Genomic DNA, 115,343 nt, shown 5'->3' with positions numbered 1-115,343 from the left:
CGGTAGTACGCGCCGGCGGCGACGATCGCGAGCGCCGCGGCCGTCAGCAGCCAGCCCTGCGGCTTAGGCGCGAGGGTCTGGTAGACGGGCTGGCAGCGCGCGATCACGCCGAGCACGAACAGGAACTGCCAGGCGAACGGGTTGAAATCCCACGGCGCCCCTTCGACGGTCGGCAAGAAGCGTGCGACGTGCGGCGCCGCGTACCACAGCGATCCGCTGAACGCGAGCATCAGCCACGGCTGCGTGCGCGCGAGCGGCAGCGCGAGCGGGACGAGCAGCGCGAAGAACGCGTACATCGGCAGCACCGACGCGAGGTACGGCTGGCGGCGGAACAGCAGGATGTCGCGCAGCGCGGCGAGCGGCTTGTGCAGCAGCCCGTCGAGATCGTTGGTCGGCATGTTCGGGCCGTCGATCGCGAACGCGTTCAGCGCGGCGGTGATCAGCAGCATCAGGCCGGCCGTCACGAGGAACGCGCGGTAGATCTCGAACGCGCGCCGGATGAAACGCTGGCGCGCGGCGGCCTCGTCGTGCCGCTCGGCGAGCGAGTTGTACGCAATGGCGGTCGCGAAGCCGCCGAGGAACACGAACACCTCGGCCGCGTCGCACAGCGCATACGCGTGCAGCGTGACGCGCGACAGGATGCTGCCGCCGATGTGGTCGACGACGATGACGAGCAGCACGAGGCCGCGGAAGAAATCGAGCTCGGCGTAGCGGCCGGCCCGGGCCGGCGCGGTCATCGGAGCGCCTTCCGGCGCGGGCCGCGGGCACGGCCGGCACGCGCCGCGCATGAATCGGGGTGAAGCATGACTTCGTGAAGAAATGGCGAACGGATGCGCATTGTGCCACCGATGCGAAGCCTTCCGGGTTTACGCGGATGGCGGGCCGGCCGGCCGCTGCCGACAAGCCCGGTCGGGCTGTCCGCGCGACGGGGCAGTTGGACGAGCGCAACGCTTTGCGCGCGACCACCCGCACCCGATGGACGGACGATTTGCGTCGTGACACCATTTTGTCCTCACGCGGCCGCACACCGCGTCGTCCGCCCTGCGGGCCACATACAACAGACCAAACATTCGCCGGGCGTTCGGCCAGCCCGGCCCCCGGCTCCGGAGATTCGTCATGAGGAAGCACGTCATTTTTGCCGCCGCGCTCGCTGCCTTCGCCGCGCCGGCCTTTGCCGAGACCAGCGTGACGCTGTACGGCGTGATCGACGAAGGCTTCAATTACACGAACAACGTCAACGTCAATGGGGTCGGAAAGACCAATTACCAGCTCGCGAGCGGCTATGCGCAGGGCAGCCGGTGGGGCCTGAAGGGCAGCGAGGATCTCGGCGGCGGGCTGAAGGCGGTCTTCACGCTGGAAAACGGTTTCGACGTGAACAACGGCCGGCTCGGCCAGGGCGGCCGCATGTTCGGCCGTCAGGCGTTCGTCGGGTTGTCCGAGTCGCGCTTCGGCACGCTGACGTTCGGCCGTCAGTACGATGCCGTCGTCGACTATCTCGCGCCGCTGACCGCGAACGGCAACTGGGGCGGCACGCTGTTCTCGCACCCGTTCGACAACGACAACACGGACAACTCGTTCCGCGTCAACAACACGGTCAAGTACGCGAGCGCCGACTGGAACGGCCTGACGTTCGGCGGCACGTACAGCTTCAGCAACAGCACGGGCTTCTCGAACAACCGCCAGTACAGTATCGGCGCGCAGTATTCGCTGGCCGGGCTGCAGGTCGCGGCCGCGTACCTGCAGGCGAACAACCCGGGCATCGGCAACGCGGGCGCGATCGCGGCCGACGACGCGAACTTCGTCGCCGACCGGCTGCGCATTTTCGGCGGCGGCGTCAACTACACGTTCGGCGCGGCGACGGTCGGCGTCGTCTATACGAAGACCGACGTGAAGAACCCGGTATCGACGGTCTACCTGCCGGCGTCGACGTTCGCCGGCCTTGGGCTGACCGCGACGAAGTTCCAGAACTTCGAGATCAACGGGAAGTACCAGCTCACGCCCGATTTCTACCTGGGCGCGCAGTACGTGTATACGGACGGCAAGTACGATGCCGCAGCCGGCTCGTTCAAGCCGAAGTACCACACGGTCGGCCTGATGGCCGACTACAGCCTGTCGAAGCGCACCGACGTGTACCTGCAGGGCGCGTGGCAGAAGGTGGGCGGCGACAAGACGGGCACGGCGGCCGACGGCGGCTATGTCGTCGGCACGGACGGCCCGTCGGCATCGTCGAACCAGTTCGCGGTGCGCGCCGCGATCCGCCACAAGTTCTGACCGGGTGCCAGGGCCGGGGCGAACGGCCCTGGCACGGCCGTCGTCAGTCCGCCCGGCGCGGGCTGCCGAGCGTTTCCGCGAGCCAGTCGACAAAGATCCGCACGCGCGGCGCGAGATGCCGGCCGGTCGGAAACACCACCGATACGGGCAGCGGCCCCGCGTTCCATTCCGGCAGCACCTCGACCAGCGAGCCGTCGGCGAGCAGCGGCGCGAGCCCGTCGCGCGGCGCCTGGATCAGCCCGAGGCCCGCGAGGCAGCACGCGAGATACGCCTGCGAGCTGTTGACCGACACGACGCTGTGCATCTTCACCGTGTGCATCTCGCCCGAATCCATGTCCGCATATTCCCAGTCCAGTTCGCGGCCCGTGCGGCTCGAGAAATAGCCGACCGCGACGTGGTCCGGCAGATCGTCCGGCGAGCGCGGCGTGCCGTGTCGCGCGAGATACGCGGGCGACGCGCAGTTGATCTGGGCCATCTCGCCGACGCGCCGCGCGACGAGCGACGTGTCGGACAGCACGCCGACCCGCACCGCGCAGTCGATGCCGTCGGCCACGAGATCGACGAAGCGGTCGGTCGTGCTGATCACGATGCGCAGGTCGGGGTAGCGCGCGTGGAAATCCGGCAGCGCCGGAATCACCTGGTTCAGTGCGAACCGTTCGGGCAGGTCGACGCGGATCACGCCGCGCGGCGACGCGCCGGCATCCTCGAACAGCGTTTCCGCGTCGTCGAGGTCGGCGAGCAACTGCACGCAGCGCTCGTAGTAGGTCGCGCCCTCGGCGGTCAGCGCGACGCGCCGCGTCGTGCGTTGCAGCAGGCGGATCTTCAGGTGCTTTTCCAGATACTGGACGGCGTTGCTGACCGTCGGGCGCGGCAGCTGGAGCTGCTCGGCCGCTTTCGTGAAGCTGCCGAGATGGGCGACGCGCGCGAAGACGCGCATTGCTTGCAGATGGTCCATGCGGGCGAGAACCTTGGCGGGAACGGGAACAGGCTCCATTGTTAATCAGCGTCGAATGGTTTGGTGGCGCGTTTCGCGTTTATCGCGCGGCGTCGTGCGGCCAGAATCCGTTGCATCTACTCACCCTTTGAAGGAAACGGACATGGACATGCGTCAACTGGGCCGCACGGGCCCGCAGGTTTCGGCGATCGGGCTCGGCTGCATGGGGATGTCGGATTTCTACGGACCGGCCGACCGGGACGAAAGCATCGCGACGCTGCATGCGGCGCTCGACAACGGCGTCACGCTGCTCGATACGGGCGACTTCTACGGCATGGGCGACAACGAGATGCTGATCCGCGACGCGCTGCGCGGCCGGGCGCGCGACCAGGTGCGCATCAGCGTGAAATTCGGCGCGCTGCGCGATCCGGCCGGCGGGTTCGCCGGCTACGACGCGCGGCCCGCGGCGATCCGGAACTTCGTCGCGTATTCGCTGAAGCGGCTCGGCACCGACTACCTCGACATCTACCGGCCGGCACGCGTCGATCCGGCGGTGCCGATCGAGGAAACGGTCGGCGCGATCGCCGATCTCGTGAAGGCCGGGTACGTGCGTCATATCGGGCTGTCGGAAGCCGGCGCGGACACGATCCGCCGCGCGGCCGCCGTCGCGCCGATCGCCGATCTGCAGATCGAATATTCGTTGCTGTCACGCGGGATCGAGGCCGAAATCCTCCCCGTCTGCCGCGCGCTCGGCATTGGCGTGACGGCCTACGGCGTGCTGTCGCGCGGGCTGCTGGGCGGGCGCTGGAGCGCGGCGCGGCAGGGCGAGCGCGATTTCCGCGCGGCGAGCCCGCGCTTCCAGGGCGAGAACCTCGCGCACAACCTCGCGCTCGTCGACGCGCTGCGCGCGATCGCCGACGAGAAGGGGAGCAATCCGGCGCAGGTCGCGATCGCGTGGGCGCTGTCGCGCGGCGCCGACATCGTGCCGCTGGTCGGCGCGCGCAAGCGCACCCAACTGCAGGACGGTTTGCTGGCGACAGAATTGCAACTAACGGTCGAAGATCTCACACGCATCGAAGCGGCGGTTCCCGCCGGGGCGGCTGCCGGCGACCGCTATCCGGCCGCGCAAATGGTGCACCTCGACAGCGAGCAGGGCCGGGGGTGATCCATGGGGCCGGATCGAGGCCCCGAAAGCGCCGTCCGGCGGGCCCGAGCCAGCCTCAGGCAAAGCCAGATGGCGGGCGGCATGGCGGGCAGGCACCATCGGCGCCGTACTCAACGGACGGAATGCCGCCATGCAAATTCATACGCTGACGATCATCGTGCTGGTTTTCCTGCTGGCCGGCGCGGTCAAGGGCATGATCGGGCTCGGGCTGCCGACGATCGCGATGGGACTGCTGACGCTCGCGATGCCGCCGTCGGCCGCGGCGAGCCTGCTGCTCGTGCCGTCGTTCATCACCAACGTGTGGCAGTTGTGGCTCGGCCCGTCGTTTGGCGCGCTGCTGCGCCGGCTGTGGCCGCTGCTCGCCGGCCTGACGGTCGGTACGCTGACGGGCGTGCTGCCGGCGCTCGCGGCCGGCAGCACGTGGACGCACACGGCGCTCGGCGTCGTGCTGGTGCTTTACGGGCTGTGGGGGCTGGCGGCGGCGCGGCTGCCCGCGCCGGGCCGCCATGAAACATGGCTGTCGGCCGTGGTCGGCTACCTGACGGGCGTCGTGACGGCCGCGACCGGCGTGTTCGTCGTACCGGCCGTGCCGTACCTGCAGGCGCTGCGGCTGTCGAAGGACGATCTGATCCAGGCGCTCGGACTGTCGTTTACCGCATCGACGATCGTGCTCGCGCTGCAGTTGCGCGTCACGGGCGCACTGCAGGCGGTCGATCTCGGCGTGTCGGCGCTCGCGCTCGTGCCCGCGCTGGCAGGGATGGCCGGCGGGCAATATGCGCGGCGCATGATGAGCGAGAAGACGTTCAAGCGTTGCTTCTTCGTCGGACTGATTGCGCTCGGTGCGTATATGGCGGGATCGGGATGGTGGTGAACGCGTCCCCCGGGCGCTGAATGATCCCGAAGCCGGTTTCGGCAACCGGCTTCGGGAACGGTCGCGGGAGCGCGGTCGTGCCGCTTACGCCGGATCGGCGTACCTCAGCGTCCACCCGACCGTGCGGGTCGCGCCCGCGCCGAGCGCGAACGGTTTCGTCGTGCACGCGAAGTTCGAATGCAGTTGCCCGATCGGCGTCGTCGACAGCGGATTCGTCGCGCCGTTCGCCGTGTCGAAGGCGGACAGCGCGCAGTTGTCGAACCCGGATGCCGCATAGCCGGTCGCGGCGCTGTTCGCGTACGTCACCGACACGCCGTCGCCGTTGGCCTGCGTCGACGCGAAATCCGCGAACGACGTGAAGTCCGTCTCGACCGCGAGGTTGCCCGCGAGCGTGCCCGAACTCAGCGTATCGCTGCGCGAGACCGTGCCGTGCGCGAACGTCAGCACCGTGTGCACCTGCAGGTCGAGATCCGTCGTGTACGCGGCATTCTTCGACGCGAGGCGGAACTTCGTCGTATCGAACGACACGATCACCTCGCCGTTGCTTTGCTGCACGTTCAGGTTCTTGTAGTAAGTGACGGGAATGTAGGTCTTCGCGTTGTACGTCACCTGCGGCAGCAGCAGCGCATAGCCGAGGTCGGTCGTGCCGTAGATCAGCTTGTCGGAGAACGGCACCGGGTAATACGGCGTGTACGCGTTGTAGTCGGGTGCCTGGCTGAGGTTCAGGTTGATCACGCGTCGGCCGTCGCGCACGGTGAGCAGCGCGGCGCTGTACGGATGCGCGGCATCACCCGGCTCGTTGTACCAGGTGAGCGTGTAGCGCGGCAGCGCGTCGAGCCATGCGCGGTAGTCCGCATCGGCCATCGGCGCCTGGCCGCCGAAGCCGAGCTTGTTCCACCATGCGTTCACGTACAGGTACTGGTGCAGCAGGCTGAAGTTCTCGCCCATCACGCGCGGCTTGCCGCGATACGTGTCGGTGCCGCGGCCCTTGACCCACATGTTCACGGACGGCGTCGGCAGCGACGGGTCGTACCAGTACGTGTCGAAACGACGCGCGGCCTGGTAGATGAATGCATACGCAACCTGTTTCTCGCGATCGGTCAGCACGCCTGCATTGGCTGCGGCCGTCAGCACTTCCATGAACGCGGAATCGCCGTACGGGCCGATCGAGCGGCCGTAGTTGAAGCCCTGGCCGTCGGCGTTCAGCTGCGGCAGGATCAGGTCGACCGACTTGCGCAGATAGCCCTTCAGCTCCGGCGTCAGGTTCGCTTCGTTGCCCATCTCGAACGTGCGCTCGACCACCTCGCCGATCAGCAGCGTGCTGTAGCGGTCGAAGCGCGCCTGGTCATAGTAAGTCGTGTGCGTGTTCGACGCTTCGTCGGAGAACCCGCCCGACGAATCGTGGCGGATGTGGTTCGTCAGCGTGTACAGCAGCGCGTCGCGTGCGCTCATCGTCGCGACCGCCGGATCGGTCTTCGATGCGAAGGACGGGCTGCTCCAGCCAAGCTTCTGGCGCAGCCCGGCAATGCCGTAGGAGACCGCATAGTAGTTCTGCGCGGTGTTCAGCGACGCGATGTCGATCGGCGTGCCGGCGGCCGGACACGTCGTGGTCTTGCCGCTCGCATCGGGGCCGAACATGTCGCAGAACGTGAGCCGCTGCTGCAGCGTCGCGAGCATCGCGTCGCTGAAGACTTCGTTGAGCATCCCGTGCGCCTTCAGGTTGTTCAGCGCGACGAGGTAGTAGTACTCGCCCCACGACGTGTTCGCATACGCATAGTTGCCGCCCGACTGCGCCATCATCGCGGTCGTGATCGTCTGGTACGTCGCGAGGTAGCTCGCGTATTGCGGGTCGTTCTTCGACTTCATGTCGATCAGGATGTACGACAGGCCGAGCGCGAGCTTGCCGGGCAGGAATTTGTCGCCGGTGTTCGTGTCGAGCACATGGACGGGCGTGCCGTCGCCGAGATCCATCACGACCTGCGTGAAATCGGGCGATTTCCGGATCAGGTCGAACAGCGCGCGCATCTGGCCCATCATCGTGACGGGGATGTTCGTGCCGGCCGGCACGCTGGTGTCGGGCGCGCCGTAGACGAGCGCCTGCAGCGAGTTCGCTGCGAGCGCGGGCGGGGTGGAGGTCGGGGGCGACGACGGCGTGTCGGTCACGTCGTTGCCGCCGCACGCGCTCACGAGCACGACGGAAAGGGCGCTGAGCGCGGCGCCGAGCGTGAATCTGCTGCGCGGATGCATGGTGTCTCCAATTTTGAATAGTGGTGAAGCACGGGCACGTGTCGCCGATGCCGCGCTCGGTGCCCGTACCCGGCGTCCGCCTCGCCAACCCTGATCCCTGAAGACGGACGCCTGAATCGCAAATCGAGCAGGCAAGCGTTCCCCTGCGCGGGCCATGACGGATCCCTCGCTCGAGCGTTGGAAAACGTTTTCCAAATTAGGCATCGATCCGCGTGATGTCAATGAACTTTCACATCGGATGCGCCGGTAGAAACCCGAATAGGGGAAGCGGGGCGTACGGGAGAAGAATCGGAATTACGCGTCAATCGCCGGGATTTTTATCTCGATGATCGCGTGGTCAGCGCGGGAGCGAAGCTTTGGGGGAACGGGCGGAAGCATGGGGCGGGAAACGGGTTCTCGTTGCACGAAGAGAGAAAACGTTATCCACAAGAATCGAACTGCAGCGAACCGCTCACGGCCACTCGCCACCGCAGGCGACGAGCCGCCGTTTCGACGACGTTCAAAGCTGCTTCTCGATCGCCGCCTTGTCGATCACCGACCATACCTGGCGGATCTTGCCTTCGTGAAACTCGTAGAACACGTTCTCGGCGAACGTGACCTTGCGGCCGTCGACGGCGAGCCCCATGAACGTCCCTTTCGGCGAACACGCGAAGCGAAGGCGGCACGCGACCCGCGGCGGCTCGCACACGAGCAGCCGGATGTCGAAGCGCAGGTCGGGAATGTCGCGGAAGTCCTGTTCCAGCATCGCGCGGTAACCGGCGAGGCCGAGCGGCCGGTCGTTGTGGATCACGTCGTCGGACACGTACTCGCCGAGCGCCGTCCAGTCCTGTCGGTTCAGGCAGTCGATATACGCGCGATAGCGGGTGGCGAGATCGATATCGGTCATGGTCAAGTCTCCGTATGTCGATGGGGCGAGCCGGGCGCGGTGCGCGTTACGGCGGCGGTGCGTCGCCCGACAGGAACGCGACGAACTCGCGCGTGTACTTCGGCAGCGCGTCGAACGACCGCGCGCAGAGCGTCAGTTTCCGATGGCTCCACGGATCGGACAACTCGACGAGCCGCACGTCCATCGTCTGCATCGCGCGCTCGGCCGCATGCCGCGACACGATGCCGATGCCCACGCCGCTCGCGATCACGCGGCAGATCGCGTCGAAGCTCTTCAACTGCACGCGATAGCGGATCCGCTTGCCGAGCGCGCGTGCCTGATCGGCGAGATGCACCTGCAGCGCGCTGCCGTCGGTGAGGCCGATGAAGTCTTCGCCGGCGATGTCGTCGAACGCGACCTTGTCGTGCGACGCGAGCGGATGCGCGGCCGGCACGACGACGATCAGCCAGTCTTCGCGGAACGGTTTCTGTTCGAGCCCGCCGAGCCCGACCGAATCGGCGACGATGCCGACCTCGGCCGTCTTGTTGCGGATCGCATGCACGATCTCCTGGCTCGAGCGTTCCTCGACGCTGATCGACAGCTTCGGATGGCGCGGCAGGTAATCGGCCAGTGCATCGGGCAGGTATTCGCTCAGCGACGCGGTGTTGCACAGCAGCCGGATATGGCCGCGCAGCCCCTGGCCGTATTGCTGCAGTTCGCCGCGCATGTGATCGATCTGCTGCAGCACGGTGCGCGCGTGATGTTCGAGCGCGCGGCCCGCGTCGGTTGCCTGCGCGCCCGACTTGGTCCGGTGCAGCAGCGGCACGCCAAGCTCGTCCTCCATCCCGCGAATACGCTCGCTCGCGGCCTGCAGCGTGATGTGCGTGCGTTCGGCGCCGCCCGTGATCGTGCCGGCTTCGCAGATGTTCAGGAAGAGCCGCAGGTCGGTCAGGTCGAAGCGCATGATGGGCGGAGCGATGGGTGGGGAATGGCCGATAAGTTAGCAGGAACCGCGGCGCCGGTCTCAGGGGTAGCCTGAGACCCGGTTCGCCGCTTCCGCATTTTCGGGGCGCGACCGACGGCCGATCATGGACGCACATCAACCGGGGAGCCCGTCATGCAGATCGATTCGTCATGGGGCGTGTCGTTCAAGATCGCGCTGCATCTGCTGTTCCTGTGCATCGGTGTCGCGTGGGCCGGTGCCCAATTCGTCGCATGGTTGCGGTGAATATCGTCGCACCAAGGCTATCAAGGCGAACCGGCCATAGTTTTTTGCGACGAAAATTCTTCCGTTTTTCGGCGCAAGCGCCATCAAGTTTTTCCGAATCGGACCGTATTACCGGTAGCGAATGCCGGCCGGCATCCGGTCCGTGATCGTTTGTCATCATTGTTTGCATCCGGTTACACGTCGGCCGTTCCGTTTTTGAGATGCTTGAAAGATTGTCAAACCGGAGTCGGATCGTCCATGAAAACGCGCGAGATTCACCGCAAGGCGGCGTGGCTGTCGGGCCTGGCCGCCGTGCTCGTCATGGCCGGTTGTGCAAATACGCAGTCCGTTCCGCCGAGCGACACGCTCGCGGCGCAGCCCTCTGATTCGAGCTCGTCCGCCGCGGCGACGCCGGCCGCCACGATGCCGGCCGCGCCGATTCTCGTCGCGCGGAAGTACGTCGTGAAACGCGGCGACACGCTGACGGGCATCGCCTCCGCGAACGATTGCAGCGTGGCCGACTTGCGTACCTGGAACAAGCTGGCCGGGAACGGCAGGCTGCGCACGGGGCAGGTGCTGCGGATCGTCAAGCAGCAGCCGCTGCCGCCCGCGGGCGCGGCCGGCACGCAGGCCGTCGCGGGCAATGGCGCGGCGGGTAATCAGGCCACCGCGCAGGCGACTGCGCAGATAGCGTCGCAAGCCACTTCGCCGGCCAGCGCGTCGACCGCGAGCGACCGTCAGGTCGTCAAGGAAACGAAGCGCCACGCGGGCGGCGTCGCGCTCAAGTGGCCCGCAAACGGCAAGATCGTCGAAGGGTTCCGGCCCGGGCAGAACCGCGGCATCCAGATCGCCGGCCGGCCGGGCGACCCGGTCCGCGCCGCGGCCGACGGGCGCGTGATGTATGCGGGCACCGGCCTGAACGATTACGGCAGCCTGATCATCGTCCAGCACAACGCGGATTTCCTGACCGCCTATGCGCACAACCGCAAGCTGCTCGTGAAGACGGGCGACATCGTGCATCAGGGCGATGCGATCGCCGAGATGGGCGACCTCGACAATTCGCGCGTCGCGCTGCTGTTCGAGGTGCGACGCGACGGCAAGCCGGTGAATCCGATGCCGTACCTGCCTTCGTCGCAAGGGTGAAGTCGGGCCGTTTCGCTGGAACGCGACGGCGGTCGCTGCTACGCTAGGCGTTCATGCGAATCCCGCCAGCGCGCGGGGCCGACGGACGTCTTTCGGGGATGCGCGGCGAATGTCGTCGCGGGCCGGCCGTCGGCGTGAACGGTCGCGCGTCGTCGACGCGCGGCAGTGTCGCTTCGCGCCACCGTTTCCGACAGAACAGACCTCATTCATGGAACACTCTCCGACACGCCGCTCGCTGTTGCTTGCCGCCGTTGCCGCACCGTTCGTCGCCGCGTGCACGTCCGCGCCGGTCGCCGACCAGGGGCGCGCCCATACCGCACAAGCCGAACTCGCCGCGCTCGAAAAAGCCTCGAACGGGCGGCTCGGCGTCGCCGCGCTCGATACGTCGAACGGCGTGCGCATCGCGCACCATGCGCGCGAGCGCTTCCCGCTGTGCGGCACGTACGCAGTTGTGGCGGCCGCCGCGATGCTCGCGCGCGGCGCGCTCGACGCATCGCTGCTGCCGCGCCGCATCCTGTACCGCCGCTATGAAATCGTATCCGGCTCGCCGGTGACGGAGAGCCACGTCGACACCGGCATGACGATCGCGCAGCTGTGCGCGGCGATGTTGCAGTCCGGCGACAAGGGCGCGGGCAACCTGCTGATGAGCGTGCTCGGCGGCCCACAGGCCGTCACGGCGTTCGCGCGCGAATGCGGCGACACCACCTTCCGCCTCGATCATTGGGAACCCGAACTCAACAAGGCCGCGCCCGGCGACGAGCGCGACACGTCGACGCCGGTCGCGATGGTCGACACGCTGCAGCGGCTGCTGCTCGGCGACATGCTGCGCGAACCGCAGCGCGCGCAACTGACCGAATGGATGGTCGGCGGCGCACGCGGCGCGACCGGCATCGCGGCGGGCGTGCCGCCCGGCTGGCGCGTTGCCGACAAGGCCGGCACCGGCGGCTTCGGCACGACGACCGACGTCGCGGTGCTGTGGCCGCCGTCGCGCGCGCCGATCGTGATGGCCGTGTCGTTCACGCAGCCGGATGCCGCTGCCGCGGCGCGCGCGGACGTCGTCGCATCGGCGGCGCGCATCGCGGCGGGCGCGCTGACCGCGACGGCCTGAACCTTCGGCGTCTCGCGCGAAGCCGGCGTTTGGCTTATCGTGTCGGTCAGTGCGCGCCGGCGTCGGCGCGCGGTCCTTCCGCGTCGTTTTCCGTTCCCGTTTCCCGTTCGCCATGCGCCGACTTCCACCCCTGCACGCGCTGCAGATCTTCTCGACGGTGGCTCGCCACCGCAGCTTCACGCGCGCGGCCGAGCAGCTGTGCATCACGCAGGGCGCGGTGAGCCGGCAGATCCAGACGCTCGAGGCGCACTACGGTTTTCCGCTGTTCAGGCGGCATGCGAAGGGCCTCACGTTGACGGCCGAGGGCGAGCAGTTGTTGCCGGTGGTCGAAGAGAGCTTCGCGCGGATCGAGGACATCTCGATGAAGCTCACGCGGCAGCGCACCGATCTCGCGCTGAAGGTGCCGACCTGCGTGATGCGCTGGATGCTGCCGCGCATCATGCGCTTCCAGGGCGAACATCCCGATCTCCACGTGCAGATCACGACCGCGTGGCAGCACGTCGTCGATTTCTCGAGCGAGCCGTTCGATGCGGCGATCGTCTACGGGACGTCGCCGGGCCCGGGCGTCGTCGCGCTGCCGCTGTTCGACGAGCGGCTCACGCCCGTTTGCGCGCCCGAGCTGCGGCAGGCGTCGCCGCTCGGCGCGGTCGGCGATCTCGCGCGCCATACGCTGCTGCATCCGACGCGCGACCACCGCGACTGGCGCGCATGGCTCGACCATGCGGGCGAGCGCGGCGTCGATCCCGCGCGCGGGCCGACGTTCGACACGCTCGATCTCGCGACGAATGCGGCGATGCAGGGCTTCGGCGTCGCGATCGGCGACGTGACGCTCGTCGATGACGACGTCAGCGCGCGCCGGCTCGAACGGCCGTTCGACATCGTGCTCGAAACGGGCGCACGCTACTTCTTCGTCTATCCCGAGAACCTCGGCAGCCAGCAGAAGATCCGCGCGTTCAGCGACTGGATCGCGCGCCATCGCGACTGACGCGCGACGTTCTCCCGCAGCGAGCGTTACTGGTAGGTGACGACGGCGATCATCGGCGCGTTCGCGTTGCCCGGACGATCAGGTAAAACGATTGCGCGGGAGGCCTGCGTAAAGGTCGTGGTCTTGATCGGGCGCAGGCTGGCCGCGTCGACGAACGCGACTTGCCCGCTCGCCGGGCGCGGGCAGTCGGGGCGCACGTGCGCATGCGCGGCGTCGGTCGTGTCGAGCGCGAACGAGCACGGCGGCTCGACGATCATGCCGGTGAAGTGGATGATGCCGGACGCGCCGGCGGCAAATGACGAGGACGAGACCAGAAGCGAGGCAGCCAGGGCAAACGAGGCGGCAAACAGGCGATGCTTCATGACAGGCTCCAGAGAGGAAGCGCGTCGCAGCGAGGCCGCTCGAATGGCAGTCCGTCAACGCTGCGGTGCTGTATGCGTAAACGGCAATTTCATCGAACCTCTTGAGTGAGAAACCGGAAATAGCGACGACGAGCAAACGACGCCGCGTTCCTTCAATCAATTTATCTCAAATTTGTGCGGCCGCAAGTCAGGGTATTGCCGATGACGTAAGCTCGGGTGACACGCGTCAATGGATGCGGGATTCGCAGGTGAATCGTCGAGGGCTCAACGAATCGGCAATCCTGAGGAGGACGATTCACCAAAAGAAAACGGCCGCTCGCGTGAGACGAGCGGCCGTTTGCGTCGGAGCGCGGCGTGCGGTGTTCAGCCCGCGCGCTTGCGGATCGCACCCACGACGACGAGCAGCACGATCGCGCCGATGATCGACGCGATCCAGCCCGCGCCCTGGCCCGGCGCATACCAGCCGGCCGCGCGGCCGACGTAGCCGGCGACCAGCGAGCCGATGACGCCGAGCACGATGGTCATCAGGATGCCCATCTTGTCGTCGCCCGGCTTGAACGCGCGGGCGAGGAGGCCGACGATGAGCCCGACGACCAGGGTTTCGATGAATTGCAGCATGAACGCCTCCCTATGGCTGTTGCGCTGTTGACGAAAGGAAGTTGACCCTTGCAGTGCGCAAGGGTTCCACACGACGGCCGGCCGCCGCGTGGCGTGCCGAGTATCGCATGCCGGCGCGTCGTGTGGATGTCAGGCTGCCGGCACACCGGCTGCCGGATCGAGCCGGCGATACCCTTCGGTCGCATTCAGCAGCGTGCGCGTGTAGTCGCGTGCAACCTGCCCGGCCCGCACGTCCTCGATCCGCAGCTGTTCGACGATCTCGCCGTGCTGCATCACCGCGACGCGCTGGCACAGGAAGCCGATCACCGCGAGGTTGTGGCTGACGAGGATCATCGTCAGGTTGCGTTCGCGATGCAGGCGGCGCAGCAGGTTCAGGATTTCCGCCTGCACCGATACGTCGAGCGCGGAGGTCGGCTCGTCGAGCAGCAGCACGCGCGGCTCGACGATCAGCGCACGCGCGATCGCCACGCGCTGCCGCTGGCCGCCCGACAATTGGTGCGGATAGCGGAAGCGGAACGACGGGCCGAGGCCGACTTCGGACAGCGCGCGGGCGATCCGCGCGTCGGCGTCGCCGATCGCATGGATCGACAGCGGCTCGCGCAGCGTCTGGTCGACCGTGAAGCGCGGATGCAGCGAAGCGTACGGATCCTGGAACACCATCTGCACGTGCCGGCGGAATGCGCGATCGGGCGTGCCGCCGACAGGCTGGCCATCGATCGACAGGCTGCCGCCCGCGAGCGGCACGAGGCCGGTCAGCGCGCGCAGCAGCGTCGACTTGCCGGAGCCCGATTCGCCGACGAGCCCGAACACTTCGCCGTCGCGCACCGCGAAGCTCGCGTCGCGCACCGCGTCGACGTGACCCGTGCGGGTCGGGAAACGGATCGATACGTGATCGACGTCGATCATCTCGAGGCCTCCTGGGGACCGGCGAGCGCGGCGGTCGGCGGCATTGCTTCGAGCCATGCCGGGTCACGCCGCAGCACCGGCAGTTCGTCGGGCGGGTTCGCGAGCGGCGGATTCGCCGCGAGCAGCCCGCGCGTATAGGGATGCGACGCGTCGCGCAGATCGCGCGCGGCGCAGGTTTCGACCACGCGGCCCGCATACATCACCGCGACGCGGTCGCAGAACGACATCACGAGCGGCAGGTCGTGGCTGATGAACATCAGGCCCGTGTCGTGCCGCGCGATCATCGCGTCGAGCACCGCGAGCACCTGCATCGACACCGCGACGTCGAGCGCGGACGTCGGCTCGTCGGCGATCAGGAGGCGCGGGCCCGTCGACACCATCATCGCGATCATCACGCGCTGGCCCATGCCGCCCGACAGCTCGTGCGGATACGCATCGGCGACGCGCGCCGGATCGCGGATCTGCACGGCCGCGAGCGCGTCGACGATCCGCTCGCGCAGCGCGCGGCCGCGCAAGCCGGGCTCGTGCCGCCGGAACGCTTCGCCCATCTGCTTCGCGACCGTCATCACCGGGTTCAGCGAATATTTCGGGTCCTGCAGGATCATCCCCATCTGGCCGCCGCACAGGCGCCGGCGTTCGCGCGGCGACATCGCGAGCAGGTCGTGGCCCGCGAAGCGCATCGTGCGCGCCGACCAGCGCGCGGCGTCGGGCAGCAGGCCGAGCAGCGCGCGGCCGGTCAGCGATTTGCCGGAGCCCGATTCGCCGACGATGCCGAGCCGCTCGCCGGGCGCGAGCGTCAGCGACAGGTCGCGCACCGCGTCGGTGACGACGCCGTCGTGCCCGCGAAAACCGATCTTCAGCCCGTCGATCTCGCAGAGCGGTGCCGGTGCGGCGGTGGAATTCAATGACATGTCACGCTCCATGACGCGGATCGAAGACGTCGCGCAGCCCGTCGCCGAGCAGGTTGAACGCGAGGCTGACGAGCAGGATCGCGATACCGGGCAGCGTCGCGACCCACCATGCGTCGAGCAGCACGTTGCGGCCCGACGCGACCATGAAGCCCCATTCCGGGCTCGGCGGCTGCGCACCGAGGCCGAGAAAGCCGAGGCCCGCGACGGTCAGGATGATGCCGGCCATGTCGAGCGTCGCGCGCACGATCACCGACGACATGCACAGCGGCATGATGTAGCGCAGCAGGATGCGCGGGCCCGACGCGCCTTGCAGCCGCGCCGCATGAATGTAATCGGCCTGCGCGATGCGGATCGTCTCCGCGCGCGCGAGCCGAGCATACGCGGGCCACGCGGTGATCGAGATCGCGACGACCGCGTTGATCACGCCGGGGCCGAGCGCGGCCGCGAAGGCGAGCGCGAGCACGATCTTCGGGAACGCGAGCGCGATGTCGGTGATGCGCATCAGCACGCTGTCGACGAACCCGCCGCAATAGCCGGCCGTCGTGCCGATCAGCAGGCCGATCGGCACGACGATCACGACGACGAGCAAGGCGATGCCGAGCGTCAGGCGCGACCCGGCGATCAGCCGCGAGAGGATGTCGCGGCCGAGCTGGTCGGTGCCGAACCAGTGCGACGGCGAGCCGGGCGGCAGCAGCCGGTCGGACAGCACCTGGCGCAGCGGATCGTGCGGCATGATCAGCGGGCCGATGATCGCGACGACGATCAGCGCGACCAGGATCGCGAGCCCGAACAGGTTGAGCGGATTCGTGGCGAACCGGCGCCAGCGGCGGTACGCGAGGCCGAACGCGGCCTGCGAGCGCGACGCGGGCGCATCGGACAGCAGCCACGCGCGCAGGGTGAGACGCTCGGCATTCATGATCGAGTGGCCTTCGGCATGGGTGCAACAGGAAGCAGGATGAAAACGGTCATATCGAAGCGGCCCTCAGCGCGCACGCGGATCGAACACGCGGTACAGCGCGTCGGTCAGCAGGTTGACGGTGATGAACATCGCGCCGATCACGAGCGTCGCGCCGAGCACCGCGTTCATGTCGGCGTTCAGCAGCGCGCCGGTCAGGTACGAGCCGAGCCCCGGCCACGCGAACACGATCTCGGTCAGCACCGAGCCTTCGAGCAGGTTGCTGTACGTGAGCGCGATCACGGTGAGCAGCGGCACCGCGATGTTGCCGAACGCATGCCGCCAGATCACGCGGCGCTCGGACAAACCCTTCGCGCGCGCGGTGACGATGTATTCCTGGCTCAGTTGGTCGAGCATGAAAGAGCGCGTCATCCGGCTCAGGTATGCGACCGAGTAGTAGCCGAGGATCGCGGCTGGCAGCGCGATGTGCGATACCGCGTTGCGGAACACGTCCCACTCGCCGGCGAGCGCCGCGTCGATCAGCAGGCTCCCCGTGCGCGGGTCGACCATTCCGTCGTACACGGGATCGAGCCGGCCGGGCCCGCCGACCCAGTGCAGCCGCGCATAGAACAGCAGCAGCCCCATCAGCCCGAGCCAGAACACGGGTACCGAATTGCCGATCAGCCCGACGAAGCGTGCGACGTGATCGATCGGCCGGTTGTGTTTCACCGCAGCCGCGACGCCGAGCGGCACGCCGATCGCGATGCCGATCAGCGTCGCGATCGTCGCGAGTTCGAGCGTGGCCGGAAACACGCGCCTGATGTCGTCGAGCACCGGGTTCGCGGTCAGCAGCGACATGCCGAGATTGCCGTGCAGCACGTCGCGTGCGTAGATCAGGAACTGCGTGGCGAGCGGCTTGTCGAGGCCGAGTGCGATGCGCTCGGCCGCGTACGCGTCGGCCGACGCGCGATCGCCGAGGATCGCGAGCACGGGATCGATCGGTACCTTGCGGCCGATCACGAACGTCAGCGCGAGCAGCCCCGCGAACGTGACGGCGAGCGTGAGCGCCCAGCGCAGCACGCGCAGCGTCCAGCGTACGGCCGGGCGCCGCGCGGGCAGCGTGCGCAGGGCTTCGAGGGAGGAGGCGGGAGTCGACATGCGGTGAATCTTAGCGCTTCTTCGGGAGGCGGCGCCACACAGTATCCATATATTCGAAGCGCGCTGATGCCCTCGACGCAACCCCCGGGCCAAATGGACCGCTCGCCGCCGTTCGAATCAAGAAAACGAAACTGGTGCGGTCGAATCATTCGATATTGATTTTGGGCGGGCCAGAGAATCAAAAGTCACTCTATTTAACAATTTTATTGAAGGCCTCGTATACGTAGTAACGGAAGCTGGATTTTTCGCGTTGCAGCTTCTGCGCCCTTTCGATCAAAGTTGCTGGTGCAACGGTATTACATCGTTTCTTCTTCAATCGGATAGGAATGGCATATGAATGCGGTGACGAAAACCCTTGTGGATGCACTGCGCCATCCGAGCGCACGCCTTAGCCAGCGTCTTGGAATATGGATCGGCACGCTCGACCTCGGGCTCGACGTGCTCGACTTCAAGGTACGCGCCGGGTTTTGCAGGGACTACAAGGTCGATGTCACGGTTACCTCGCCACATCTCGATATCGATGGCAAGCAGTGCGTCGGACGGCGCGCAGGCTTGCAAATTGACGAGCGGGTGGCTGTCCCGTCGGTCAATTACGTCGATCCGGTCGAGCATGCCGCAGCCACCTTCAATGGCATCGTCACGCGCTGGAAGCGTATCCGTACGAGTCGCGACGAGGCGGCTTACCAGTTGCGCATCGAGCCCAGGTTTGCCGCTCTGCTCAAGCGCGTGCATGGCTCGCGGGTATTTCGCGACAAGAGCCTGCAGGAGATCATCACCGAACTGGTTGTCGATCGGCGGAACTTCGACGCGTTCGATATCGAATTCAACCTGGAAGGCGTGAAGGAGAAGCTTGAGCAGGTGGTTATGTACGAGGAGTCCGTCTGGAACTTCATCGCACGTCATTGCCGCCGAAAAGGCATTTTCTGGTTCTACAAACAGGGACGCGGCAAGCAGGGGCAGCTCGACACCGTTGTATTTGCGGACAATCCGCGCGCCTATGTGCGTTCGATCGAAGTGCCGCTGATGCCGGATTCCGGCCTCACGGGTAACTGGCACGAGGCGGTGCTTTCACTGAATGGCGAACGCACGTTGGTGCCGGCCGAGATCGAGGTGTGGGAGCGCAACTATCGCACGCCGGAGGATCCGCTGTGCGCGACGGCGACCGTTTCGGACGAGAGCGGTGACCGCTCGGTGTTCGGCCGGATCAACCGTAGCGCGGAATTTCACCTGACGCAGCAAGGGGGCGAGGCGCTGGTGCAAACGCGACGCGACGAGCAGATCGCCCGTCAGGTCACTCTGTTCGGTACCAGCAACGTGAAGGGCCTCATGCCGGGTGTGGTGGTGAAACTTGGCAACACGAAGATGCGCGGCGCCGAATACGGGTTCGTGATCACATCGATGGAGATGAAGGGCGGGCGCACCAAGCCGGCGCACAATACCTTCAAGGCGATGCCCGGACATCTCGGTTACCGGCCGAAATTCGACTACGAAAAGCATTGGCGTTTTCTGGAAGGGCCAGTCGCCGGCGTTGTAGCGACGTTTGACCGCGCACCCTATGCGTGTATAGACGAGCACGGGCGCTATCCCGTCCTGCCCAAGTTCCTGCAGGGGTCGGACAGCGCCGACAAGCAGTTGCTGAATCTGCGCCTTGTGCGTCCGTCGTCGTCGTATCAGGCCGGCTTCCATTCGCCATTGCTGCCGCAGACGGAGGTGCTGCTGCAGGGGGAACACAACGACGTCGATCGCTTGCTTATATCGGGCGCGCTGCACGACTATTCGAACCCGGACCTGGTGCATGGTGCGCAGGCGATGTTCAGCTACGCAATCTGGCGCTCGCCGCTGCGGGGCGCGGAGATCGTGTTCAACGACCTGCGAGAGAAGGAAAGCGCGCGCATCGCCACGGTCTACGGCCAGTCGGCGGTGAATCTCGGTTATCTGCTCGACAGCAAGAAATTCAAGCGCGGAGAGGGAATCGACGTCACGACTCGTGCGTGGGGCACGATGCGTGCGGAGAAGGGGCTGTATTTTTCCGCGGACTCGACAGGTGGTGCTGACACGCCGCACCTCGACATGCCCGCTGCCATCCAGCAGCTGAAGGCAGCGCTGCAGCACGTAACGGAACTGGCCGATGCTACACGGCAGGCGAAGGTAGAACCGGCCGACCGGGCCACGCAGGCGGCACTGCTGGACGGATTGAACCAGCTTCGTGACGCGGGGCTGCTCGCGAGCGCGCCCGGCGGCATGGCGTTCGTGACGCCTAAATCTGCCCAGCACTCGGCGGGCGAGAACGTGATCGTCACGGCGGGCAAGCACATGGACGTCAGCGTCACCAAGCGGCTGCGGATGATGGCGGGCGAATTGATTTCGCTGTGTGCCCACAAGCTAGGCATCAATCTGACCGCCTCGAAGGGGAAATTGACGGCTATGGCCCTGACGGACGGGATGGATCTGTTCGCGCAGAAACAGTTGCGTGTCGCGAGCGAGAGTGCGGACGTCCAACTGGCGGCAAAGTCGAAAATCACGCTCAACAGCGGCGGGGCGTCGCTGGTCATCGAAAACGGCAACATGACGTTCCACTGTCCCGGTGCGTTCGTTATCAAGGCGGCGTCGTTCACCTTCGAAGGGCCGGACAACGTTGCAGCGCCATTGCCACTCCTGCCAAAAATCGGCCTGAAAATTTCCGACCATTACTCGTCGTCGCATTGAAGCCATGATCATCAGCCCTCCTTTTTTGCCCGCATCGGGTCTGTCGTCCAATGATGCGTCGAGGCCGGACCCCATGATGGACGCCGTCGACCAGTTCGAGATCGGCCATCACGGGGTCTACCCGGTCGCCTTCGACCGGCGTTTTCACGGCGGCATTCATCTGGCGCCGAGCGAGCAGCACGAACCCGTGCGCGCGATTGCCGACGGTGACGTGGTGGCCTATCGGATCTGCAAGAACGCCCTGTCCGATGGCAGGATCGATCCGACGACAGGGCAGCTGGAACGGAACTCGAATGCCGGTTTCGTCCTGCTCAGGCACACGACCGACACGGGAGACGGGCGCACGATCACGTATTACTCGCTCTATATGCACCTGCTGGACATGACCGGGCAGCAAGATGTCGCGCCTCAACCGAACGATCCGCCAGCGACCGGATCGGCGAACGCCCTGCCGAAATGGCTGCTCGATACGGCAGAGGGCAAGGATGGCGTGGTTCAGCCGGGCGGTACGAAAAAGGTGTATCGCAAGGACATACTTGGTTATGTCGGCTGGCATCAGGGTGTTCGGCATCTGCACTTTGAAATCTTCATGGCAGACGATGATTTCACGGCCTGGTTCGAGCAGGACGGCCACAAGGTTCAGCTAGGTGAAAAGAACCCCGTTCAGCCTACGTCGGGCGACTATTGGGGACATACGTATTTTGTCATTCCCGGCCCGATGGATTTCGTGCCTCAGCCGGCGGGTATGAGTGACGCCTGGTTTCCTCCAGTGCAGGGCGGTTCAATTGGTGAAAACGACACGCTCTATGTCGAAGCCTGGTTCAACAAGGGACGGCGCTATACGCAGGCGTGGATCGACCGTGGCAACAGTGGTAGCGTCACCTTGCTCACGCCTGCCCCGGTCGCTGACCCGTACGACAACGACACGAAGCAATACGAGTACGACCTGTATCAGCGTTCGATGGCGCTCTATTCCGATTGCCCGAGCGATGGCTACGAAATGCTTCGGTTTGGGCGCATTCTCTCGGACGATCCGACGCTCTCGGGTGCGGCTTGTGATACTTGGGTCGCGGTGCCAGTCGATGAGAACGGAAGCCAGGGATATATCAACATCGCATCAGACTCGATCGTCAAGCTTTCTGATGCGGATTTCCCGTTCTTCAAGGATTGGCAAAAGGTCGATGACGACAATACGCCATTCAATCACGATGGACTCTGCGGCTACGATGAGCTTTGCCGTCTGACTGGCGTCGCGGATCCGCAAGCCGCGTCCGGCATGATCTCGCCGCTCGAATACGACAGGAACAACGACGATAGCGTCAACCTGCAACTCGCAGGCTACGTGCGGAACGCAGCGGGCGCGCGCGAAAAACTTAGGGGACTGGTGTGCAAGGCGCGCAGCGAGTGGGACCCGTCCGACAACGACGAGCGGTATCAGGGATTGAACGAGCCGGATGGATTCTTCGGTAAGCAGAAAGATACCAATCCGGACGGGTACGAGAAGTTCATTGAATTCTTGAGCAAGTTCCAATTTCTGGATAAGACGCCGCTTGCTGGACAGAAGGTCTGGTTTTTTCATCCCTTGGCGTTTATTCGGCATTTCAGGAAGTGTGCGTGGTTGAGCGCGAGCGAATTCAAACAGTTGTTGCCAATAGAGGTCCTGCGCGAAGCAGGAAACCACCGGTTGTATTACGAAGAAGTGGCCTATTCGAGGCGCCGATCAGATATCTCTAACGCTCATCGGGTTCCGTTGAATTGTGCTTTGCGAAAATACACTGTTTCTTCGCCTGGTCGCATGGCGACGTTCTTTGGAAATTCTTTGCAGGAAACCCAATGGCTTGAAAAATTGCACGAGAACAATCGTAACGAGTGGTACTACCCGTGGGATGGTCGCGGATTTCTGCAGATTACACATTCGTCAAATTACATCGGCTACTGGGATTTTCGTGGACGCAACGCTCTGATCTCGCAAACCACACGCAACGACTTGGCACACGCGCAGGCCCAAGCCGATGGGCATCGAGCACAGGCCCGAACTTATTTAGCGGATCCAGTCAGTGGCGTAACGCCTGTAATGCTAACGTGGCGCGAGCAAGTCGGTGCTGAGGGCCAGCCTGTAACACCCGAAGACACCTTTGCTCCTGCCGATAGTGCCGGGTACTACTGGGCAAAAATGGGTATGGGGCGTTACGCTGATAGGCCAATCATCTTGGAGCGGCGTGCAGTAATTGCTACGCGACCGCCGGACCGTCAACGTCCCCGTCCGAACCCACCAGTCAGCAAGATCTATTATCACAGCATGAATTTTCGGGACGCGTCGGCTGCTGTGAACCTTCCTGCTGCCGTAGGCCGTCTCCATAAACCATTTAATGGCTATATCGCCCGGTGCGTGGCATTCGCGCAAGCGCTAGCGGTGCTGGCGGAAGTCAAATTTCCAGACGAATCAGGCGCTCCCTCACACGAGTTTCCTGAGGGGCGCATTCCCCGGAGAGATTGAGTATGCGTGACAAATTGAGTGCAATTTTGATTGGGATAATTTTCCTATTCGTCCAATTTGGATCGTACGCCAAAGGTGGAACTTTCTTAGGCGATAAACCATCGAGGCTTGTAGTCGATATGGGCGAGCAATGTGTAATTAGTATTGTTGACTATTTCAATGGCCACTTGGTCAGCGGGATGCCATTAAATGCGTCTTACTGGACGGAAAAGCCACCAATTAAAAATGCATTTTCGAAGTTCGGTATTAATTTTGCATGCGTTAATTTTGTCAAAAAATCGAAAAACGAAGTCGCACGCCAATATGGTGCTCTCTATGATGAATATGGAAAAAAGTGGATCCCTTATTTCGAGAGCGCGAGAGATAAAGAGCTTCTGGGTGCATTCACCAATGTGTACAACCTGGAAGCGGTCAACGGGAACGGATTCTATTTGATCCAGGACGATAAGGATGGTGATCCAGGTCAGCGCGAGCGCTACTTGTCATTCTGTATTTTTCACGAAGGTATGGCCGTATGTGGTGGTGAACCTGTCATGTACCTTAGTGATCCGAATGGCAGTCTGCTCTCATATGTTATTGAAGTCCTTCGCAGCGTAGAATTCGTTGATACTTCAGGATTAAAACCCGTGGCAGCAAGTGTCCCTGTCGCGCAATGATCCGATATCACTCCACGATCTTCAGAAAGAAGAACGGCCACTCGCCGTCGACGAAGCTAGTCCGAACGGAACGATGGCGCTGGAAGAAAACCCCAGTTGCGGGCGGCACGATCATGTATTGCCCGGATATTTCCGTCTTCGATCATGGTGCAATTAAGTGTCAACTTTTGACGGTCTCGGATCAATGCAGCGACACCCCTCGTTGAATGAATGTCGCGCAACACGTCAAAAGGGAAAATGGATTGCACGGACGGAGCCTGTCCAAGTGTGGGCAATTCAGGGCAATCGACGCGTCGTGACGACAGATGACACAAGTGCGGTCTTTTAAACACCACAGAAATGGCATTCCAAAAATGAAATCTCCCATCCGAAAGGGCGACAAACTCGAACACGGTGGCGAAGTCACCAGCGGCTCCCCGTGGACCGTATTCATGGGCAAGCCACTCGCCCGCAAGGGCGACGACGCAATCTGTGACCAGCACGGACCGACCACCATTGACGAAGGCTACGAGCGTTTTCCCGATCGCGACGGCAGGTCCATCGCCATGCATCACCATCGATGTGCCTGCGGGTGCCGGCTGATTTCGTCGCTACAGAACGTCAATATTGTCTGATGCCGGTCGACTTTTCTCCCGCCGGACGCCCCAGCGCGTACCCCCATCGAATGCGTTTCTGGCCATGGGCGTGTACGTGGCTCGTCTGCAACGTATTCGGCCCGGCGTTCGTGTTGCTGGCATGGCCCAAAGGCGAGCCAGCAAGCGGCCTCAAGTTCTGGAGCTGGATCGTTGGCGTGCCGAACGGACTGTTCCTGGTGCTGCTCGGTTTCGGCCGCGCCGGCTACGAAGTGCTGTGGTATCGCGCGTACTGGCGCAACCATCATCGTGATCGCTGGCTCGCGGAGAAAATCAGATTCGCACAGCGCCCGCTACACGTACTCGGTGCAGGCTATTGCTTGCCGCTGGCGGGCAAATCCTTGTCCGAAGTTCTGGAAGCGAAAAGGCCGATCCTGAAAATGCAAGCCCCTCGGCACGGTCCAGGCAAGGTTTTATGCAACCGATTTGCGGACGACGATCCGTTACTTGCTACCGCATTCACGACGAGTGGAGAAGACGACCAGACAGATGATCCACCCGAACCGGTGAAGATCGCACCCGCCGTTCAGATGATTCGTTTGGCGCTTGAACCGTTGATCGAGAGTATCCGCGCGCTGACTCGATACGGAGCGACCTATTGGCCCCAAGTAGGCGTACTGGTCGAATCGAAAGTGGCGAACCAGCGTCTCGCCCAGGTTCGCGATGCGATGCGTCTGGCAGGACTTCCCCCGCTGGCGGTTCAGCCAGCGCCAGCTAGCGACGGATTGCTGGTGGCCGATGCGTGGCTCGATGCGCACGAGCGTCGTCCGCTTCTCGTCATTGCGGCAGCGTGGTACGACGATGACATTGACGAAGGCTTCTCCGAGGGATGTGCCGCCGTATTGCTTGATGCTGGCTATTTCAAGTTTCCGTCAGAAGTCAGCCTGAAAGCGAAGCTGTGCAGGCCCATCGCATGTGATGCCGCCGAACCCGAATACGGTTTCGCCGATGCCGCAATCTGCGGCAAGACTGAACCCGGGGCGGTGAAGAGCGCGTGGATCACCCGTCCAATCGAAAGGTGCGACGAGGTTTTGCGTGCCGCCGGATTTCTGGCTGCGGCAAAAGACGCTGCGCAGTGCAGGCTGGATCGGATTGTCGGCGACGCCTGCGCGGGCAATAGCTTGTTGTCGATTGCCGCTGCCATCGAAGCGCCCACCGATGACGGACCTCAACTTGTCGTCGATGGTCTTCAGTCGGCCATTCTCCATGTCATATCCGAAGATCAAATGATTTCCGCGCATGTCGATATCCAAAAATAACCTGCAGCACATCGAGCGCCAAGTTTCCGCCGAGAAGGCGACTCCGAGCCGCGCGGCGATCTGGGGCTTGCCTCTCGCCGCGTTGGTGCTTGCCGTCGTAGCGCTCTGGCTGATCTGGTTTTATGGCGATCATCTCGGCATTGCAGACGGTATGCATCGTATGCAGATAATGACCGGCATTCCGGTGTTACTCGTCGCCGTCGTGACCGCTCATCTGTATTCGATCTCCACGGGTGCCTATGCGAGCGCTGCCCGATTATTTCGTCTTGAAACGGGTGAGACGAGAACAACGTCCACGAGGCTGAAGCCGCCGAAGCGTGACGCCCGGCTGCAATGTCTTTATGAGGAATTACGCGTCGCGCACGGTTGGTTCTGGCGCCGCCGCCTGTGCTGGCTATTGGTGAACGGCACGGATGACCGGATCGATCAGGTCGCGCCCGGCCTCAAGCAGGCCGGCATCATGCACGTGGACGAAACGGTGCTGGTACACGCATCGCCTGACGGGATTGAGTCGACGAAGTGGCTCGGCCAGATCCGGGAGTTGCGTCGCCGCAACCCGGTTGACGGCTTGGTACAGGTGGCCTGCGCGAGCGATGCCGATCCCGAGCTGCCTCGTACGCTCTCGACGATTGCCATCGCTTTGGGCTGGGCCGCTCCGATCACGTTTCTACATCCGGTCGAGGCTAAAGGCGGCAATCTACCCGAACGGTTCGATCCGGTTGGGACATTCATGCCAAGCAGTTCGCGCAAGGAGATGCAAACCGCCGGAGCCTTCCTGCTGGAAAGATTGCGTGACCTCGAATACAAGACTGCAGATGCTGGAGTACGCATGAGCGGCCAGCCGCACTGGTACACGTGGCTGCTGGAGATTTCGGAATACATTGGCGACCAACGCGAGCGGATGATCGAAGGCTGGCAAGCGCTCGCTGCATCGAAGTGGCTGCGCGTACCGCTGACGGGGATCATGTTCGTGCCAGTCCTTCCGGGGGCATCCACTGTCCCGGTGCCGATCCCGGAAGTCGCCGATGACGTGCAAGATCCGTCCGCCCCGGCGATACCGGTGGAAGCGGTCACGCGCGAACAACCGGTTGCGCTGCTCCCCGTCTGGCGGAAGATCGCCGCCGGTGTGTGCCACTACCGGGGCCGCCGCACGAAGCTTTACTGGCCGAACGTGTTGGCGGGGTGCGCGCTGTTCGGGGCGATTGCGTGGTTGGTAATGCTGGTGATGTCCGGCATCGGTAACCGTGTACTGGTTCGCGAAGTGCAAGCAGTGGCCGACGTGGCGCTAACCGCTCCGCCCGGCACGCCGCAGGCGTTGCACGCGCAACTCGCGCTGCAGAAGCAGATCAGCCTGCTGGAATACCGCCAACTGCATGGGGTGCCGTGGTACTTGCGCGCGGGCCTGTCGCGCAACGATGAACTGCTCGACGCGCTGTGGTTGCCATATCGGACGATCGCCGCACGCAATTTGCGGCAACCAGTCGTGCAGGCGCTGGAAGGCCAGCTTACCCAGCTCTCTCAGGTTCGTGACGACGAACAGCAGAGCCGCGACGCGCGGGCGCGCGCGTATAACCGCCTCAAGGCCTATCTGATGCTGGCCGAGCCGTCGCGGACCGATGCGCCCTTCCTCAAGACCCAACTGCTCGACGTATGGCCCGCGCCTGCCGGCATGCGTGCGGGCGAATGGCTTGATATCTCGCAGCAACTGGCCGGGTTTTGGGCGACACACCTCCAGGCGCACCCGGTCTGGCGGATCGACGCATCGATGCCGCTTGTCGCACAGATGCGCTCGACGCTCGTCAATCAGATCGGGCTGGCAGGCAGCGACGACATGCTGTATCAAGGCATCCTCGATGCAGCACGCGGCAAGTATGCGGATGCGTCGCTGGCGACGCTGCTCGCCGGTGCGGATGCACATGGTCTTTTTACGACCGCGCAGACGGTGCCGGGGATCTATACCCGTGCTGCGTGGGACGGCATGGTCGCAGCGGCGATCGACAAGGCGTCGAGCGAACGTCGCGTGAGCGGTGATTGGGTGCTGACCGGTGCACAGTCGGCGCAGACTATCGGCAATGTGCTTTCGGTGGGCACCATCAAGACAGTGGCGGCAATCGATGAGAAGCGCGTGGCCGAGGAGTTGAAACAACGCCTGACGGCGCGCTACTTCGCCGAGTATGCGGCCGCGTGGCAGCACATGCTCAACAGCATCCAGTGGCAACCGGCGGCGAATCTGAATGGTGCGATCGACCAGTTGTCCCGACTCGCGGATACGCAGACCTCGCCGCTGATCGCGCTGATGAAGGCGGTGCAAGATCTGGCGCAGGCGGGCCGCCCGTCGCAGGCGTTGAGCGACACGTTGGTGCGCAAGGCGCAAAGCCTGATCGGCAGCGACGAGCAGTTGGACGCGCGGGCCGTCCATCCTCTCGACAAGCCATTCGGCCCACTGCTTGCGCTGATGGGCGACGTCGGCGCCGCACCAGCCGGCGGCAACGGCGAGGGCAACATGCCCGCCAATATCGCGCTGAACGGCGTGAGTCTATCGCGCTATCTGACGGCCGTGACGACGATGCGCCTGAAGCTACAGCAGATCGCGGGCAGCGCCGATGCGCAAGCGATGGCCCGCTCGCTCGCGCAGGCGGTATTCCAGGGCAAGCTGTCGGATCTCTCGCAGGCCCGCGACGATGCCGCGCTCACCGCCGCAAGCCTAGGCGCTGCATGGTCGGGCTTCGGCAGTGCTGCATTCGCTCAGCCGCTCGAGGGAGCGTGGCAGACCATCTTGCAGCCGGCCGCCGCGAGCCTGAACGGGGCGTGGCGCTCAAGCGTCGCCATGCCGTTCAACGCGGCCATGAACGGCCGGTATCCGTTCTTCGATACAAACACCGATGCGTCGTTTGCCGAACTCGGGCGCTACGTGCGCCCCGACACCGGCCTGATCGCGCGCTTCGTCTCGACGCAACTGGCTGGCGTGCTGACGATGGAGGGCGACCACTGGGTGCCGAACGAATTGGCGCCCCAGGCACTGCAGTTCGATCCGAAGTTCCTCTCCGGCCTGCGCCAGTTGTCGACCGTGGGTGCCCAGTTGTATCTGCAGGGCGATGCGGGCGAGCGCTTCGAGATGATGGCGCTGCCGACGCCAAACGTGACACGTTCGGAACTGTCGGTGGACGGCAAGCAGATCGTCTACTTCAACCAACGGGAAAGCTGGACACCGCTCGCATGGCCCGGCAATGGCCTGAACGGGCACGCGGGACTGACGTGGCAGACGGTCGGTGCGGGATTGCGGCAGGCATTCGATGCGACGGGCGACTGGGCATTCCTGCGTTTGTTGGGCAAGGCCGACGTGAAGCCGCTCGACAGCACCCGTTATCAACTCACGTGGAACGCGCCACACGACGAACCGCTGCGCTATGTGCTACGAGCACAGGTAGGTGCCGGACCGCTGGATCTGCTGAAGCTGCGAGGCTTCCGGATGCCGGAGCGAATTTTTGTCGTCGGCAAGGGCGGCAGCCAGCCGGCATTCCTGCCGCCGCCACCTTTGCCGCCGGAGATGCAACCATGAACGGCCCGTGGAAACGATCCCCCAGAGAACGAGAAGCCGTTCCTCAAGTATTTCGATGCGGAAATGCGCTACCTGCGTGCGGCGGCGGATGAATTTTCCCGCGCCCATCCCGAAGCCGCGTGCCGACGGTGTTCGCCGCGCCGCACATTCTCCCAATGCTTATTGCTTCTTCAGGTTACGGTACGACACGAGATCGTTGATCGGCCCGACTTCAAGCCCGCTCACGCCGGGCCGCGTCGCGACCTGCGCGACCTTCTCGAACATGATCACGAACGGCGAGCGCGCGAGCATCTCCTTCTGCATCGCCTGGTACCGCTGCGCGCGTTGCGCGGCGGTCGGCTCGGCGAGCGCGGCGTCGGTTTCCTTCGTCAGTTGCGGAATGTCCCAGCTGTTGCGCCAGGCCAGCATCTTATAGCTCGATTTGTCGCCGTTGTCCGGATTCCATGCGAAACCCTGCGCGTTGCTGTGCGGGTCGATGTAGTCGGCCGACCATTCGCCGATGTAGATGTCGTGCTGGCGTGCGCGGTATTTCGCGAGCGTCTGCTTGTTGTCGCCGGGGATCAACTGCACCTTGACGCCCGCCTGCGCGAAATTCGCCTGCACGGCCTGTGCGATCTCCGTGTACGGATAATCGTTGCGCACGTCCATCGTCACCGAGAAGCCGTTCGGCACGCCGGCCTTCGCGAGCAGCGCCTTCGCCTTCGCGACGTCGAGCTTGTACGGATTCGAATTCAGCGTGCCGAGGAAACCTTCGGGCAGGAAGGTCTGGTGCACCTTGTAGGTCGTCTTCACGACGTTGGACTGGATGCCCGAATAGTCGACCAGCCACTTCAGCGCCTCCTGCACGTCGGGCTTCGCGAGCGTCGGGTTCTTCGTGTTCAGGCCGAGATACAGCAGCGTCGCCTGCGGCGAGGCCGATACCTTCGCCTTGCCCGATTTCACGACCGACGCGAGATCGTCGGGGCTCAGGTCGCGCGCCGCGTCGACGTCGCCGTTTTCCAGCAGCAGTCGCTGGCTCGCGGCTTCGGGCACGTGGCGCAGCACGATGCGTTTCATCGCGAGCGGCAGCCGGTAGCCGTCGAAGCGTTGCAACACGATGCTGTCGCCGGCCGCCCACTTGACGAGCTTGTAGCCGCCGGAGCCGGCCTCGTTGGTTTTCAGCCACGCGTTGCCGAAGTCGTTGCCCTGCTGGTGCGACAGCAGCAGCTTCTTGTCGAGCACCGACGCGGGCCACGAGCCGAGCACGTTCAGCACGAAGGTCGGCGCGTATTTGCGGTCGGTCGTGATCGACACCGTCTGGTCGTCCAGCTTCTTCACGTTCGCCGCGACGTTGGCCTTCGTGAGCCCGATGCCGGTCAGCACCGCGGCCGGGCCCTTGTCGAGCAGCACCGTGCGCTGGATCGACCACGCGACGTCGTCGGCCGTCAGCGGGTTGCCCGAGTGGAACTTGAGGCCCGCGCGCAGCTTGAACGTATAGGTCAGCCCGTCCGGGCTCACCGTCCACGATTGCGCGACGTCGCCGTTGAATTTCGACGGATCGCGCAGGTCGACGCGCACGAGCCGGTCGTAGGTGTTCGCGACGTATTCCTCGGGCACCAACTCGTAGATCTCGCCCGGGTCGAGCGTCGTGAATTCGTCGAGCAGCGTGGCCATCACGAACATGTCTTTCGGCGTTTCCGCGCGGGCGGCGGAAAACGGAACGGCGGCGAGCAGGGACGCGGCGGCCAGCGCCGCGACGAGCGGGGAGGTCGGGAATTTCATGGGCGCTTCTCCATCTGTCGTTTGAGTCGTTGAACGTGAACGTGCATGAAAAAGGGGGCGTGCGGCGTCGTCACATCAGGCGCCACGGGCCGCTCGCCGCGTTGTCGATCGGCGGCAGCGCGTGCGAACCCGGCAACTCGTAGTGCCACCATTCGCTGTCGATGTGCGCGAAGCCGGCCGCATGCATCACGCCGAGCAGCAGCAGCCGGTTGCGTTGCACGGGCTCGGGCAGCCCCGCGTGAAAGTGCCCCGACGCGGCCACCATCTCGTCGAAGCCGGTGCCCATGTCGAGTGGCGCGCCATTCGCGCCGACGAGCGTCAGGTCGATGGCGGTGCCGCGGCTGTGGTTCGACCCGCGGCCGAGATCGGCGACGAAGTTTGGGTCGGGCAGGAAATCCCACAGCACCTGCTGCGCCTGCGGCGGCCGGTACGCGTCGTAGATGCGCAGCGTGAAGCCGGCTTGCGCGGCGACGTCGACCGCGCGGCGCAGCGCGGCTTCGGCCGGCTCGAGCAGCAGACAGTGCGCGTGGCGGTAGATCGGTTTGCCGGTCAGGTTGCGCTCGGTTGCGTAGACGAGATCGATCTCGACGCGATGCGTGGCGGGCGTGATTTCGACGAGGCGGTGAGGGTTCATCGGCGGTCCGGTTCGCTCAGGATTCGAATTGGTCGAACGTGCGCTGCAGTTCGCGGTTGCGCGCGACGCGCCGGTCGATCGCGGGACCGAGGCGGTCGACCACGGCGGTGATCAGCAGGTTGAACAGGCAGGTGAGCGGCGCGAGCGAATCCCAGAACTGACCGACGTCGGTCTTCACCTGCAGCAGGTCGGCCGGCCACTCGCGCGCCCACGGGCAATACAGATCGGTGACCAGCGCGAACGGCTGGCCGCGCTCGGCGGCGGCCTGGCAATAGCGGCGCGCGCTGCGCGAATAGGCGCGCGTGTCGGTGACGATGCAGTACGGCCGTTCGAACTCGGAATTCAGCGAATCGACATACGAGCCCGACTGGCCGTCGGAATAGAAGACGCGCGGGCGCAGGTATTCGAGGTAGCTGCTGAATGCGTTGCTGATGCCGCGCGTCGACTGGATGCCGAGGATGAAGACGGCATCGGCATGCGCGATCCGGTCCGCGACCTGCGCGAACACCGGTTCTTCGGCGAGCCGGTACACGTGGCGGATCGCGTCGAGTTCGCGGTCGAGCGATGCGGCGAGCGTGCCGCCGCTGCGATCGCCGGCGCGCGCGTGGGCGGTCGTGGGCGTCGTGGTGGCGCGGCGGTATTCGTCGAGCCGGTCGGTGATCATCCACGGGCGGTCGCCGCCGCCGCGCAGTTCGCGTTTCAGGTCGTCGAGATTCCGGTAACCGACGCTGCGCAGGAAACGCCCGACCGAAATGCCGCTGGTGCCGGTCTGCTGCGCGATCTGATCGGCGGTTTCGAGGCCGAGCCGATCGAGGTTCGCGAGCATGTAGCTGGCGATGCGTTTCGCGGTCGGCGTCAGCTCGGCAAAGCGGGATTCGACGGTATGGGCGAACGCGCAGGTCATCGGGCTGTTAGATCGTTGTCATTTGATGATTCGATGTCATCTATCTGACAAAACCAAAATCATTGGCGCCAGCGAATAAAAACTATGGGTTGACAGCGGGCGATAGGGCGTGCGCGTGCGCGCAATGCCGGGGGCAGCAACGCCCTGTAGTGTGAAAATATTCCTGGCAGGAATATTCCGCGTTTATTTGTATCAGGGATAATTTGCGTTTATGCCTGTCAGAGATATACTGCATAGATTGCATACAGGACCCGCGCCGTGAATCTCATCGTCAATACCCCTGCTCAACTGGGCGAAATCCTGTCGTCCGCGCGTCAGGCCAAGGGGCTGACGCAAGCCGAGGCGGCGGCACGCATCGGCGTCGGCCAATCGCGCCTGTCGTCGCTGGAAACGATCCGCACCGAAAGCCTGTCGCTCAAGCAGTTGCTCGAACTGACCGCGCTGTACGGTCTCGAGCTCAGCATCCGCACGAAGGACGGGCGCGACGCTGCCGACGTCGAGTGGTGATCGATGGGACGCAAATCGCACAGCCGCGCGCTATCGATCTGGGCCAACGGCGTGCGGGTCGGCATCTGGCGGATTCCCGCGCGCGGCGACATGGAGCTGCTGTACGACATCGGCTGGAAACAGTCGGATGCCGGCCGCCCGCTGTCGCTGTCGCTGCCGTTCGGCATCGGCACTGCGCCGTTGCGCGGCGAGCGCGTGAACCACTACTTCGATAATCTGCTGCCCGACAGCGACGCGATTCGGCGCCGGCTCGCGTCGCGGTTCGGCACGGCGACGACCGAGCCGTTCGATCTGCTCGCCGCGCTCGGCCGGGACTGCGTCGGCGCGGTGCAGTTGCTCGGCGAGGATGAAGCCCCGACCGGCCATGACCGGATCGACGGTACGCCGTTGTCCGACGATGACGTGGCGCGCGTACTCGATCAGGCGAGCGGGGCGGCGGGCGGTGCGCAGGACGACGACGACTTCCGCCTGTCGCTGGCCGGCGCGCAGGAAAAGACCGCGCTGCTGTTTCACGACGGGCGGTGGATGCGTCCGCATGGCGCGACGCCGACCACGCATATCCTCAAGTTGCCGCTCGGGCTGGTCGGCAACAAGCGTGCGGACCTGACGACATCCGTCGAAAACGAGTGGCTGTGCCTCGCGACCCTGCGCGCGTTCGGCTTGCCGACGGCGGATGCCGACATCCTGCGTTTCGGCGAACACAAGGTGCTGTCGGTCGCGCGCTTCGATCGCGCGCTGCATCGTGATGGCGGATGGCTGTTGCGCTTGCCGCAAGAGGATTTTTGCCAGGCGCTCGGCGTGCCGCCGCATCTGAAATACGAATCGCAGGGTGGCCCCGGCGTGCCCGATCTGGCCGGCATCCTGCGCCGGTCGGAAACGGCGCAGGCCGACCTCGACACGCTGTTCACCGCGTTGGTGGTGTTCTGGATGCTCGCCGCACCGGACGGGCATGCGAAGAACTTCAGCCTGCGCCTGCTGCCGGGCGGTCGCTTCCGCCTGACGCCGCTCTACGACGTGATGTCGATCTGGCCGGTCGAGGGGGATGGCGCGAACCAGTGGTCGTGGCACAAGGCGAAGCTCGCGATGGCCCTGCACGGCAAGCGCAAGCATTACGCGATGCGCGACATCACGCGCCGGCACTTCACTGCGATGGCGGAGTATTGCCTGCTTGGCGATATCGCTACGCCGATCGTCGAACGACTGATTGCGATGACGCCGCACGTGATCGAATCGGTCGGCGCGGCGCTGCCGGCCGGGTTTCCGGTAAGGACCGCCGAACGCATTCTCGGCGGATTGCGCTTCGCCGCGCAACGGCTTGCCGACATGCCGGGGGAGTGACGCGGTCCCGGTCCGGGCAGGTGAAAGCACGCGCATCCGCATTTTCCTGTTCCCGGCGATCGCATTGAGTCGCCATCGCGCGGCGCGCCTATCGATCTCTTCTCTTCGCCATTCATCCCTTGCTGCATCGCAACAATTACAAAATTAAAGTCGATCAGTTTTAGTCATTAATTCAGGTTAATAATTCATTTAATTTTTAGATGAATATGGATTTAACTTGCGTCACGGGATGTTCGATTTTCGGTAATTCGAAAAACGGCAAGTGTTCCGTAATGGAAATTCTCTCGATTGCAAAAATGAAGAGGAAATCATGACGAATCTTTCTCGACGCAGGATGTTGACGAGTACGGCCGGCGCCATTGCCGCGGCGGGCATTGCGGTAACGGCGAAGGCCGCTTCGTTCGGTAACCCGGACAGCCCGCCGGAAGGCGCGGTGAATGCGCGCAACCGTCAGAGCCTGACCGACCCGGGGCCTAAAAATCCGGCCATCGCCAATCAATTCCCGTCTTTTCAGGATCCGCCGGCCACCGATATCAACGGGATGCCGTTATTCTGGGCGTCTTTCAATAATGCGCATAAACGCATTCAGAATGGCGGATGGGCGCGCGAAGTAACGCAGGACGATTTCGCGATTTCCGAAACCATTTCCGGCGTCAACATGCGGCTGACGCGCGGCGGCATTCGCGAGATGCACTGGCACCAGCAGGCCGAGTGGGCAATCATGCTGGACGGCCGCTGCCGGATCACGGTGCTCGACGAACTCGGGCGGCCGTCGGTGCAGGACGTCAAGACCGGCGATCTCTGGTATTTCCCGCCCGGCCTGCCGCATTCGCTGCAGGGCCTCGGCAGCGACGGCGCAGAATTCCTGCTCGCCTTCGATAACGGTCGCGCGTCGGAATTCAATACGCTGTTGCTGACCGACTGGATCGCGCATACGCCGCCCGACGTGCTCGCGCTGAACTTCGGCGTGCCGGCCGACGCGTTCAGGAACGTGCCGCTCGACAACCTGTGGATCTTCCAGGGCGACGAACCGGGCCCGCTCGCGGATGCGCAGCGCGCGTCGGCCGCGTCGGCCGGTGCGCCGCCGCATCCGTTCGTCTTTTCGCTCGGCGACATGAAGCCGGTCAGGAAGACGCGCGGCGGCGAGGTGCGGATCGCGGACAGCACCAACTTCAACGTGTCGACGACCGTCGCGGCGGCGCTCGTCACCGTGCATCCGGGCGGCATGCGCGAGCTCCACTGGCACCCGAACGCCGACGAATGGCAGTACTACCTGCAGGGCGAGGCGCGGATGACCGTGTTCGACACGGGGCCGAAGGCGCAGACGGCCGACTTCCGCGCGGGCGACGTCGGCTATGTGAAGAAGAGCCTCGGGCACTACGTGCAGAACACCGGCCGGACCGACCTCGTGTTCCTCGAGATCTTCAAGACCGACCGCTATGCGGAGGTGTCGTTGTCCGACTGGCTCGCGCACACGCCGCCGAAGCTCGTCGAAGCGCACCTGAACATCGCGCCGGACGTGATCGCGCAGTTTCCGCGCAATCGCCCCGACGTCGTGCCGCTGTAACGCCGCCGGCGTCCTGCCGTGGCCGGCACGCGGCTTGCTGGCCGTGGCGGACGCGATCCGCAATCAGCCGTCTTATTCGAACGGAACACTCACATGATTCCCGTCCCGAGCAAACCTGCCGGCGGCTTCGCGCTGCCGGGCCGGTCCATCGAGCCTACCGACGGCGCGGCGCGCGCCGCGCTGGAAGGGCGCCGCACCGGCGTCGCCGCGCTGCTGCCGTTCGTCGGCCCGGCCGTGATCGCGTCGATCGGCTACATGGATCCCGGCAACTTCGCGACCAACATCCAGGCCGGCGCCGCGTACGGCTACCGGCTGCTGTGGGTCGTGCTGGCCGCGAACGCGATCGCGATGCTGTTCCAGGCGATGTCGGCGAAGCTCGGCATCGTGACCGGCCGCAATCTCGCCGAGCTGTGCCGCGACCGCTTCCCCGCGCCGGTCGTGTGGGGCATGTGGATCGCGTCGGAGATCGCGGCGATGGCGACCGATCTCGCCGAATTCCTCGGCGGCGCGCTTGCGTTCGGGTTGTTGTGCCACCTGTCGCTGTTCGCGGGGATGGTCGCGACCGCGTTCGCGACCTGCGCGATCCTCGCGCTCGAAAAACGCGGCTTCCGGCCGCTGGAAGCGGCGATCGCGGCGCTGGTCGGCGTGATCGGCGCGTGCTATCTCGGCGAACTGCTGATCGCGCCGCAGGACTGGCATGCGGCCGCGTTCCATCTGGTAGTCCCGCAGATTCCGGATCATGCGGCGCTGACGATCGCAGTCGGCATCATCGGCGCGACGATCATGCCGCACACGCTGTATCTGCATTCGGGCCTCACGCAGGATCGCACCGCCCCGCGCGACGACGGAGAGCGGCGAAGGCTCGTGCGTTTCTCCAACCGCGAGGTCGTGATCGCGCTGGGGCTCGCCGGGTTCGTGAATCTCGCGATGGTGATGATGGCGTCGTCGGCGTTTCACGCGGCCGCGCCGGGCATGACCGACATCGGCGACGCCTATCACACGCTGATCCCGGTGCTCGGGCCGGCGGCCGGCGCGCTGTTTCTCGTCGCGCTGCTGACCTCCGGCGTGTCGAGCTCGGTGGTCGGCACGATGGCGGGGCAGGTCGTGATGCAGGGCTTCATCCGCCGCCGCATGTCGATCTGGGTGCGGCGCGCGGTGACGATCGCGCCCGCGTTCGTGGTGGTCGCGCTCGGCTGCGACGTCACGCGGGCGATGGTGGCCAGTCAGGTCGTGCTGAGCTTCGTGCTGCCGATGCCGATGATCGCGCTGCTGATGCTGTCGGCGCGCGCGGACGTGATGGGCGCTTACGCGATGCGGATGCCGCTGCGGATCGTCGCCGGTGCGGCGACGGTCGTGATCGTCGGGCTGAATGCGTACCTGGTATGGGCGGCATTCAATTGAACGGGTGCGGGCCTGCCGCTTGCTGCGGCGCGTCCGGCGCTTCGCGGGAACGGCACGCGCATTTCGCACCACGCGCGGTTGCCGTCGCCGATCGCCACGCACACCGCGTGCCCGCATCGAAATGCGTGTGCTCGTCCCGTGACGTGTGCGCGCCGCGAGGCGATTGCCCGCGCGGCGGCGTGGCCACGCGCGCGGGCGGCCGCGATTACTTCGCGAGCGTGCGGTACGACACGAGGTCGTTGATCGGCCCGATTTCCGGTCCGGTCGCGCCGGGGCGCGTGGCGACCTGCACGACCTTCTCGAACATGATGATGAACGGCGAGTTCGCGAGCACGGCCTTCTGCAGCGCTTCGTAACGCTGCGCGCGCTTCGCGGGCGACGGCTCGACGAGCGCGGCCTCGGTGTCCTTCGTCAGTTGCGGAATGTCCCAACTGTTGCGCCACGCGAGCATCTTGGTCGGCGACTGGTCCGAGTTGTCCGGATTCCACGCGAAACCGCGCGCGTTGCTGTTCGGGTCCATGTAGTCGGGCGACCATTCGCCGACGAAGATGTCGTGCTGGCGCGCGCGATACTTGCCGATCGCCTGCTTTGCGTCGCCGGGGATCAGCTTCACGCGAATGCCGCCCTGCGCGAAGTTCGCCTGCAGCGCCTGCGCGATCTCGAGGTACGGATAGTCGTTCGGCATGTCCATCGTCACGTCGAAACCGTTCGGCAAGCCGGCCTTCGCGAGCAGCGCCTTCGCCTTCGCGACGTCCTGCTTGTACGGCCGTGCGTTCGAGGCGCCGAGGAAGCCTTCGGGCAGGAAGGTCTGATGCACCTTGTAGGTCGTGCTGACGATGTTGCGCTGGATGCCGTCGTAATCGACGAGCCACTTCATCGCCTGCTGCACCTCGGGCTTCGCGAGGTTCGGGTTCTTCGTGTTCAGGCTCAGGTACAGCAGTGCCGACACCGGCCACGACGCGATCTTGATCTTGCCGGCCTCCGACAGCGCGGCGAGGCTGTCGGGGCTCAGGTTGCGCGCGGCGTCGGCGTCGCCGTTCTCCAGCAGCAGCCGTTGCGCGGACGCTTCGGGCACGTGGCGCAGCACCACGCGCTTCATCGGGTACGGCGTGCGGTATTTGTCGAAGCGCTGCAGCACGATGCTCTCGTTGGGCGTCCACTTGACGAGCTGGTACGGGCCGGAGCCCGCGTCGTTGGTCCGCAGCCAGCCGCTGCCGAAATCGTTGCCTTGCTGGTGCGACAGCAGCAGCTTCTTGTCGAAGACCGAGGCCGGGCACGCGCTCAGCACGTTGAGCACGAAGCTCGGCGCGTACTTGCGGTCGGTTTCGAGCACGACGGTTTGCGGATCGACCACGCGCACCTTCTGTGTCACGTTCGCCTTCGTGAGGCCGAGATCGGCGAGCACGCCGGCCGGCCCCTTGTCGAGCAGGATGGTGCGCTGCAGCGACCACGCGACGTCGTCGGCGGTGACCGGGTTGCCGGAGTGGAACGTGAGGCCCGGGCGCAGCTTGAACGTGTAGGTCACGCCGTCGGCGCCGACCGTCCACGATTGCGCGATCTGGCCGTCGAAGCGCGTCGGGTCCTTCAGGTCGACGCGCACCAGCCGTTCGTAGGTGTTCGCGACGTATTCGGACGGCACCAGCTCGTAGATCCCGCTCGGGTCGAGGGTCGTGAATTCGCCGAGTTGCGTGGCGACGACGAAGATGCCGGGCGGCGTGGCTGCCTGCGCCGGCAGCGCCGGAACAAGCGCGACGAGCGCGGCGCTGACGAACAGTCGGGACAGCAGGTGCTTCATGCGGGCTCCATCGAAAGGGAATCGTGGTGCGATTCTCTCATCGACGGGTACCCGGATGAAAATATTCGGCAGACGCGCCGGGTGGCGCAGCGGCGGCCGGGCGAACACCCGGCGCGGCAGGACGTCAGATCGCGCAGCGCGCGACCGCGAAGCGCATCGCTTCCTCGGCCGGTTCGTTGCCCGAGCCGCGCACGACCTTGATCACCGAGCCGTTGCCCGACGGCGTCAGCGTGACGAAGTACGAATTCGAGCCGACGGCGATGTCGGTCACGCCGTTGTGCTGCGATTGCTCGGTGCCCGACAGGCGGCTGTCGAGGCAGTTCGCGACCGCGTAGGCCGGACGTTGCGACGACACGTAGATCATCGGCGCGGCGCCCGAGCCGGCCGAATTGGACGAGGGTGCGGAGCCGCAGGCGGCGAGCAGGGCGGCGGGAAGGAGCAGCAGGAATCGTTTCATGGTCGGTCGTCGGGTGTCTCGTATCGAGGCTGGGGCGCGGGGGAGCGAAACGCGAAGCTTCGCGACGAAACCGCCCGGAATCGGGCCGTTTTTGACGGACGACGACACGGCAGGCGGCTGACGACGGAGTATACCCGCAGCATTTGACGCCGTTGGCGCGTTGAAACGATTCGATACAACCGGCGCCCGCTGTCGGACGGGCGCTTGCTTCGGTTGTCGTCGTAACCGGCGGATTGCCCGGTCGTCGCGCTGCCGGCGCGAGACGCGCCGGCAGCGCATGCGCACCCGCGCGACAGCGCCGCCGCGCATGCAGTGCTGAGCGGCGTGGTCCTGCTGCGGCGGATCGCGGACGCGGTCGCCGAGCATCGCGACTTCCTGCGTGGCCGCCGCGATTGAGCGGGGCGAGTCAGGCGAAGCGGATCAGGTGAGGCGGTACGACGGGCCGGGCGTCACCTCGGCCGGCAGCGGCTCGCGGTTCAGTTCGAGCAGCGTGCGCTCGATCTGTCGCGTCATCGCATCGAGCGCGAGATGGTTCGGCCCGTCGCCGAACGGCTCGGCGATCGCATGCGCGATCGCGTCGAGCGCAATCAGCGTATAGGCAACGAATACCGTGACGAAGGGTGTCGCCGCGCCGATCGAATCGACGAGACCGAACGGCAGCAGCACGCAATACGCGTAGATGGTCCGATGCAGCAGCACGTCATAGGAAAACGGAATCGGCGTCGACGCGATGCGTTCGCAGCCGCTCACCGTCGCGACGAGTTCGTCGAGGCGCGCATCGAGCATCCACAGCCGCGTATCGGCGAGCTGGCCGGCGTCGGCGCGGGCGGCGAACGCTTCGCGCAGCGCGTGCACGATGACGACCGGGCGAAACCGCGACGCGGCGACGCGCGCATGGGCGGCGCCGTCGAGCAGCCCGCGCAGGTCCGCGGCCGGATCGGTGCCGCGCAGTTGATGCTTGAGCGCATAGACGAACGCGACGACCGTGCGCACGAACGCGCGGCGCGAGGCGTCGTCACGGTCGACCGCGCCGTAGCAGAGCGCCTGCGACACCAGCGTGCGCGTGGCGGTCAGCACGCCGCCCCAAAGTTGTCGGCCCTCGCGATAGCGTTCGTAGCTGGCGTTGTTGCGAAACCCGGCGAAGATCGCGAGCGTCAGGCCGATCAGCGTGAACGGCGTCGGGTTCAGCGGCACCTTTTCGCCGAGCACACGGCCGCCGCCCCACACGGCGACGAGGCTGATCGCAAGCGTCAGCACGAGCTGCGGCAGGATGGTCGGCAGCACCGAGCCGTTCCAGACGAGCAGCATCCGCAGCCAGTGCTCGCGCGGACGAACGATCATCGTCGTGCTCCGTCAGGCGGCGATCGGGGCCGGCGCGGCCGCGCGATGCAGCAGCACGGGCACCGACTTCGACGTCGGCGTGTTGCACACGTCGCCGACGCTGTCGAGCGGCACGAGCGGGTTGGTTTCCGGGTAGTACGCGCCGATGCAGCCGCGCGGGATGTCGTACTCGACGAGCAGGAAGCCTGCCGCGCGCCGCTCGATGCCGTCGTGCCATACGGTTTCCATGTCGACCCATTCGCCGGTCGCGAGGCCCAGCATCGCGAGATCGTCGCGGTTGACGAACACCACGCGGCGCTGGCCGAACACGCCGCGATAGCGGTCGTCGAGCCCGTACACGGTCGTGTTGTACTGGTCGTGCGAGCGCGTCGTCATCAGCGTCATCAGCCGGTCGCCGTGCAGCGCGCGGGCGCGCTGGATCGGCGTGTCGGTCGGTAGCGCGTGCGCGATGAAATTCGCCTTGCCCGTCGGCGTCAGCCATTCGCGATCGCGCGACGCGACGCGCAGGTGAAAGCCGCCGGGCCGCGCGATGCGCGTGTTGTAGTCGTAGAAGCCGTCGAGCGTCGCCTCGATCGCATCGCGGATCTTCGCGTAGTCGTCCTTGTACGCGAGCCAGTCGATCTTGCCGCTGCCGAACAGCGCATGGCCCATGTGCGCGACGATCGCCGGTTCCGACATCAGGTTCGCGGACGCCGGCTTGTTCATCCCGTACGACACGTGGACCATGCTCATCGAATCCTCGACCGTCACGCCCTGCGCGACGTTGTCCTGCAGGTCGATCTCGGTGCGGCCGAGCGTCGGCAGGATCAGCGCGTCGCGGCCGTGGATCAGATGGCTGCGGTTCAGTTTCGTCGTGATGTGCACGGAAAGCGCGCAGCGGCGCATCCCTTCCCACGTGCGCGGCGTGTCCGGCGTCGCCATCGCGAAGTTGCCGCCGAGACCGATCAGCACCTTCACGCGGCCGTCGAGCATGCCTTCGATCGTCTCGACGACGTCGTAGCCGTGATCGCGCGGCGGTTCGAAATCGAACACATGGCCGAGCCGGTCGAGGAACGCCTGCGACGGCTTTTCCTCGATGCCGACCGTGCGGTTGCCCTGCACGTTCGAGTGGCCGCGCACCGGGCACAGGCCGGCGCCGGGGCGGCCGATGTTGCCGCGCATCAGCATCAGGTTGGTCAGCATCTGCACCGTGGCAACCGAATGCTTGTGCTGCGTGATGCCCATGCCCCACGTCGCGATCACGCGTTCGCTGCGCGCATAGCGCTCGGCGAGCGCGTCGATCTGCTCGTACGGCACGCCGCTTTCGGCCGTCAGCGCGGACCAGCTTTCGGCGCGCAGATCGTCGGCGAACGCGTCGAAGCCCGCCGTGTGCTCGTCGATGAACGCGGTGTCGAGCACGCGCGGCGCACCGGCGGCGCGCGCGGCGTCGTCGAGTTCGAGCACGCGCTTGGCCATCCCCTTGATCAGCGCGAAATCGCCGCCGATGGTCGGCTGGATGAACGTCGACGCGATCTTCGTGCCCGACATCGTCAGCATGTCGAGCGGGCTTTGCGGATCGGCGAAGCGTTCGAGGCCGCGCTCCTTCAGCGGGTTGATCGACACGATCGTCGCGCCGCGCTTCGCGCACTCGCGCAGCTCGCCCATCATCCGCGGGTGATTGGTCGCGGGGTTCTGGCCGAAGATCAGCAGCATGTCCGCATGCTCGAAATCGTCGAGCGTGACCGTGCCCTTGCCCACGCCGACCGACGCCGGCAGCCCGCGGCTCGTCGCCTCGTGGCACATGTTCGAGCAATCGGGGAAGTTGTTGGTGCCGTACAGGCGCACGAACAATTGATAGAGGAACGCCGCTTCGTTGCTCGCGCGGCCGGACGTGTAGAACGCGGCCTGGTTCGGGTCGGGCAGCGCGCGCAGATGGCGCGCGATCAGCGTGAAGGCATCGTCCCACGCGATCGGCACGTAGCGGTCGGTCCGCGCGTCGTAGACCATCGGGTCGGTGAGCCGGCCGTGCTGTTCGAGCTCGAAATCCGATTGTTCGAGCAGTTCGGTTACCGTGTGCGCGGCGAAGAATTCGGGCGTCACGCGCTTGCTCGTCGCTTCCGCGGCCACCGCCTTCACGCCGTTCTCGCAGAATTCGAACGTCGACGCGTGCTGTCGGTCCGGCCATGCACAGCCCGGGCAGTCGAAGCCGTCCGGCTGGTTCTGGCGCAACAGCGTGCGGTAGTTGCCGCCGGCGACCTTTTCCTTGATCAGGTTGATCGTGACGGCTTTCAGCGCGCCCCAGCCGGCGGCCGGGTGGGTGTACGGTTCGATGCGCGCGGTCGCGGATTTCTTTTTCATGATGCGGATGTCGGGGTCGATGCGTGCAGAGTACGCGCGGCACCCGTGCGGCTGTGTGTACACCTGTTCACTTCAAAAAAGAGTACAGTTTCGGCCATTCATCCCGTGCGGATCGCAACTGTGTTGATGAAGGGAAGTTGAAAGGGAGGCGCGTGAAGCGTTACGAACAACTGGCCGACGATCTCCAGGCGCAGATCGAGCGCGGCGTGTACCGGCCCGGCGAGCGGATTCCGTCGGTGCGGCACGCGAGCCGGCAACAGCAGCTCAGCGTCACGACCGTGCTGCGCGCATACCTCGTGCTGGAAAGCCGCGGCCTGATCGAAAGCCGGCCGCAGTCGGGCTACTTCGTGCGCGCGCGCGCGGCGGCGCCGGCCGAGGCCGAGCTGCATATTTCCGCACCGGCCGCCGAGCCGTCGGCCGTGGACGTGAGCCGGCTCGTGCTGTCGACGCTGCGCTCGATCGCGCGCGACGACGCGGTGCCGCTCGGCTCCCCGTATCCCGACGCATCGCAGTTTCCGGTGCAGCGCCTCGCGCGCTATGCGCAGGCGATCGGGCGGCGGCGCACGCGCTGGGGCGTGATCGACGACCTGCCGCCCGGCAACCAGGAGCTGATCCGCCAGATCGCGCGGCGCTATGCGGAGCGCGGGGTCGCGGTCGAGCCGGGCGAGATCGTGATGACGATCGGCGCGACCGAGGCGATCAACCTGTGCCTGCAGGCTGTCGCGAAACCGGGCGATACGATCGCGGTGGAGTCGCCGACGTTCTACGCGATGCTGCATGCGATCGAACGCATGGGCATGCGTGCACTGGAAGTCGCGACGCACCCGGGCGACGGCATCGATCTCGGCGCGCTCGAGCGGGTTCTCGCGCGCGAGCGCATCGCCGCGTGCATGGTGATGCCGAATTTCCAGAATCCGCTCGGCTTCCAGATGCCCGATGCGCGCAAGCGGGCGCTGGTCGAGCTGCTCGCGAAGCACGGCGTGCCGGCGATCGAGAGCGACGTTTATCACGAGCTGCACTTCGGCGACACGGCGCCGAGTGCGCTGAAGTCGTTCGATCGCGACGGGCTGGTGCTGCATTGCGCGTCGTTCACGAAGAGCCTGTCGCCGCGCTACCGGATCGGCTGGGCGATGCCGGGCCGTTACCGCGACCAGGTCGAGAAGCTGAAATTCCTGAACACGCTCGCGACACCCGCGATCGAGCAACTCGCGATCGCCGAGTACCTGAAACACGACGGCTACGATTTTCATCTGCGGCGCATGCGCAAGCTGTATGCGCAGCAGGCGAGCCTGATGAGTGCGATGGTGCGGCGTTTCTTCCCGGAAGGCACGCGGCTGTCGCAGCCGCAGGGCGGGTATGTGCTGTGGGTCGAGCTGCCGCCGCGGGTCGATGCGATGAAGCTGTATACGCTCGCGCTCGCGCAGCGGATCACGGTTGGCCCCGGGCATATGTTCTCGGCCGGCACCGATTACCGGCATTTCATCCGGCTCAACTACAGCTACCCGTGGTCGCGGCAGATCGAGGATGCGCTGAAGGTGCTGGGGCGGCTCGCGTCGGAGTGCGCGGCGCGGTGAGTGCTGGCGCCCGACGGCAGGGCAGGCGGCGGCCGGCGGCCGGCCGCCCTGGCCGGTATCAAGCCGCGCGCGGCGCGTGGAGCCCGGCTTGCGCGGCGTCGACCATCTGCCGCATGTCGAAGCCCGACGGATGCTGGTACACGCGTAGCCCGAACTCCGGCAGTACCGCGATCAGGTGGTCGAACAGGTCGGCCTGGATGGCCTCATAGTCGACCCACGTCGTCGTATCGGTGAAGCAGTACAGTTCGAGCGGAATGCCTTCGGCCGTGAGCGGCAGTTGTCGCGCCATGTTCGTCATGTCGCGGCGGATGCGCGGATGGCTCTTCAGGTAGTTCGCGACGTACGCGCGGAACGTGCCGAGATTCGTCAACTGGCGGCGGTTCGCCGGGCAGTCGCCGGCCGCGCCGAGCGTGCCGTTCCATTGCTCGATCGCATCGACCTTGTCCTCGAGATAGTCCTTCAGCAGCGTCAGGCGTTCGAGCCGTTCGATCTCGTCGTTCGTGAGAAAGCGCACGCTCGTCGCATCGACGAACAGCGCGCGCTTGATGCGGCGGCCGCCCGCTTCGGTCATCCCGCGCCAGTTCTGGTAGCTCTCGGTGATCAGCTTCCACGTCGGCACCGTGATGATCGTGTGATCGAAGTTCGCGACCTTGACGGTGTTCAGCGTGATGTCGATGACCGTGCCGTCCGCGCCGGCCGACGGCATCGTGATCCAGTCGCCGATCCGCAGCATGTCGTTCGACGACAGTTGCACGCCGGCGACGAGGCCGAGCAGCGTGTCCTTGAAGATCAGCATCAGCACCGCCGACATCGCGCCGATGCCGGACAGCAGCAGGCCGATCTGCTTGCCGGTCGCATCGCCGATCACGACGAGCGCGGCCGTGATGAACATCACCAGCTTGACGAGCTGCATCGCGCCTTTCAGCGACAGGCGCGGCTGGTCGCGTTGGGCGGTGCGGTGCGTGTGCTCGAGTGCGGACAGCGTCGCGCTGATGGTCATCGTCACGAGGAACACGATCAGCGCGAACAGCACCTTGTCGGCGACCTGCGCGACCAGGCCGGGCATGCCCGGTACCGCGCCGAGCCCGAGCTTGATCACGACGAACGGGACGATGCGGTTCAACCATTTGAACGCGCCGAATTCGAACAGCGCGTCGTCGACGCGCGTGGCGGACAGCCGCGCGAGCCGCGCGATCACGCGAAACAGCAGGAAATGGACGACGGCGGTGATCGCGCCGGCGGCGGCGAGCAGGACGAGGATGCCGACGAGCGGCGTCAACCAGGATTCGTTCAGGGTCATAGGGCAGACGGGAGCCTTCTCGTGCGTTGAATCGGCGCCGCGACGCGGCGCGCGCCCGGTGAAGGGCGCATGAAAGGGACCGTGATTGTGCCATCGGGTTCCGGATGCGTGCCGTAAACGCGGGTCGATCGGCTCACGAATCGGCTCACCTTTGTACAGGTATCCTCTGCATCGAGGTGACGGCAGAGGGGGAATCCGCATCACCGCAAGCCGGCGTGCGAGCCGGTTGCCGGATGCGGCGTCTACAGGAACGCAGTCGGCTCGAAGCCATGACGGCAGGCCCTCGCGTTTCGATGCGCGCGGTCGGCGATCCATGCAATCATGCGGGCGTCGCAGGCGTCGCAGGCGTCGCAGGCGTCGCAGGCGTCGCAGGCGTCGCAGGCGTCGCAGGCGTCGCAGGCGTCGCAGGCGTCGCAGGCGTCGCAGGCGTCGCAGGCGTCGCAGGCGTCGCAGGCGTCGCAGGCGTCGCAGGCGTCGCAGGCGTCGCAGGCGTCGTCGGTGTGCCGCGCGCGTTGGCGTGCGGCTCGTCCGGCGACGGTGAGCGACACGCGACCTCGTCGCGCACCCGTTCGTGGCCCGTCACTTCGACTTCACGCATTTCACGCATGCAAGATTCCAACGAAAGCCGTCCGTCGCGCGTATGGCTGCTGAAAGGCCTCCTTCCGATTCGTCGCGCGGGCGCCGTCCGCGACATCTTCGCGGGCATGTCGCTCGCGTCGATGGACATCCCGCAGGTGCTCGGCTACGCGCGCATCGCCGGCATGCCGGCCGTCACGGGGCTCTACACGGTGTTCCTGCCGCTCGTTGCGTTCGCATGCTTCGGCGCGTCGCGCCATCTCGTGGTCGCCGCCGATTCCGCGACCGCAACGATTTTCGCGAGCCGGCTGTCGTCGATGGCGCCGGCCGGCAGCGCCGACTATGCGGCGCTCGCCGGCATGGTCGCGTTGCTGACCGCCGCGATGCTGCTGCTCGCGCGCATCTTCAAGCTCGGTTTCCTCGCCGATTTCCTGTCGCGCACGGTGCTGGTCGGCTTTCTCGCCGGCGTCGGCGTGCAGGTGTCGATCGCGATGCTCGGCGACATGCTCGGCCTGGCCGTGCCGTACCCGGCGTCGCGCAGCCTCGCGCAACTCGACTACGTCGTCACGCACGTGGTTCACGCGCACCGGCCGACGCTCGCGCTCGCGGCGCTCGTCGTCGTCGCGATTCTCGCGTGCAAGCGGTTCCTGCCGCGCGTGCCGATGCCGATGATCGCGGTCGCGGGCAGCATCGCCGCGAGTGCAGCGTTCGGTTTCGCCGCGCACGGCATCGCGGTGCTCGGGCCCGTGGCGGGCGGGTTGCCGACGCTGCGCTGGCCGTCGGTCACGTGGCAGCAGTTCCTCGATCTCGTGCCGGTCGCCGCTTCGTGCTTCGTGATGATCATCGCGCAGAGCGCGGCCGCCGCGCGCGTGTTCGCGCAGCAGTACGGCGAGGACGTCGACACCAATGCCGACATCCTCGGCCTCGCGGCCGCGAACGCGGCGGCGGCGCTCGGCGGCGCGTTCGTCGTCAACGGTAGCCCGACGCAGACGGCGATGGCCGACGGCGCGGGCGTGCGCAGCCAGATCGGGCATCTCGCGTTCGCCGCGGTCGTCGCCGTCGTGCTGCTGTTCTTCAGCCCGTATCTGCAGTATCTGCCGCATGCGGTGCTGGCCGGCATCGTGTTCACGATCGCGCTCGGGCTGATCAACATGCGTGGTCTCGCGGCGATCCGGCGGGAAAGCCCCGGTGAATTCATGCTCGCGCTGGTCACGGCCGCGGCCGTCGTGGCGGTCGGCGTCGAGCAGGGCATCCTGCTGGCCGTCGCGTTGTCGCTGATGCGGCACGTGCGCCACAGCTACCAGCCGCACACGATGGTGCTCGAACCCGTCGCCGGCAACGGACGGTGGCAGCCGGTGCCTGCCCGGCGCGGCGCGATGACGGCGCCCGGGCTGATCGTCTACCGGTTCGGCGCCGACCTGTTCTTCGCGAACGATCACCTGTTCGCGGCCGAAGTAACCGAACTCGTCGATGCGGCACCGCTGCCGCCGCGCTGGTTCGTCGTCGATGCGGGCGCGATCACCGACGTCGACTATTCGGCCGCGCGGACCTTGGTCGATCTCGTCAGGGCGCTGCATGCGCGCGGAATCGGCGTGCTGTTCGGGCGCGTGAACCGCTATCTGCGCGCGGACATGGATCGTCACGGGATCACCGAGGCGGTCGGCGCGTCGTGCATCTTCGCCACGCTGCATCAGGCGCTGGAGGCGGCGGGCGCGACGCCCGCGCCGCAGGAGCCGGGCGCGGTGTAGCGCGAAGCGGCGCTACGCGAGCGCGCACGCGCGCGAAACCGTTGCGCAGGCAGCGGGTCAGTGCCGTCCGCTCGCGGCGTCGATCGTGTGGATGTGACTTGCCGTAGCGGGGGGCCGCGCGTGCGGTGCGGCGCGGCCTGTAGTCAGCGCGAGCCGGCCGGCGCGTTGCCGGCCCGTCCGTCGCCGCCTGCACCGGCTGACCGCAACGGTAGCCGCAGCGTCGTCACGAAGCTCGCCGCATGCAGCGCGCATAGCAGGCCGAACGCCCATGCATACGCAACGGCCTGCGTGCCGCCCGCCGACGTCGCTTCGGCCTGCAGCCGCCACGCAAGAAACAGCGTGCATAGCGTCGTGAACGTCGGGCCGCCGAGCCGCTGCACGATATTGAGCGACGTGGTCGCCATCGGCAGGTCGCGGCGCTCGACCGATGCATACGCGGCGGCGATCGACGGCGCGCCGATCGCACTCTGGCCCATGCCGCGCAGAAACAGCGCCGGCACGAGCACGAGCGGATCGTAGCCGGTCAGCGCGACGAACACGAACGGCAGCGTGGCGGCGAGTGCGAGCAGCGCGCCGGCGGCGGCCAGCCGGCGTACGCCGAACCGGCTCGTCAGTGCGCCCATCGACGGATAGGTGACGAGCATGCCGAGGCCGAGCGGCGCGAGCAGCCAGCCCATTTCGCCCGGCGAGCGCCCGCACGCCTGGATCAGGAACACGGGAATCAGCATCTGGCCCGCATACAGCGCGCCGTTCGACAGGAATTGCGTGCCGGCTGCCGCGCCGAACACGCGCGAGCGAAACAGCGCGAGATCGATCAGCGCACGTTCGCCCTGGCGGCGCTCGAAGCACAGGAACGCGACGAGCAATAGCGCGGAGCCCGCGACCGCCGCGATGCCGGGCAACGAGCCGATCCGCTCGACGCCGTACAGGAACAGCACGAGGCCCGGCGACAGCAACGCGAGGCCGATCCAGTCGAGTTCGCGCCGCGGCGCATCGTCCCGGTCGCCGGGCAGGAACCGCGCGGCTAGTGCGAGCGCGAGCGCGCCGACGGGCAGGTTCACCAGAAACAGCCAGCGCCACGACGTGTGCTGCAGGATCGCGCCGGCCACGACCGGGCCGAGGATTGGCGCGAGCAGCACCGGTACCGCCGCGTAGCCGATCACGCGCGCCATCTGCTGGCCGGCGACACGCGCGATCATCATCTGCGCCATCGGCGCGAGCAAGCCGCCGCTGACGCCTTGCAACACGCGGAACGCAATCAGCGACGGCGCGGACCACGCGAGCCCGCACAGCGCCGATGTAAGCGTGAACGCCGAGAAGCACCACAGGTACAGCGCCTTCGCGCCAATGCGATCGACGAGCCAGCCGCTCAGCGGCAGCACCAGCGTCAGCGCGAGCAGGTAGCCGCTCGTCACCCACTGGATCGTCGACAGGCTCGCATGCAGGTCGGTCGCGAGGCTCGACAGCGACACGTTGACGATCGTCGCATCGAGCTGCGACAGCAGCGAGCCGAGCGTCGCGACCGCGCTGACTTTCCAGATCGACGGATCGAGCCGCTCGGCTGCGTGGCCCGGCGCCGGCTGTCTGCGTTCGTCGCTCACGCGCCGCGCCGGTCGAGCAGCGCGACGATGTCCTGCGTCGTGCCCGTCTCGCCGAGGCGCGGGAACAGCCGCTCGACGCTGTTGACGTGCGCATCCGCGTTGAGGTCGGTCATCGCGTCGATGGCGAGCGTCACGTTGTAGCCGAGTTCGTGCGCCTGTCGCGCGGTCGATTCGACGCCGATGCTCGTCGCGACGCCGGTCAGCACGATCTGCGTGACGCCGGCTGCCTTCAGATGCGCGTCGAGACCGGTGCCGGTGAACGCGCCCCAGGTCTGCTTCGTCACGACGTGGTCGCCTGGCTGGCGGTTCAGTTCGGGCACGAGTTCGGTCCAGTCGGCGGGAAGCTGCGCCGTGCGCGGCGCCTGCTCGGTGCGGCCCGGCGCGCCGCCCGCGACGTTGACCAGCACGACCGGCAGGCCGCAGCCGCGGAATGCGTCGAGCAGTTCGCGAGCGTGGGCGATCACCGGTGCGACCGGGTGCGCGGTGGGCAGGGCGACGATGCCTTTCTGCAGGTCGATGACGACCAGCGCCGTGTTCGTGTCGAGACGGGTTACGCTCATGATGGGCTCCGGGGGAAAGGGCGAGGAAAGCCGGGCGCGCGCATGCTGCGCGGCGCACCGGCCGGGTTCATTGCTCGCCGATGCGGCGGATCAGCGGGATGGCCGCGGCAAGCGTGTCGATGTCTTCCGGATCGAGTTGTTCGATCGCCGCGCCGAGCCACTTGTGTTTTGCGGCATTGCGCTTGCGCCGCGCGTCGACGCCGGCGGCGGTGAGTTTGAACAGGATCTGGCGGCCGTCGGTCGGATGCGGTTCGCGCTCGACGAGCGCGTCTTCCTCGAGGCTTGCGAGGATCGCCTTCATCGACTGCGGCTTCATCGCTTCGGCGCGCGCGAGATCGGCGGTCGTCATCGGCCCGTGCCGATCGAGCCGCGCGAGCGCGCTCGTCTGGGACATGCCGAGTCCACCGGAATCGATTTCGGAGCGCAGCCGGCGGATGAGTTGGCCGACCGCGAGGGTCAGGTCGGCGGCGACGGTTTCGGCGGAAACGCCGGGTTTGCGTGGCGGGTTCATGCGGCGAATCTTAGAACACGACAGTTAGACTTGCAAGTTTAACTGTCGAATTGACCGCCGGCCCGGCCGCACCGTCCGGCGCGCGACTATGCGCGTCGATGCTCGACCGGTACGACTTCGCTGTATCGCGGGGTTGCGTTTTCGTGCAGCAGATCGCCGAGGTACTGGCCGAGTTCGTCGGCGGTGAGCGCCGACGGAATCTGCAGATTGGCCGGGCGCCGCTTGCCTTCGGCGCCGAGATCGAACACGGCCCAGCGGCCGTCGGTGCGCACGACGGCGAGCAGCCGGCCGAAGGCGTTGAAGCGGTATTCGTGCTGCATCGCGTCGCTCCCGTGGCGTGAAAGCGCCGGCTGCCCGTGTGCGTTTACTGGATCGAGCAGGACAGCCAGCGATGGATTCTGATTGCGTCGCTCGATACGCCGGCACGCGTCGGTGCGCCGAGCAGCACGACCGTTTCGCGGCGGCCTTTCACGCGCATGCGCATCACGACGCTGTGCCCCGATTCGTTGATGAAGCCGGTTTTCTGCAGCCGGATCGGCAGGCGGCGGTAGCGCACGAGCGGGTCGGAATTCACGTATACGAGTTCGCCGTCGCCGGGGCGCACGGTGGTCGACAGATCGGTCGAGAAATAGCGGATCAGCGGATCCTGCGCGGCTGCGCCGACGAGCCGCGCGAGATCTTCCGCCGTCGACACGTTGTGCGGCGACAGGCCGGTCGGCTCGCGAAAGTGCGTATGCCGCATGCCGAGCCGGCGCGCTTCGCGGTTCATCGCCTGCACGAACGCCGCGCGCCCGCCCGGATAGTCGCGGCTAAGCGCGGCGGCCGCGCGGTTTTCCGACGACATCAACGCGATATGGAACATGTCGCGGCGCGACAGTTCCGAGCCGACCTGCAGGCGCGAGCCGGTGAACTTGATCGTGTCGCGATCGCGCGCGGTCACGCGCAGCACGCCGTTCAGCGGACGATGGGCGTCGCGCGCGACGACGGCCGTCATCAGTTTCGAGATCGATGCGATCGGCCGTACGGTGCGTGCGTTGCGCGCGAGCAGCGGGGTGCCGGAATCGACGTCGAGCACATAGGCCGCGCGTGAATGCAGCGACCCGACCGCGCGCGGGGTGTAGCCGCAACGGGCGAGCAATTTCGGTTTCGCGGGCGCGCGCGGTCGCACGGCGGTCGTGCGTTTCGCGCGCCGCTGCTGCGATGCGGGTGCCGCGTGGCGTTGGGCCGCTTGATGCGTCACGCGCGAGTGACGACGCTTGACGGCCTTTTTCTTGCGATGGGGTGTCTTCTTGACGGCCTTCGCATGGGCATGCGGTTGCGCATGGGCGGTGCGATGCGGCTGCACGCGTTGCGCGGACGCATTCGCGGCGAATGCGAGCAGCAGGAACGACAGGGCGAGGATCAGGGTGGTCCGGGCGCGAGGCAGGCGCGCGATGAGGCCGGTCAAGCGAAAGTCTCCTTTTCACGCGCGATGCGGCTGCGCGCAATGCGTGGGCGGTCAGCGGGTGCGGGAAATTATACGGTCGATCGCGGGGCGATGACGATTGGATGACGCGCGATACGGGAGGGTTCCGGTCGCTTTTGCGCTGCCGGGCAAGCGGTGGGCGTGGCGTGAAAGGCGGGCAGATACGCGGTTCAGCGCGGCCAGTTCCGCCGCGACACGACCGCGAAACTGATCGCGATCGAACCGGTCATCGCACGCGGCGTCGCGTCTTCCAGCGCATCGCCGAAGCGAAAGCGACGACTGCGCCCGTCGGTACGTTCGGCACGACGCTTCCGTGCGCGGGTATCGACAGCAGCGGCGCATTCGCTTGCATCAGGGACATCGGATGACGGCTCGGCCACGCAGTCGGCCGCTGGATCGAGGGACATGAAAGTGCGTTCCGGGAAGGGCATGTCCGTATTGAACGCCATTGCATTCGATCGGTAAAATGAATCTTTCGATCATTATGATTCCGTTAAAGAATGGAACTGAAGCTGCTTCGCACGTTCCTGACGGTGACCGAGTTGTGCCATTTCAGCCGTGCGGCCGACGCGCTGCACATGAGCCAGCCCGCGCTCAGCAAGCAGATCGGCGCGCTCGAGGCGAGCCTCGGCGGCAAGCTGTTCGAGCGCGGCCGGCATGGCGCGGAACTGACGCCGTTCGGCGAACGCTTCCTGCCCGACGCGCAGGCGCTCGTACGCGATGCCGACGAAATCCTGGCGCGTGCGCGGGAAGCGACGAGCGGCCAGCGCGGGCATTTGCGGCTCGGCATCTGCCTGTCCGTGCTCACGCTCGTGCCGAAACTGATCGCCGAATTCCGTCGTCGCAATCCGGGTATTGCGGTGACGCTGAGCGACCTGTCGTCCTCCGAACAGACGCGCCGGCTGCACGCTGGCAAGCTCGACGCCGGTTTCCTGCGTCTGCCTGCCGACGAAGGCTTGTCGTCGTTCAAGGTGACCGACGAAGCGCTCGCGCTCGCGGTGCCGCCGCATCTCGGCTTCAGGCGCGTGCCGGCCAACCTCGACGTGCTCAACGAGATCGGCTTCATCGCGCTGCAGCGGGCGCGCGGCCCCGGGCTGGCCGCGCAGATCGACCGGTGGTGCGTCGAGCGCCGCTTCGTGCCGCACGTGATGCAGCAGGCGGAGGACGTGCAGTCGGTGCTGACGTCGGTCGCGGCCGGCGTCGGCGTCGCGTTCATCCCGTCGAGCGCGCAGTACCTGCTGCGCGACGCGACGGTGCTGCCGCTCGACGGCCGGGACGCGAAGTGGCGCGTGGGGCTCGCATGGCGGGCCGAGCGCGACGATCCCGTCACCACGCGTTTCGTGTCGTTCATGCGCGCCGCACTCAAGGGCGCGTGACGCGGCGTATAGTGCTCGCGATGGTTGTCTCCATGCATGCCGGCCCGACGCCGGCCGACGAACCCGAACCGATGACTTCAGAATCCGACGAATCCCCGCTCGATCCCGCACTCGTCGCCACGCTCGCGACGCTGAACGAAGCCGCGAGCGATCCGGCCGGAAAGCCGTGGTCGCTGCCGAAGATCGCAAAGCGCACGCAATTGCCCATGAGCACGCTGCGGCGCGTGCTGACGCAGCTGGACGCCGCGGGCCTGAGCGCGACGACGCTGAACGAGGACGGTACCGGCAGCGCCGTGCTGACCGACGAAGGGCGCGTGGTGTGCGCGCAGCTGTTCGGCGCGAACGATGCCCAATGATTGAAAAACGGGCCGCTGATGCGGCCCGAGGCATACGGATGGTTCGACGCGGACGTCGCGCCGGCCCGTTCGTCGCTCGCGAGCACGGGCCGGCGCATCGTCATCCGCGCGCCATCAAAACCACTGCTTGTAGCGACGCACGTAGATCGTCTTGACGATCTGCGCGAGCACGATGTAGCCGACCATCGTCGCGGCGAGCCACAGCCAGTAGGTGCTTGGCAGGTGCATGAAGCCGAGCGCTTGCGCGAACGGCGAGAACGGCAGCCAGCAGCCGATCGCGATCGCGGTGAAGGTCGACAGCAGCACCGGCAGCGACGCCGTGCTCTGCAGGAACGGGATCTTCTGCGTGCGCAGCAGATGCACGACGAGCGTCTGCGACACGAGGCTCTCGATGAACCAGCCCGAATTCATCACGATCTGGCCGCTCGCACCGCCGTTCAGGTGATACAGCGCGCCCGCACCGAACACGGTCCACATCAGGACGTACGTCGTGATGTCGAATACCGACGACGTCGGCCCGACCCACAGCATGAAGCGGCCGATGTTGCCGGCCTCCCACTTGCGCGGCTTCTTCAGGAACTCGCGGTCCATCTTGTCCCACGGCAGCAGCATCTGAGACGTGTCGTAGATGAGGTTCAGCACGAGCAGCTGCGTCGCGAGCATCGGCTCCCACGGCAAGAACGCGCTCGCGACGAGCACCGAGAACACGTTGCCGAAGTTCGAGCTGGCGGTCATGTTCAGGTACTTCAGGATGTTGCCGAACGTCTCGCGGCCCTTGATCACGCCTTCCTCGAGCACCATCAGGCTCTTCTCGAGCAGGATGATGTCGGCGGTTTCCTTCGCGATGTCGGCGCCGCTGTCGACCGAGATGCCGACGTCCGCGTCGCGCAGCGCGGGCGCGTCGTTGATGCCGTCGCCGAGGAAGCCGACCGTGTGGCCGTTCGCCTGCAGCGCCTTGACGATGCGCGCCTTCTGCAGCGGCGTGAGCTTCGCGAACACGGTCGTGCGTTCGACCACCTGCGCGAGCGTCGCGTCGTCGAGCGTCTCGATTTCGGCGCCGAGGATCGGCTTGCCGGGTTCGAGGCCGACCTGGCGGCACACCTTCACCGTGACGGTCGGGTTGTCGCCCGTCAGCACCTTTACCGCGACACCGTTCTCGCGCAGCGCGGCGAGCGCCGGTGCGGCCGATTCCTTCGGCGGATCGAGGAAGGTCAGGAAGCCGCGCACGACGAGGTCGCGCTCGTCGGCGGTGCGGTATTGCGCGCGTTCGTCGCCGCGCGGGATCGTCCGCGTGGCGAGCACGAGCACGCGGAAGCCGTCCTCGTTGTACGCGGTGGCCTGTTCGAGCAGCCGCTTGCGGGCCACGAAGTCGAGCGGGCGCACCCCGTCCTCATCCTGCACGTGAGTGGACACCGCCAGCATTTCCTCGACCGCGCCCTTGCAGATCAGCAGATGCGTGCCGCGCGTATCCTCGACGACGACCGACAGGCGGCGCCGCACGAAGTCGAACGGCAGTTCGTCGATCTTCTTGTAGCCCTGCGGCTTCACGCGTTCGCCGATCTCGTCGGCGCGCGCGACGACCGCGATGTCGATCAGGTTCTTCTGGCCGCTCTGGTGGAAGCTGTTCAGCCAGCCGAGCCGCAGGATGTCCTCGTTCTTGTGGCCGGACAGGTCGAGGTGGTGTTCGAGGATGATCTTGTCCTGCGTGAGCGTGCCGGTCTTGTCGGTGCACAGCACGTCCATCGCGCCGAAGTTCTGCACCGAGTTCAGCCGCTTGACGACGACCTTGCGGCGCGCCATCGCGACCGCGCCGCGCGCGAGGTTCGCGCTGACGATCATCGGCAGCATCTCGGGCGTGAGGCCGACGGCCACCGCGAGCGCGAACGTGAGGGCGCTCAGCCAGTCGCCCTTGGTCAGGCCGTTGATCATGAACACGATCGGCACCATCACGAACATGAACTTGATCAGCAGCCAGCTCACGCTCGCGACACCGCGGTCGAAGCTCGTCTCGATGCGCTTGTGGCTCACGACGTTGCGCGCGAGCGAGCCGAAGTACGTGTCCTCGCCGGTCGCGACGACGACGGCCGTCGCCGTGCCGCTGACGACGTTGGTGCCCATGAAGCAGACGTTTTCGAGATCAAGCAGAGACGCCGGTGCATCGTTCGCCGCGCCGGTCGCATGCGTGCCCGCGGATTTGCCGGCCACCGCGCCGAGCGTGTCGTACTTCTCGACGGGCAGCGCCTCGCCGGTCAGCACGGCCTGGCTGATGAACAGGTCGCGCGATGCGAGCAGGCGCACGTCGGCGGGGATCATGTCGCCGGCGGAAAGATGCACGATGTCGCCGGTCACGACTTCGCGCATCGGCACCTCGCGGCGCGTCGGCTCCGACGTGTCCGTCAGGGCGCGCTGCACGGTGGCCGTCGTGCGGACCATCGCCTTGAGCTTCTCGGCCGCGCGCAGCGAACGGAATTCCTGCACGAAGCGCAGCAGCGCGCTGATCGTGACCATCGTCAGCAGGATCGTCATGCCGACGTAGTCGCGATCGTCGGGCGCCGCGAAATAGACGTCGGTGCAGAAGCTGATGGCGGCCAGCACCAGCAGCACGTAGACGAACGGATTGTGGAACGACAGCAGCAACTGGCGGGTCCAGTGCGGCGGCTTGTCGTGCGCGATTTCGTTCGGGCCGTCGTGCTGCAGGCGGTCGGCGGCCTGGTCGTAGGTAAGGCCGCGCGTGCTGGTGCGCAGCGACTTCAGCGTGTCTTCGAGCGGGCGGGCTGCTTCCTGCGCGGCGCGCATGATGCGCGGTTCGTTCTGCCGGCCGGCGCCGGCCTTGATGAAGCCGCGCTGTTTCTTGTGCGAGGTGTTGTGTCGTGTCGTCATGAGTCGCTCCTTGCGCACGAGGCGGCGGGCGGGGAGCGGCCGTGACGTTATCGACGCACGCGCGCTCCCCGCCGCGTCGCGTCAGGCGCGATCGGCTGTGGGTCGGTAAAGGCGGGAACGCTCGCCGGCGCGCGGAATGCGGACGGCGTGTCGATGCGCAGCGTCGCACCGGCGAGCGGTAATCGACTACTGTCGTCTGAGTTCATCTGCACTCCTGTCGGTTGCGGATTGTCGGCGCGGGCGATCGGCAGCGGCGCGCGCAACGACGCGCGCGGCCGGACGGCACGCGAACGGAGGGCGCACGCGGCTGGCGCCGCGCGCAACGCGAACGCACACGCGCGACGGCGCGTCGCGTGCATTCGACAACATCGAAAATTCGCGGGAGATCTGGCCGGTAGTCAGGCCGGAAGGACGCCGCATCCTGCTTCCCGGGATGCGGCAGAAGACGAGGCTCTGCGCGTTTTCCTCAGGCAGCAGTCAAGTTGGTGACGCACCAACTACAACTCGCATCGGTGTTCACAGAACACTCCATGTAATGAGACCGGGGCGATGGTAATGGCTCGCTGTGCGAAGCGTCAACCCTTTTGTCAGGCGTTATTTCGAGATACTCGATCGTGCCGGTACGCGTTCGCGGGCGTGTGCGGCAGCCCGTCACGAAACAGCCGCGCGCATGCCATGTCGGCATGCGCGCGGCCGTGTCGAACGAGGGTGCCGGTTACTGGTTCGCGGTCGCGACGGCGGCCCCTGCATCGAGGATGCCCGAGCCCGCCGGCAGCGCGGTGCACGACGTGCCGGCCGCGAGTTTCGCCGCGCGCGTGCCGCCTTGCAGCTTCTGCAGGATCTGCGCGGGCGTGAGGTTGCCGTTGACCGACAGCATCAGCGCGGCGACCCCCGTCACCTGCGGCGCCGCGAGGCTGGTGCCGTTCGCGGGGCCATAGGTGTCCGAGCCCGGCGTCGTCGTGCCGGTGTTCGACGTCGACACGATGTTGACGCCGGGCGCGCTCAGCGCGACGTCGGCGCCGAAGTTGCTGAACGAGGCGCGTCGGCCCGTCGCGTCGGTCGCGGCGACGGTGATCACGCCGCGGCAGTTCGCGGGCTGGTCGAGCCCGGTCGACAGGCCGTCGTTGCCGGCCGCGACGACCACGGTCACGCCCTTCGCGGTCACGTCGTCGATCGCCTGCTGGAACGTCGTGCTGCATGCGCCGACCCCGCCGAGGCTCAGGTTGATGATCTTCGCCGGCCGCGGGTTCGTCGGTACGCCGGCCACGGTGATGCCGGCTGCCCAGCGCATGCCGTCCGCGATGTCGCTCGTCACGCCGCCGCACTTGCCGAGTACGCGCACGGGCAGGATCTGGCCGAGCCACGATACGCCGGCGACGCCGGTGCCGTTGTTGGCGGTCGCGCCGATCACGCCCATCACGCGCGTGCCGTGCCAGCTGCTGTTGCTCGGCTGGCTTGCGCAGTGATAGTACGGGCCGTTGACGTTGTCGAGCTCCTGCTGCGTGACCCAGTCGCCCGGATCCGTTGCGTCCGGGCCGCGCGTCAAGCCGTTGTTGCTGGTGTTGACGTTGCTGATGAAGCTGTAGCCGGACAGCAGGTTGCCGACGAGATCGCCGTGCGGCCGATAGCCGGTATCGAGCACGGCGGTGACGACGGTCGGCGAACCCTTGGTCACGTTCCACGCCGGTGGCAGGTCGATGCCGGCGGCCGGGTCGGACAGGTACCACTGCTGGTTGTAGAGCGGATCGCTCGGCGTGTCGCGGATCTGCATCGGGTGATCCGGTTCCGCGTAGTCGACATCGCTGTCGGCCGCGAACGCCTGTGCGAGCGCGGCGGCATCGGCGGCGGCCATGCGCTGGCCGAGCGACAGCACGGTCGCGCCGCTCGAGATCGTTCGTTCGACCTGTACGTTCACCGGCGTTGGCGCAACCGTGCTCGCGTACGCGCGTGCGTTGCCGGTCACGGGCGCCGTCCAGCGCGTCATCGCGCGCTGGATCACCGCATCGAGTCGCGAGCCGTTGTCGACGGTCGCCATCGCGCGGGTGGCCGTCAGCGTTTTGAGCTTGACGATGAGGTGATCGACCGGCGGCTCGACCGGCGCCGTTTGCGCGGCCATCTGTGTGGCGGCCTGCTGCGACGTGCACGTATTGCCGCCGGTCGACGCCGGCGGGGCGGGTGCGGGAGCAGGCGTCGGAGCGGGCGCCGGCGTGGGCGTCGGTGCGGGTGCCGCGTTGGACGAAGACGGGTTGCTGCCGTCGCCGCCGCCTCCGCCGCAACCGGCGAGGGGCAGGAGAGCGGCGGCGGACAGCATACCGGCGAGCATGCGCGCATGGGCCGGACGGACCAGCGCGAAATTGAAGCGTTTGGCTTTCATATTGAAAGTCGATCCTCGAAGATAACCGTCGTGCCGGCGGTGGTGCCTGGTCCGGCGTAAACCGGACCTTGTTTTTGTTCGGCGCACCCAGGGCTGCTGCGACGCGCCATGCATTGGGTAACGGCTGATGAGGCGGCTTCTTGAATATGTTTTGTGTGAAAAAGGTGCGGGACGCAAACGATTGCGATGCTGTCCTGCAGCATGAACACCCGTTTGGAACGGATGATATGTGCATCGGGTGCAAGACTGCGGGCAGACGGCCCAGCCAAACGTGCGGCGCAGGCGCTTTTGCGCGCCGCGGAAACGATTTCTCTCGGTGAGGCCCGAGACAGAGGGCGCTTGACGCTTTCCCCGATGCGGTGCGAATTTTGTTGGGCGTACGATCGCGATTCGATCGAGGTTTCGTCAGGAGAAAAGCATGGATTACCGCTTCCGTTGGCTGGCTGTCGCGTTGTCCTGCGCGCTGGCGGGCACCGCCCACGCGCAGGCCCTCACCGGTACGCTGAAGAAGATCAAGGACACGGGCGTCGTGTCGCTGGGCATCCGCGAGTCGTCGGTGCCGTTCTCGTATTCGGACAACCAGCAGAAGAACATCGGCTATTCGCGGGACATCGCGTCGCGCATCATCGACCAGTTGAAGACGGATCTGAACGTGCCGAACCTCGCGGTGAAGGAGATTCCGATCACGTCGCAGAACCGGATTCCGCTGCTGCAGAACGGGACGATCGACTTCGAATGCGGCTCCACGACGAATACGCTAGAACGGCAAAAGCAGGCCGCATTCTCGAACAGCATCTTTCTGTATGGCATCCGCTTCAGCACGCGCAAGGATTCGGGCGTGAAGGACTTCGCAGACCTGGCCGGCAAGACGGTCGCGACGACGGCCGGCACGTCGGACGAGCGGCTGCTGCGCAAGCTCAACGAAGAGAAGGCGATGAACATGACGATCATCAGCGCGAAGGATCATGCCGAGGCGTTCATGAACGTCACGACCGGGCGCGCGGTCGCGTTCGTGATGGACGAGCCGCTGCTGTACGGCGAAATCGCGAAGGACCGCAATCCGGGTGCGTATACGGTCGCGGGCACGCCGCTCGTTCACGAAAACTACGCGTGCATGATGCGCAGGGACGATCCGGCGTTCAAGCGTGTCGTCGACGGCGTGATCGCGAAGATGCAAACCTCGGGCGCGGCCGAGAAGCTGTACGACCAGTGGTTCATGCAGCCGATTCCGCCGAAGGGCGTGAGCCTCAACTATCCGCTGTCGGCGGAGATGAAGCAGCTGTTCAAGAATCCGACGGATCAGGCGCAGTACTGATTCGGCCGTTGCAATGAAAAACCGCCGGCACGTGCCGGCGGTTCGAGCGCAGAGCGCCGAGCGGCGCGAAGCGCGTCAGGCCTTGATTTCCGGGCCGCGCGCCACGGGGGCGGCGGGTGCGGCCGGCGTTGCCGGCGCCGCCGACGGCATCGGCGGCTGTGCCGGGACGATGACGAGCACCGGTTGGGGAGCGGCCCACGCCGGTATCGCGAACCCGACCGGCTGCGGCACCGGCATCGCGAACGCGTTGGCGAGCGCGATGTGCTGCAGCGCCATCATCTGCTGCTGCATCGCGACCATCTGCGCCTGCGCCGCCTGCATCCGGTACTGCGCGGCCTGTATTTGCCGCAACGCCGCCGCGGGCGGCATGCCGCCCGACGACGACGTCTGCATCTCGAAGCTCGCGCCGCCTTGCGGGCTACGCCAGCTCCACGTGCTGACCTTCATCGGGCCGACGGCCGTCTGGACGACGCGCGTTTCGGCTTTCACGGGCACGGCCTGCCCGTCGACATTGACGAACATCGGTTGGGCGGCCGCCGCCGCGCCGGCCTGTCCGGCCAGCGCGAACACGGGCGCCAGCGCCAGCGTGCCCGCCGCCATATACGAACGGAATCGCATCTTCGTATCTCCATCAAACGAGACTGATCGAATCAACAATGACGTACGGCTCACGGAGTGAGCCATCCAGGACAATGCGGCCGTCGGCTTAAATCAACATTAAAATCGCCGCCCGCCGGCCCGATCCGCGCATTTCAGGACGTGCCGCAGTCGGCATTCAACCTCGCCCGCGCCAGGGGGAATCCTGTCGTCGGGTGCAACAACAGGCACAATACGGAATTCGTCACCACCGCACGCATGTTCGACATTCGAACATTGACGGTGCGGCCTGCTGCCCGACCTCCTTCCCAGTCGTCATGAACGCCACGCCCACTCCCGCGCGCGAGTCGAATTCGCCGCGCTTCCTGCTGTTCCTGATCTGCCTGTTCGCGTCCGCCGGCCAACTCGCGATCGACATCTACGTGCCCGCGCTGCCCGACATGGCCCGTTCGTTCGCGACCACGCCGCAGGCGATCCAGTCGAGCGTGTCCGGCTACATGGCGGCTTATGCGCTCGGCCAGCTGATCTTCGGGCCGATCGCCGACGCCTACGGACGCAAGCGTGTGCTTGCGTTCGGGCTCGTGATCTACACGATCGGCTGTCTGCTGTCGCTCGGCGCGCCGAACCTGGAGACGTTCGTACTCGCGCGCTGCCTGCAGGGCTTCGGGATCGCGACCACCAACCTGCTCGCGAAGGCGATCATCACCGATTCGTTCTCCGGCCAGGCATTGATGCACGCGTTCACGTATATGTCGATCGCGTGGGGGCTGGCGCCGATCATCGCGCCGGTGATCGGCGCGCACCTGCAGGAATGGTTCGGCTGGCGCGCGTGCCTCGTGTTCCTGCTGGTCTACTCGCTGGCGATGTGGGCGCTGCTGTGGCGCTACCGCGAAACCTTGCCGAAGCCCGTGCATCTCGAGCCGCGCACGCTGATGGCGAACACGGGCAAGGTGCTGGCGAGCCCGGTGTTCCAGAGCTGCTTCCTCGCACAGGGGCTGTGCTACAGCATCCTGCTGGTGTTCAACATCGTCGGGCCGTTCATGGTGCAGACCACGCTGCACAAGCCGCCGACCTTCTTCGGGTATCTGGCGCTCGGCATCGGCCTCATGTATTTCCTCGGCGGCCTGTCGAACCGGATTCACGGCCGCGGGCTGCCGAGCGCCGAGCAACGGCTGCGTATCGGCGCGCGCGTGATGGCGGGCGCATCGATCGCGATGCTGGTGCTGGCGCTGACCATCGGCCTGCGCGTGTGGACGCTTGCGACGCCGGTGCTCGTGATGGGCTTCTGCGCGGGCGCGATGTATCCGACGCTGATGGCGAAGGGCAATTCGCTGTTTCCGCATATCGCCGGCCTGACGAGCGCGATTCTCGGCTGTGCGCTGCTGCTCGTGTCGTCCGCGATGATGGGCCTGGCCGGTTTCGTGTCGATTCACGTGCTGACGCCGCTCGCGGTGTTCTTCGTCGCGTTGTCGTTCATCGTCGTGTGGATGGTGACGAAGCTGCTGCGGTATCTGTCGCAGCAGCAGGCGGCGCCGGTGGTGTGCGGGAGCGGAGAGGCGGCGTAAGCGCCGGCTCGCGATCGACTCATGAACCGTATCCTGCTGAACCGCGTCGCCCGGTCCGACGCCGCCGACCTGATCGTCGCCAACCGCGCGAGCCGGAGTCACCATTTGCCGTGGGTCGATTCGTTCATCGACCAGGCCGGGTTCGATCAATGGTTCGCCCGCTGCCTGACAGGGCCGAACCTCGGATTGGTCGCGCGCGAGCGGGCGTCGGGCGCGGTGGTCGGCGTGGTGAATCTCAACGAGATCGTCGGCGGCGTGTTTCAGAGCGCTTATCTTGCGTACTACGGAATGGCGGATTTCAGCCGCAAGGGGCTGATGACGGACGCGTTGCGCGCGGCGATCGACGTCGCGTTCGGCGAACTCGGGCTGCACCGGCTCGAAGCGAACATCCAGCCGGGCAACCATGCGTCGATCGCGCTGGTTCGACGGCTCGGGTTCAGGCAGGAGGGATTTTCGCCGCGCTATCTGCGCATCGGCGGCGAATGGCGCGACCACGAGCGTTGGGCGTTACTGGCCGACGACGTGCGTGAAGCCGGCGCCTGACGGTCGATTCCCGTTCCGTCTCGCGTCGCTTACAGCGGATGCGCGGCCCCGGCCTGCTGCAACAGCGACACGGCCACCGGGTCCGGCAGTCCGTTCGAATCGATCGCCCCGGCCTTGCCCAGCGCAACGAGATCGCTGTCGACACCCGGTTGTCCGACCACGAACGACGTGGTCAGGAACGCCGGCGCCGCGAGCGTGACCGCATAGCGCTGCTGCAGGTTCGTCACCACGGCCGATTGCGCGGCCTGCACGGTGTCCGGGCTGTTCATCGCGCGCTGGTAGCGCAGGGTGCCCTGGAAATTGCCGATCAGCCCGGCCGTGTTCGTCCCCAGTTGCGCCGCGAGATAGACGAGCAGCAGTTCGGTCTCGGGCGTCGTGTTGAAGGTGCCGCCCGCGTAGGCGAGCGAATGCAGGCTTGCGCCGCCCGACGCCACGGTGATCACGCACGGCAGCGCCGCGTTGAGCGTCACATGGTAGTTGCCGCCGCCGTCCGTCAGCGTCGTCGCCGAGCCCGCCGCGCAATTGACCGTGACTTGCGCGCTCGCCAGCGCATCGCCCGTCGCGGCCGTGCCCGACAGCGAGACGGTTTGCGTGTTGTCGTTGAAGCACGCGTCGACGCCGAAGCAGGCCTCGCCGTTGCAGGCCTGGAGGGCGGCGAGCGTTGCAACGCACAAGGCGCCCAGCGCGGGGCGGGTGAACCGCGTAATGCGAATGTTCATGGTCGCGGGCAATCCGAAAGAATGAGGCAACCGGTGCGCGTGGGGGAATGCGGCGCTGTTGTCATTCTATGTCGTGATCCGGGGAAAGCGAATACGGCTGGCCAGCAAGCCGGTTCGCCGGCTCACGGCTTGCGTGCGGCCGGCTTCGCAAATGCGCCGCGCACCTCGAAGCCGATCGCATCGGCGACGTTGCCGCGCGCATCGACGAGTTCGAGCCGGTGCCGGCCCGGCCACGGCAGCCACGCGACGCGATCGGCATGGCCGATCACCTTGTCGTCGAGCCGCCACGCGAACTTCGCCGCGTGCCCGGCCGATCGCTCGAACCAGATCCGCTGGTTCTTCGGCGGAATGTCGGGGTCGATCGCGAAGATCGTGCCGTCGGTCGGCGCGCCGATCGTCAGCGGCGCCCGTGCGCCGCCCTTGCCCGGCGTGACGGGCGCCGCGAGCCGGATCGTGTCGACCGCCGTGCCCGCGATGAACCATTCGTTGCGTGCCGGCTCGATGTCGCGCTCGAACACGATCCGGCGCGTCTCGACGCCGGCCGGCGCGCGCGGCGCACGGCTCGGCAGGTCGCGGTGCAGGTAGCCGACGACGGCCGACCACACGGGCGACGCGCCCGTGACGCCCGACACGTCCCACATCGGCGAGCCGTCCGCATTGCCGACCCACACGCCAACCGTATAGCGCGACGTGAAACCGATCGTCCAGTTGTCGCGCATGTCCTTGCTCGTGCCGGTCTTGACCGCCGAGAAGAAGCGCGTCGCGAGCGGGTTGTCGAAGCCGAACGTGCGCACGCGCGCGTTGTTGTCGGACAGGATGTCGGTGACGACGAAGCTGGCCGCCTCGCTGAACACGCGCGTGCCGGTGTCCGCCCCCGCGGGCGCCGATGCGCCGGATGCCGGCGTCGGCGCCGTGGCCGGCAGGTCGACCACCTTGCGCGCGACGCCGCCGTTCGCGAGCGCGCGGTATGCATTGGTCAGCGACAGCAGCGTGACGTCCGCACTCCCGAGCGCGAGGCTGAAGCCGTAGTAATCGCCTTCCTGCGCGAGCGGCAGGCCGAGCGCGGTCAGCGTGCGCGCGAAGCGGTGCGGCGTGACGAGCACGAGCGTGCGCACGGCCGGCACGTTCAGCGAGCCGCCGAGCGCGCTGCGCACGCTCACCCAGCCCTTGAAATCCTTGTCGTAGTTCTGCGGAATATAGAGGCCGCCGCCGGCCGCGAGGTTGATCGGCGCGTCGTCGAGCAGCGATGCGGCCGTCAGCCGTTTCTCGTCGATCGCCTGCGCATAGAGGAACGGCTTGAGCGTCGAGCCGGCCTGGCGCGGCGCGAGCACGGCATCGACGTCGCGCGCGCTCGACAGCGCCCCCGACGAGCCGACCCATGCGCGGATCTCGCCGGTCGCGTTGTCGATCACGACGACCGCGCCGTCCTGCACGTTGCGCCGGTGCGCGGGCGCATTGAGTTCGGTCAGCGCGCGCATCAGCGTGTCCTGCGCGAAGCGCTGTAGTGGCGCATCGAGCGTCGTGCGGACCTGCGCGCCGGCCACCGGCTTGACCTCGGCCGCGATGCGCCGCGCGAAGTGCGGGGCGAGGGCGGCGCCGTCGTCGCGTACCGCGTTGGCCGGGCGCGCGGTGACGAGCTGCACGTAGCCGTCGAGTGACGCGCATGCCTGCGCGGCCTGCATGTCGCGCAGAATCCGGCACGCGCGTTCGGCGATCTTTGCCGGGGCCGCGTTGGGCGCGCGCACGAGTGCGGCGGCGATCGCGGCCTCGCGTGCGTCGAGGCCCGACGGCGCCTTGCCGAACAGCACCTGCGACAGCGCGCCGAGCCCGATCGTTTCGCCGCGGAACGGCACCAGATTCAGGTACGCCTCGAGGATCTGGTCCTTGCGCCAGCTGCGTTCGAGCCACAGCGCGCTCACAGCCTGCGTGGCCTTCTGCGGCAGCGAGCGCTGGCCCGAACGGCGCGGCGAATCGCTGAGCAGGCCCGCGAGCTGCATCGTGACGGTCGACGCGCCGCGCGTGCGCTCGTTCCACAGGTTGCCCCACGCGGCGCCGGCAATCCCGCGCCAATCGACGCCGCTGTGTTCGTAGAAGCGCTTGTCCTCGGACACGACGATCGCCTCGCGGAACGCGGGCGATACGTCGGCGAGCGACACCCAGTCGCCGCGCCGTTCGGCGAGGTCGATGCGCGTGCGCTGCAGCGGCGTGCCGTCGCGCGCGAGCAGCACCCAGTCGGAGCTGCGCCAGTTGCGTCGCACGTCGTCGTAGCCGGGCAGCGCGTGCGCGACGAGCGGCGCGGCCAGCACGACGGCGACGAATACGCGGCCGGCGAAACGCGCCGGCCGCGGCAAGGCCAGATCGATCATCGCGGTCTCGTCACTTGCCCGCGTCGGCCGGCTTCACAGTCATCGGCGGGTTCGGCCACAGGCCGTACACGGACGGCGCATACAGCGCCTCGACGCGGGTCGGCGGCAGTCCGAACGTGCCGACGTTGTTCAGCCGCACCGTGTACTCGACCGAGAATTTACCCTTCGGCAAATAGTCGAAGTATGCGCGGTAGCCGTCGAAGTCGCGCTCGATGAACGTCGGCCATGCACCGTCGGGCGTTTTCTCGCCCTGCGTCGCGGCTTCGGAATCGCGGCCGAGGCCCGATCCGAGGATCGTCGCGCCGGACGGGATCGGATCGTTGACGGCGACCCACGTCATGTCGCTCTGCGCGTCGATGTCGAGATGCACGCGCACGACGTCGCCTCGCGTCAGCACGCCCTTGACGGCCGGCGACACGGGCGTGACGGTCTTCGTGATCCGGTAGCCGGCCGCGAACGGCGCGCGCAGCGGCACGGCCGCGAGGCTTTCGACCGTGGCCCACGGGCGGCCCGTGCCGTCTTGCGCGACCGACAGCGTGGCCGGTCCCTGCGACGCACGCGGCCACGGCATCAGCACGCTGCGCGCGGCAGCCGCGCGGGTCGCCGGCGTGGCTGAAGCCGGCGCATCGGCGGGCGCGGCCGATGCCGCCTGCGACCACGAGATCGAGCGCTCGTCGCCGCCCAGCGCAACCTTCGTCGCGCCGGTGACCGGCGTGCTCTCGTAGGTCCGCGAGAAGCGCTCGACCGCGAGGAGGCCGAGCGCGTTCGACGTGGTCGTCTGCCACGCGCCCTGACGTTGCAGCGCGAGCAGGCCGGCGGTCACGCGCGGCATTTCGTCCTTCCATGCCGGGTCGCCCGCGAACTCCAGCGCGAGACGCGCGGCGTTGGTCTCGTTGCTCGTCATCAACCACCACAGGTCGTCGTCGCGCGCGGTCGAGAACACGAGCTGCGTGCCCTGGTACGTCAGGCGCGCCCGCAGGATCTGGTCGACCTGCGCGCGTTTCTCGTCGCGTTGCGGGATGTCCTTCACGCGCGTCAGGATCGCGTGATAGTCGATCACCGCCGACGTCGGCCACTGGTTCGGCGCGATCTCGATCGAACCGAGCATGCGGCCCTGCGCGGCGCCGTAGCGCGACAGCGCCTCGATCGCGGCGAGCTTGCGCAGGTCCCGATCCTGGCGCGGCGCCCACGCGTTGCGCTCGAGGCGGCCGTCGACGAAGCGCGCGAGCCCGGCCTCGAGCTGCGTGCGCAGGTCTTCCGGCAGCGCGAAGCGCGGATCGAGGCGGCTGGCTTCGTCGGACACCACGAGCAGGTACGACGACAGCGTCGGGCTGCCGTGGTGCGAATCGTCGGACGACGGCGGGAAGTAGCTCGCCAGCCCGTCGCTGTCGAGATAGACGGGCATGCGCGCGATCAGCGCCTGCCATTGCGCAGGGTCGCGCAGCCCGATCGCACGAGACGTCTGCTGTTCGAGGCAGCGATACGGATAGCGCTCGAACCAGCGCCGCACGCCGGGCAGGCCGTCGGCGAGCTTCGACTGCAGCGATACGGCGATGCCGCCGCGCGGTACGCCTTGTGCGTTGCTCACCGCGCCGGCCGGGGCCGCGACGGGCACCGTCAGCGTGCCGTCGACCTGCGCGAGCGTCGCCTGCTGCACGGTCACCGGCAGCGCGGGCACGACCTTCTGCGCGACGGCCAGCGCGTCGGACGCGCGCTTGCCGCCTTGCTCGGCCGCCTCGATGCGCCAGTTCAGCGCACCGGCCGCATCGAGCGCCTGCTCGGGCACGGTGATCGTCCACGCGACCTCGGTCGCCGCATTCGCGGCCAGCGACACGGTTTGCGGTGCGACGTCGAGGCCCGTCACGCGCGGCGTCACGACGACCTGCATCGCGCGGTCAGTCGTGTTGCGCAGCGTGACCTGCGCACGGAACGCGTCGCCTTCGCGTACGAGTGGCGGCAGGCCGGAGATCAGTTGCAGATCCTGCGTGCTGCGGATCGACGTGCTGCCCGTGCCGAAACGGTCGGGGCCGACCGCCGCGATCGCGACGATCCGGAAGCGCGTGAGCGCGTCGTTCAGCGGCACCTCGACAGTTGCGCTGCCGTTCGCGTCGAGCGTCACGCGCGGGTTCCACAGCAGCAGCGTGTCGAACAGCTCGCGGGTCGGCGCGCCGCCGCCGCCGCCGCCGGCCGGCACGGCCTTGCGGCCGAAGTGACGGCGGCCGACGATTTCCATCTGCGCGGTGGCCGTCTCGACGCCGTACGCGCGCCGGCGCAGCATTGCGTCGAGCAGGTCCCAGCTGTTGTTCGGCATCAGTTCGAGCAGCGCTTCATCGACGGCCGCGACGGCGATCTGCGTGCCCGCCGGTGCCGGCTGGCCGTTCGGCAGCGTGACCTTCACGTGCGCCTGCGCCTTGCTGCGTACGGTGTAGCGGGTCGCGTCGGTCGTCACGGTCACGCCGAGGCGATGAACGCCCGTGCCGACCTTGATCTCGCCGAGGCCATAGCGGAACGCGGGCTTCGACAGGTCGACGAACGCGGTCGGCGCCTCGTAGTGGCGGCCTTCGCGCCAGAACGCGCGCGCCCATTCGACCGGCGCCTTCCAGCCCCACGTGAAGAACGAATACCACGGCACCTCGCGAATCCGCCCGCGCAGCGCGAGTACCGACACGTAGACGTTAGGCCCCCACGATTCGCCGACCTTCAGGTCGACGGTCGGGTTCTTGCCATTCAGTTCGACGATGTGCGTTTCCATCACGCCGCCGCGCTCGACCGCGACGAGCGCGGTCGCGTAGCGGAACGGCATGCGCACCTGGAAGCGGGCCGTTTCGCCCGGTTCATACGATGTTTTCTCGGGGATCACGTCGATCCGGTCGGTATTGTCGCCGCCGAACCAGAGTTCGTCCTCGCGCGTGACCCATACCGACGTCGACGCATTCGACGTGCGGCCGTCGCCGTCCTTCGCGACCGCGATCAGCTGCACGTTGCCGGCCTGCTCGAGCGTCGCGTCGCAGGCCATGCGGCCCTTGTCGTCGGTCTTGCCCGAGCACAGCACGCCGAGGTCGCGTGTATCGCTCTTGTTGTCGTACGCATAGAAGCCGCCGACCATCCGCTTGCGCGACGACGTCGTGATGCGCGCGACGCCCTTGATCTCGATCGGCACCGACGCGCGCGGCTTGCCCTGCAGGTCGACCGCCAGCGCCTGCACCGGCACGCGCTGGCCGACCGACACCCAGCGGCCGGCCTTGATGCCGGCCACCACCGCGGCCGGCCACAGGATCGTGTCGCCGCGGATCGTCTGCACTTCGCCGTTCGGGTCCGCGAACGTCGCCTCCAGCGCGATGCGCTTCGGTGCGTCGACGTCCGGCAGGCCCTTGAGCGTGACCGAGCCCGCGCCGTTGCGGTCGAGCGTCAGCGGCAGCTTGTCGGCGATCAGCTTCGTCGCGTCGGGATCGTTGCTCGACGCCGCCGACGACGCGCTGTCGCCGTCCTGCGCATCGTCGTCGGCATTGCCGTCGCTCGTGTCGGGGCGATACGGCGTGAAGCTGAAATCCTCGAAACGATCCGCGAACGGCGGCGACGCCCATTTCATCAGCGCCGACACCTGCACGGGCAGGTTCGATGCGCCGCCGCCCGACACGTAGTCGATCTGCACCGCGAGCGGCGCTTCCTTGACGGCGACGAGCGGGCTCTTCTGCGCGTCGCGCGCGCCGATCGAGCCTTTCAGCACCGGCAGGCGGAACGCCTCGACGCGGAAGCTGCCGCTGTAGTAGGTGGCGGTCGGCGCATCGTCCGGGCCGCCTGCGAGCTCGACGCTGTATTCGCCGAGCTTCGCGGCGGCCGGCAGCGTGAACTGCGAATCCGCGCTGTGGTCGGCCGCCCACGTGAGGGGCAGCTTGTAGGTCTGGCCCGTGCCGAGGTGGCGGATCGTCACGCGCGTCGGGTATTGCGACGGGAACGCGAGGCTCTGCAGCGTTTCGGTGCGGATGAAATGCTTCATCGACACGGTTTCGCCGGCGCGCAGCAGCGTGCGGTCGAACACCGTATGCGCGCGCACGGTCGGTGCGCTGTCGGTGTCGGTCGGCACGTTGAAGCGCCAGGATTCGATCCCGCGGTTCCAGCCCGAGCTGACGAACGCCATGTCGGGGCCCGTCTTCGGATCGTCGACGCGCGCCGACACGAAGTAGTCGTCAAAGCGCTGTTCCGACGAACTGCATGCGCGCTTCGGCTCGAACGGCCCGTCGATCTTCAGCAGGCCCTGCGCGTCGGTCTTGCCGGCCGCGATTTCGTCGCCGTTGCAGTCCGACACGCGGATCTGCGCATTCGGCACCGGCTTGCCCTTGTCGAGCGTCGTGACCCACACGAGGTTGTTCTCGCGGCCCTGTTTCAGATGCACGCCGAGGTTCGTGACGAGCACGGTGGTGCGCACGTACATGCTCGACGGCTTCGCGAGCAGCGAGCGGCCGAGCGTGGGCGATGCGAGTTCGAGCACGTAGAAGCCGGGCTTGTCGATCGGCACGCCGACCACTTCGAACGGGCGCAGCGCTTTCGGATCGGCCTTCGGCAGCGTCAGCACCTGCGCGCCGGGCTCGCCCTTGAGCAGCGACAGCGAACGCACGTCGATGCGGCGGTTTTTCGGCGCGGGCTGCTTTTCACCCGCCTCGAGCGGCACGTAGACCGGGTGTTGCCCCTTGCGTTCCAGCAGGCCGGGAATCTGGCTGTCGATCGAGCCGGCCGTCATCGACCAGTTGTCGAAGCGATCGACGGTGCGCATCCATTGACGGATCGCGGTGTCGTTCTCGACCTTCAGGTTCGCGAATTGCGCGCCGCCCGCATTGAGGCCGGCGATATGCAGGTCGGCCTCGACGTTGCGCAGCGTGACGGGCACGAGCGCGGGCGTATCGGGTTCGGCGAAGCGCTCGACGATCCCGAAGGTGCCCGACGAGAATTTCGCGAGCGGCGGCATCGGCGCCGTGCGCGTCGCGAGCGGGAACAAATCGGCGTTGGACAGCGGTCGGTCGGTCACGTCGCGCAGGCCCGACGGCAGCTCGACGGTCAGGCCGGCCTGCGCCGGCAGCGGCGGGTTGAACGTGACGGTCGTCACTTCCTCGCTGTGATCGTCGGCCGCGAAGGTCGGCGACAGCGAACCGTCGGGACCGCGCAGCTTGATCGCTTCGGCCTGCTTGCGCGAGATCGGCGCGTTGAACGACAGCGTGAGCGGGCGCAGCGGCGTGCAGGGCGCCTTCGCGTTCTCGCGTTCGCACGAGAAGCTCGCGGCGAACGGTGCGCGCACGGTGAAGTCGAAGCGCCGTTCGGTTTCGTTCGCGATGCCGCTCGGGCTCGCGACGCCCTTGCCGTATACGAGCTGCATCTTCGCGCTCGCCGGTAGCGCCTGCGAGCACGACAGCGTCAGCACCCGCGCGGCCTCCTTCTTCAGCCCGAAATGGTCGAGCAGCGCGTTGCGCGTATCGTCGTCGGCCGCCGTGACGGGAATGCGGTTGCCGATGCCGGCCGCTTCGCACCAGATGTTCGCGAGCGCCGAACGCGGCTCGGCCGGGCCGTTCAGCTTCATCACGAAGACCTGCCGCTCCTCGATCTCGCGGGAGCCGGGGCGCACCGACACCGGGAACGGGCCGCCCGTCTGGAACGTGAAGCGGCGCGGGCCGCTGGCCGCATTGCCGGCGACCGAGCGCAGCGTGTCGTTGAGCGCGACCGAGCAGCGTACGCCGGGCGGCAGGTCGCTTTCGAAATCGTAAACCCAGGTCTTGTCGTCGAGCCAGTGGCCCGAGCCGCGCGCGGCGGTCGAATCGTTGCAGGTCACGCGCGCCGGACTCGGCGCGGAGGCCGAGCCGAAGGCGACCATCGGTTCGTCGAACTTGACGACGCTTTGCCGGACTTCGGTGACCGTGCCTTGCGGCGACACGCTCACCGTGCGCGCCGCGCCCGCATGCAGCGACAGCGCCGCCGCGCCGCCGAGCGCCGCGACGGCGCCGATGCGCCAGAGCAGCCGGGTCGTGTGGTTGGTTTGGTTGGTTTCTTTGTTGTGCTTGTCGCGCTGCTTCATCGCTCGATTGCCCTCGGAGGGAAGCTTTCTGTTTGATTGCACGGGATTCTAACCGACCGCCGTGCGCGCGCAGCGCGGCAGGCAGGTGCAGTGTGTGGTCGGCACGCGACACGGGTATGCGTGCAACGGATCTGTCGCGCCGACGACACAAAATTGCAGCGAAATATCGATTGTCCCGGATTGCGGAACATTTAATGAACTATAAAAAGATTGTTCGATTCGATTTGTGCGCGTACATTTCAGGTCCGCGCCAATGTTTGAGAAATATCAAGCGTGGTTTTCCCGAATCCGGTGTTCGAGAGAAGGAAACATGCACAACGACAACACCCCCCAATCGCGTCGTGACAACGACGCAGCCGCAACCGGCATCACGCGGCGTCAATGGCTGCAGGGCGCACTGGCGCTGACGGCGGCGGGCCTCACCGGCTCGCTGGCGTTGCGGGCCCTGGCCGACGATCCGGCCACCGCGCCGCTCGATACGTTCATGACGCTTTCCGAAGCATTGACCGGCAAGAAAGGGCTGAGCCGCGTCACCGGCGAGCGCTATCTGCAGGCACTGCAGAAGGGCTCGTTCAAGACGGCCGACAGCCTGTCGCAACTCGCCGGTGCGCTCGCATCCGGCTCGCTGACTCCCGACCAGGAATCGCTCGCATTGACGATTCTCGGCGCGTGGTATCTCGGCATCGTCGACAACGTCGTGATTACCTACGAAGAAGCATTAATGTTCAGCGTGGTGTCCGATACGCTCGTGATTCCTTCGTATTGCCCCAACAAACCCGGCTTCTGGGCCGAAAAACCCACCGAGAGGCAAGCCTGATGGCCGATACCGATACGCAAAAAGCCGACATCGTCGTCGTCGGATCGGGCGTCGCCGGCGCGATCGTTGCACACCAGCTCGCGATGGCGGGCAAATCCGTGATCCTGCTGGAAGCCGGCCCGCGCATGCCGCGCTGGGAAATCGTCGAGCGTTTTCGCAACCAGCCCGACAAGACCGATTTCATGGCGCCGTACCCGTCGAGCCCGTGGGCGCCGCATCCGGAATACGGCCCGCCGAACGACTACCTGATCCTGAAGGGCGAGCACAAGTTCAACTCGCAGTACATCCGCGCGGTGGGCGGCACGACGTGGCACTGGGCCGCGTCGGCGTGGCGCTTCATCCCGAACGACTTCAAGATGAAGACCGTGTACGGCGTCGGCCGCGACTGGCCGATCCAGTACGACGACCTCGAGCATTACTATCAGCGCGCCGAGGAAGAGCTCGGCGTGTGGGGCCCGGGCCCCGAGGAAGATCTGTATTCGCCGCGCAAGCAGGCATACCCGATGCCGCCGCTGCCGTTGTCGTTCAACGAGCAGACCATCAAGAGCGCGCTGAACGGCTATGACCCGAAGTTCCACGTGGTGACCGAGCCCGTCGCGCGCAACAGCCGCCCGTACGACGGCCGGCCGACCTGTTGCGGGAACAACAACTGCATGCCGATCTGCCCGATCGGTGCGATGTACAACGGCATCGTCCACGTCGAGAAGGCCGAGCAGGCCGGCGCGAAGCTGATCGACAGCGCGGTCGTCTACAAGCTCGAGACCGGGCCGGACAAGCGCATCGTCGCCGCGATCTACAAGGACAAGACCGGCGCCGACCATCGCGTCGAGGGCAAGTACTTCGTGCTCGCCGCGAACGGCATCGAGACGCCGAAGATCCTGCTGATGTCCGCGAACCGCGATTTCCCGAACGGCGTCGCGAACAGCTCCGACATGGTCGGCCGCAACCTGATGGACCATCCGGGCACCGGCGTGTCGTTCTACGCGAACGAGAAGCTGTGGCCGGGCCGCGGCCCGCAGGAGATGACGTCGCTGATCGGTTTCCGCGACGGCCCGTTCCGGGCGACCGAAGCCGCGAAGAAGATCCACCTGTCGAACATGTCGCGCATCAACCAGGAGACGCAGAAGATCTTCAAGGCCGGCAAGCTGATGAAGCACGAGGAGCTCGACGCGCAGATCCGCGACCGTTCCGCGCGCTACGTGCAGTTCGACTGCTTCCACGAAATCCTGCCGCAGCCCGAGAACCGCATCGTGCCGAGCAAGACGGCCACCGACGCGATCGGCATCCCGCGCCCCGAGATCACGTATGCGATCGACGATTACGTGAAGCGCGGCGCGGTGCACACGCGCGAGGTCTACGCGACGGCCGCGAAGGTGCTCGGTGGCACCGACGTCGTCTTCAACGACGAGTTCGCGCCGAACAACCACATCACCGGTGCGACGATCATGGGCGCGGATGCGCGCGACTCGGTCGTCGACAAGGACTGCCGCACGTTCGACCATCCGAACCTGTTCATCTCGAGCAGCTCGACGATGCCGACCGTCGGTACGGTGAACGTGACGCTGACGATCGCGGCGCTCGCGCTGCGGATGTCGGACACGCTGAAGAAGGAAGTCTGACCGTGCGGAAATCTACTCTCACCTTCCTCCTCGCCGGCTGCCTCGCGCTGCCGGGCCTCGCACGCGCGGCCGATTCGGCCGATTCGGCCGATCCGGCGCAGGTCAAGCGCGGCGAATACCTCGCGGTCGCGGGCGACTGCATGGCGTGCCACACCGCGAAGGGCGGCAAGCCGTTCGCGGGCGGCCTCGGCATGCCGGTGCCGATGCTCGGCAAGATCTATACGAGCAACATCACGCCCGATCCCGAGACCGGCATCGGCAACTGGACGTTCGACGATTTCGAGCGCGCGGTGCGGCACGGCGTGTCGAAGAACGGCGCCAACCTGTACCCGGCGATGCCGTACGTGTCGTACGCGAAGATCACCGACGACGACGTGCAGGCGCTGTACGCGTACTTCATGCACGGCGTCGAACCGGTCAAGCAGGCGCCGCCGAAGAACGAGATCCCTGCGCTGCTGAGCATGCGCTGGCCGCTGAAGATCTGGAACTGGCTGTTCCTGAAGGACGGCGTGTACCAGCCGAAGCCGGCGCAGAGCGCCGAGTGGAACCGCGGCGCGTATCTCGTGCAGGGCCTCGCGCACTGCAGCACGTGCCACACGCCGCGCGGCATCGCGATGCAGGAGAAGTCGCTCGACGAAACGGGCGGCAGCTTCCTGTCGGGCTCGGTGCTCGCGGGCTGGGACGGCTACAACATCACGTCCGACCCGAACGCGGGGATCGGCGGCTGGACGCAGCAGCAGCTCGTCCAGTACCTGCGCACCGGCAGCGTGCCGGGCCTTGCGCAGGCGGCCGGCCCGATGGCCGAGGCGATCGAGCACAGCTTCTCGAAGATGACCGAAGCCGACATCGGCGCGATCTCGACGTACATCCGGACGGTGCCGGCGGTCGCCAACGGCGACGCGAAGCAGTCGCGTTCGTCGTGGGGCAAGCCGGCCGAGGACGGCCTGAAGCTGCGCGGCGTCGCGCTCGCATCGTCGGGCATCGATCCTGCGCGGCTGTATCTCGGCAACTGCGCGACCTGCCACCAGATGCAAGGCAAGGGCACGCCGGACGGTTACTACCCGCCGCTGTTCCACAACTCGACGGTGGGCGCACCGAATCCGACCAATCTCGTGCAGGTGATCCTGAACGGCGTGCAGCGCAAGGCCGGCAGCGAGGACGTCGGGATGCCGGCATTCCGCCACGAGCTGTCGGACGCGCAGATCGCCGCGCTGACGAACTACGTGACCGGGCAGTTCGGCAATCCGGTCGCGAAGGTGACCGAGCAGGACGTCGCGAAGCTGCGCTGACGCGGCACGCGACGAAGCAGGGCGACAACACAAAAGAGGAGGAGCACAGCACATCGGGCGGGCCCGATGCCGGTTGTTGCAGAGCGGGGCGGGGCGGCGCAATTGGCCGCCCCGCCCCGGTTCACAGGCAATCCGGTGCGTGCGGTTGCGCGCGCATCGTTTTCGTTGATCACACCATGACACCGAATCAACCGTTTCTCGCGTCCCAGCGCGATGTGCTGCTGCTGCTGTCCCGAATCCTGCTCGTGATCCTGTTCGTGATGTTCGGCTGGAAGAAGATTGTCGACTTCTCCGGTACGATCGCGTTCATGGGCAGCGAGGGCGCGCCGGCCCCGATCATCTCGGCGGCGATCTCCGTCGTGATGGAGCTGTTCGCCGGGATCGCGATCCTCGTCGGTTTCCAGACGCGGCCGCTCGCGCTGCTGCTTGCGCTATATACGATCGGCACCGGCATCATCGGCCACCACTACTGGACGATGACGGGCGGCGAGCAGATCAACAACATGATTCATTTCTACAAGAACATCGCGATCTCGGGCGGCTTGCTTGCGCTCTGCGCGGCCGGCCCCGGGCGTTTTTCGATCGATCGCGGATAAGCGACCCGAGGCGCGTGCATGGGGCGCGCGACGGACGGTCGGGACTTCGAGGGGGCATCATTTTGCGACTCAAATACTTCGCATGGCTGATTGCGGCCGCCACGCCGGCGGCTGCGTTTGCACAGACGAGCGTCACGCTGTACGGCCGGATCGACGGCGGCATCGAATACCTGAACCACATCGCGAAGCCGAACGGCGGCAGCGGGACGCGCTGGAGCGCGGAAAGCGGCGACTGGGGCACCAGCATGTTCGGGCTGAAAGGCGTCGAGGATCTCGGCGGCGGGATGTCGACGGTGTTCAACCTGGAAACCGCGTTCCAGGTGATGAACGGCCAGACGGGCGGCGGGCGCATGTGGTCGCGGCGCGCGTACGTCGGGTTGAAGAGCGACACGTGGGGCCAATTGCAGGCGGGCCGCAACCTGTTCATCGACAGCGACGGCGTGTGGGAATTCGATCCGTTCGTCCAGCAGGCGTTTTCGTCGGCGTCGCTCGTGCGCGGCCGCAACTGGCAGCAGAGCAGCAACAACATCGAATATCACAGCCCGGTGATTGGCGGCTTCGACGTGCAGGCGCAATACGCGTTCGGCAATCAGTCGCGCGGTTTCAACTACGGCGCGGCCGACGATTTCGGCCGCTCGGACGGGATCATGATCTCGTACCACTCGCCGGTGCTCGACGTGCGCGGCATCTACGACGAACTGCGCGATAACAACGGCAAATTCAGCAATATCTTCACGGCGTCGCGCGAGTACTTCGTCGGTGCGAACGTGAAGGTGTCGAAGTTCAAGATCCAGGGCGCGTATACGCACTACCAGGCGCCGGACAGCCCGGCTGGTGTCGCCGATCGTGCGGATCACTACTGGCTCGGCGCGACCTATTCGGCTACGCCGCAGTGGGCCGTGACGGGTGGTGGGTATTACGTGAAGGTGGGTGATGGTGGCGGCGATGCGTCGCACGATCCGTCGGGGCACGCGATCATGTACGTGCTCGGTACCACGTACAACCTGTCAAAGCGCACGTTCCTGTATGGCACGGTCGCGTATGCACGCAACGGCGGAAATTCGAACTTCTCGCTGCTCGCGACGCCGCGGGATGCGACGTCGGGGACGAGCCCGATAACGGGCGAGTCGCAGACGGGCGCGTATGTGGGGATGATGCATACGTTCTGAGAAGGGCGGTTTGTGTTGGTGAAAAAGGCACGGGCGGTGATGGTCCGTGCCTTTTTGCGTTTACGGCGCGCGTCGTATCGTCGATTCCCATTGCGTGACGCGATATGGTCTCCAGGAGGGCTCTTCTGCTGCGTCGAGGCCAGTCCTGTTTAAATTTGCATTCGCTCAAGTTTTTATCGGACCGCACATTCCAAAGCAAACACCACAATGGCACAAGGCTAATCAGGGCCGCGTCAGCTCCCCTTTCCCGGATTGGGTCCACGCATTTTTGACCAAGACGAAATCGATCCGTAAGCTTCGCCGACTCATTGATCGTTGAGTCGTTTTGATACGGTCGGGAAACGTGATGCGGAACCTTGCCCTATGAAAAATTTGTCTTCGTTGGAGAAACTCATCCGAGCCGACAACCTTCGTCTGGTAGTCGAGCGGAATGACACATTCGTCGCCGAGGCTCATACCTTGCACGGAAAGGTATTCGTCAAGGCCACGACGAACAGAACGGCTTTCGATCGGCACTGTGAAATCCTCGAAGCACTCGAGGCGAGTTCTTTCGCACCCGGAATATTGGAGAAGACCGCTTGGGGGGAATATGCGGTAGTCGTTTTGAGCGCTATTTCAGGCAAGCGACTCGATCACGTTTTGAAAAATGCGGAGCGGGACACGAAGCTGCGGCTCGCCGCGGCTGCAGGTTCTGCTTTAGCGCAACTTCATCGCACAATCACGCCATCGCGCCTGATGGGTATGACGTTCTGGCAGCAGCGTGACGAGAGGCTGGAGCATCCTGCCGGATGGTGTGTTCATCTCGACGGGATGGTTTCGAAGTGGCTGTCGAGCCTGAACCGGATGGCTCCTGGTTACCCGGAATACCGCGTTCAGTTGGATAGACTTCGTCATTTCGGCGCTGATCTGCGTGTGCCGTCCGACCTCCGGTTGCTGCATTGCGACTACGTCGGAAGAAATATCCTGGTCGACTCGGACGATCACGTGTCCGGAATCCTGGATTTCGAGGCCGCGCGCATTGGGGACGCGGCCTACGACCTGGCGAAGATCGTCTGGGTGGATATGGACTTCTCCGACGAAGTGCTGCGCAACACCTTTCTTGCGAGCTGGGAGGCGACGTACGGTGAGCCGGTCCCACGAGCGGAATTTCTCTACTATGTCGGCGTGCAATGCTTGGCGGCCATCGCCTGGACGGATAAGAACGCACCGCTCGACACCTCGAATGCATTTCGATCAACGGCGATCCTGACGCTGTACAAGGTGGTCCGCGAGTTGCAATTGACTGTCAGTTGAAGCGTTGTCGGGATTGGGGCGATTCTTGTCGGAACAGTGACCGTGCAAATCAAAAACAAGGTACTCGTTTATCTTACATGGCGGGATAGACTACTCGTTTTCACGCAACCCAAGTTTCCGGAAGCCGGGGTGCAGGTGATTGCCGGCACGATCGCGCAGGACGAAATGCCGGTGGCCGCCGCGCTACGCGAGCTTCGCGAGGAAAGCGGGATCGACAATGCCCAGGTTGTGCGTATTCTCGGCAACTACTTCTATTCGATGCAGAAATTCGGAAGAAGTGAGATTCAGCACCGGCATGTCGTGCATGTCACGGTGAGCGATGCCATTGCAATGAAGGCGCAATGGACGCATTTCGAAAGCGTTCCAGGTTCCGGTGGGGAACCCATTGAATTCAGCTTCCAGTGGTTTCCTCTTTTCGGAGCAGAATTCGCGCTGATTGGTGGGCACGATTTCTTCTTGCCCGTCCTGAAACACTTCATGCGCGAGCTGTCGGGTGCGTGATTGAGCAGAGACTGAAATATGAAGATTTGTATCGTAGGCCCGTCGGGCGCTGGGAAAACAACGATCGCAGCGGAACTAGCGCGCAAGTTCGATATCGCCACGTACGAATTCGACGACGTGTATTGGGACACGAGCGGTACAGAGTATGTGAAGAACTCGGAGCAGTCGATGGGCGAGGCCGTCGAAAAGATCATCGAACAAGGCCGCTGGCTCGTCGAAGGTGCGTACGACAAGCGGATGTATCCGCTGCTCGCAGACTGTTTGCTGATCTTGAGGGTAGAGGTCCCGTTTGGTGTGAGAGCGATACGCCTGATCAAGCGCTTCGTTAGCTCGACGGTAACGGGCAAGTTGCCCAAGGAAACTTTCCGGAACACCGTCGAGCTGATCAGGTTTTCATTGCGCTTCGACAAGCGGCTCAGCGATTTTCTGTCCGCGGACGCAGTGCTTTCGGCGAAGGTCGTTTCAGTCCGCGACACATCATCGAGCATTGAAGCAATACGTATGGCAGGTCTCTGCTGACGCCATTGCAACGCGCGCTCTGGCACATGGCAGTCCGATCGGCGCCGTCCATCAGAGCACGCACGCTTCGGTCGTCGTCAGCGTCGCGAACGGCCCGGCAAGCGTCGCATTGTGATGCGCGACGATCCGCTCGGCGGGCAGCGCGAGCGTATCCATACAAGTGTGCGCATCCGCAACGAGCACCGCGCGAAAGCTGAGATCGCCGGCCGCACGACACGTCGTATCGACGCAGTACTGCGTCTTCATCCCCGCAATCACGATCTCGCCGATACCAGCCGCATGCAGCCACTCGGCGAGCCGCGTGCCCGCGAAGCAGTTCGGCCGCGTCTTGTCGAACACGATGTCGCGGGCGGTATCGATCGCAAGCTCCGGCAGCAGCGCGGCCAGCGGCGCGTCGGGCGCAATCGGCGAGCCGGCTGGGCCGGTGTGACGCGCGGCGAACACGGGGGCACCCGCTTCATGCGCGCGATCGATCAACCGGTTGATATTGGCCAGCACGCGTTCGCCGTCATGCGGACGATCGTCGCCATGAAACAACCCGATCTGCATGTCGATCACGAGCAGCGCTCGTTTCGGGGAAGAGGCTTCGGACATTGCGTTTCTCCTGAGTGGCCGATGCAGACGGAGAAACGAAAAGACCCCGTCCGGAACCGGCGGGGCCTGTGGGAATCGGTGACGCTACGATCTTGCGCGCACTCGCCGCACGGGCCCGCCGAAGGCGGTCGTGCGCGTGGTCGTCGAAAGGGTGATCGTGGCGTTGTGCATTGATCAATGATGCCCGATGCGCGGGTGCGACGTCAATGGCGCTTCATGTGCCGCGCATCGCGCCACCGCTCAATCTAGCGCCTTCCCGGCCTTCTCGTCCATGCAACGAATCGCGAGCAGCGTGAACACGCCACACCCGATCGCATACCACGCCGGCGCATTCGGATTCCCGGTCGCCGCGATCAGCCACGTGACGAAGAACTGCGCGAAGCCGCCGAAGATCGCGACGCCGACGCTGTACACGAGCGCACCGCCCGTCGCTCGCACCGCCCGCGGAAACAACTCGCCGAGCATCGCGCCGGTCGCACCGATGTTGATCGCATGCACGATCGACAGCGCGGCGATGATCGACAGCAGCGACGCGGCGCCCGGCCAGCGGTTCAGTGCAATGAACGCCGGGTAGATCGCGGCCATCAGCACGATGCGCGTCCACCAGACGATCCGGTTGCGCCCGTACACGTCGGACAGATGGCCGCCGATCGGCGTCACGAGCATCAGGATCGCACCGGCGACGCAACCGGCCGTCATCGACAGCCACGTCGGCAGGTGCAGCACCTGCACGCCGTAGATCGCCATGTAGAACACGATGATGTAGTGGATCGACGTGCCGCCGATCGTTACGCCGAGCCCTGCGAACACGGCCTTGCCGTGATGGCGCAGCACGTCGGCGAGCGGCAGCGACGCAACGGGCTCGTCGTGTGCGGCGGCGGGCGAGGGCGCCGCCGCCGGGACTTCCTCGACGGTACGGCGCAGCCAGTAACCGAGCGGAACGAACAGCGTGCCGATGATGAACGGCACGCGCCAGCCCCAGCTTTCGAGTTGCGCGGCGCTCAGCGTCGACGTCAGCGCAACGCCGGTGAGCGCGCCCGCGAGCGCGGCGAGCCCCTGGCTCGAGAACTGGAACGACGCATAGAAACCGCGGCGATGCTGCGGCGCCTGTTCGAGCAGCAATGTCGTCGATGCGCCGACTTCGCCGCCCGACGCGAACCCCTGCAGCAGCCGTGCGAGCACGAGCAGCAGCGGCGCGGCGATGCCGATCTGCGCGAAGGTCGGTGCGACCGCGATCATCGCGGTGCCGAGCGCCATCAGCAGCAGCGTGAGGATCATCGCCTTCTTGCGGCCGGCGCGATCCGCATACATGCCGATCACGAGCCCGCCGAGCGGACGCGTGACGAAGCCGACACCGAAGCTCGCGACCGCGAGCATTAGTTGTCCGAACGACGAATGGACGGGAAAGAACAGCTTGCCGATCAGGATCGCGAAGAAGCTGTAGACCGTGAAGTCGTAGAACTCGAGCGCATTGCCGACGGCGGCGGCCGCGATCAGACGGCGTTTCTTCGCGGCGGCGCGGGCATCGGCCGGCGTGCCGGCGAACAGAAGGGCGGACGTTTCCATGGGGTTCCCCCGGGTAAGCACGAAACTTCGTGGTGAAGGGCAGTCAGGCCGCGAGCCAGGCTTCGGCGACGCGGACCCAGTAGCTCGCGCCGATCGCGAGGATGTCGTCGTTGAAGTCGTAGCCGGGGTTGTGCACCATGCAGCCGCCCTTGCTCCCGATTCCGTTGCCGATGAATGCGTAGCAGCCGGGGCGCGCCTCGAGCATGAACGCGAAATCCTCGCTGCCCATCAGCGGCGCGGCTTCGGTTTCGACGCGTTCCGCGCCGAGCATCTGGCGCGCGACGTCGGCCGCGAACGCGGTCGGCTCCGCGTGATTGACGAGCACCGGATAGCCGTAGTCGTAGTCGACTTCCGCGGTGACGCCGAAGCTCTCCGCCTGGCCCTTCGCGAGTGCTTCGATGCGGCGCGCGAGCAGCGCGCGCACGTCGGCGTTCAGCGCGCGAACCGACAGTTTCATCACGACGGTTTCGGGAATGATGTTGAAGGTCTCGCCGGCCTGCACGCTGCCGACGGTGATCACCGCCGCATGCTGCGCATCGACCTCGCGTGCGACGATCGTCTGCAGCGCGACCATGATGCTGCCCGCGGCCGACATCGGATCGCGCGCGAAATGCGGCATCGCGCCGTGACCGCCGACGCCGCGCAGCGTGATCGTCACGCGGTCGGCCGACGCCATCGCGGCGCCGGTGCGGAACGCCATGTCGCCGGCCGCGTGGCCCGGCATGTTGTGGATCGCGAAGATCGCGTCGCACGGGAAACGGTCGAACAGGCCGTCGTCCATCATCGCCTTCGCGCCGCCGAAGTTTTCCTCGGCGGGCTGGAAGATCAGGTTCAGCGTGCCGGAGAACCGGCGCGTGGCCGCGAGGTGGCGCGCCGCGCACAGCAGCATCGCGGTGTGGCCGTCATGGCCGCATGCATGCATCTTGTTCGCATGGCGGCTTGCGTACGGCAGGCCCGTGGTTTCCGTGAGCGGCAGCGCGTCCATGTCGGCGCGCAGCCCGACCGTGCGCGCGCCTTGCCCTTCGCGCAGCACGCCGACTACGCCCGTCTTGCCGATGCCGCGATGCACGTCGTAGCCCCAGCCGGTGAGCAGTTCGGCGACGAGATCGCTCGTGCGCGTTTCTTCGAATGCGAGTTCGGGATGGGCGTGGATGCGGCGGCGCACCTCGACGAGCTCGGGGGCGATCGCGGCGATGCCGGGGATGACGGGGTTCACGGCGTGCAGCATGGTCTCTCCAGTGGGGCGGGTGGGTCGTTTGACGCGCATATGACGACCAAGCATATAAATTTCTTTTGCGTACCAGAAGCTGCTAAATTGCTTTGGTGCACACCGTCGGTTGCCGCTCGGGAATACCCTGAACCATTGCGCGGCACGGCGCACGGGGTTTCCACGGATCACGCATTGCCGCCATGAAATACCATCAGCTGAAAGCGTTCGTCACCGCCGCGGAGGAAGGGAGCATTCGCGCGGCCGCGCGGCGGCTGAACGTATCGCCGGCCGCGCTGACGAAGGCGGTCAAGGAACTGGAGATCGCGCTCGGCGTATCGCTCGTCGTGCGCACAGCGCGCGGCGTGCAGCTCACCGCGTTCGGCCAGCAACTGCAGGTGCGTGCGCGGCTGATCGTCGCCGAAATGCAGCGCGCCCGCGACGACATCGAGCAGGCACAGGGCGCGATGACGGGTTCCGTCGCGGCGGCGATCACGCCGGCGGCGGCGGTGACGATCCTGCCCGACGCATTCCGTGCGTTCCGGCGCCGCTTTCCGGTGGCGCGCGTCAATCTGGTCGAAGGGTTTCCGGGCGTTGCGCTGCCGCGCCTGCACGACGGTTCGCTCGATTTCGCGGTGGCCGTCGTCGTGCCGGAACTGCTGGCGGCCGAGTTCGATCACGCGGAACTCTATGCGAGCCGCTCGCTGATCGTCGCGCGCAAAGGGCATCCGCTCGCGTCGGCCACGTCGCTTGCCGATCTCGTCGAGGCCGACTGGTTGATGAATCCGTCGCCGGAAAGCTCCACGCAGGTGTTGTTCAACTCGTTCGTCGCGTACGGGCTGCCGGTGCCGGCGCGTGTCGTCGAGTGCCCGAGCTTCGGTCTCGCGCACAGCCTGATGACCGGTTGCGACCTGATCGCGTCGATGCCCGAGCAATTGCTGCAAGGCGAGTGGGCGCGCGATCAGCTGGCGGTGCTGCCGATCCGCGAGCGCTTGCCGGGCGTATCGGTGCAGGTCGTCACGCGCCGCGACAGCCCGCTGACGCCGGCCGCGGCGATGCTGCTCGATTGCCTGCGCGATTCCGCGCGGCGCAAGGGATTAAGGTGAGCGCGCGCCCCGCAAGGATCACGTAGTGATCCTGACGATCATGGGGCAGGCATGCGCCGGCCGCGCGCCATTCGAGCGCATCTTGCGCGAGCCGGTATCATAGCGGCCGGCCCGCCGCTCCGGCCGGCCTTCAACCACACCGCCATTCGGCATCCAGCAATCAGAGGCATCCCATGACCAGTGCAACCCAATTCGACAACGTATCGGTCGTCAAGCGCGCGAACGTCTATTTCGACGGCAAGTGCGTGTCGCATACCGTGCTCTTCCCGGACGGCACGCGCAAGACGCTCGGCGTGATCCTGCCGTGCGCGCTCAACTTCGGCACGGATGCGCCCGAATTGATGGAAGTGCAGGCCGGCAAGTGCCGCGTGAAGCTCGACGGCAGCAGCGAATGGCAGGCCTATGGCGCCGGCGAATCGTTCTCGGTGCCGGGCAAGAGCCGCTTCGACATCGAAGTGCTCGAGACGCTCGATTACGTCTGCAGCTATCTGTAACGCGCTTCCCGCGCAGCAAAGAAAAAGCCCCGCGGAAGCGGGGCTGGTCGCAAGCGGATGGCGCAAGGCCATCCGAAGCGCCTGTTCTCGTTACTGCGTTACAGGCAGGCGTTGATGTCGCCGGCGGACGCTGCGTCGCCGCGCACGCCGACCCACGTTTTCGCACCCGGCTTCAACGACGGACGAACCATCGCGGCGGCGCCATTCGGCGGCTGCTGGCCCGGTGCGTACACGTCGGTCGCGAGGCCGTTGGCCAGCACGTTCTGCGAGATCACCTGTTGTTGCGACTTGTCGGCCCAGGTCTTGGCGATGCACGCCGACACGTCGGGCGCGTCTTTCTGGCTTTGTCCCACGTTCTGCACGGCAGGTTCGGCGGCATGAGCAGAAATTGCCACGGTCAATGCGATGAGCGGTAAGTATTTCACGTTCACGTTATCTCCCTCGAGTCGTGATTGATTGAGTGGGATGCGCAGCAGTGCTGCGTGCAAGTGAGATTCCATCCTGCAAGCACGGTTCCGACCATTCCGAAACAAGTTGTTAACGCGCTTGCCAAATGGCGGCTCGGATGCTGCGCAGGTTGCTGCGGTGCGGCATGCGTCGTGTACGGCTCGACGTCATGCGTGGCGCGGTCCGCGCGCTGCCCGATCGTGGTGTGGTGAAGTGACGGCCGCGGCTGGCGGGATGTCTGTGCATCCCGCGCCGCGACGCTTTATCTGATGACGAAGTGGAATGGCTGATGGATGGCCCCGTCGCATGAGCACCATGATGACAAACTTTCGTCTGCCGAATTGTTAACCAACTTTAAACGAAGGAAGGCGGCGGGGAAGCGATGCGCGGCCGGGCGAATGCCGCGCATGCGTGTTGTATCAGCCGGCCTTGCGCGAACCGACGTCGCGCAGGTTGACCGGGACGACCGGACGGAAGCGCTCGCGCTTCTGTTCGTCGTCGACGTGCTGGAGCGCCGGCTTGATCAGGTCGCTGCGAGACACGATGCCCGTGATGCGCAGCGATTGCTCGTCGGCGACCACCGGCAGGCGTTCGAGGCCGAGCATCGCGAGGCGCGACGCGACGACGCGGCACGTTTCGTGCGCCAGCGCGACGGCCGGTGCGCGGTTGGTGAACACATCCGAGATCGGCGTGTCGGCACCGGCCTGTGCCCGCTGCGCGTCGAGCGTCGCGCGATCGACGAGGCCGAGCAGGCGGCCGTGCTGGACGACCGGATACGCGCGGTGCGTCTGCTTCGCGCCGAAGTATTGCGCTTCGACGGTATCGAGCGTCGCTGCGCCGTCGATCGCGACGAGCCGATCGGCCGACGTCATCACTTCGCCGACGTCATGCCGTTCGAGCGGATCGACGCCGTATTCGCGATAGATGTGGTAACCGCGGCGGGCGATCTTTTCCGTCATGATCGAGCGCTTCATCACGATGGTCGCGAACCCGTGCGCGACGAGCGTCGCCGCAAGCAGCGGCAGCAGCGCATTGGCGTCGTGCGTGAGGCCGAACGCGAACACGATCGCGGTGAGCGGGGCGCCGAGCGTCGCGCCGAGCGTCGCGGCCATGCACACGAGCGGCCACAGCGCCGGATCGCCGCCCGGCAACACCGGCGACAGCACGGTGCCGAGGCCGGCGCCGAGCATCAGCAGCGGGGCGAGCACACCGCCCGAGGTGCCCGAGCCGAGCGCGATCACCCACATCACGGCCTTCACGATCAGCAGCGCGAGCGCGATCTTCAGCGCGATGTGCTGGTGCAGCAGGTCGCCGATCACATCGTAGCCGACGCCGAGCGCGCGCGGTTCGAGCCAGCCGCCGACGCCGATCACGATCGCGCCGAGCGCCGGCCACCACATCCAGTGCACGGGCAGCTTCGCGAATGCGTCTTCGACGCGGTAGAGCGCCGCCGACAGGCCGCACGCGAGCATGCCCGACAGCAGGCCCGCGACGAGGCACGACAGCAGCGCGGCGGAGGTCGGCGCGGCCGTCGTCAGCGGAAACAGCGGATCGACGCCGAAGAACATCGCGCGTGCGAAGCCCGCCACCGCGCATGCGAGCGCGACCGGCAGGAAACTGCGCGGACGCCATTCGAACAGCAGCAGTTCGACCGCGAGCAGCACGGCGGCCACCGGCGTGCCGAATACGGCCGTCATGCCGGCCGCCGCACCGGCGACGAGCAGCGTCTTGCGCTCGGCGGCGGTCACGTGCACGCATTGCGCGATTAGCGAGCCGAGCGCGCCGCCCGTCATGATGATCGGGCCTTCGGCGCCGAACGGGCCGCCGCTGCCGATCACGACGCCGGACGACAACGGCTTGAGGATCGCGACCTTCGGCGACATCCGGCTCTTGCCGAACAGGATCGCCTCGATCGCTTCCGGAATGCCGTGGCCGCGGATCTTCTCCGAACCGAAACGCGCCATCAACCCGACGATCAGCCCGCCGATCACCGGGACCACGATCACCCATGCGCCGAGCGTGTTGTTCGCGGGCGAATGGTCGGCGAACGACAGTTGCTGGAAGAAGAACAGGTTCGTGAACAGGCGGATCAGGCTCAGCAGCACGCACGCGGCGAGCGTGCCGAGCAGGCCGATCACGGCGGCAAGCAATGCGATCCTGGGCAGGCGTTCGTTGGTCGAGAAATCGCGTTTGTGTGGTGCGTTCATCGGAGTGGCGAGGGTCAGTAATCGATCTGGGGAACCTGGAACGTGCCCTTGAGCGACTTCAGTTCGGCACGATGCATGGCCGCGAGACGGGCAAGCAGCGTTTCGCCGGCCGGCTCGAGGTGGACTTCGACCTGGCGGCGGTCGGCTTCGCTCGGCTTGCGCTTCACGAGCCCGAGCGCTTCGCAGCGCGTCACCAGCGCCACGACGCCGTGGTGCTGCGCCTGCAGGCGCTCCGCGAGTTCGCCGATGGTCGCCCATTCGCGATGCGGATAGCCCTTGATGTGCAGCAGCAGCAGGTATTGCAGCGGCGTCACGCCTTCGCTTTGCGCGGCGCGTTCGGAAAAGCGCTCGAAGCGGCGCATCTGGTAGCGGAACTCGGACAGTTGCTGGAAATCGCTTTTCGTCAGTGCGCGTCGGGTATCGGTCATCGAAGTCATTCGGGCAGTCGGTTACGGTGGCGATTAATATATCACAACATGATATAAATGGCCGGAATATGGCGGAATGACTGCATCCTGCGTTCATCCGGCGGCTACATGGCGTGATGCGCGCTACGCGGCTTCGAGCATTTGGGTCCGCTGATAAAGGCCCGTGACGAGATCCGTCTGCGTAATGATGCCGACGAGCCGGCGTGATGCATCGACGACCGGAATATGGTGGTGGCCCGAATGCGTGAACAGCGGCACGAGCGCCGTGATCGGCATCGTTTCCTGCACCGACGCGACGTCGCGCGTCATCACGGACGCGACGCTCGCGGGCTGGCCGCCGAACGATTGCGGCAGCCGCGCGCACAGGCGCTGCCACAGCGGGGCCGGATGGCGCGACTGGCGCGTGAGGTCGGCGCGCGTGACGATGCCGGCCAGGCGGCCTTCGCCGTCCACCACCGGCAGCGCCTTCACGCGGTGGCGGTCGAGCAGCGTGAGCGCGGCCGTGACCGACGTGGACGGCGCGACCTCGATCGCATGCTTCGTCATCAGGTCGGCGCACTTCAACTGGCCGAACGTGCGCGTATAAGCCTGCATTTCGGTTTCGCGCAGCAGCGTTTCGAGATCGTCCGGATCGACGTCGAGCCATTCGCTGCGGCGCTTCAGTACCGCATCGAGGTCGCCGCGCGTGAAGTCGCCGCGCGCGAGTGCGGCACCCGCCTGCGGTTTCGCTTCGGGACGCACGCCGCCGTGCGGGTAGCGGTGCCCGGTCAGCGCGTGGTAGAGGAGCGCGGCCGACAGCAGGATCGCCGATTGCAGCGCGATCGGCTGCAGCACGAAACCGAAGCCGAGCGAATGAATCGCCGGGCCGCCGACCACGGCGGTGAGCGCGACGGCGCCCGACGGCGGGTGCACGCAGCGCAGTGCGAACATGCCGCCGATCGCACAGGCGATCGCGACCGCGGCGGCCGTGATCGGATCGGCGATCCATTGCGCGCACGCGACGCCGACAGTCGCCGCGACGAGGTTGCCGCCGACGATCGACCAGGGCTGCGCGAGCGGGCTCGCCGGCACCGCGAACAGCAGCACGGCCGACGCACCCATCGGCGCGACGAGCAGCGGCACGAGGCCCGGCACGCCGGGCAGCAGCCGCATCGCGACGCCGACCGTCGCAATCCCCACGAGCGCGCCGGTGCACGCGCGCAGGCGCTCGCGCCAGCCGAGTGTCATCGGATGGGGAATGAAGCTGTGCAGCCATTGCCGCAGCGTGCGGCGCGACGGGGAGGAGCCTGGCGACATGGGTGATGAGCGGTCAAAAGGACGGCGCGTGGGTGCGGCGACAAGCGTTGAATTATATCGTGTTGTGATACAAATTGCCGCGCCGCATCACGCCGGTGTACGCGCACGACGCACGCGACTTGCAAAATCCTTTCATCGAATGAGAGCTTGCGCGCGCATAGCCGCGCAAATTTGTCTGCAGCGGCGTACAATTCGGCGCAGTCAATTCCCCCGTCATGCCAGAACCCCCGACCTCGATGCCCGCTCTCCCGCCTCCTCCCCGGCACGGTGATCGATTCGACGTGGTTCGCGGCCGCGTTCCGTTGCCCCTCTGACGCGAGCACCGCCGACGCCTCCCCACTGACTCTTCCCAAGCCAATTCAATGGACATGCTCGAAAACATGCGCCTGTTCGTGCGCGTTGTCGAAGCCGGCAGTTTTACTGCAGTCGCGAAGGAAATCGACGCGACCACCGCGCAGGTATCGCGCGCGGTCTCGAACCTCGAAGCCCACGTACAGACGCGCCTGCTGCATCGCACGACCCGCCACCTCGGCCTGACCGAAAGCGGCGAGCGCTATTTCGAGCGCGCGAAATCGATCCTCGCGGAACTCGACTACGCGAACGCGGAGGCGCGCAACGCGCTGCTGCGGCCGAGCGGCAAGATGCGCATCCATGCGATGACGGGGCTCGGGCAGAGTCATGTCGTGTCGTCGATCGTGCGCTACCAGGCGGACAACCCCGACGTGTCGGTCGAGCTGACGCTCGCGCAGCGGATGCCGAATCTGGTCGAAGAGGGCTATGACGTGTCGATCGTGACCGCGTCGCAGTTGCCCGATTCCGGCTATGTCGCGCAGACCTGCGGCACGAGTTGCAGCGTGCTGGTCGCGTCGCGCGAATACCTGGCGCGACACGGCACGCCGCAGACGCCCGACGAGCTGCCGAACCACGTGTGTCTGCGCCTCGACACGCCCGCGTCGCCGGCCGGCGAATGGCGGCTCGAACGCAGCGACGGCGAGGAGACCGTCTACGCGCTGCAGCCGGCGCCGTTCCAGGTCAACGTGCCGGATGCGCTGTGCGTCGCGGTGCGTGCCGGACGCGGGATCGCGTGCGTGGCGCTGTATACGGTGCTCGACGATATCCGCGAAGGGCGGCTGATCCGCGTGCTGCCCGAATACCGGCTGCAGACGGTGAGCGTCTATGCCGTCTACGCGACGCGCCGTTATCTCGATGCGAAGATCCGCACCTTCCTCGATCACCTGCGCACGACGCTCACGCCCGCGCTGGAGAACGATCTGCGCGAACTCGACCGGCTGACGACCGAGCACGCGCCAGCCGGCCGCCAGCGCGCGTAACGGTGCGCCGGCGCACGGCCGCGGCGTTCATGCGGCCGGCGCGATGCGGATCCGCTCGAAGCGGCCCGCGAGCCACGTGTACGCGGCAATGCCGATGAGCCCGTGCGCGGCGACGAACCATAACGCGCCGGCGAACGAACCCGTGCTGGCGACGAAGTAGCCGATCACGAGCGGCGTGACGATCCCGGCGATATTGCCGAGACCGTTGAAGACGCCGCCGCTCAGCCCGACCATGCCTTCCGGCGCCGTGTCGGCGAGCACGGCCCAGCCGACCGCCGCGAGTCCCTTGCCGAAGAACGCGATCGTCATCAGCGCGATCACGACCGCGTTCGACGATGCGCCGTTCGCGAGCACGAGCAGCGTCGCCATCGCCATCCCCGCGACGAACGGCGTCTTGCGCGCCCGTGACGGATGCATGCCGCGCCGGATCAGCCAGTCCGACAGCAGGCCGCCGAGCACGCCGCCCGTGAAGCCGCAGATCGCCGGCAGCGCGGCGACCCAGCCGGCTTCCATGATGGTCATCCCGCGCCCCTTGATCAGATAGATCGGGAACCACGTGATGAAGAAGTAGGTGAGGGCCGTGATGCAGTACTGGCCGATGTAGATCGCCCACAGGTTCCGGTGGCGGAACAGTTGCGACATGTCGCGCCACGACGCGCGCGGCCGTTCGCGCATGCGGTTCGCTTCAAGATCGACGAGTGCGCCGTGGGCGCGCAGGTAGTCGCGCTCCGCGTCGGTCATGCGCGGGTGGCCATGCGGCTCGCGATACCACGCGAACCACAGCGCGGCGAGCGCGATGCCGAGCAGCCCCATCCACAGGAATACGTGTTCCCAGCCGAGCGCATGCGTGAGCCACGCCATCACCGGCGTGAACAGCACGACGGCCATGTATTGCGCGGAATTGAACAGCGCGGATGCGGTGCCGCGTTCGGCCGTCGGGAACCAGCAGGCGACGATCCGCGAATTGGCCGGAAACGCCGGCGACTCGACGAGACCGAGCATGAAGCGCATCACGAACAGCGCGAGCGTCGCGGCCGCGCCGTGCACGGCGAACCCGCCGACCGTGCCTTGCAACATCGTGAATATCGACCACAGCAGCAGGCTCAGACCGTACACGCGCCGCGCGCCGAAGCGATCGAGCAGCCAGCCGCCCGGAACCTGGCCGATCGCATAGGCCCACGCGAACGCCGAAAAGACGATGCCGAGTTGGACGGGCGTGAGTCCGAGGTCGTGCGCGACGCCGGTGCCGGCGATCGACATCGTCGCGCGGTCCGCATAATTGATGACGGTGACCGCGAAAATCAGCGCGAGGACCGCATAACGGACGCGGCCGATCGTGCGCGACGCGGCGGGCGATGCGGCGAGCGCAGCGCCGCTGGATCGATTGGACATGCGTGTCTCCTGGCCTCCGTCGTGCGGAGGCATCCGGTGTTGTAACGGAAGACTGGCGCCACGCTCAGCGCGTGACGCTGGTCGGCGGGCGCTGGCCCGCGAAGCACGCGGCGAGGTTCGCGAGCACGATGCGCCCCATTTGCTTCCGCGTCTCATGCGTGGCGCTCGCGCGGTGCGGCTGCACGACGACGCGATCGAGTTCGAGCAGCGCGGCCGGCACATGCGGTTCGTTCGCGAACACGTCGAGCCCGGCGCCGGCGATCGTGCCGTCGTACAGCGCGCGCACGAGCGCGGCTTCGTCGATCAGCTTGCCGCGCGCGACATTGATCAGGAATCCTTTCGGGCCGAGCGCGGCGAGCACGTCGGCCGTCACCAGCACATTGCCGTGATCGGCCGAGGCCGCGATCACGAGCACGTCGCTGTCGCGCGCGAGCGCGGCGAGGTCGGGCACGAAGCGATAGCCGCTGTCGCGATGCTCGCGCGGGCCGAAGTAACTGACGGGCATCCGGAACGCCTGCGCGCGCCGCGCGATCGCGCGCCCGACGCGGCCGAGTCCGACGATGCCGAGCCGCTTGCCCGTGACCTGCGTCGCGAGCGGCTGGGCCGTCTTGCCCCAGCGGCCGGCGCGCACGATCCGCTCGCCGGCGCCGAGGTCGCGCAGCGTCATCAGGATCAGCCCCAGCGCCATGTCGGCGACGTCGTCGGTCAGCACGTCGGGGGTGGTCGTCACGTGGATGCCGCGCGCCCGCGCGCGGTCGAGATCGACCGCGTCGGTGCCGATGCCGCTGATCGCGATGATCTCGAGCGCGGCGAGCCGGTCCATCAGCGCGGCGGACAGGCCGTTCGCGCCGCCGGTCACGACGCCGCGAATGCGCGGCGCCACGCGATCGAGCAGCGCGTCCGGCTCCTCGGCCGCATACAGTCGATGCACGGTGTAACGGGCGGACAGTTCGGCGTCGATGGTGTCGGGGAGCGGCTGCGTCAGCAGGATATCGATGGTCATGAAGGTCTCGGTCGTCGTGCGCGACGTGGGCCGCGCATCCGGTGGAACCGAGTATAGAAATCGCATCGATATCGGTCTAACATCAAAAGACTATCGATTGATTCAAGATTTGAATGATTGAACTGCACCAGCTTCGCTGCTTCGTCGCGGTTGCCGAGGAACTGCATTTCGGCCGAGCGGCCAGGCGGCTCTTCATGACCCAGCCGCCGCTCAGCCGGCAAATCCAGTTGCTCGAGCATGCGCTCGGCATCGCGCTGCTCGAGCGCAGCAGCCGGCAGGTCAGCCTGACCGCGGCCGGCGAACGGTTCCTGCGCGACGCGCGGCACATCCTCGAATTCTCCGCGCGCGCCGAGCAGGCCGCGCAGCGCGTCGCGCACGGCGGGGCCGGGCGCATCACGCTCGGTTTCACGGCCGTCAGTGCGTACCGGATGATCCCGGTGCTGCTCGCGCATGCCGCGCATGCGTTGCCGGACGTCGACGTCGAACTGCGCGAAATGGTGTCGACCGTGCAGATCGACGCGCTCGCGTCGCGGATGCTCGACGCGGGTTTCGTCCGCCAGCGCGCCGCGCGCCAGCCGCTCGAATACCGGCTCGTGCAGCGCGAACCGATGCTCGTCGCGGTCGCGGAAGGCGCGCCGCTCGCGGCCTACGCGCAGATCGGCCCCGACGAGCTCGACCGGCAGCCGTTCATCGCGTATTCGCCGAACGAGGGCAAGTATTTCCACGACATGATCTCCGGGATGTTCGCAGGCGCCGGGCGGCTGCCGAACTACCTGCACTACGTCGGCCAGACGCATACGATCCTCGGCCTCGTGCGCGCGGGGCTCGGCGCGGCGCTGGTGCCCGCGTCGGCGCGCGAGCTTCATGTGGACGGCGTGGTGTTCCGGCCGCTGGCGGGCGCGAACGTGGCGGCCGAGTTGTATCTCGCATGGCGCGCGGACAACGACAATCCGGCGCTGCCGGTGTTCAACGCGATGGTCGAGCGGTTTCTGACCGGCAACCCGGACGACGCGGGCGTTTAGCGGCGCTTGCCTGCATGAGCGAAGCGTCCTTGCGCGCCGAAAAGTCTGTCGTCTGATGATTCGGCCCATCGGTGTCGGTCGTTTCGCCGACGGCTGAAACACGTGAGAAACAGTGATTTTTCATCCGGATTTGGCAAGAAACAAATCCACGTACTCCTCGTCATTTCATCCTGGACAGGGGAAACCCTCATTTTTCTCTCATCGGTCGTCGTATTACTGTATCGATACACTAAATCGATACAGTTGCGTCGCGAGACGCACTCGCAAAGGAGACGGCTCATGAGTACCTATACCCGGCGGCGCTTTCTGCAGACGCTGTCCGCCGCTACGCTCGCGACCGCTGGCGGCTTGCCGGAAGCCGTGCGCGCGCAGCAGCCGGTCGTCACGCTGCGCTGCTCGTCGTCGATGCCGGCCGACCAGAACGCCGCGCACTACGTGTGGTACCAGCGTCTCGTCGCGAACCTGAAGGCGAGCGTGGGCGATGCGATTCGGGTCGACTACTTTCCGAACAGCCAGCTCGGCAAGGAAAGCGATGTCGTGCAGCAGGTCAAGATCGGCGCGATCGACATGATGATCGCGGGTTCGTCGATCTGGGCCACGATCGCACCGGAGCTCGGGATGCTCGATCTCGGCTACCTGTTCGACAGCTACGCGCACGTCGCGAAGGCGCTCGACGGCCCGGTCGGCACGAGCCTGAACGCGCTGCTGCAAAAGCGCGCGGGATGCTCGGTGCTGACCTGGGGCTCGCATTTCGGCGGGCGCTGCGTGTTTACGAAGCAGCCGGTGACGGCGCTGCCCGGGCTGAAGGGGACGAAGCTGCGCGTGCTGCCGACGCCCGCGTTCATGGATACCTTCAAGGCGATGGGCGCGGTGCCGACGCCGATCCCGTTCGGCGAGCTGTACATGGCCGTGCAGACGGGCGTCGTCGACGGTCTCGAACACGATCCCGCCACGGTGCTCGCGAGTCGCTTCGACGAGATCGTGAAGTCGTGCTGGCAATCGCAACACGTGTTCGCGGCGATGACCGTCGTGATGGGGCGGCGTGCGCTCGACCGGATTCCGGCCAATCTGCGGCCGGCCTTCGACCGCGCGGTGGCCGACGCAACCGTGCAGCAGCGCGCGATTGCCGCGCAGAAGGCCGCGCAGGCGGAGCAGGCGCTGAAGCAGCGCGGCATGTCGTTTCACCCGCTGGCCGATGGCGAGCGCGCGGCGCTGCGGCAGACGATGCACGACCGCCTGTATGTGGCGTTCGCGAAGCAGTATCCGGCCACCGCGCCGCTCTTTCCGGCGATCGCCGCCGCGCGGGGTTGAGCGATGGACATGCATTCCGTCTCGGGCGCCGCGCCGGCGCCCGCCGCAGGCCGGCCGGCGCATCGCGCCGCCCGCGTGCTGGATGCGGTGCTGCGCGGGATCGAGATCCTGTCGGCCGCGGTGCTCGCCGTCGACGTGCTCGTCGTGTTCGTGTCGGTCGTGTTCCGCTATTTCCTGCACGACCCGGTCGACTGGGCCGAGGAAGTGGCGAGCGCGCTGATGATCGTGCTGGTGTTCTTCGGCGCGGCGACGGTGCTCGGGCGCAGCCAGCATGTCGGCATCGACGTGTTTCGCGGCCTGCTGCCGGCACGCTGGCAGGGCGCGTTGATCCAGGTCGGCCACTGGATCGTGGCGGCCGTTGCGCTGAACCTGCTGGTGTCGTCGTGCCAGTTGCTCGCGGATTCGTACGACCAGATGACGACGGGCGGCTTGCCGGGCTGGATCAACGGGTATCCGATGATGTTCGGCGCACTGTTCATGACGGTATTCGCGCTCGCCAATGCGCTGAACGCGCCGCGCCGCCGGGTGATCCGCACGTTCGCGTGCTGTGCGGCGCTCGCGGCCGCCATATACGGCTGGAACGCGCTGTGGCCCGCGCATGCGGTCGCGCCCGGCGCGCTGCTCGTCGCGGGCTTCGTCGGCGGGCTGGTGCTCGGCGTGCCGATCGGGTTCGTGCTGGCGTTTTCGGCGTTGCTGTATTTCCTCGCGGATCCGACGCTGCCGCTGCTCGTCTACTCGCAACAGGTGATGGCCGGGGCCGATCACTTCGTCCTGCTCGCGGTGCCGTTCTTCGTGCTGGCGGGGCTGCTGATGGAGTCCAACGGGATGTCGGCGCGGCTCGTCGAACTGCTGCTGCGGATGTTCGGACGCGTGCGGGGCGGGCTCGGCCTGATCGTGATCTTCGCGACGGCCTGCTTTTCCGGCGTGTCGGGCTCGAAACTGGCCGATATCGCGGCGGTGGGCGGCGTCGTGATGCCGGCCGTGCGCCGCGCGCGGCAGGACCCGAACGAAACCGCCGCGCTGCTCGCGTGCAGCGCGGTGATGGCCGAGACGATTCCGCCGTGCGTGAACATGATCATCATGGGCTTCGTCGCGAACATCTCGATCGCCGGGCTGTTCGTCGCGGGGATCGTGCCGGCGGCCGTGCTCGCCGCGTCGCTCGCGGTCGTGACGGTGGTCACCGGGCGCAAGATCGACGTGGCCGAGGTATTCGGCGAGCGTCGCGCGTGGCTGCCGCTCGCGGGCGGCGCGCTCGTCGCGCTGGTCATGGTCGCGATGATCGGCAAGGGCGTGACGTCGGGGGTCGCGACGTCGACCGAAGTGTCCGCGTTCGCGGTGGTCTATGCACTCGTCGTGGGCTGGCTCGCGTTCCGCGAACTGACGTGGCGCTCGGTCGGCCGCGTATTCGTGCGCGCCGCGTCGATGGCGAGCGGCATCCTGTTCATCGTGGCCGCGGCGTCGAGCGTGTCGTTCGCGCTGTCGATCGAGCAGATTCCAGCCCTCGTCTCGGGCACAATGACGGCGTTTGCCCATCAGTACGGCGCGACGATGTTCCTGCTGCTGTCGGCGCTGCTGATGATCGTGTTCGGCGCCGTGCTCGAAGGCGCACCCGCGCTGATCATCTTCGGGCCGCTGCTCGCGCCGATCGCGCTGCAGCTCGGCATCGATCCGCTGCATTTCGGCACGGTCGTGGTGGTGGCGATGGGGTTCGGGCTGTTCGCGCCGCCGGTCGGGCTCGGGCTGTTCACGACGTGCGCGATCACGGGCACCGAGGTCGGGCGCGTGGCCCGGCCGATGGTGAAATATCTGCTGGTGCTGTTCGCTGCCCTCGTGGCGCTGATCTTCGCACCGGCGTTTTCGTTGTGGCTGCCGGCCCATTTCGGCCTGTAGCCCGTTCCATGCAAGACGACATGAGTACGATTCAGGACGTGGCCCGTCATGCGGCCGTTTCGGTCAGCACGGTTTCGAACGTGCTCAACGGACGCACCGACCAGATGAAGCCGGAAACGCTCGAACGCGTGAAGGCGGCGATGGATGCGCTGCAGTACCGGCCGAGCACGCTCGCGCGCCAGCTCAAGACGGGGCAGACGCCGCTCGTCGGGCTGCTGGTGCCGTCGATGGCGAACCCGATGTACGGCTACATCGCACGTGAGGTCGAGGCCTGCGCGCAGGAACGGTATGGTCATCGCGTGCTGATCGGCAACACGTACCGCGATGCGCGAAAGGAGGCGTCGTTCTTCGACGATCTCTACGCGCATGGCGTGCGGCGCGTGATCGTGATCTCGTCGCTCGCCGACGAAAGCCACCTCGAGCGCGCGGCCGAACGCGGGATGACGGTCGTCAGCTACGACCGTCGCGCGACGCCCGGCGAGCAATCGAAGGTCGATCACGTGACGGCCGACAACGAGGCGGCCGCGCGGCTCGCGACGCGCCGCCTCGTCGATGCAGGCCATACGCGGCTCGCGTTCGCGACCGTGGCCGGCATCACCGTGAGCCGCAGCGACAAGATCCGCGGGTTTCTCGCCGTGGCGAGCGAGGCGGGCGGCGCCACGCAGGCCCGCGTGCTCGACGGCGGCCCCGCGAACGAATACGGCGACTCGGTGATCGTCGACGTCGGGCGTGCGCTCGGCGTCGAGCTCGCGGCCGATCCGGCGCGGCCGACCGGCATCGTCGCGGTCAACGACCTGTTCGCGCTCGGCCTGATGGCCGGGCTGCGCGACGGCGGGCTGCGGGTGCCGGACGATGTGTCCGTCATCGGGATGGACGGTCATTTCCTGGCGGCGATCTCGTGCCCGGCGCTGACCACGGTGCAACTGCCGGTCACTGAAATGGCGGGCGAGATGGTGCGGCGCGTGATGCGGCAGGAGGGCGACGTGCCGTCCGCCCCCGGGCAATGCGTGTTCGCTGACGTGACGCTCGTCGAGCGCGCATCGGTGGCGCCGCCGCCGGATGCGGCCGGTACGAGCGGAGGTCGCGCATGACGCGCGTCTACGTCACGCATCCGACCGGGATGATCGACCACTACTTCGGCGCCAGGGCGTTGCGCGCGCTGGGCGCGCTCGCGGACGTCACCTGCAACCCGCACGATCGCGAACTCGGCACGGACGAACTGATTGCCGCCGCGCAGGGATGCGACGCGATCATCGCGTACCGGCAGACCCCCGCGCCTCGCGAACTGTTCGCGGGGCTGCCCGCACTCGCCGCGTTCCTGCGTTGCGCGGTCGACATCCGCACGATCGACGTCGCCGCGGCGAGCGCGTTCGGCGTACTGGTCACGCAGGCGAGCCCCGGCTTCGGGCCGGCCGTCGCCGAGTGGGTCGTCGGCGCGATGATCGACCTCGCGCGCGGGATCGGCGGTTACGCGGATGCATACCATCGTGGCGCGCCGCCGGTGCCCCGGATGGGACGCGAGCTGCGCGGCAGCACGCTCGGCCTGATCGGCTACGGGCAGATCGCGCGTCATCTCGCACCGATCGCGACGGCGCTCGGGATGCGCGTGCTCGTCAGCGATCCTTACGTGCGGGTCGACTCGCCGCCGCTTGAACAGGTCGATTCCGCAACGTTGCTGCGCGATGCGGATTACGTCGTCTGTCTTGCGCCGGCCACGCCGGCCACCGCGAACCTGATCGATGCGGCGGCATTCGCCGCGATGAAGCCGGGCGCGTATTTCATCAATGCGTCGCGCGGCGAACTCGTCGACGAGCAGGCGCTTGCAGACGCGCTCGACGGCGGCCGGCTCGCCGGCTGCGCGCTCGACGTCGGTCGCGCGGCGGACCAGATGCCGTCCCCCATGCTTGCCGCGCATCCGCGCGTCATCGCGACCCCGCACATCGGCGGGTTGACGCTGCCGGCGATCGAACATCAGGCGCTGGAGACGGTCGACCAGCTTGCCGCGCTGCTCGACGGACGTGTGCCGAACGGCGCGATCAACGCCGCGCAGGCGACGCGACTCGCGCGCTGGCGCAGGTCGAGCGCATCCGTCGGCCAGGGCCTGCAATGACGCGCGACGGGGCGGGCAGCAGGCGGTTCCCGGATGCGTGCGATTGCCATATCCATATCTACGACGATGCGTATCCGCTCGCGCCGACGGCGACGTTTCGGCCGCCCCATGCGCCGGTGGATGCATATCGGCGCATGCAGCGGGCGCTCGGCCTCACGCGTGTGGTCGTCGTGCAGCCGACCGGCTATGGCTTCGACAACCGCTGCACGCTCGACGCATTGGCCGCGTTCGGCCCGCAGGCGCGTGGCGTCGCGACGTTGCCGATCGACGTGCCGGACGCCGAGCTGGAACGTCTGCATGCCGCCGGCATGCGCGGCGTGCGGTTCATGATGCTGGCGGGCGGCACCGCGCAATGGGGCGATCTGGAGCGGATGGCCGCGCGGATCGCGCCGCTCGACTGGCATATCGACCTGCAGTTCGACGGTCGCACGCTGTGCGATATCGAACCCGCGCTATCGCGGCTGCCGGCGCGCGTGGTGATCGATCACACGGGCAAATTCCTGACGCCCGTCGCACCGGATGCGCCGTCCTTCCTCGCACTGCGACGCCTGCTCGATCGCGGCCACGCATGGGTGAAGCTGTCCGCGCCGTACGAGACGTCGCGATCCGGCGCGCCGGGCTACGACGACGTCGCGCGTCTTGCCGCCGTGCTCGCGCGCGGCCATTCGGCGCGCTGCGTGTGGGGCAGCAACTGGCCGCACCCGAATGCATCGCCGGTGCCCGACGATGCGCGCCTGCTCGGCTGGCTGCGCGATTGCGCGGCCGACCATGCGACGGCTCGCGCAATCCTGGTCGACAACGCAGCTGCACTCTACGGATTCCACACCGATAAGCGGCGCGATGACGCGACTTGACGCGCTGTCGATCCGGACGCATTTTGCGATTGCGGCCCGGTGACGGCGGCGCGAAGCGAAGGAGGTGGAAGGACTGGAAGACATGCACGCGGCCCGGCGGAGAGCATCCGCCCGGCCGCGTGCATCGGGACGTCAATGCGTGAACGACAGGAACAGATAAGCGGCGAACAGCGCGACGTGCACGACGCCATGCAGCACCGTCGTGCGCCCCTGGCTCAGCGTGAGCGTGCTGACCAGCAGCGTGAGCGCCAGCAGGACCGTTTCCATCGCGCCGATCCCGAGCGTGAGCGGCTGGCCGACCCAGATGAATACGGCGGCGACGGTCGGGATCGTGAGCCCGATGCTCGCGAGCGCCGAACCGAGCGCGAGGTTCATGCTGGTCTGCAGGCGGTTCGCACGCGCGGCGGTGACGGCGGCGAGCCCTTCCGGCAGCAGCACGAGCGCGGCGATCACGATACCGACCGCGGCTTCGGGCGCGCCGAGCTTCAGCACTGCATGCTCGACGGCCGGCGACAGCAGCTTTGCGAGCAGCACGACGGCGACGAGGCTCGCGAACAGCAGCACCATGCTGATGATCGCGGTGCGGTTGCTCGGCGCCGCCGCGTGCACCGCTTCGTCCGCGCTGTCGTGTGCGGCGAGGAAGTAGTCGCGGTGGCGCACGGTCTGCACGAACACGAACGCGCCGTACAGCACGAGCGACGCCACACCGGCGAACGCGAGCTGCGATTTCGAGAAGAACGGGCCCGGTGCGGCGCTCAGGTAGTTCGGCATCACGAGCGACAGCACCGACAGCGACGCAAGCACCGCGAGCGCCTTGCTCGCGCCGCGCCCCTGGAAATCCTGTTCGCCGTGCTTCCATGCGCCGACCAGCAGGCAGATGCCGACGATGCCGTTACAGATGATCATCACGGCGGCGTACACGGTGTCGCGGGCGAGACCCGACTTCTCGGGGCCCGCGCCGAGCATCACCGACACGATCAGCGCGACCTCGATGACGGTCACGGCGACCGCGAGCACCAGCGTGCCGAACGGTTCGCCGACGCGGTGCGCGACGACTTCCGCATGGTGGACGGCGGCGAACACGGCGCCGGCGAGCGCGGCGGCGAACACCGCGATGGCGAGGCCTTCGGCCGGCACGACGCGCGACAGCGCGAGTACCAGCCACGCGGCAAGCGGGGCCCAGAGGGTCCAGCGCGGGAGCTGGTTGGACGAGAGCGGCATGAGGGATTCCTTATGCGAGTGGCGGCGCGCGACGCGCCGTCACGGGTTGACGAAGCCCGGCCGTACTATCCGCCGAACGAGGACGATGAAACCGATGGGTGGCGGCACGCGGCGGTGCCGCCCTGGGTTCGCTGCCGCGAGGCGGCGACGGCGCGGGCGGGCCGAAGCCCGTCGCGGGATGAAACGATTCGATGCGGTTGCCCGCTGACAGCGAGACGAGCAACACGTGGCGACGCGCGGGCCGGGCTCGATTCGCCCCCGAAAAGGGAGCGATGGACGGCGGTGATGGCGCGGCACATGTCTCCCCTGGAATCCGGCAATTTGTCGAATTTTATCAGGCGATCGGGGGTCGCTATCTCATATTCGAATCATTACATTGACCTTTCTGTTTACAAAAAGTGCCCCGACCTGCCGATTTTTTGTCGTTGCAGCTTCCGTAACGGTGTCTTGCACCCCACATTCGGGCTCGCCCTGACATAAACATACCGACCGGTCGGTTTATAATCGCTCGCATTTCCACTTCATGACGGATCGCAAGCGATGGCTGTTTTCTCTGCACATTCGGTGAACTCGGGCGCGCTGGCGCCGTCGGCCGTCGTCGGCGTGATCGGCGCCGGCGCGATGGGGGCGGGCATTGCACAGGTCGCGGCCGCGGCCGGCCATCCGGTGCTGCTGTACGACCTGAACGAAGCGGCCTGCGACAAGGCGCTGGCCGGTATCCGCGCGCAGTTCGCGCGGCTCGCGGAGAAGGGCCGGCTCGAACCGGCGCAGGCCGACGCGGCCGGCAACCGAATTCGCGCGGTGCGCGCGCTGGCCGACTTCGCGGGCGCCGCGCTGATCGTGGAGGCGGCGGCCGAACGGCTCGATGTGAAGCGCGAGATCTTCGCGACCCTCGAACGTCATGTCGACGACGCATGTGTGCTGGCGACCAACACGTCGTCGATCTCGATCACGTCGATCGCGGCCGGGCTGCGCGTGCAGCAACGCGTCGCCGGCCTGCATTTCTTCAACCCGGCGCCGCTGATGGCGCTCGTCGAGGTGGTCAGCGGGCTCGCGACCGCGCCCGAGGTCGCGCAGATGCTGCATGCGACCGCCGCCGCGTGGGGCAAGCAACCGGTGATGGCGAAATCGACACCGGGCTTCATCGTAAACCGCGTCGCGCGGCCGTATTACGCGGAGGCGCTGCGCGTGCTGAACGAGCAGGGCGGCACGCCGGCCACGATCGACGCGGTGATGCGCGAAGCCGGCGGGTTCCGGATGGGGCCGTTCGAGCTGATGGACCTGATCGGTCACGACGTGAATTTCGCGGTGACCGAGTCGGTGTTCCGCGCGTACTTCAACGATCCGCGCTACACGCCGTCGCTGATCCAGCAGGAGCTCGTGAACGCGGGCTTTCTCGGGCGCAAGTCCGGGCGCGGGTTCTACTCGTATGCGGACGGCGCGACGCCGCCCGCTCCCGATCTCGAACCTGCGCGCACCGCGCCGGCCGACGTCGTGCTGTTTGCGCAGGACGGCCCGGCCGCCGCGCTGCATGCGCGCTTCGTCGAACGCACCGCGAACGCGCGGCGCCACGACGCGCATGCCGACGAACTGCTCGCCGTGGCCGGCCGCGCGTCGATCGCGCTGACCGACGGCCGTACGGCGACCGCGCGCGCCGCCCAGACGGGCGTGGCGGATCTCGTGCTCGTCGACCTCGCGCGCGATTACGCGCAGGCCGGGCTCGTCGCGCTGACGCGCGCGCTCCAGTGCAGCGACGCCGCTTACGCGGACGCGGTCGGCCTGTTCCAGCAGGCGGGCTTTCGCGTCGTCGGCGTCGCGGATGTGCCCGGGATGGTCGCGATGCGCACCGTCGCGATGCTCGCGAACGAGGCGGCCGACACGGTGAACCAGGGCGTGTGCTCGCCGGCCGATCTCGATCTCGCGATGGAGAAGGGCGTGAACTACCCGTGCGGCCCGCTCGCGTGGGCCGATGCGATCGGGATCGGCCGCGTGCATCGCGTGCTGTCGAACCTGGCGGCGAGCTACGGCGAGGACCGCTATCGCGTGTCGCCGCGCCTCGCCGCGCTGCATGCGGCCGGCCGCACGTTCCGGTCATGACCGCTTCGTCACTTCGAACACGACAACGACATCACTCCATTGGAGGAGCACCCCGATGACTCACCCGACGCATCCCGCCGCCGCCCTCGAGCCGATCGAGACCGCCAGCCGCGACGAACTGCAGGCGCTGCAGCTCGACCGCCTCAAGTGGTCGCTGCGCCACGCGTACGACAACGTCCCGCACTATCGGCGTACGTTCGAGGCGGCGGGTGTGCATCCGGACGATCTGAAGTCGCTCGCCGATCTCGCGAAATTCCCGTTCTCGACCAAGACCGACCTGCGCGACAACTATCCGTTCGGCCTCTTCGCGGTGCCGCGCGAGCAGGTCGTGCGCGTGCACGCGTCGAGCGGCACGACCGGCAAGCCGACCGTGGTCGGCTACACTGCGCGCGACATCGACACGTGGGCGAACGTGACCGCGCGCTCGATCCGCGCGGCCGGCGGCCGCCCGGGCGATACGCTGCACAACGCGTTCGGCTACGGCCTGTTTACCGGCGGTCTCGGGATTCACTACGGCGCGGAGCGGCTCGGCTGCATGGTCGTGCCGATGTCCGGCGGGCAGACCGAGAAGCAGGTGCAGCTGATTCGCGATTTCGAGCCGAAGATCATCCTCGTCACGCCGTCGTACATGCTGAACCTGATCGACGAGATGGTGCGGCAGGGGATGGACCCGGCCGAATCGTCGCTGAAGATCGGCATCTTCGGCGCCGAGCCGTGGACGCAGGCGCTGCGCAACGAAGTCGAGACGCGCGTGGGCATCGACGCGCTCGACATCTACGGGCTGTCGGAAGTGATGGGCCCGGGCGTCGCGTGCGAATGCGTCGAGACGAAGGACGGCCCGGTGATCTGGGAGGACCATTTCTACCCGGAGATCATCGATCCCGTCACCGGCGAAGTGCTGCCCGACGGCAGTGAGGGCGAGCTCGTGTTCACGTCGCTGACGAAGGAGGCGATGCCGGTGATCCGCTACCGCACGCGCGACCTCACCGCGCTGCTGCCGCCGACCGCGCGCGCGATGCGCCGGCTCGCGAAGATCACCGGCCGCTCCGACGACATGCTGATCGTGCGCGGCGTGAACGTGTTCCCGAGCCAGATCGAGGAGATCGTCGTCGCGCTGCCGCAGTTGTCGGGCCAGTTCCAGATCACGCTGTCGCGCGACGGTCACATGGACCGGCTCGACCTCGCGGTCGAGCTGCGCTCCGAGGCGGCGGCGTCCGTCACCGACGGCGATCGCGCGGCACTCGCGCGCGAGCTGCAGCACCGGATCAAGACGATGGTCGGCGTGTCGTCCGGCGTGACGGTGCTGGCGGCCGGCGGTATTCCCGCGAGCGCGACCGGGAAGGCGCGACGCGTGATCGATCGCCGCCAGGCTGCCTGATTTCGATGTGTGCAGTTCTACCCGAGGAAACCTGTTCGATGGATGAATTGAAGACCCTGGCCGTCACGGTCGATGCGCGCGGCATCGCGACCGTCGCGCTGCAGCGCGGCGACGTGCTGAACGCGTTCGACGAGACGATGATCGCGGAACTCACCGACGCATTCACGACGCTCGGCCGGCGCGAAGACGTACGCGCGATCGTGCTGCGTTCGGATGGCCGCGCATTCTGCGCGGGCGCCGACCTGCAGTGGATGCAGCGCGCGAGCGCGAACGACGCGGCCGCGAACCTGCGTGACGCCGAGCGGTTCGCTGCGATGATGCGCGCGATCCGGCAATGCCCGAAACCGACGGTCGCACGCGTGCAGGGCCACGCGTTCGGCGGCGGCGTGGGCCTGTGCGCGGCGTGCGACATCGTGATCGCGAGCGACCACGCGCGCTTTTCGGTGAGCGAAGCGCGCTTCGGGATCCTGCCGGCCGTGATCGGCCCGTATCTGGTCGAGGCGGTCGGCCAGCGCCAGGCGCGCCGGCTTGCGTTGACCGCGACGCAGTTCGCGGCCGCCGAAGCCGTCGCGATCGGCCTGATCCATCAGGCCGTGCCGCTCGATGCGCTCGACGACGCGCTCGACCGGACGCTCGCGGAACTGGGCCGCAACGGCCCGCACGCGCTGATGGAGATCAAGCGCTTTTTCGATGCGATCGGCGAGTACCCGCCGTCGGACGAACGCGCGGCGTTCACCGCGCAGACGATCTCCCGCGTGCGGGCGACGCCGGAAGCGAAGGAGGGTTTCGCGGCCTTCTTCGCGAAGCGGCCGCCGGCGTGGGAGCCGGGCGCCGAATAAGGCTGCGCGACGAACGTCCACGACGATCGACGGCGGAACCGGGCCGGCCGCATTTTGCGTCTCGGGCGCGAGCGCTTGCACTACAATGCGTGACCCCCGGCGCGCTGCCGGCCCCGTCCCGACCGATGCTTCGCACGATGATCGTCAATCGCCTTGTCTCCGAGATCCTGTTCGGCTTTACCGGCCTGATCGGCATCATCAATCCGATCGGCATCGCGTTCCTGTTTCTCGAACGTACCGAGGCGCTCACCGCGCACGAACGGGATCTGCTCGCGCGGAAGGTCGCGTTCAATGCGTTCGTCGTGCTGATGGTCGCGTTCTTCGCCGGCACGCCGGTGCTGCATTTCTTCGGGATCTCGATGGAAGCGCTGCGGATCGGCGGCGGCTTCGCGGTTGCCGTGGCCGGCTGGCAGATGCTGAACGAACCGGACGGGCCGGGCGGCGGCGATACGCCGGTCAAGCCGATCGACGCGAACGCGATCATGACGCGCGCGTTCTTCCCGTTGACGGTGCCGCTGACCGTCGGCCCCGGCTCGATCGCGACCGCGATCGCGCTGAATGCGAACCGCACGCACAAGCTGTCGGAATTCATGCTGTCGAGCATCGTGTCGATCGCCGTGTCCGTGCTCGTCGCGCTCGTGATCTGGCAGGTCTACAGCCGCTCCGCGTTGCTCGCGCGCTACCTCGGCAGCGAAGGGACCAAGGTCGCGAAGCGCGTGTCGGCGTTCCTGCTGCTGTGCATCGGCGTGCAGATCATGCTGACCGGCTTCTCCGCGTTCCTGCAGCCGATCGCCGACCAGGCCAAGTAAGCGAAGCCTTCCGGTTCGTCCTTCGAGGTTCAACCTTTCACGCAGCCTGCACGCGGCGCGCGGTCATACGCGTTCGCGGCGTGCGGGATACCATGCAACGTCTGGCGGATGCGCGGCGCGCATCCGGCCGCAACCCCCAACTTGAGTGGCGAGGCGTGCAATGGAATACGTGAAATTCGGGTCGACCGGGCTGGACGTGTCGAAGCTGGTGCTGGGCTGCATGACGTTCGGCGAGCCGTTGCGCGGCACGCACCCGTGGACGCTGCCGGAAGCGGAAAGCCGCCCGATCATCCAGCGGGCGGTCGAGGCCGGCATCAACTTCTTCGATACCGCGAACATGTATTCGGACGGCACGTCCGAGGAGATCGTCGGTCGCGCGCTGCGTGATTTCGCGAAGCGCGACGACGTCGTGATCGCGACGAAGGTGTTCTACCGGATGCGGCCGGGGCCGAACGGCGCGGGTCTGTCGCGCAAGGCGATCATGACCGACATCGACCAGAGCCTGAAGCGGCTCGGCACCGACTACGTCGATCTCTACCAGATTCACCGCTGGGACTACGGCACGCCGATCGAGGAGACGCTCGAGGCGCTGCACGACGTCGTGAAGGCCGGCAAGGCCCGCTATATCGGCGCGTCGTCGATGTTCGCGTGGCAGTTCGCGAAGGCGCTGCACACGTCAAAGCAGAACGGCTGGACCCGCTTCGTCAGCATGCAGAACCACCTGAACCTGCTGTATCGCGAAGAGGAGCGCGAAATGCTGCCGCTGTGCGAGGACGAACGCATCGCGGTGATCCCGTGGAGCCCGCTCGCACGCGGGCGCCTGACGCGCAACTGGGACGAATCGTCGGAACGGCAGCAGAAGGACGACGTCGGCCAGCGGCTGTACGACGCGACGGCCGACGCCGACAAGGCGGTCGTCGAGGCCGTCGCGGCGATCGCCGCCGCGCGCAACGTGCCGCGGGCGCAGGTCGCGCTGGCGTGGGTCGCGCAAAAGCGCGGCGTGACCGCGCCGATCGTCGGCATTTCGAAGCCGCAGCAACTGGACGATGCGCTCGGCGCGCTCGCGCTGAAGCTGACCGACGACGAGATCGCCACGCTCGAACGCCCGTACGTGCCGCACGCGGTGGCCGGTTTCAACTGAGCGGCCGCGCGGGCGGCGCCGGTGCCGGCGTCGCGATCAGCGCGCGGCGGCGAGCATCGGGTAGGTGAACAGGCCGAAGTGGACGACGTTCAGCCCCGCATGCGCGAGCGCGGCGGCGAGCAGGCCGCCGCGCCGCCACGCGACCCCGTAGCCGACGCCGGCCACCGTGCCGAGCACGATCCATGGCCAGCCGCCGGCCGCGTGCGCGGCGCCGAACAGCACCGCGCCGATTGCGAGCGCGACCCACGGGCCCCATGAGTAGGCATGGAGCACGCGGGTCAGCCCGCCTTGCACGTAGCCGCGGAACAGCGCTTCCTCGGCGAGCGTTACCAGCAACAGGTTGTTCGCGAGCCACAGCCAGCCGGACGGCGGCCATTTGGGCGCCCAGCCAACCATCCCGAACGCGAGCGCGCCGACCAGGCACGCGGCAGCCGTTGCGACGGCCGCCACGACGCCGGTGCGCAGCGCGCGCGACAGCGCGACGTCGGGGGCGACCCACGGCAGCACCCACAACAGCCACAGGCCGACGAGCGGCTTGTCGAAATTCAGGTACATCGTGAACGGCACGGCGTCCGGCGTGAAGCGGATCGGCCCGATCACGCGCGGATTGTGGAAGCCGGGAATCAGGTGCAGGCTCAGCACGATCGCGAGCGCGGCAAAGACGAGGTGCGCGGCGATGCGCACCGCGAGCGGGCGCCCGGGCAATACGCCCCAGCCGGCCGCGATCAGCAGCGCGAACGGTGCCAGCGTGATCGGCGCAAGCTGGCCGAACGCCAGCGCGCCCGCATAGCCGAGCGCGGCGAGGCCGATGCTCAGGCCGTGCAGCGGGCGATGCCACGCGAATGCGGCGGCCGCGAACAGGGCGAGCCAGATCGTGGCACACGGAAGGAGCGAAAGGGTCATGACGGGAAACGGATCGGCGGACGAGACGCCGCGCATCATACAGCAGGCGCCGTGACAGGCCGCCGGGCAACGGCCCAGCCGCGTGTCAGCGGCCGGCGGTTTCGGTGACGCCGCTGCGGCCCGGGATGTCGACGCTGTTGCGCACGCGCATCCGCCGCCGGTACCAGAACGTCCACAGCAGCAGGCAGCCGAACACCGTGTAGCCCATGACCGGCGACACGACCAGCACGCGTTCGACCGGCCAGTGGAAGACCATCCACCAGCGCAGCAGCATCTCGGTCGTCATGATGGCGCCCCACACGAACGTCATCAGCCGCAGCATCTGCCGCAGGCCCGGCTGCGCGTCCCAGACGGCTTCGAAGTGCGCGGCGCCGCCGTCCATCTCGCGGGCCACGGTGGCGCGGGCCAGATAGTAGATCAGCGGGCGTTCGCGGAACAGCGACAGCAGGAACACGATGCCGATCGTGCCCGACCCGATCGACTCGCGCATCAGCAGCGTGCGCGGGCTGCCGCCGAACGCCATCCCGACGATCGACAGCGTGATGCCGAGCAGCACGATGGCCGCTACCGCGTCGACGCGGCGCGAGCGGATGAATTCGACGATCGACCAGATGATCGGCGGAACCGCCGACGCGTACAGCGCGCCCGTTTCGCCGAAATACGGACGCGCGACCCGATAGGCCACCCAGGGCAGCACGAGGTTGACGAAGAGTTCGAGAATCAGTCCGGCTCGCGGTTTCACGGTGCGCTAGTCCACGCAGGTCGGGGCGGACGCGCGAAAGGCGCCGTTATCCCGGTTGCCCCGAAAAGGGTTCGGTCCAGTATATCGAAGAATCGTGCGGGGTTGCGGTGTCGCCTGCCGCGACAGCGATTCGCCGTACCCGAGTGCAGCGCCGGCGGATCGATCGGCGCACGCGGCGGCAGGGCCGGGGCGCCCTGCGCGATCGCGTCGTCGCGTGGCATCGTGTCGCGGCACGTCGTCGATCGGGATGCGTTGGCGGTACGCGAGCCTGCGCGGCGCGGCGTGAATCGATGCCGCGGCCGCGCGTGCGGTCAGGAGACGGCCGGCTGGACGATGATCTTCACGTTGCGGTCCTTGTGGTTGACCAGTTCCTCGAAGCCGCGCGTGACGATGTCGCCGAGCGCGATGCGGCCGGTGATGAGCGGCTGCACGTCGATGCGGCCGTCCGCGATGAAGCGGATCACGTCCGCGAATTCGCCGTTGTACGCGAGCGAACCGATCACTTCCTTCTCGGTCGACACGATGTCGAAGAAGTTGAACGGCGCCGGTTCCTCGAAGATGCCGACCATCACCGACTTGCCGGCCTTGCGGATCACGTCGATCGCGAGCTTCGCGGTGGTCGTGTGGCCGATGCACTCGAACGACACGTCGGCGCCGTAGCCGCCCGTCAGTGCCCTGACTTCCGCGATCGCGTCGGACGTCTTCGGATCGATCACGACGCTCGCGCCGACCTCCAGCGCCTTCTGCTTGCGCGCGGCCGACATCTCCAGCGCGATCACGCGCCCGGCGCCCGCGGCCTTCGCGCACATGATCGTGCACAGGCCGATCGTGCCAGCGCCGACCACGACGACGGTCTGCCCGACGATGTTGCCGGCCTTCTTCACCGCATGCAGCCCGACCGCGAGCGGTTCGATCAGCGCGCCGGCCTCGGTCGGGAAATCGTCGGGCAGCTTGTACAGCAGTTCGGCCGGCACGTTCACGTATTCGGCGAACGCACCGTTGTTCATCAGCCCGGTGAACGCGAGGTTCTCGCAGATGTTGTACAGCCCGTGCCGGCAGTACCAGCAGGTGCCGCAATGCTGGCACGCGTCGGCCGTCACGCGGTCGCCGACCGCGAAGCCCGACACGCCCGCGCCGAGTTCGGCGATCTCGCCGCTGAACTCGTGGCCGAGGATGCACTGGCCCTTCAGGCCGGTCAGCGGATGCGGTGCGTCGACCGGGATGAACACCGGCCCGGCGACGTATTCGTGCAGGTCGGAGCCGCAGATGCCGCACCAGTGCACGCGAATCGTGACCCAGCCGGCGGGCGGGCGCTCCGGAACGGGAACCTGTTCGACGCGGATGTCGTGGCGGCCATGCCAGACGGCGGCTTTCATGCTGGGCGGGGTGATCGATACCGGTGTGCTCACGTTGCTGTCTCCGTCAGGTTGTCGTCGGGCGCGCGGCAACGCTGCCGGTGCGCCCGTCGCGCGATTGCGCGATCGACCGGTATGCAGGAACGGGGCCAGCGTGAATCAGGGCTGTGCGTGGCGGTCGGACGGTGCGTGGGACGCGCGCTGCACCATGTCGCTTTCCGCCGTCCCGTAAAGATTCGGAAGAAATGGCGTGTCGAATTTGCTGCGATAGCGAAACGGCGAGTGGAGTGAGACGCCGGGACGTTCGTCTCAGCGCAATGAGACGAATCGCGAGACGAACGGGGCGGGGGACGCGGTTCGATCCGCGTTCAGGCGAGCACTTCGTCCACGGCAACCGTCGCGAGCGGCGTGAATCCGGCGGCGCGGTACAGCGGCTGGCCGGCTTCGGTCGAGATGAGCCACACGCGCTGCGCACCGCGGCGCCGCGCGTGCGCGACGATCGCGGCGAGCAGCTGCGTCGCCAGGCCGCGGCGCCGGTAGGCGTCCGCCGTCCCGACGCGGTCGACGACGATATCGCGCGGCGACGCGAAGCCGTAGCGCGCGGTGGCCGCGATCTGCCCGTCGACGCGGTGCGCGAACAGGAACGCGGCCGGATTCGGCTGGAACGGCGGAAACGCGCCGCTGGCGTTGAAGGCGGCGATCGCGTCGGGCGTGTCGCAGGCGAGCGTTTGCGCGAGCGCGTCGTCGCCGGACAGCTCATCGATATCGGCGGCCATGAAGTGCTCGTCGGTCAGCCGGCGCGTCCTGCCGTGCAGCGCGGGCGGCAGCGGGGCCGCGCCGTAGCGCGTGATCCACGCGCCGACGGCAAACGGGCCGGCGCCGGCGACGGGCGCACCCTCGATCATGAAATGCTCGAACGGACGGCCCATCGCGTCGTCGAACTGCACGACATGGCCGTCCGGGCCGTCGTGCAGCGGCGCATCGCGCCGGTCGCGCGCGGCGCAGTATCCGGCGATGAACGCGCGTACGGCCGCCTTGCGGCGCGGGAAGGCGGACCAGGCGTCGTCGAGGGGGAACAGCGTGGCCGGGGCGGGAGAGGCGGTCGGCATGCGTAGGTGCGCAGCGTTGTCGGGGAAGCGACAGCTTAGACCAGGATGTCGTCGCGTGTCGCGCCGGCCATTGCCGCCATCGCCGAAACGGATCGTTGCGCACGCTACCCCTTTACTTGAAGTTAACTTCAATTTGTATCATGTGCGCCAGTCCGATTGCGCGCGCGTGAGACATCCCGTTGCACGCTGCCGCTTCGATGGCGGTGAAGATGACCGAAGCGCCTGCGCGGCCGATGCGGCCATGCTGCCGTCGCGCGGCTACCGGCGCGCCGTCGCTGGCGCGGCGCTCGGTCCGTTCCTGCGGCGCGAACCGATGGGCCGGCGCTGAGGGCGGCGCCTGCGTCGGTCCACCTGCACGGGAGTCCGTCAAGCATGCTCAACACCATGGAAAGCCTGATCTGCGAAGAAGACCGGTCGTGCGACGTGTCCGCATCCGCGCTCGACGAAGAGGACGCGCTGCCGTCGCGCGACGGCATGGTCGCGCATCCGCTCGCGACGATCGGCCGTGCGCCGATTCCGGCGCATGCGACGGCCGCGGCGTCGCCGTTGCGCCCGCAACTGTTCGTCACGGTACTGGAGGCTGGCGACGACGCACTGCTGGTGCGATGGGTCGAGAGCGGACGCTGTCATTACGGCGAGCAGCGCTGGCGCCTGCGCGTCGCGTTGCAGCCTGGTCGCTGCGCGCTCTCGGGGCAGACGATCGAGCCGGGCGAGCCGGTGTTCCGGCCGGTGCGGCGGCCCGTGCCGGCCAACGGTGACGAGATGATCCACCCGGCATCGGTGCCCGGTATGGCCGGTGTGGCGTGCGATCGCGCGCCGGAGGACGACGACGCACGCCATCCGGCCGATGTTCATGGCTGACCATCGGCCGTCCGGCGACGACGTTATTTCTTCAGGTCGTGCCGGTACTGGATGAACCCGGCGTTGTTGGCGAGCTTGTCGTACAACGCGCGCGCGGTCGTGTTGGTCTCGTGCGTGAGCCAGTACACGCGGCTCGCGCCGGCTTCGCGGGCCCGTTCGTACACGGCCTCGATCAGCGCGCCGCCCGCGCCTTGCCCGCGCGCGTCGGGCGCCGTGTACAGGTCCTGCAGGTAGCAGTACGGCCCTTCGGTCCAGCACGAGCGGTGGTAGATCGCATGCACGATCCCGACCAGTGCACCCGACGCGTCGAACGCGCCGAGCACGAACATCGGCTCGTCCGGGTCCATCAGGCGGGCCCAGGTTGTCGCGAACACCGCGTCGCTCAGCGCGGTGTCATAGAACGTCTGGTAACCCTGCCACAGTGGACGCCACGCGGCTTCGTCGGTGGCGACGAGCGGGCGCACCGTCACGCGCGTCGCGTCGTTCGCGCGGCCGGCGGCGTCGCGCGCGGCGGCTTGCGCGTGGCGGATCGCGGTGAGCGACTGGCGCTGGTTGCCTTCGGCGTCGAAGTTCTCCGGCGCGAGCCACGCGTCGAACGCGGCGCGGACGGCCGGCCATTCGCCGTCGATGATCGAGAACCACGCGGTGTCGCGATTGCGGCCGCGGTAGACGATCGCCTGCCGGAACGTGCCTTCGTAGCGGAAGCCGAGGCGCGCAGCCGCCTTGCGCGATGGCGCGTTCAGGTCGTCGCACTTCCATTCGTAGCGCCGGTAGCCGAGCGTGTCGAACGCATACTTCATCAGCAGGAACTGTGCTTCCGTCGACACCGGCGTGCGCTTGAGCAGCGGCGAGAACGTGACGGAGCCGACCTCGATCACACCGTTGGCCGGATCGATGCGCATCAGCGCGAGCGTGCCGACCGCGCGGCCGGTGGCGCGGTCGATCACCGTGTAGTGCAGCGGGTCGGTGCTCGCCTGTGCCCCGCGCGCGTAGTCGCGGTAGCTGGACGCGTCCGCGTACGGGCCGTGCGCGAGATAGGTCCAGTCGCTGCCGTCGGGCGCCTGCGCGTAGGCGGCGTACAGGTCGGCCGCATGGCGTTCGGCGTCGAGCGGTTCGAGCCGGCAGTAGCGGCCTTCGAGCGCGATGCGCTCGGGGCGCGGACGCGCGGACCAGTCGGGAACGGGGTGGCCGATGGGCTGCTGGAAAGCGTTGGTGAGCGTGGGCAAGGTCGATCTCGCTTCGGTTGGCGGCCGGCGACATGCCGGCATGCAGACGATCGTAGTCCCGGCGAGGTACCATGAGAAGCGCCAGAGAATGGAAAATTTATGGTGCCACGCGGGGTGGCCGTCAGCCGTGTGCACGCTTGCCGTGCACCACTGGCCGTCCGTCCCGTTCCCGCCTTTCACGCTGCGATGTTCCAATGACGACTGCCTTTCCTTCCGGCGACGCGCCGTTGCTGCCGCTCGATGCGCCGCTGGCGCGCGCGCCGGGTGCGCCTTCGCTGCAGCGCCAGTTGCTGCGCCGCGTGCGCGACGCGATTCTCGGCGGCGCGATGCCGGCCGGCACGCGGCTGCCCGGCACGCGTGCGCTCGCCGAAATGCTCGGCGTGTCGCGCAATACGACGGCCGCCGTGTACGAGCAGCTCGTCGCCGAAGGCTTCCTGCAGTCGGATCGTCGCGGTACGCGGGTCGTCGGGCTGTCGCGGCCGGCGCCGCCGCGCCGGCGTGCGGCGCCGCCGGCCGTCGCGCAGCGGCTCGGCCGGATTCGCCCGAGCCTCGTCGGCGCCGGCGAATCGGAGGGTTTCCGGCCGGGCGTGCCCGCGCTGGCGCATTTCCCGGTGGACGCGTGGCGGCATGCGATCGACCGCGCGCTGCGCCGTGCCGGCCGCGACCTGCTGGCGTACGGCGATCCGCTCGGCGAGCCTGCGTTGCGCGAATCGATCGCGCGCCATCTGGCCGTCACGCGCGGCGTGCGCTGCGATCCGGAGCAGATCGTGATCACCGAAGGCGCACAGGGCGCGATCGCGCTGTGCGCGCAGTTGCTGACGAATCCGGGCGATACGGTGTGGGTCGAGGAGCCCGGCTATCGCGGCGCGCGCACCGCGATGCAGGCGGCGGACCTCGACGTCGTGCCGATGCCGGTCGACGCGGAAGGACTGCGCGCGGAACCGGACGACTGGCGCGAGCGGCCGCCGCGCCTCGTCTACACGACGCCGTCGAACCAGTTCCCGACCGGCGCCGTGCTGTCGATCTCGCGCCGGCTCGCGCTGATCGATGCGGCGCGCCGCCATCGCGCGTGGATCATCGAGGACGACTACGACAGCGAATTCCGTCACACCGGCGA

At 66.8% G+C, this 115,343-nt stretch carries 94 protein-coding genes (2 of these 94 only partly in view); 47 read left to right on the top strand and 47 right to left on the bottom strand.

Going from position 1 to position 115,343, the window contains the following annotated elements; all coding sequences use genetic code 11:
- Positions 1 to 737 carry the 5' portion of an OpgC domain-containing protein gene (locus CFB81_RS23300; protein WP_069618007.1) on the bottom strand. It extends 361 nt beyond the left edge of the window, so only the first 737 of its 1,098 coding nucleotides appear in the window; its start codon is at positions 735 to 737; its stop codon lies off the left edge, out of view.
- Positions 738 to 1,116: 379 nt separating this feature from the next.
- Between CFB81_RS23300 and CFB81_RS23290 the strand changes: the two genes are divergently transcribed.
- Positions 1,117 to 2,271, top strand: a complete 1,155-nt coding sequence (locus CFB81_RS23290) for a porin (protein WP_069618006.1) — start codon at positions 1,117 to 1,119, stop codon at positions 2,269 to 2,271.
- Positions 2,272 to 2,314: 43 nt separating this feature from the next.
- On the opposite strand, the gene CFB81_RS23285 is transcribed toward CFB81_RS23290, so the two are convergent.
- Positions 2,315 to 3,226, bottom strand: coding sequence for a LysR family transcriptional regulator (locus CFB81_RS23285; RefSeq protein ID WP_089436673.1), 912 nt, complete (start codon positions 3,224 to 3,226; stop codon positions 2,315 to 2,317).
- Between the two features lie 142 nt (positions 3,227 to 3,368).
- Here CFB81_RS23285 and CFB81_RS23280 point away from each other — a divergent pair, with 142 nt between their 5' ends.
- On the top strand, positions 3,369 to 4,370 hold the full coding sequence (locus CFB81_RS23280) for an aldo/keto reductase (RefSeq protein ID WP_089436672.1): 1,002 nt from the start codon (positions 3,369 to 3,371) through the stop codon (positions 4,368 to 4,370).
- A 130-nt stretch (positions 4,371 to 4,500) separates the two neighbouring features.
- The gene (locus tag CFB81_RS23275; protein ID WP_089436671.1) at positions 4,501 to 5,241 is read left to right on the top strand and encodes a sulfite exporter TauE/SafE family protein; all 741 of its coding nucleotides are present in this window, start codon (positions 4,501 to 4,503) and stop codon (positions 5,239 to 5,241) included.
- A gap of 84 nt (positions 5,242 to 5,325) precedes the next feature.
- Here CFB81_RS23275 and CFB81_RS23270 read toward each other — a convergent pair whose 3' ends face one another.
- The 3 genes from CFB81_RS23270 to CFB81_RS23260 form a co-directional block, all read right to left on the bottom strand.
- Positions 5,326 to 7,488 carry a hypothetical protein gene (locus CFB81_RS23270; RefSeq protein WP_089436670.1) on the bottom strand — a complete coding sequence of 721 codons (2,163 nt, stop codon included), beginning with the start codon at positions 7,486 to 7,488 and terminating at the stop codon, positions 5,326 to 5,328.
- Positions 7,489 to 7,987: 499 nt separating this feature from the next.
- Positions 7,988 to 8,374, bottom strand: a complete 387-nt coding sequence (locus CFB81_RS23265; RefSeq protein ID WP_069618001.1) for an ester cyclase — start codon at positions 8,372 to 8,374, stop codon at positions 7,988 to 7,990.
- A 46-nt stretch (positions 8,375 to 8,420) separates the two neighbouring features.
- Complete coding sequence (locus CFB81_RS23260) at positions 8,421 to 9,317, bottom strand: LysR substrate-binding domain-containing protein (protein WP_069618000.1); 897 nt, start codon at positions 9,315 to 9,317, stop codon at positions 8,421 to 8,423.
- A gap of 501 nt (positions 9,318 to 9,818) precedes the next feature.
- Between CFB81_RS23260 and CFB81_RS23255 the strand changes: the two genes are divergently transcribed.
- From CFB81_RS23255 to CFB81_RS23245, 3 genes are all read left to right on the top strand, one after another.
- Positions 9,819 to 10,703, top strand: a complete 885-nt coding sequence (locus tag CFB81_RS23255; protein ID WP_089436669.1) for a peptidoglycan DD-metalloendopeptidase family protein — start codon at positions 9,819 to 9,821, stop codon at positions 10,701 to 10,703.
- Positions 10,704 to 10,911: 208 nt separating this feature from the next.
- Positions 10,912 to 11,811, top strand: coding sequence for a class A beta-lactamase (gene bla / locus CFB81_RS23250; protein WP_089436668.1), 900 nt, complete (start codon positions 10,912 to 10,914; stop codon positions 11,809 to 11,811).
- Between the two features lie 112 nt (positions 11,812 to 11,923).
- The gene (locus tag CFB81_RS23245) at positions 11,924 to 12,796 is read left to right on the top strand and encodes a LysR substrate-binding domain-containing protein (protein ID WP_089437114.1); all 873 of its coding nucleotides are present in this window, start codon (positions 11,924 to 11,926) and stop codon (positions 12,794 to 12,796) included.
- A gap of 26 nt (positions 12,797 to 12,822) precedes the next feature.
- On the opposite strand, the gene CFB81_RS23240 is transcribed toward CFB81_RS23245, so the two are convergent.
- The 6 genes from CFB81_RS23240 to CFB81_RS23215 form a co-directional block, all read right to left on the bottom strand.
- Positions 12,823 to 13,158, bottom strand: coding sequence for a hypothetical protein (locus tag CFB81_RS23240; RefSeq protein WP_069617997.1), 336 nt, complete (start codon positions 13,156 to 13,158; stop codon positions 12,823 to 12,825).
- A 363-nt stretch (positions 13,159 to 13,521) separates the two neighbouring features.
- The gene (locus CFB81_RS23235) at positions 13,522 to 13,776 is read right to left on the bottom strand and encodes a GlsB/YeaQ/YmgE family stress response membrane protein (protein ID WP_069617996.1); all 255 of its coding nucleotides are present in this window, start codon (positions 13,774 to 13,776) and stop codon (positions 13,522 to 13,524) included.
- A 129-nt stretch (positions 13,777 to 13,905) separates the two neighbouring features.
- Positions 13,906 to 14,682, bottom strand: coding sequence for an ABC transporter ATP-binding protein (locus tag CFB81_RS23230; protein ID WP_089436667.1), 777 nt, complete (start codon positions 14,680 to 14,682; stop codon positions 13,906 to 13,908).
- Positions 14,679 to 15,593, bottom strand: coding sequence for an ABC transporter ATP-binding protein (locus tag CFB81_RS23225; protein ID WP_089436666.1), 915 nt, complete (start codon positions 15,591 to 15,593; stop codon positions 14,679 to 14,681). The genes CFB81_RS23230 and CFB81_RS23225 overlap by 4 nt, the downstream gene beginning before the upstream one ends.
- Position 15,594: 1 nt before the next feature.
- On the bottom strand, positions 15,595 to 16,509 hold the full coding sequence (gene nikC / locus CFB81_RS23220) for a nickel transporter permease (RefSeq protein ID WP_069617993.1): 915 nt from the start codon (positions 16,507 to 16,509) through the stop codon (positions 15,595 to 15,597).
- Positions 16,510 to 16,575: 66 nt separating this feature from the next.
- A complete protein-coding gene (locus CFB81_RS23215; protein WP_089436665.1) occupies positions 16,576 to 17,646 on the bottom strand; it encodes an ABC transporter permease in 1,071 nt (356 codons plus the stop codon).
- A gap of 333 nt (positions 17,647 to 17,979) precedes the next feature.
- Between CFB81_RS23215 and CFB81_RS23210 the strand changes: the two genes are divergently transcribed.
- The 6 genes from CFB81_RS23210 to CFB81_RS23190 all read left to right on the top strand — a co-directional run bounded on the left by CFB81_RS23210 (position 17,980) and on the right by CFB81_RS23190 (position 28,955).
- On the top strand, positions 17,980 to 20,352 hold the full coding sequence (locus tag CFB81_RS23210) for a type VI secretion system Vgr family protein (protein WP_089436664.1): 2,373 nt from the start codon (positions 17,980 to 17,982) through the stop codon (positions 20,350 to 20,352).
- A 76-nt stretch (positions 20,353 to 20,428) separates the two neighbouring features.
- The gene (locus CFB81_RS23205; protein WP_256976305.1) at positions 20,429 to 22,849 is read left to right on the top strand and encodes a M23 family metallopeptidase; all 2,421 of its coding nucleotides are present in this window, start codon (positions 20,429 to 20,431) and stop codon (positions 22,847 to 22,849) included.
- A 2-nt stretch (positions 22,850 to 22,851) separates the two neighbouring features.
- Positions 22,852 to 23,505 (top strand): hypothetical protein, encoded by a 654-nt coding sequence (locus tag CFB81_RS35715; protein WP_124504086.1) that lies wholly within the window; start codon positions 22,852 to 22,854, stop codon positions 23,503 to 23,505.
- A gap of 353 nt (positions 23,506 to 23,858) precedes the next feature.
- A complete protein-coding gene (locus CFB81_RS23200; RefSeq protein ID WP_089436662.1) occupies positions 23,859 to 24,119 on the top strand; it encodes a PAAR domain-containing protein in 261 nt (86 codons plus the stop codon).
- 110 nt (positions 24,120 to 24,229) lie between these two features.
- Positions 24,230 to 25,396 (top strand): hypothetical protein, encoded by a 1,167-nt coding sequence (locus CFB81_RS23195; RefSeq protein ID WP_256976304.1) that lies wholly within the window; start codon positions 24,230 to 24,232, stop codon positions 25,394 to 25,396.
- Positions 25,377 to 28,955, top strand: a complete 3,579-nt coding sequence (locus CFB81_RS23190) for an ImcF-related family protein (RefSeq protein WP_089436660.1) — start codon at positions 25,377 to 25,379, stop codon at positions 28,953 to 28,955. Before CFB81_RS23195 ends, CFB81_RS23190 begins: the two co-directional genes overlap by 20 nt.
- A gap of 159 nt (positions 28,956 to 29,114) precedes the next feature.
- Here the strand turns inward: CFB81_RS23190 and CFB81_RS23185 are convergent, their stop codons facing one another.
- The 3 genes from CFB81_RS23185 to sapR all read right to left on the bottom strand — a co-directional run bounded on the left by CFB81_RS23185 (position 29,115) and on the right by sapR (position 32,254).
- Positions 29,115 to 30,716, bottom strand: coding sequence for an ABC transporter substrate-binding protein (locus tag CFB81_RS23185; RefSeq protein ID WP_089436659.1), 1,602 nt, complete (start codon positions 30,714 to 30,716; stop codon positions 29,115 to 29,117).
- Positions 30,717 to 30,786: 70 nt separating this feature from the next.
- On the bottom strand, positions 30,787 to 31,350 hold the full coding sequence (gene ddpX / locus CFB81_RS23180) for a D-alanyl-D-alanine dipeptidase (RefSeq protein WP_089436658.1): 564 nt from the start codon (positions 31,348 to 31,350) through the stop codon (positions 30,787 to 30,789).
- A gap of 16 nt (positions 31,351 to 31,366) precedes the next feature.
- Positions 31,367 to 32,254 carry a sap1 transcriptional regulator SapR gene (sapR, locus tag CFB81_RS23175; protein ID WP_089436657.1) on the bottom strand — a complete coding sequence of 296 codons (888 nt, stop codon included), beginning with the start codon at positions 32,252 to 32,254 and terminating at the stop codon, positions 31,367 to 31,369.
- Between the two features lie 258 nt (positions 32,255 to 32,512).
- Here sapR and CFB81_RS23170 point away from each other — a divergent pair, with 258 nt between their 5' ends.
- The 4 genes from CFB81_RS23170 (at position 32,513) to CFB81_RS23155 (ending at position 37,067) form a co-directional block, all read left to right on the top strand.
- Positions 32,513 to 32,761 carry a helix-turn-helix transcriptional regulator gene (locus CFB81_RS23170; protein ID WP_011882387.1) on the top strand — a complete coding sequence of 83 codons (249 nt, stop codon included), beginning with the start codon at positions 32,513 to 32,515 and terminating at the stop codon, positions 32,759 to 32,761.
- Between the two features lie 3 nt (positions 32,762 to 32,764).
- Positions 32,765 to 34,099 (top strand): type II toxin-antitoxin system HipA family toxin, encoded by a 1,335-nt coding sequence (locus CFB81_RS23165; RefSeq protein WP_089436656.1) that lies wholly within the window; start codon positions 32,765 to 32,767, stop codon positions 34,097 to 34,099.
- 310 nt (positions 34,100 to 34,409) lie between these two features.
- Entirely contained in the window at positions 34,410 to 35,666 is a 1,257-nt protein-coding gene (locus CFB81_RS23160; protein ID WP_069617984.1) for an oxalate decarboxylase family bicupin, read from the top strand.
- A 93-nt stretch (positions 35,667 to 35,759) separates the two neighbouring features.
- A complete protein-coding gene (locus CFB81_RS23155) occupies positions 35,760 to 37,067 on the top strand; it encodes an Nramp family divalent metal transporter (protein ID WP_089436655.1) in 1,308 nt (435 codons plus the stop codon).
- Positions 37,068 to 37,272: 205 nt separating this feature from the next.
- On the opposite strand, the gene CFB81_RS23150 is transcribed toward CFB81_RS23155, so the two are convergent.
- The 4 genes from CFB81_RS23150 to CFB81_RS23135 all read right to left on the bottom strand — a co-directional run bounded on the left by CFB81_RS23150 (position 37,273) and on the right by CFB81_RS23135 (position 42,997).
- Positions 37,273 to 38,862: an ABC transporter substrate-binding protein gene (locus CFB81_RS23150; RefSeq protein WP_089436654.1), complete on the bottom strand. Its 1,590-nt coding sequence runs from the start codon at positions 38,860 to 38,862 to the stop codon at positions 37,273 to 37,275.
- Between the two features lie 124 nt (positions 38,863 to 38,986).
- A complete protein-coding gene (locus CFB81_RS23145) occupies positions 38,987 to 39,319 on the bottom strand; it encodes a sugar ABC transporter ATPase (RefSeq protein WP_089437113.1) in 333 nt (110 codons plus the stop codon).
- Between the two features lie 420 nt (positions 39,320 to 39,739).
- Positions 39,740 to 40,660, bottom strand: a complete 921-nt coding sequence (locus CFB81_RS23140) for a bestrophin family protein (RefSeq protein ID WP_069617981.1) — start codon at positions 40,658 to 40,660, stop codon at positions 39,740 to 39,742.
- Positions 40,661 to 40,672: 12 nt separating this feature from the next.
- Positions 40,673 to 42,997 carry an FdhF/YdeP family oxidoreductase gene (locus CFB81_RS23135; RefSeq protein ID WP_089436653.1) on the bottom strand — a complete coding sequence of 775 codons (2,325 nt, stop codon included), beginning with the start codon at positions 42,995 to 42,997 and terminating at the stop codon, positions 40,673 to 40,675.
- Between the two features lie 152 nt (positions 42,998 to 43,149).
- On the opposite strand from CFB81_RS23135, the gene CFB81_RS23125 reads away from it, so the two are divergent.
- Positions 43,150 to 44,571, top strand: coding sequence for a PLP-dependent aminotransferase family protein (locus tag CFB81_RS23125; RefSeq protein WP_089437112.1), 1,422 nt, complete (start codon positions 43,150 to 43,152; stop codon positions 44,569 to 44,571).
- A 58-nt stretch (positions 44,572 to 44,629) separates the two neighbouring features.
- Here CFB81_RS23125 and CFB81_RS23120 read toward each other — a convergent pair whose 3' ends face one another.
- Both CFB81_RS23120 and CFB81_RS36415 read right to left on the bottom strand, forming a co-directional pair.
- A complete protein-coding gene (locus tag CFB81_RS23120) occupies positions 44,630 to 45,871 on the bottom strand; it encodes a mechanosensitive ion channel family protein (RefSeq protein ID WP_089436652.1) in 1,242 nt (413 codons plus the stop codon).
- 242 nt (positions 45,872 to 46,113) lie between these two features.
- Positions 46,114 to 46,419 carry a hypothetical protein gene (locus tag CFB81_RS36415; RefSeq protein ID WP_218829347.1) on the bottom strand — a complete coding sequence of 102 codons (306 nt, stop codon included), beginning with the start codon at positions 46,417 to 46,419 and terminating at the stop codon, positions 46,114 to 46,116.
- 57 nt (positions 46,420 to 46,476) lie between these two features.
- Between CFB81_RS36415 and CFB81_RS23115 the strand changes: the two genes are divergently transcribed.
- Positions 46,477 to 48,195 (top strand): SulP family inorganic anion transporter, encoded by a 1,719-nt coding sequence (locus tag CFB81_RS23115; RefSeq protein WP_143328632.1) that lies wholly within the window; start codon positions 46,477 to 46,479, stop codon positions 48,193 to 48,195.
- Positions 48,196 to 48,338: 143 nt separating this feature from the next.
- On the opposite strand, the gene CFB81_RS23110 is transcribed toward CFB81_RS23115, so the two are convergent.
- The 6 genes from CFB81_RS23110 to CFB81_RS23085 form a co-directional block, all read right to left on the bottom strand.
- On the bottom strand, positions 48,339 to 49,796 hold the full coding sequence (locus CFB81_RS23110) for a DHA2 family efflux MFS transporter permease subunit (protein WP_089436650.1): 1,458 nt from the start codon (positions 49,794 to 49,796) through the stop codon (positions 48,339 to 48,341).
- On the bottom strand, positions 49,793 to 50,356 hold the full coding sequence (locus tag CFB81_RS23105) for an isochorismatase family protein (RefSeq protein ID WP_089436649.1): 564 nt from the start codon (positions 50,354 to 50,356) through the stop codon (positions 49,793 to 49,795). The genes CFB81_RS23110 and CFB81_RS23105 overlap by 4 nt, the downstream gene beginning before the upstream one ends.
- A gap of 67 nt (positions 50,357 to 50,423) precedes the next feature.
- Positions 50,424 to 50,867: a MarR family winged helix-turn-helix transcriptional regulator gene (locus CFB81_RS23100; protein WP_069617974.1), complete on the bottom strand. Its 444-nt coding sequence runs from the start codon at positions 50,865 to 50,867 to the stop codon at positions 50,424 to 50,426.
- A gap of 86 nt (positions 50,868 to 50,953) precedes the next feature.
- Entirely contained in the window at positions 50,954 to 51,187 is a 234-nt protein-coding gene (locus CFB81_RS23095; protein WP_089436648.1) for a hypothetical protein, read from the bottom strand.
- A gap of 44 nt (positions 51,188 to 51,231) precedes the next feature.
- Entirely contained in the window at positions 51,232 to 52,314 is a 1,083-nt protein-coding gene (locus tag CFB81_RS23090) for a serine hydrolase (protein ID WP_089436647.1), read from the bottom strand.
- A gap of 188 nt (positions 52,315 to 52,502) precedes the next feature.
- The gene (locus CFB81_RS23085) at positions 52,503 to 52,781 is read right to left on the bottom strand and encodes a hypothetical protein (protein WP_069617971.1); all 279 of its coding nucleotides are present in this window, start codon (positions 52,779 to 52,781) and stop codon (positions 52,503 to 52,505) included.
- A gap of 51 nt (positions 52,782 to 52,832) precedes the next feature.
- Between CFB81_RS23085 and CFB81_RS23080 the strand changes: the two genes are divergently transcribed.
- Positions 52,833 to 53,708 carry a LysR family transcriptional regulator gene (locus CFB81_RS23080; protein ID WP_089436646.1) on the top strand — a complete coding sequence of 292 codons (876 nt, stop codon included), beginning with the start codon at positions 52,833 to 52,835 and terminating at the stop codon, positions 53,706 to 53,708.
- A gap of 71 nt (positions 53,709 to 53,779) precedes the next feature.
- Complete coding sequence (locus CFB81_RS23075) at positions 53,780 to 54,064, top strand: transcriptional regulator (RefSeq protein WP_089437111.1); 285 nt, start codon at positions 53,780 to 53,782, stop codon at positions 54,062 to 54,064.
- A 114-nt stretch (positions 54,065 to 54,178) separates the two neighbouring features.
- On the opposite strand, the gene mgtA is transcribed toward CFB81_RS23075, so the two are convergent.
- Positions 54,179 to 56,944 carry a magnesium-translocating P-type ATPase gene (mgtA, locus tag CFB81_RS23070; RefSeq protein ID WP_089436645.1) on the bottom strand — a complete coding sequence of 922 codons (2,766 nt, stop codon included), beginning with the start codon at positions 56,942 to 56,944 and terminating at the stop codon, positions 54,179 to 54,181.
- 715 nt (positions 56,945 to 57,659) lie between these two features.
- Positions 57,660 to 59,318, bottom strand: coding sequence for a S8 family peptidase (locus CFB81_RS23055; protein ID WP_089436642.1), 1,659 nt, complete (start codon positions 59,316 to 59,318; stop codon positions 57,660 to 57,662).
- Positions 59,319 to 59,736: 418 nt separating this feature from the next.
- Here CFB81_RS23055 and CFB81_RS23050 point away from each other — a divergent pair, with 418 nt between their 5' ends.
- Positions 59,737 to 60,633, top strand: a complete 897-nt coding sequence (locus CFB81_RS23050; protein WP_069617968.1) for a glutamate/aspartate ABC transporter substrate-binding protein — start codon at positions 59,737 to 59,739, stop codon at positions 60,631 to 60,633.
- A 75-nt stretch (positions 60,634 to 60,708) separates the two neighbouring features.
- On the opposite strand, the gene CFB81_RS23045 is transcribed toward CFB81_RS23050, so the two are convergent.
- Positions 60,709 to 61,251: a hypothetical protein gene (locus CFB81_RS23045; protein ID WP_089436641.1), complete on the bottom strand. Its 543-nt coding sequence runs from the start codon at positions 61,249 to 61,251 to the stop codon at positions 60,709 to 60,711.
- 296 nt (positions 61,252 to 61,547) lie between these two features.
- Between CFB81_RS23045 and CFB81_RS23040 the strand changes: the two genes are divergently transcribed.
- Positions 61,548 to 62,795 (top strand): multidrug effflux MFS transporter, encoded by a 1,248-nt coding sequence (locus tag CFB81_RS23040; RefSeq protein WP_089436640.1) that lies wholly within the window; start codon positions 61,548 to 61,550, stop codon positions 62,793 to 62,795.
- Positions 62,796 to 62,816: 21 nt separating this feature from the next.
- A complete protein-coding gene (locus tag CFB81_RS23035) occupies positions 62,817 to 63,338 on the top strand; it encodes a GNAT family N-acetyltransferase (protein ID WP_069617965.1) in 522 nt (173 codons plus the stop codon).
- Between the two features lie 29 nt (positions 63,339 to 63,367).
- On the opposite strand, the gene CFB81_RS23030 is transcribed toward CFB81_RS23035, so the two are convergent.
- The 3 genes from CFB81_RS23030 to CFB81_RS23020 all read right to left on the bottom strand — a co-directional run bounded on the left by CFB81_RS23030 (position 63,368) and on the right by CFB81_RS23020 (position 72,484).
- Entirely contained in the window at positions 63,368 to 64,057 is a 690-nt protein-coding gene (locus CFB81_RS23030; protein WP_089436639.1) for a hypothetical protein, read from the bottom strand.
- A gap of 122 nt (positions 64,058 to 64,179) precedes the next feature.
- Entirely contained in the window at positions 64,180 to 66,423 is a 2,244-nt protein-coding gene (gene pbpC, locus CFB81_RS23025; protein ID WP_069617963.1) for a penicillin-binding protein 1C, read from the bottom strand.
- 10 nt (positions 66,424 to 66,433) lie between these two features.
- Positions 66,434 to 72,484: an MG2 domain-containing protein gene (locus CFB81_RS23020; RefSeq protein ID WP_089436638.1), complete on the bottom strand. Its 6,051-nt coding sequence runs from the start codon at positions 72,482 to 72,484 to the stop codon at positions 66,434 to 66,436.
- Between the two features lie 310 nt (positions 72,485 to 72,794).
- Between CFB81_RS23020 and CFB81_RS23010 the strand changes: the two genes are divergently transcribed.
- From CFB81_RS23010 to CFB81_RS22975, 8 genes are all read left to right on the top strand, one after another.
- A complete protein-coding gene (locus CFB81_RS23010) occupies positions 72,795 to 73,301 on the top strand; it encodes a sugar dehydrogenase complex small subunit (protein WP_069617961.1) in 507 nt (168 codons plus the stop codon).
- Positions 73,301 to 74,920, top strand: coding sequence for a GMC family oxidoreductase (locus CFB81_RS23005; protein WP_069617960.1), 1,620 nt, complete (start codon positions 73,301 to 73,303; stop codon positions 74,918 to 74,920). Before CFB81_RS23010 ends, CFB81_RS23005 begins: the two co-directional genes overlap by 1 nt.
- Positions 74,921 to 74,922: 2 nt before the next feature.
- Complete coding sequence (locus CFB81_RS23000; RefSeq protein ID WP_089436637.1) at positions 74,923 to 76,209, top strand: cytochrome c; 1,287 nt, start codon at positions 74,923 to 74,925, stop codon at positions 76,207 to 76,209.
- Positions 76,210 to 76,385: 176 nt separating this feature from the next.
- Entirely contained in the window at positions 76,386 to 76,805 is a 420-nt protein-coding gene (locus CFB81_RS22995) for a DoxX family protein (protein WP_069617958.1), read from the top strand.
- Between the two features lie 62 nt (positions 76,806 to 76,867).
- Entirely contained in the window at positions 76,868 to 77,974 is a 1,107-nt protein-coding gene (locus CFB81_RS22990) for a porin (protein ID WP_069617957.1), read from the top strand.
- A 363-nt stretch (positions 77,975 to 78,337) separates the two neighbouring features.
- Complete coding sequence (locus CFB81_RS22985) at positions 78,338 to 79,267, top strand: aminoglycoside phosphotransferase family protein (RefSeq protein WP_089436636.1); 930 nt, start codon at positions 78,338 to 78,340, stop codon at positions 79,265 to 79,267.
- A gap of 42 nt (positions 79,268 to 79,309) precedes the next feature.
- Complete coding sequence (locus CFB81_RS22980) at positions 79,310 to 79,768, top strand: NUDIX domain-containing protein (protein ID WP_179234938.1); 459 nt, start codon at positions 79,310 to 79,312, stop codon at positions 79,766 to 79,768.
- An 18-nt stretch (positions 79,769 to 79,786) separates the two neighbouring features.
- On the top strand, positions 79,787 to 80,287 hold the full coding sequence (locus CFB81_RS22975) for an AAA family ATPase (protein ID WP_089436634.1): 501 nt from the start codon (positions 79,787 to 79,789) through the stop codon (positions 80,285 to 80,287).
- A 51-nt stretch (positions 80,288 to 80,338) separates the two neighbouring features.
- Here CFB81_RS22975 and CFB81_RS22970 read toward each other — a convergent pair whose 3' ends face one another.
- The 3 genes from CFB81_RS22970 to CFB81_RS22960 all read right to left on the bottom strand — a co-directional run bounded on the left by CFB81_RS22970 (position 80,339) and on the right by CFB81_RS22960 (position 83,675).
- A complete protein-coding gene (locus tag CFB81_RS22970) occupies positions 80,339 to 80,881 on the bottom strand; it encodes a cysteine hydrolase family protein (protein ID WP_089436633.1) in 543 nt (180 codons plus the stop codon).
- A 240-nt stretch (positions 80,882 to 81,121) separates the two neighbouring features.
- The gene (locus CFB81_RS22965) at positions 81,122 to 82,447 is read right to left on the bottom strand and encodes an MFS transporter (RefSeq protein WP_089436632.1); all 1,326 of its coding nucleotides are present in this window, start codon (positions 82,445 to 82,447) and stop codon (positions 81,122 to 81,124) included.
- Positions 82,448 to 82,490: 43 nt separating this feature from the next.
- A complete protein-coding gene (locus CFB81_RS22960) occupies positions 82,491 to 83,675 on the bottom strand; it encodes a M20 aminoacylase family protein (RefSeq protein WP_089436631.1) in 1,185 nt (394 codons plus the stop codon).
- A gap of 182 nt (positions 83,676 to 83,857) precedes the next feature.
- Here CFB81_RS22960 and CFB81_RS22955 point away from each other — a divergent pair, with 182 nt between their 5' ends.
- Both CFB81_RS22955 and CFB81_RS22950 read left to right on the top strand, forming a co-directional pair.
- Positions 83,858 to 84,760, top strand: a complete 903-nt coding sequence (locus CFB81_RS22955) for a LysR substrate-binding domain-containing protein (protein WP_050012778.1) — start codon at positions 83,858 to 83,860, stop codon at positions 84,758 to 84,760.
- A gap of 173 nt (positions 84,761 to 84,933) precedes the next feature.
- A complete protein-coding gene (locus CFB81_RS22950) occupies positions 84,934 to 85,254 on the top strand; it encodes a pyrimidine/purine nucleoside phosphorylase (protein WP_069617951.1) in 321 nt (106 codons plus the stop codon).
- Between the two features lie 98 nt (positions 85,255 to 85,352).
- Here the strand turns inward: CFB81_RS22950 and CFB81_RS22945 are convergent, their stop codons facing one another.
- From CFB81_RS22945 to CFB81_RS22930, 4 genes are all read right to left on the bottom strand, one after another.
- Positions 85,353 to 85,685 carry a hypothetical protein gene (locus CFB81_RS22945; protein WP_175883564.1) on the bottom strand — a complete coding sequence of 111 codons (333 nt, stop codon included), beginning with the start codon at positions 85,683 to 85,685 and terminating at the stop codon, positions 85,353 to 85,355.
- A gap of 435 nt (positions 85,686 to 86,120) precedes the next feature.
- Complete coding sequence (locus tag CFB81_RS22940) at positions 86,121 to 87,908, bottom strand: chloride channel protein (RefSeq protein WP_089436630.1); 1,788 nt, start codon at positions 87,906 to 87,908, stop codon at positions 86,121 to 86,123.
- Positions 87,909 to 87,922: 14 nt separating this feature from the next.
- Positions 87,923 to 88,336: a MarR family winged helix-turn-helix transcriptional regulator gene (locus CFB81_RS22935; protein ID WP_069618045.1), complete on the bottom strand. Its 414-nt coding sequence runs from the start codon at positions 88,334 to 88,336 to the stop codon at positions 87,923 to 87,925.
- A 123-nt stretch (positions 88,337 to 88,459) separates the two neighbouring features.
- On the bottom strand, positions 88,460 to 89,632 hold the full coding sequence (locus CFB81_RS22930) for an HPP family protein (RefSeq protein ID WP_089436629.1): 1,173 nt from the start codon (positions 89,630 to 89,632) through the stop codon (positions 88,460 to 88,462).
- A 362-nt stretch (positions 89,633 to 89,994) separates the two neighbouring features.
- On the opposite strand from CFB81_RS22930, the gene CFB81_RS22925 reads away from it, so the two are divergent.
- A complete protein-coding gene (locus CFB81_RS22925) occupies positions 89,995 to 90,963 on the top strand; it encodes a LysR family transcriptional regulator (RefSeq protein ID WP_050012775.1) in 969 nt (322 codons plus the stop codon).
- 27 nt (positions 90,964 to 90,990) lie between these two features.
- Here the strand turns inward: CFB81_RS22925 and CFB81_RS22920 are convergent, their stop codons facing one another.
- Together CFB81_RS22920 and CFB81_RS22915 are read right to left on the bottom strand one after the other, a co-directional pair.
- Positions 90,991 to 92,355 (bottom strand): MFS transporter, encoded by a 1,365-nt coding sequence (locus CFB81_RS22920; protein ID WP_089436628.1) that lies wholly within the window; start codon positions 92,353 to 92,355, stop codon positions 90,991 to 90,993.
- A gap of 64 nt (positions 92,356 to 92,419) precedes the next feature.
- Complete coding sequence (locus tag CFB81_RS22915; RefSeq protein WP_089436627.1) at positions 92,420 to 93,358, bottom strand: 2-hydroxyacid dehydrogenase; 939 nt, start codon at positions 93,356 to 93,358, stop codon at positions 92,420 to 92,422.
- A gap of 113 nt (positions 93,359 to 93,471) precedes the next feature.
- Between CFB81_RS22915 and CFB81_RS22910 the strand changes: the two genes are divergently transcribed.
- The 6 genes from CFB81_RS22910 to CFB81_RS22885 all read left to right on the top strand — a co-directional run bounded on the left by CFB81_RS22910 (position 93,472) and on the right by CFB81_RS22885 (position 100,545).
- Positions 93,472 to 94,380 (top strand): LysR substrate-binding domain-containing protein, encoded by a 909-nt coding sequence (locus CFB81_RS22910; RefSeq protein WP_089436626.1) that lies wholly within the window; start codon positions 93,472 to 93,474, stop codon positions 94,378 to 94,380.
- A 279-nt stretch (positions 94,381 to 94,659) separates the two neighbouring features.
- Complete coding sequence (locus tag CFB81_RS22905; RefSeq protein ID WP_089436625.1) at positions 94,660 to 95,691, top strand: TRAP transporter substrate-binding protein; 1,032 nt, start codon at positions 94,660 to 94,662, stop codon at positions 95,689 to 95,691.
- Between the two features lie 3 nt (positions 95,692 to 95,694).
- Positions 95,695 to 97,581, top strand: coding sequence for a TRAP transporter large permease subunit (locus CFB81_RS22900; protein ID WP_089436624.1), 1,887 nt, complete (start codon positions 95,695 to 95,697; stop codon positions 97,579 to 97,581).
- An 8-nt stretch (positions 97,582 to 97,589) separates the two neighbouring features.
- On the top strand, positions 97,590 to 98,672 hold the full coding sequence (locus CFB81_RS22895; RefSeq protein ID WP_069617944.1) for a LacI family DNA-binding transcriptional regulator: 1,083 nt from the start codon (positions 97,590 to 97,592) through the stop codon (positions 98,670 to 98,672).
- A complete protein-coding gene (locus tag CFB81_RS22890) occupies positions 98,669 to 99,691 on the top strand; it encodes a hydroxyacid dehydrogenase (RefSeq protein ID WP_089436623.1) in 1,023 nt (340 codons plus the stop codon). Before CFB81_RS22895 ends, CFB81_RS22890 begins: the two co-directional genes overlap by 4 nt.
- Positions 99,688 to 100,545 carry an amidohydrolase gene (locus CFB81_RS22885; protein WP_089436622.1) on the top strand — a complete coding sequence of 286 codons (858 nt, stop codon included), beginning with the start codon at positions 99,688 to 99,690 and terminating at the stop codon, positions 100,543 to 100,545. Before CFB81_RS22890 ends, CFB81_RS22885 begins: the two co-directional genes overlap by 4 nt.
- 132 nt (positions 100,546 to 100,677) lie before the next feature.
- Here CFB81_RS22885 and CFB81_RS22880 read toward each other — a convergent pair whose 3' ends face one another.
- The gene (locus tag CFB81_RS22880) at positions 100,678 to 101,766 is read right to left on the bottom strand and encodes a calcium:proton antiporter (protein WP_069617941.1); all 1,089 of its coding nucleotides are present in this window, start codon (positions 101,764 to 101,766) and stop codon (positions 100,678 to 100,680) included.
- A gap of 540 nt (positions 101,767 to 102,306) precedes the next feature.
- Between CFB81_RS22880 and CFB81_RS22875 the strand changes: the two genes are divergently transcribed.
- From CFB81_RS22875 to CFB81_RS22855, 5 genes are all read left to right on the top strand, one after another.
- Positions 102,307 to 103,863: a 3-hydroxyacyl-CoA dehydrogenase gene (locus CFB81_RS22875; protein WP_089436621.1), complete on the top strand. Its 1,557-nt coding sequence runs from the start codon at positions 102,307 to 102,309 to the stop codon at positions 103,861 to 103,863.
- Between the two features lie 55 nt (positions 103,864 to 103,918).
- Positions 103,919 to 105,241 (top strand): phenylacetate--CoA ligase PaaK, encoded by a 1,323-nt coding sequence (gene paaK, locus CFB81_RS22870; RefSeq protein WP_089436620.1) that lies wholly within the window; start codon positions 103,919 to 103,921, stop codon positions 105,239 to 105,241.
- Between the two features lie 38 nt (positions 105,242 to 105,279).
- Positions 105,280 to 106,080 (top strand): enoyl-CoA hydratase-related protein, encoded by an 801-nt coding sequence (locus CFB81_RS22865; RefSeq protein WP_089436619.1) that lies wholly within the window; start codon positions 105,280 to 105,282, stop codon positions 106,078 to 106,080.
- Positions 106,081 to 106,217: 137 nt separating this feature from the next.
- Positions 106,218 to 106,889: a MarC family protein gene (locus tag CFB81_RS22860; protein ID WP_027780810.1), complete on the top strand. Its 672-nt coding sequence runs from the start codon at positions 106,218 to 106,220 to the stop codon at positions 106,887 to 106,889.
- Positions 106,890 to 107,049: 160 nt separating this feature from the next.
- Positions 107,050 to 108,030 carry an aldo/keto reductase gene (locus tag CFB81_RS22855; protein ID WP_089436618.1) on the top strand — a complete coding sequence of 327 codons (981 nt, stop codon included), beginning with the start codon at positions 107,050 to 107,052 and terminating at the stop codon, positions 108,028 to 108,030.
- 36 nt (positions 108,031 to 108,066) lie between these two features.
- Here the strand turns inward: CFB81_RS22855 and CFB81_RS22850 are convergent, their stop codons facing one another.
- The 4 genes from CFB81_RS22850 to CFB81_RS22830 all read right to left on the bottom strand — a co-directional run bounded on the left by CFB81_RS22850 (position 108,067) and on the right by CFB81_RS22830 (position 112,139).
- Positions 108,067 to 108,933 carry a CPBP family intramembrane glutamic endopeptidase gene (locus tag CFB81_RS22850; protein WP_089437109.1) on the bottom strand — a complete coding sequence of 289 codons (867 nt, stop codon included), beginning with the start codon at positions 108,931 to 108,933 and terminating at the stop codon, positions 108,067 to 108,069.
- An 85-nt stretch (positions 108,934 to 109,018) separates the two neighbouring features.
- Positions 109,019 to 109,675, bottom strand: coding sequence for a VC0807 family protein (locus CFB81_RS22845; RefSeq protein WP_069617935.1), 657 nt, complete (start codon positions 109,673 to 109,675; stop codon positions 109,019 to 109,021).
- 311 nt (positions 109,676 to 109,986) lie between these two features.
- Positions 109,987 to 111,051, bottom strand: coding sequence for a 2,3-butanediol dehydrogenase (locus tag CFB81_RS22840; RefSeq protein ID WP_069617934.1), 1,065 nt, complete (start codon positions 111,049 to 111,051; stop codon positions 109,987 to 109,989).
- A 347-nt stretch (positions 111,052 to 111,398) separates the two neighbouring features.
- Complete coding sequence (locus CFB81_RS22830) at positions 111,399 to 112,139, bottom strand: GNAT family N-acetyltransferase (RefSeq protein WP_089436617.1); 741 nt, start codon at positions 112,137 to 112,139, stop codon at positions 111,399 to 111,401.
- 372 nt (positions 112,140 to 112,511) lie between these two features.
- On the opposite strand from CFB81_RS22830, the gene CFB81_RS22820 reads away from it, so the two are divergent.
- Entirely contained in the window at positions 112,512 to 113,000 is a 489-nt protein-coding gene (locus CFB81_RS22820; RefSeq protein ID WP_089436616.1) for a DUF3331 domain-containing protein, read from the top strand.
- Positions 113,001 to 113,023: 23 nt separating this feature from the next.
- Here CFB81_RS22820 and CFB81_RS22815 read toward each other — a convergent pair whose 3' ends face one another.
- Positions 113,024 to 114,226, bottom strand: a complete 1,203-nt coding sequence (locus CFB81_RS22815) for a GNAT family N-acetyltransferase (protein ID WP_089436615.1) — start codon at positions 114,224 to 114,226, stop codon at positions 113,024 to 113,026.
- A 194-nt stretch (positions 114,227 to 114,420) separates the two neighbouring features.
- Here CFB81_RS22815 and CFB81_RS22810 point away from each other — a divergent pair, with 194 nt between their 5' ends.
- Positions 114,421 to 115,343, top strand: the 5' portion of a protein-coding gene (locus CFB81_RS22810) for a PLP-dependent aminotransferase family protein (RefSeq protein WP_089436614.1). 556 nt of this gene lie beyond the right edge of the window; the window shows 923 of its 1,479 coding nt (coding positions 1-923); its start codon is at positions 114,421 to 114,423; the stop codon falls past the right edge of the window.

The organism is Burkholderia sp. AU28863, from assembly GCF_002223195.1.
Taxonomy (GTDB): Bacteria; Pseudomonadota; Gammaproteobacteria; order Burkholderiales; family Burkholderiaceae; genus Burkholderia; species Burkholderia sola.
Note: the sequence above shows the minus strand (reverse complement) of the source record. Positions and strands in the feature narration are given on the sequence as shown.

What these genes read in the sequence shown, in the direction of transcription:
- CFB81_RS22925 (WP_050012775.1), top strand. Translation starts at nt 89,995, where the DNA reads ATGGACATGCTCGAAAACATGCGCCTGTTCGTGCGCGTTGTCGAAGCC.
- CFB81_RS23255 (WP_089436669.1), top strand. Translation starts at nt 9,819, where the DNA reads ATGAAAACGCGCGAGATTCACCGCAAGGCGGCGTGGCTGTCGGGCCTG.
- CFB81_RS23185 (WP_089436659.1), bottom strand. Translation starts at nt 30,716, where the DNA reads ATGAAATTCCCGACCTCCCCGCTCGTCGCGGCGCTGGCCGCCGCGTCC.
- sapR (WP_089436657.1), bottom strand. Translation starts at nt 32,254, where the DNA reads ATGACCTGCGCGTTCGCCCATACCGTCGAATCCCGCTTTGCCGAGCTG.
- CFB81_RS23285 (WP_089436673.1), bottom strand. Translation starts at nt 3,226, where the DNA reads ATGGACCATCTGCAAGCAATGCGCGTCTTCGCGCGCGTCGCCCATCTC.
- CFB81_RS23100 (WP_069617974.1), bottom strand. Translation starts at nt 50,867, where the DNA reads ATGAACCCGCCACGCAAACCCGGCGTTTCCGCCGAAACCGTCGCCGCC.
- CFB81_RS22890 (WP_089436623.1), top strand. Translation starts at nt 98,669, where the DNA reads ATGACGCGCGTCTACGTCACGCATCCGACCGGGATGATCGACCACTAC.
- CFB81_RS23240 (WP_069617997.1), bottom strand. Translation starts at nt 13,158, where the DNA reads ATGAAGCATCGCCTGTTTGCCGCCTCGTTTGCCCTGGCTGCCTCGCTT.
- CFB81_RS22920 (WP_089436628.1), bottom strand. Translation starts at nt 92,355, where the DNA reads ATGTCCAATCGATCCAGCGGCGCTGCGCTCGCCGCATCGCCCGCCGCG.
- CFB81_RS23155 (WP_089436655.1), top strand. Translation starts at nt 35,760, where the DNA reads ATGATTCCCGTCCCGAGCAAACCTGCCGGCGGCTTCGCGCTGCCGGGC.
- CFB81_RS23260 (WP_069618000.1), bottom strand. Translation starts at nt 9,317, where the DNA reads ATGCGCTTCGACCTGACCGACCTGCGGCTCTTCCTGAACATCTGCGAA.
- CFB81_RS22900 (WP_089436624.1), top strand. Translation starts at nt 95,695, where the DNA reads ATGGACATGCATTCCGTCTCGGGCGCCGCGCCGGCGCCCGCCGCAGGC.
- CFB81_RS22855 (WP_089436618.1), top strand. Translation starts at nt 107,050, where the DNA reads ATGGAATACGTGAAATTCGGGTCGACCGGGCTGGACGTGTCGAAGCTG.
- pbpC (WP_069617963.1), bottom strand. Translation starts at nt 66,423, where the DNA reads ATGATCGATCTGGCCTTGCCGCGGCCGGCGCGTTTCGCCGGCCGCGTA.
- CFB81_RS22915 (WP_089436627.1), bottom strand. Translation starts at nt 93,358, where the DNA reads ATGACCATCGATATCCTGCTGACGCAGCCGCTCCCCGACACCATCGAC.
- CFB81_RS22995 (WP_069617958.1), top strand. Translation starts at nt 76,386, where the DNA reads ATGACACCGAATCAACCGTTTCTCGCGTCCCAGCGCGATGTGCTGCTG.
- CFB81_RS23045 (WP_089436641.1), bottom strand. Translation starts at nt 61,251, where the DNA reads ATGCGATTCCGTTCGTATATGGCGGCGGGCACGCTGGCGCTGGCGCCC.
- CFB81_RS22935 (WP_069618045.1), bottom strand. Translation starts at nt 88,336, where the DNA reads ATGACCGATACCCGACGCGCACTGACGAAAAGCGATTTCCAGCAACTG.
- CFB81_RS23040 (WP_089436640.1), top strand. Translation starts at nt 61,548, where the DNA reads ATGAACGCCACGCCCACTCCCGCGCGCGAGTCGAATTCGCCGCGCTTC.
- CFB81_RS22895 (WP_069617944.1), top strand. Translation starts at nt 97,590, where the DNA reads ATGCAAGACGACATGAGTACGATTCAGGACGTGGCCCGTCATGCGGCC.
- CFB81_RS23105 (WP_089436649.1), bottom strand. Translation starts at nt 50,356, where the DNA reads ATGAGCGTAACCCGTCTCGACACGAACACGGCGCTGGTCGTCATCGAC.
- mgtA (WP_089436645.1), bottom strand. Translation starts at nt 56,944, where the DNA reads ATGACGACACGACACAACACCTCGCACAAGAAACAGCGCGGCTTCATC.
- CFB81_RS23085 (WP_069617971.1), bottom strand. Translation starts at nt 52,781, where the DNA reads ATGGCGTTCAATACGGACATGCCCTTCCCGGAACGCACTTTCATGTCC.
- CFB81_RS22875 (WP_089436621.1), top strand. Translation starts at nt 102,307, where the DNA reads ATGGCTGTTTTCTCTGCACATTCGGTGAACTCGGGCGCGCTGGCGCCG.
- CFB81_RS23290 (WP_069618006.1), top strand. Translation starts at nt 1,117, where the DNA reads ATGAGGAAGCACGTCATTTTTGCCGCCGCGCTCGCTGCCTTCGCCGCG.
- CFB81_RS23205 (WP_256976305.1), top strand. Translation starts at nt 20,429, where the DNA reads ATGGACGCCGTCGACCAGTTCGAGATCGGCCATCACGGGGTCTACCCG.
- CFB81_RS23145 (WP_089437113.1), bottom strand. Translation starts at nt 39,319, where the DNA reads ATGAAACGATTCCTGCTGCTCCTTCCCGCCGCCCTGCTCGCCGCCTGC.
- CFB81_RS23190 (WP_089436660.1), top strand. Translation starts at nt 25,377, where the DNA reads ATGTCGATATCCAAAAATAACCTGCAGCACATCGAGCGCCAAGTTTCC.
- CFB81_RS23095 (WP_089436648.1), bottom strand. Translation starts at nt 51,187, where the DNA reads ATGCAGCACGAATACCGCTTCAACGCCTTCGGCCGGCTGCTCGCCGTC.
- CFB81_RS23270 (WP_089436670.1), bottom strand. Translation starts at nt 7,488, where the DNA reads ATGCATCCGCGCAGCAGATTCACGCTCGGCGCCGCGCTCAGCGCCCTT.
- CFB81_RS23215 (WP_089436665.1), bottom strand. Translation starts at nt 17,646, where the DNA reads ATGTCGACTCCCGCCTCCTCCCTCGAAGCCCTGCGCACGCTGCCCGCG.
- CFB81_RS23265 (WP_069618001.1), bottom strand. Translation starts at nt 8,374, where the DNA reads ATGACCGATATCGATCTCGCCACCCGCTATCGCGCGTATATCGACTGC.
- CFB81_RS23080 (WP_089436646.1), top strand. Translation starts at nt 52,833, where the DNA reads ATGGAACTGAAGCTGCTTCGCACGTTCCTGACGGTGACCGAGTTGTGC.
- CFB81_RS22860 (WP_027780810.1), top strand. Translation starts at nt 106,218, where the DNA reads ATGATCGTCAATCGCCTTGTCTCCGAGATCCTGTTCGGCTTTACCGGC.
- CFB81_RS23115 (WP_143328632.1), top strand. Translation starts at nt 46,477, where the DNA reads ATGCAAGATTCCAACGAAAGCCGTCCGTCGCGCGTATGGCTGCTGAAA.
- CFB81_RS23140 (WP_069617981.1), bottom strand. Translation starts at nt 40,660, where the DNA reads ATGATCGTTCGTCCGCGCGAGCACTGGCTGCGGATGCTGCTCGTCTGG.
- CFB81_RS23030 (WP_089436639.1), bottom strand. Translation starts at nt 64,057, where the DNA reads ATGAACATTCGCATTACGCGGTTCACCCGCCCCGCGCTGGGCGCCTTG.
- CFB81_RS23280 (WP_089436672.1), top strand. Translation starts at nt 3,369, where the DNA reads ATGGACATGCGTCAACTGGGCCGCACGGGCCCGCAGGTTTCGGCGATC.
- CFB81_RS22940 (WP_089436630.1), bottom strand. Translation starts at nt 87,908, where the DNA reads ATGAACGCACCACACAAACGCGATTTCTCGACCAACGAACGCCTGCCC.
- CFB81_RS22930 (WP_089436629.1), bottom strand. Translation starts at nt 89,632, where the DNA reads ATGTCGCCAGGCTCCTCCCCGTCGCGCCGCACGCTGCGGCAATGGCTG.
- CFB81_RS22840 (WP_069617934.1), bottom strand. Translation starts at nt 111,051, where the DNA reads ATGAAAGCCGCCGTCTGGCATGGCCGCCACGACATCCGCGTCGAACAG.
- CFB81_RS23235 (WP_069617996.1), bottom strand. Translation starts at nt 13,776, where the DNA reads ATGCTGCAATTCATCGAAACCCTGGTCGTCGGGCTCATCGTCGGCCTC.
- CFB81_RS23120 (WP_089436652.1), bottom strand. Translation starts at nt 45,871, where the DNA reads ATGACCCTGAACGAATCCTGGTTGACGCCGCTCGTCGGCATCCTCGTC.
- CFB81_RS23165 (WP_089436656.1), top strand. Translation starts at nt 32,765, where the DNA reads ATGGGACGCAAATCGCACAGCCGCGCGCTATCGATCTGGGCCAACGGC.
- CFB81_RS23050 (WP_069617968.1), top strand. Translation starts at nt 59,737, where the DNA reads ATGGATTACCGCTTCCGTTGGCTGGCTGTCGCGTTGTCCTGCGCGCTG.
- CFB81_RS23160 (WP_069617984.1), top strand. Translation starts at nt 34,410, where the DNA reads ATGACGAATCTTTCTCGACGCAGGATGTTGACGAGTACGGCCGGCGCC.
- CFB81_RS22820 (WP_089436616.1), top strand. Translation starts at nt 112,512, where the DNA reads ATGCTCAACACCATGGAAAGCCTGATCTGCGAAGAAGACCGGTCGTGC.
- CFB81_RS22830 (WP_089436617.1), bottom strand. Translation starts at nt 112,139, where the DNA reads ATGCCGACCGCCTCTCCCGCCCCGGCCACGCTGTTCCCCCTCGACGAC.
- CFB81_RS23075 (WP_089437111.1), top strand. Translation starts at nt 53,780, where the DNA reads ATGACTTCAGAATCCGACGAATCCCCGCTCGATCCCGCACTCGTCGCC.
- CFB81_RS23200 (WP_089436662.1), top strand. Translation starts at nt 23,859, where the DNA reads ATGAAATCTCCCATCCGAAAGGGCGACAAACTCGAACACGGTGGCGAA.
- CFB81_RS23225 (WP_089436666.1), bottom strand. Translation starts at nt 15,593, where the DNA reads ATGTCATTGAATTCCACCGCCGCACCGGCACCGCTCTGCGAGATCGAC.
- bla (WP_089436668.1), top strand. Translation starts at nt 10,912, where the DNA reads ATGGAACACTCTCCGACACGCCGCTCGCTGTTGCTTGCCGCCGTTGCC.
- CFB81_RS22910 (WP_089436626.1), top strand. Translation starts at nt 93,472, where the DNA reads ATGATTGAACTGCACCAGCTTCGCTGCTTCGTCGCGGTTGCCGAGGAA.
- CFB81_RS23020 (WP_089436638.1), bottom strand. Translation starts at nt 72,484, where the DNA reads ATGAAGCAGCGCGACAAGCACAACAAAGAAACCAACCAAACCAACCAC.
- CFB81_RS22960 (WP_089436631.1), bottom strand. Translation starts at nt 83,675, where the DNA reads ATGCTGCACGCCGTGAACCCCGTCATCCCCGGCATCGCCGCGATCGCC.
- CFB81_RS22880 (WP_069617941.1), bottom strand. Translation starts at nt 101,766, where the DNA reads ATGCCGCTCTCGTCCAACCAGCTCCCGCGCTGGACCCTCTGGGCCCCG.
- ddpX (WP_089436658.1), bottom strand. Translation starts at nt 31,350, where the DNA reads ATGAACCCTCACCGCCTCGTCGAAATCACGCCCGCCACGCATCGCGTC.
- CFB81_RS35715 (WP_124504086.1), top strand. Translation starts at nt 22,852, where the DNA reads ATGCGTGACAAATTGAGTGCAATTTTGATTGGGATAATTTTCCTATTC.
- CFB81_RS23135 (WP_089436653.1), bottom strand. Translation starts at nt 42,997, where the DNA reads ATGAAAAAGAAATCCGCGACCGCGCGCATCGAACCGTACACCCACCCG.
- CFB81_RS23150 (WP_089436654.1), bottom strand. Translation starts at nt 38,862, where the DNA reads ATGAAGCACCTGCTGTCCCGACTGTTCGTCAGCGCCGCGCTCGTCGCG.
- CFB81_RS22885 (WP_089436622.1), top strand. Translation starts at nt 99,688, where the DNA reads ATGACGCGCGACGGGGCGGGCAGCAGGCGGTTCCCGGATGCGTGCGAT.
- CFB81_RS22950 (WP_069617951.1), top strand. Translation starts at nt 84,934, where the DNA reads ATGACCAGTGCAACCCAATTCGACAACGTATCGGTCGTCAAGCGCGCG.
- CFB81_RS22970 (WP_089436633.1), bottom strand. Translation starts at nt 80,881, where the DNA reads ATGTCCGAAGCCTCTTCCCCGAAACGAGCGCTGCTCGTGATCGACATG.
- CFB81_RS23210 (WP_089436664.1), top strand. Translation starts at nt 17,980, where the DNA reads ATGAATGCGGTGACGAAAACCCTTGTGGATGCACTGCGCCATCCGAGC.
- paaK (WP_089436620.1), top strand. Translation starts at nt 103,919, where the DNA reads ATGACTCACCCGACGCATCCCGCCGCCGCCCTCGAGCCGATCGAGACC.
- CFB81_RS22955 (WP_050012778.1), top strand. Translation starts at nt 83,858, where the DNA reads ATGAAATACCATCAGCTGAAAGCGTTCGTCACCGCCGCGGAGGAAGGG.
- CFB81_RS22865 (WP_089436619.1), top strand. Translation starts at nt 105,280, where the DNA reads ATGGATGAATTGAAGACCCTGGCCGTCACGGTCGATGCGCGCGGCATC.
- nikC (WP_069617993.1), bottom strand. Translation starts at nt 16,509, where the DNA reads ATGAATGCCGAGCGTCTCACCCTGCGCGCGTGGCTGCTGTCCGATGCG.
- CFB81_RS23245 (WP_089437114.1), top strand. Translation starts at nt 11,924, where the DNA reads ATGCGCCGACTTCCACCCCTGCACGCGCTGCAGATCTTCTCGACGGTG.
- CFB81_RS23230 (WP_089436667.1), bottom strand. Translation starts at nt 14,682, where the DNA reads ATGATCGACGTCGATCACGTATCGATCCGTTTCCCGACCCGCACGGGT.
- CFB81_RS23010 (WP_069617961.1), top strand. Translation starts at nt 72,795, where the DNA reads ATGCACAACGACAACACCCCCCAATCGCGTCGTGACAACGACGCAGCC.
- CFB81_RS22985 (WP_089436636.1), top strand. Translation starts at nt 78,338, where the DNA reads ATGAAAAATTTGTCTTCGTTGGAGAAACTCATCCGAGCCGACAACCTT.
- CFB81_RS22965 (WP_089436632.1), bottom strand. Translation starts at nt 82,447, where the DNA reads ATGGAAACGTCCGCCCTTCTGTTCGCCGGCACGCCGGCCGATGCCCGC.
- CFB81_RS23005 (WP_069617960.1), top strand. Translation starts at nt 73,301, where the DNA reads ATGGCCGATACCGATACGCAAAAAGCCGACATCGTCGTCGTCGGATCG.
- CFB81_RS23275 (WP_089436671.1), top strand. Translation starts at nt 4,501, where the DNA reads ATGCAAATTCATACGCTGACGATCATCGTGCTGGTTTTCCTGCTGGCC.
- CFB81_RS22850 (WP_089437109.1), bottom strand. Translation starts at nt 108,933, where the DNA reads ATGACCCTTTCGCTCCTTCCGTGTGCCACGATCTGGCTCGCCCTGTTC.
- CFB81_RS23035 (WP_069617965.1), top strand. Translation starts at nt 62,817, where the DNA reads ATGAACCGTATCCTGCTGAACCGCGTCGCCCGGTCCGACGCCGCCGAC.
- CFB81_RS22905 (WP_089436625.1), top strand. Translation starts at nt 94,660, where the DNA reads ATGAGTACCTATACCCGGCGGCGCTTTCTGCAGACGCTGTCCGCCGCT.
- CFB81_RS22975 (WP_089436634.1), top strand. Translation starts at nt 79,787, where the DNA reads ATGAAGATTTGTATCGTAGGCCCGTCGGGCGCTGGGAAAACAACGATC.
- CFB81_RS23055 (WP_089436642.1), bottom strand. Translation starts at nt 59,318, where the DNA reads ATGAAAGCCAAACGCTTCAATTTCGCGCTGGTCCGTCCGGCCCATGCG.